86 protein-coding genes, 1 tRNA gene and 3 pseudogenes (2 of these 90 cut by a window edge) are annotated in these 115343 nt (G+C 42.6%); 37 read left to right on the forward strand and 53 right to left on the reverse strand.

Annotation, left to right across the window (positions count from 1 at the left end):
- Positions 1-605, reverse strand: the 5' end (the start) of a protein-coding gene (gene cca, locus MSHOH_RS05190; protein WP_048137912.1) for a CCA tRNA nucleotidyltransferase. Its footprint begins 760 nt before the window's first position; only the first 605 of its 1365 coding nucleotides appear in the window; its start codon is at positions 603-605; its stop codon lies beyond the left edge, outside the window.
- A gap of 491 nt (positions 606-1096) precedes the next feature.
- Here cca and MSHOH_RS05195 point away from each other — a divergent pair, with 491 nt between their 5' ends.
- Positions 1097-1816, forward strand: a complete 720-nt coding sequence (locus tag MSHOH_RS05195) for a queuosine precursor transporter (protein WP_048137913.1) — start codon at positions 1097-1099, stop codon at positions 1814-1816.
- A gap of 376 nt (positions 1817-2192) precedes the next feature.
- Positions 2193-4799 carry an S-layer protein domain-containing protein gene (locus MSHOH_RS05200; protein ID WP_048137915.1) on the forward strand — a complete coding sequence of 869 codons (2607 nt, stop codon included), beginning with the start codon at positions 2193-2195 and terminating at the stop codon, positions 4797-4799.
- 260 nt (positions 4800-5059) lie between these two features.
- Here the strand turns inward: MSHOH_RS05200 and MSHOH_RS05205 are convergent, their stop codons facing one another.
- Entirely contained in the window at positions 5060-6526 is a 1467-nt protein-coding gene (locus MSHOH_RS05205; RefSeq protein ID WP_048137917.1) for a PGF-pre-PGF domain-containing protein, read from the reverse strand.
- A 236-nt stretch (positions 6527-6762) separates the two neighbouring features.
- Here MSHOH_RS05205 and MSHOH_RS05210 point away from each other — a divergent pair, with 236 nt between their 5' ends.
- Positions 6763-8283, forward strand: coding sequence for a DUF4139 domain-containing protein (locus tag MSHOH_RS05210; RefSeq protein WP_048137918.1), 1521 nt, complete (start codon positions 6763-6765; stop codon positions 8281-8283).
- A 281-nt stretch (positions 8284-8564) separates the two neighbouring features.
- Here the strand turns inward: MSHOH_RS05210 and MSHOH_RS05215 are convergent, their stop codons facing one another.
- The 6 genes from MSHOH_RS05215 to MSHOH_RS05240 all read right to left on the reverse strand — a co-directional run bounded on the left by MSHOH_RS05215 (position 8565) and on the right by MSHOH_RS05240 (position 14606).
- Positions 8565-9482 (reverse strand): ABC transporter ATP-binding protein, encoded by a 918-nt coding sequence (locus MSHOH_RS05215; protein ID WP_048137920.1) that lies wholly within the window; start codon positions 9480-9482, stop codon positions 8565-8567.
- The gene (locus tag MSHOH_RS05220; RefSeq protein WP_048137921.1) at positions 9475-10413 is read right to left on the reverse strand and encodes an ABC transporter ATP-binding protein; all 939 of its coding nucleotides are present in this window, start codon (positions 10411-10413) and stop codon (positions 9475-9477) included. The genes MSHOH_RS05215 and MSHOH_RS05220 overlap by 8 nt, the downstream gene beginning before the upstream one ends.
- 1 nt (position 10414) lies before the next feature.
- On the reverse strand, positions 10415-11254 hold the full coding sequence (gene nikC, locus MSHOH_RS05225) for a nickel transporter permease (RefSeq protein ID WP_048137923.1): 840 nt from the start codon (positions 11252-11254) through the stop codon (positions 10415-10417).
- On the reverse strand, positions 11238-12227 hold the full coding sequence (nikB, locus tag MSHOH_RS05230; RefSeq protein WP_338037917.1) for a nickel ABC transporter permease: 990 nt from the start codon (positions 12225-12227) through the stop codon (positions 11238-11240). The genes nikC and nikB overlap by 17 nt, the downstream gene beginning before the upstream one ends.
- A 3-nt stretch (positions 12228-12230) precedes the next feature.
- Complete coding sequence (locus MSHOH_RS05235) at positions 12231-12923, reverse strand: class I SAM-dependent methyltransferase (RefSeq protein ID WP_048137927.1); 693 nt, start codon at positions 12921-12923, stop codon at positions 12231-12233.
- Between the two features lie 111 nt (positions 12924-13034).
- Positions 13035-14606, reverse strand: a complete 1572-nt coding sequence (locus tag MSHOH_RS05240) for an ABC transporter substrate-binding protein (RefSeq protein ID WP_048137929.1) — start codon at positions 14604-14606, stop codon at positions 13035-13037.
- Positions 14607-15077: 471 nt separating this feature from the next.
- Between MSHOH_RS05240 and MSHOH_RS05245 the strand changes: the two genes are divergently transcribed.
- The 3 genes from MSHOH_RS05245 (at position 15078) to MSHOH_RS05250 (ending at position 17466) form a co-directional block, all read left to right on the forward strand.
- On the forward strand, positions 15078-15794 hold the full coding sequence (locus MSHOH_RS05245) for a class I SAM-dependent methyltransferase (protein WP_239451233.1): 717 nt from the start codon (positions 15078-15080) through the stop codon (positions 15792-15794).
- A gap of 72 nt (positions 15795-15866) precedes the next feature.
- Entirely contained in the window at positions 15867-16076 is a 210-nt protein-coding gene (locus MSHOH_RS23480; RefSeq protein ID WP_158024058.1) for a hypothetical protein, read from the forward strand.
- A gap of 157 nt (positions 16077-16233) precedes the next feature.
- The gene (locus MSHOH_RS05250; RefSeq protein WP_082089244.1) at positions 16234-17466 is read left to right on the forward strand and encodes an MFS transporter; all 1233 of its coding nucleotides are present in this window, start codon (positions 16234-16236) and stop codon (positions 17464-17466) included.
- A gap of 342 nt (positions 17467-17808) precedes the next feature.
- Here the strand turns inward: MSHOH_RS05250 and MSHOH_RS05255 are convergent, their stop codons facing one another.
- The 5 genes from MSHOH_RS05255 to modA all read right to left on the reverse strand — a co-directional run bounded on the left by MSHOH_RS05255 (position 17809) and on the right by modA (position 23971).
- Positions 17809-20364, reverse strand: coding sequence for a PAS domain S-box protein (locus MSHOH_RS05255; RefSeq protein ID WP_048137932.1), 2556 nt, complete (start codon positions 20362-20364; stop codon positions 17809-17811).
- 393 nt (positions 20365-20757) lie between these two features.
- Positions 20758-21222: a TroA family protein gene (locus MSHOH_RS05260; protein WP_052730726.1), complete on the reverse strand. Its 465-nt coding sequence runs from the start codon at positions 21220-21222 to the stop codon at positions 20758-20760.
- A 92-nt stretch (positions 21223-21314) separates the two neighbouring features.
- Positions 21315-22451: an ABC transporter ATP-binding protein gene (locus tag MSHOH_RS05265; protein ID WP_052730727.1), complete on the reverse strand. Its 1137-nt coding sequence runs from the start codon at positions 22449-22451 to the stop codon at positions 21315-21317.
- Entirely contained in the window at positions 22448-23125 is a 678-nt protein-coding gene (modB, locus tag MSHOH_RS05270) for a molybdate ABC transporter permease subunit (RefSeq protein ID WP_048137936.1), read from the reverse strand. Before modB ends, MSHOH_RS05265 begins: the two co-directional genes overlap by 4 nt.
- An 18-nt stretch (positions 23126-23143) precedes the next feature.
- Positions 23144-23971 (reverse strand): molybdate ABC transporter substrate-binding protein, encoded by an 828-nt coding sequence (gene modA / locus MSHOH_RS05275; protein ID WP_048137938.1) that lies wholly within the window; start codon positions 23969-23971, stop codon positions 23144-23146.
- Positions 23972-24315: 344 nt separating this feature from the next.
- Here modA and MSHOH_RS05280 point away from each other — a divergent pair, with 344 nt between their 5' ends.
- Positions 24316-24579, forward strand: coding sequence for a hypothetical protein (locus MSHOH_RS05280; RefSeq protein WP_048137939.1), 264 nt, complete (start codon positions 24316-24318; stop codon positions 24577-24579).
- A 368-nt stretch (positions 24580-24947) separates the two neighbouring features.
- Positions 24948-26537 carry an MAST domain-containing protein gene (locus tag MSHOH_RS05285; protein ID WP_239451234.1) on the forward strand — a complete coding sequence of 530 codons (1590 nt, stop codon included), beginning with the start codon at positions 24948-24950 and terminating at the stop codon, positions 26535-26537.
- A 378-nt stretch (positions 26538-26915) separates the two neighbouring features.
- Here MSHOH_RS05285 and MSHOH_RS05290 read toward each other — a convergent pair.
- Positions 26916-28096, reverse strand: a pseudogene (locus MSHOH_RS05290) (IS256 family transposase).
- A 758-nt stretch (positions 28097-28854) separates the two neighbouring features.
- On the opposite strand from MSHOH_RS05290, the gene MSHOH_RS05295 reads away from it, so the two are divergent.
- The 9 genes from MSHOH_RS05295 (at position 28855) to MSHOH_RS05330 (ending at position 36895) form a co-directional block, all read left to right on the forward strand.
- Positions 28855-30351: a DUF4139 domain-containing protein gene (locus tag MSHOH_RS05295; protein WP_048137941.1), complete on the forward strand. Its 1497-nt coding sequence runs from the start codon at positions 28855-28857 to the stop codon at positions 30349-30351.
- A gap of 461 nt (positions 30352-30812) precedes the next feature.
- Positions 30813-30962, forward strand: coding sequence for a hypothetical protein (locus tag MSHOH_RS23485; RefSeq protein ID WP_158024059.1), 150 nt, complete (start codon positions 30813-30815; stop codon positions 30960-30962).
- A gap of 193 nt (positions 30963-31155) precedes the next feature.
- Positions 31156-31503: a carboxymuconolactone decarboxylase family protein gene (locus tag MSHOH_RS05300; RefSeq protein WP_048137942.1), complete on the forward strand. Its 348-nt coding sequence runs from the start codon at positions 31156-31158 to the stop codon at positions 31501-31503.
- Between the two features lie 153 nt (positions 31504-31656).
- Positions 31657-32211, forward strand: a complete 555-nt coding sequence (locus MSHOH_RS05305) for a thioredoxin family protein (protein ID WP_048137943.1) — start codon at positions 31657-31659, stop codon at positions 32209-32211.
- 315 nt (positions 32212-32526) lie between these two features.
- Positions 32527-32829, forward strand: coding sequence for an ArsR/SmtB family transcription factor (locus MSHOH_RS05310; RefSeq protein ID WP_239451235.1), 303 nt, complete (start codon positions 32527-32529; stop codon positions 32827-32829).
- A gap of 362 nt (positions 32830-33191) precedes the next feature.
- Positions 33192-34163 carry a permease gene (locus MSHOH_RS05315; protein WP_048137945.1) on the forward strand — a complete coding sequence of 324 codons (972 nt, stop codon included), beginning with the start codon at positions 33192-33194 and terminating at the stop codon, positions 34161-34163.
- A 190-nt stretch (positions 34164-34353) separates the two neighbouring features.
- Positions 34354-34935, forward strand: coding sequence for a TIGR00288 family NYN domain-containing protein (locus MSHOH_RS05320; RefSeq protein ID WP_048137946.1), 582 nt, complete (start codon positions 34354-34356; stop codon positions 34933-34935).
- Between the two features lie 401 nt (positions 34936-35336).
- Entirely contained in the window at positions 35337-36386 is a 1050-nt protein-coding gene (arsB, locus tag MSHOH_RS05325; protein ID WP_048137948.1) for an ACR3 family arsenite efflux transporter, read from the forward strand.
- A gap of 188 nt (positions 36387-36574) precedes the next feature.
- Positions 36575-36895, forward strand: a complete 321-nt coding sequence (locus tag MSHOH_RS05330) for a DUF6951 family protein (RefSeq protein ID WP_048137949.1) — start codon at positions 36575-36577, stop codon at positions 36893-36895.
- Here the strand turns inward: MSHOH_RS05330 and MSHOH_RS05335 are convergent.
- From MSHOH_RS05335 to MSHOH_RS05440, 21 genes are all read right to left on the reverse strand, one after another.
- Complete coding sequence (locus tag MSHOH_RS05335; protein ID WP_275425576.1) at positions 36892-37479, reverse strand: tetrahydromethanopterin S-methyltransferase subunit A; 588 nt, start codon at positions 37477-37479, stop codon at positions 36892-36894. The two genes, MSHOH_RS05330 and MSHOH_RS05335, sit on opposite strands and share 4 nt — an antisense overlap.
- 249 nt (positions 37480-37728) lie before the next feature.
- Positions 37729-38025: a sulfurtransferase complex subunit TusB gene (tusB, locus tag MSHOH_RS05340; RefSeq protein WP_048137953.1), complete on the reverse strand. Its 297-nt coding sequence runs from the start codon at positions 38023-38025 to the stop codon at positions 37729-37731.
- Positions 38026-38039: 14 nt separating this feature from the next.
- Positions 38040-38384 carry a DsrE family protein gene (locus MSHOH_RS05345; RefSeq protein ID WP_048137954.1) on the reverse strand — a complete coding sequence of 115 codons (345 nt, stop codon included), beginning with the start codon at positions 38382-38384 and terminating at the stop codon, positions 38040-38042.
- Positions 38385-38423: 39 nt separating this feature from the next.
- Positions 38424-38804, reverse strand: coding sequence for a DsrE/DsrF/TusD sulfur relay family protein (locus MSHOH_RS05350; RefSeq protein WP_048137956.1), 381 nt, complete (start codon positions 38802-38804; stop codon positions 38424-38426).
- Between the two features lie 37 nt (positions 38805-38841).
- Positions 38842-39639 carry a (Fe-S)-binding protein gene (locus MSHOH_RS05355; protein ID WP_048137959.1) on the reverse strand — a complete coding sequence of 266 codons (798 nt, stop codon included), beginning with the start codon at positions 39637-39639 and terminating at the stop codon, positions 38842-38844.
- Positions 39640-39782: 143 nt separating this feature from the next.
- Positions 39783-40580 carry a (Fe-S)-binding protein gene (locus MSHOH_RS05360; protein ID WP_048137961.1) on the reverse strand — a complete coding sequence of 266 codons (798 nt, stop codon included), beginning with the start codon at positions 40578-40580 and terminating at the stop codon, positions 39783-39785.
- A 508-nt stretch (positions 40581-41088) separates the two neighbouring features.
- The gene (locus tag MSHOH_RS05365; RefSeq protein ID WP_239451237.1) at positions 41089-42228 is read right to left on the reverse strand and encodes an aspartate aminotransferase family protein; all 1140 of its coding nucleotides are present in this window, start codon (positions 42226-42228) and stop codon (positions 41089-41091) included.
- 557 nt (positions 42229-42785) lie between these two features.
- The gene (gene rpsJ, locus MSHOH_RS05375; protein ID WP_011021276.1) at positions 42786-43094 is read right to left on the reverse strand and encodes a 30S ribosomal protein S10; all 309 of its coding nucleotides are present in this window, start codon (positions 43092-43094) and stop codon (positions 42786-42788) included.
- Between the two features lie 38 nt (positions 43095-43132).
- The gene (tuf, locus tag MSHOH_RS05380) at positions 43133-44401 is read right to left on the reverse strand and encodes a translation elongation factor EF-1 subunit alpha (RefSeq protein ID WP_048137972.1); all 1269 of its coding nucleotides are present in this window, start codon (positions 44399-44401) and stop codon (positions 43133-43135) included.
- Between the two features lie 354 nt (positions 44402-44755).
- Positions 44756-46948 (reverse strand): elongation factor EF-2, encoded by a 2193-nt coding sequence (locus tag MSHOH_RS05385; protein WP_048137973.1) that lies wholly within the window; start codon positions 46946-46948, stop codon positions 44756-44758.
- A gap of 77 nt (positions 46949-47025) precedes the next feature.
- On the reverse strand, positions 47026-47595 hold the full coding sequence (locus tag MSHOH_RS05390; protein ID WP_048137974.1) for a 30S ribosomal protein S7: 570 nt from the start codon (positions 47593-47595) through the stop codon (positions 47026-47028).
- Entirely contained in the window at positions 47592-48020 is a 429-nt protein-coding gene (locus tag MSHOH_RS05395) for a 30S ribosomal protein S12 (protein WP_011034194.1), read from the reverse strand. The genes MSHOH_RS05390 and MSHOH_RS05395 overlap by 4 nt, the downstream gene beginning before the upstream one ends.
- Before the next feature lie 110 nt (positions 48021-48130).
- Positions 48131-48556 (reverse strand): NusA-like transcription termination signal-binding factor, encoded by a 426-nt coding sequence (locus tag MSHOH_RS05400; protein ID WP_048137975.1) that lies wholly within the window; start codon positions 48554-48556, stop codon positions 48131-48133.
- Between the two features lie 20 nt (positions 48557-48576).
- On the reverse strand, positions 48577-48873 hold the full coding sequence (locus MSHOH_RS05405; protein ID WP_082089245.1) for a 50S ribosomal protein L30e: 297 nt from the start codon (positions 48871-48873) through the stop codon (positions 48577-48579).
- A 255-nt stretch (positions 48874-49128) separates the two neighbouring features.
- Positions 49129-50352, reverse strand: coding sequence for a DNA-directed RNA polymerase subunit A'' (gene rpoA2 / locus MSHOH_RS05410; protein ID WP_048137977.1), 1224 nt, complete (start codon positions 50350-50352; stop codon positions 49129-49131).
- On the reverse strand, positions 50352-52994 hold the full coding sequence (locus MSHOH_RS05415; protein ID WP_048137979.1) for a DNA-directed RNA polymerase subunit A': 2643 nt from the start codon (positions 52992-52994) through the stop codon (positions 50352-50354). The genes rpoA2 and MSHOH_RS05415 overlap by 1 nt, the downstream gene beginning before the upstream one ends.
- 14 nt (positions 52995-53008) lie before the next feature.
- Positions 53009-54823 carry a DNA-directed RNA polymerase subunit B gene (gene rpoB, locus MSHOH_RS05420; RefSeq protein ID WP_048137980.1) on the reverse strand — a complete coding sequence of 605 codons (1815 nt, stop codon included), beginning with the start codon at positions 54821-54823 and terminating at the stop codon, positions 53009-53011.
- Positions 54824-54837: 14 nt separating this feature from the next.
- Complete coding sequence (locus tag MSHOH_RS05425) at positions 54838-56433, reverse strand: DNA-directed RNA polymerase subunit B'' (RefSeq protein ID WP_048137982.1); 1596 nt, start codon at positions 56431-56433, stop codon at positions 54838-54840.
- Between the two features lie 210 nt (positions 56434-56643).
- Positions 56644-56880, reverse strand: a complete 237-nt coding sequence (locus MSHOH_RS05430; RefSeq protein WP_048137984.1) for a DNA-directed RNA polymerase subunit H — start codon at positions 56878-56880, stop codon at positions 56644-56646.
- An 85-nt stretch (positions 56881-56965) separates the two neighbouring features.
- Positions 56966-57042 (reverse strand) — tRNA-Lys (locus MSHOH_RS05435).
- Positions 57043-58012: 970 nt separating this feature from the next.
- Positions 58013-58240, reverse strand: coding sequence for a DUF5320 domain-containing protein (locus tag MSHOH_RS05440; RefSeq protein ID WP_048137986.1), 228 nt, complete (start codon positions 58238-58240; stop codon positions 58013-58015).
- A 391-nt stretch (positions 58241-58631) separates the two neighbouring features.
- On the opposite strand from MSHOH_RS05440, the gene MSHOH_RS05445 reads away from it, so the two are divergent.
- Positions 58632-59360: an alpha/beta hydrolase gene (locus tag MSHOH_RS05445; protein ID WP_158024060.1), complete on the forward strand. Its 729-nt coding sequence runs from the start codon at positions 58632-58634 to the stop codon at positions 59358-59360.
- Positions 59361-59546: 186 nt separating this feature from the next.
- On the opposite strand, the gene MSHOH_RS05450 is transcribed toward MSHOH_RS05445, so the two are convergent.
- Positions 59547-62696, reverse strand: a complete 3150-nt coding sequence (locus MSHOH_RS05450) for a chemotaxis protein CheB (protein WP_239451238.1) — start codon at positions 62694-62696, stop codon at positions 59547-59549.
- Positions 62697-63295: 599 nt separating this feature from the next.
- On the opposite strand from MSHOH_RS05450, the gene MSHOH_RS05455 reads away from it, so the two are divergent.
- Complete coding sequence (locus tag MSHOH_RS05455) at positions 63296-65224, forward strand: PAS domain S-box protein (protein WP_052730729.1); 1929 nt, start codon at positions 63296-63298, stop codon at positions 65222-65224.
- A gap of 116 nt (positions 65225-65340) precedes the next feature.
- Here MSHOH_RS05455 and MSHOH_RS05460 read toward each other — a convergent pair whose 3' ends face one another.
- Positions 65341-68562, reverse strand: coding sequence for a PAS domain S-box protein (locus tag MSHOH_RS05460; RefSeq protein WP_052730730.1), 3222 nt, complete (start codon positions 68560-68562; stop codon positions 65341-65343).
- 523 nt (positions 68563-69085) lie between these two features.
- Here MSHOH_RS05460 and MSHOH_RS24240 point away from each other — a divergent pair.
- Together MSHOH_RS24240 and MSHOH_RS05465 are read left to right on the forward strand one after the other, a co-directional pair.
- The gene (locus MSHOH_RS24240) at positions 69086-69286 is read left to right on the forward strand and encodes a hypothetical protein (protein WP_162197607.1); all 201 of its coding nucleotides are present in this window, start codon (positions 69086-69088) and stop codon (positions 69284-69286) included.
- Positions 69287-69516: 230 nt separating this feature from the next.
- Positions 69517-69774 (forward strand): hypothetical protein, encoded by a 258-nt coding sequence (locus MSHOH_RS05465; RefSeq protein ID WP_048137989.1) that lies wholly within the window; start codon positions 69517-69519, stop codon positions 69772-69774.
- A 172-nt stretch (positions 69775-69946) separates the two neighbouring features.
- Here MSHOH_RS05465 and MSHOH_RS05470 read toward each other — a convergent pair whose 3' ends face one another.
- The 4 genes from MSHOH_RS05470 to MSHOH_RS21980 form a co-directional block, all read right to left on the reverse strand.
- Positions 69947-71422, reverse strand: coding sequence for a sensor histidine kinase (locus tag MSHOH_RS05470; protein WP_052730731.1), 1476 nt, complete (start codon positions 71420-71422; stop codon positions 69947-69949).
- Positions 71423-71453: 31 nt separating this feature from the next.
- Entirely contained in the window at positions 71454-71897 is a 444-nt protein-coding gene (locus MSHOH_RS05475; RefSeq protein WP_048137991.1) for a response regulator, read from the reverse strand.
- A 204-nt stretch (positions 71898-72101) separates the two neighbouring features.
- Positions 72102-77927, reverse strand: a complete 5826-nt coding sequence (locus tag MSHOH_RS25030; protein WP_338037936.1) for a PAS domain S-box protein — start codon at positions 77925-77927, stop codon at positions 72102-72104.
- A 792-nt stretch (positions 77928-78719) separates the two neighbouring features.
- A complete protein-coding gene (locus tag MSHOH_RS21980; RefSeq protein WP_052730733.1) occupies positions 78720-82022 on the reverse strand; it encodes a PAS domain S-box protein in 3303 nt (1100 codons plus the stop codon).
- 908 nt (positions 82023-82930) lie between these two features.
- On the opposite strand from MSHOH_RS21980, the gene MSHOH_RS05495 reads away from it, so the two are divergent.
- The 3 genes from MSHOH_RS05495 to MSHOH_RS05505 are packed head-to-tail and all read left to right on the forward strand — an operon-like array spanning position 82931 to position 85909.
- Positions 82931-84166 (forward strand): ABC transporter substrate-binding protein, encoded by a 1236-nt coding sequence (locus tag MSHOH_RS05495; protein WP_052730734.1) that lies wholly within the window; start codon positions 82931-82933, stop codon positions 84164-84166.
- Positions 84163-84894 carry a GTP-binding protein gene (locus MSHOH_RS05500; protein ID WP_048137993.1) on the forward strand — a complete coding sequence of 244 codons (732 nt, stop codon included), beginning with the start codon at positions 84163-84165 and terminating at the stop codon, positions 84892-84894. Before MSHOH_RS05495 ends, MSHOH_RS05500 begins: the two co-directional genes overlap by 4 nt.
- A gap of 1 nt (position 84895) precedes the next feature.
- Positions 84896-85909: an ABC transporter ATP-binding protein gene (locus MSHOH_RS05505; protein ID WP_082089247.1), complete on the forward strand. Its 1014-nt coding sequence runs from the start codon at positions 84896-84898 to the stop codon at positions 85907-85909.
- A gap of 177 nt (positions 85910-86086) precedes the next feature.
- On the opposite strand, the gene MSHOH_RS05510 is transcribed toward MSHOH_RS05505, so the two are convergent.
- From MSHOH_RS05510 to coaBC, 6 genes are all read right to left on the reverse strand, one after another.
- The gene (locus tag MSHOH_RS05510) at positions 86087-87322 is read right to left on the reverse strand and encodes an adenosylhomocysteinase (protein ID WP_048137997.1); all 1236 of its coding nucleotides are present in this window, start codon (positions 87320-87322) and stop codon (positions 86087-86089) included.
- Positions 87323-87539: 217 nt separating this feature from the next.
- Positions 87540-88838: an amidohydrolase family protein gene (locus MSHOH_RS05515; RefSeq protein WP_048137999.1), complete on the reverse strand. Its 1299-nt coding sequence runs from the start codon at positions 88836-88838 to the stop codon at positions 87540-87542.
- A gap of 394 nt (positions 88839-89232) precedes the next feature.
- The gene (locus MSHOH_RS05520) at positions 89233-89886 is read right to left on the reverse strand and encodes an HD domain-containing protein (RefSeq protein ID WP_048138000.1); all 654 of its coding nucleotides are present in this window, start codon (positions 89884-89886) and stop codon (positions 89233-89235) included.
- A gap of 51 nt (positions 89887-89937) precedes the next feature.
- The gene (locus MSHOH_RS05525) at positions 89938-90699 is read right to left on the reverse strand and encodes a 4-phosphopantoate--beta-alanine ligase (protein WP_048138001.1); all 762 of its coding nucleotides are present in this window, start codon (positions 90697-90699) and stop codon (positions 89938-89940) included.
- Positions 90700-91064: 365 nt separating this feature from the next.
- Positions 91065-91967, reverse strand: coding sequence for a pantoate kinase (locus MSHOH_RS05530; protein WP_048138002.1), 903 nt, complete (start codon positions 91965-91967; stop codon positions 91065-91067).
- A 185-nt stretch (positions 91968-92152) separates the two neighbouring features.
- Positions 92153-93466: a bifunctional phosphopantothenoylcysteine decarboxylase/phosphopantothenate--cysteine ligase CoaBC gene (gene coaBC / locus MSHOH_RS05535; protein ID WP_048138003.1), complete on the reverse strand. Its 1314-nt coding sequence runs from the start codon at positions 93464-93466 to the stop codon at positions 92153-92155.
- Positions 93467-93914: 448 nt separating this feature from the next.
- Here coaBC and MSHOH_RS05540 point away from each other — a divergent pair, with 448 nt between their 5' ends.
- The 13 genes and pseudogenes from MSHOH_RS05540 to MSHOH_RS21985 all read left to right on the forward strand — a co-directional run bounded on the left by MSHOH_RS05540 (position 93915) and on the right by MSHOH_RS21985 (position 109554).
- Positions 93915-94958 (forward strand): Vms1/Ankzf1 family peptidyl-tRNA hydrolase, encoded by a 1044-nt coding sequence (locus MSHOH_RS05540; RefSeq protein WP_048138005.1) that lies wholly within the window; start codon positions 93915-93917, stop codon positions 94956-94958.
- Positions 94959-95615: 657 nt separating this feature from the next.
- Positions 95616-96860: a C39 family peptidase gene (locus tag MSHOH_RS05545; RefSeq protein WP_048138006.1), complete on the forward strand. Its 1245-nt coding sequence runs from the start codon at positions 95616-95618 to the stop codon at positions 96858-96860.
- A gap of 191 nt (positions 96861-97051) precedes the next feature.
- Positions 97052-97699, forward strand: coding sequence for a hypothetical protein (locus MSHOH_RS05550; protein ID WP_048138008.1), 648 nt, complete (start codon positions 97052-97054; stop codon positions 97697-97699).
- Between the two features lie 200 nt (positions 97700-97899).
- Positions 97900-98616 (forward strand): annotated as a pseudogene (gene istA / locus MSHOH_RS05560) (IS21 family transposase); the annotation flags it as partial.
- Positions 98603-99241 (forward strand): annotated as a pseudogene (istB, locus tag MSHOH_RS05565) (IS21-like element helper ATPase IstB); the annotation flags it as partial. The pseudogenes istA and istB, both read left to right, overlap by 14 nt.
- Before the next feature lie 141 nt (positions 99242-99382).
- Positions 99383-99985 (forward strand): UPF0228 family protein, encoded by a 603-nt coding sequence (locus MSHOH_RS05570; RefSeq protein ID WP_048138013.1) that lies wholly within the window; start codon positions 99383-99385, stop codon positions 99983-99985.
- Between the two features lie 927 nt (positions 99986-100912).
- Entirely contained in the window at positions 100913-101530 is a 618-nt protein-coding gene (locus MSHOH_RS05575) for a hypothetical protein (protein WP_239451239.1), read from the forward strand.
- Between the two features lie 384 nt (positions 101531-101914).
- A complete protein-coding gene (locus MSHOH_RS05580; RefSeq protein WP_275425549.1) occupies positions 101915-102454 on the forward strand; it encodes a YoaK family protein in 540 nt (179 codons plus the stop codon).
- Complete coding sequence (locus tag MSHOH_RS25520) at positions 102387-102644, forward strand: DUF1275 family protein (protein WP_269848998.1); 258 nt, start codon at positions 102387-102389, stop codon at positions 102642-102644. The genes MSHOH_RS05580 and MSHOH_RS25520 overlap by 68 nt, the downstream gene beginning before the upstream one ends.
- 136 nt (positions 102645-102780) lie before the next feature.
- Positions 102781-103608, forward strand: a complete 828-nt coding sequence (locus tag MSHOH_RS05585) for a 23S rRNA (uridine(2552)-2'-O)-methyltransferase (protein WP_048138015.1) — start codon at positions 102781-102783, stop codon at positions 103606-103608.
- Positions 103609-103771: 163 nt separating this feature from the next.
- Positions 103772-104419: a histidinol phosphate phosphatase domain-containing protein gene (locus MSHOH_RS05590; protein ID WP_048138016.1), complete on the forward strand. Its 648-nt coding sequence runs from the start codon at positions 103772-103774 to the stop codon at positions 104417-104419.
- Between the two features lie 899 nt (positions 104420-105318).
- Positions 105319-105783 (forward strand): PAS domain-containing protein, encoded by a 465-nt coding sequence (locus MSHOH_RS05595; RefSeq protein WP_048138017.1) that lies wholly within the window; start codon positions 105319-105321, stop codon positions 105781-105783.
- Between the two features lie 531 nt (positions 105784-106314).
- Positions 106315-109554: an MEDS domain-containing protein gene (locus MSHOH_RS21985; protein ID WP_052730735.1), complete on the forward strand. Its 3240-nt coding sequence runs from the start codon at positions 106315-106317 to the stop codon at positions 109552-109554.
- Positions 109555-109630: 76 nt separating this feature from the next.
- On the opposite strand, the gene MSHOH_RS05605 is transcribed toward MSHOH_RS21985, so the two are convergent.
- The 6 genes from MSHOH_RS05605 to MSHOH_RS05625 all read right to left on the reverse strand — a co-directional run.
- Positions 109631-110347: a M48 family metallopeptidase gene (locus tag MSHOH_RS05605; RefSeq protein WP_048138019.1), complete on the reverse strand. Its 717-nt coding sequence runs from the start codon at positions 110345-110347 to the stop codon at positions 109631-109633.
- Positions 110347-110994 (reverse strand): hypothetical protein, encoded by a 648-nt coding sequence (locus MSHOH_RS25035; protein WP_239451240.1) that lies wholly within the window; start codon positions 110992-110994, stop codon positions 110347-110349. The genes MSHOH_RS05605 and MSHOH_RS25035 overlap by 1 nt, the downstream gene beginning before the upstream one ends.
- Before the next feature lie 65 nt (positions 110995-111059).
- Entirely contained in the window at positions 111060-113474 is a 2415-nt protein-coding gene (locus MSHOH_RS05610) for a type I restriction endonuclease subunit R (RefSeq protein WP_239451241.1), read from the reverse strand.
- Complete coding sequence (locus tag MSHOH_RS05615; protein WP_048138020.1) at positions 113471-114148, reverse strand: restriction endonuclease subunit S; 678 nt, start codon at positions 114146-114148, stop codon at positions 113471-113473. The genes MSHOH_RS05610 and MSHOH_RS05615 overlap by 4 nt, the downstream gene beginning before the upstream one ends.
- A complete protein-coding gene (locus tag MSHOH_RS05620; RefSeq protein ID WP_048138022.1) occupies positions 114145-114996 on the reverse strand; it encodes a KilA-N domain-containing protein in 852 nt (283 codons plus the stop codon). The genes MSHOH_RS05615 and MSHOH_RS05620 overlap by 4 nt, the downstream gene beginning before the upstream one ends.
- 117 nt (positions 114997-115113) lie before the next feature.
- A protein-coding gene (locus tag MSHOH_RS05625; protein ID WP_394297761.1) for a type I restriction-modification system subunit M crosses the window boundary here: on the reverse strand, positions 115114-115343 show its 3' portion. It continues 1978 nt past the right edge of the window; 230 of the gene's 2208 nt are visible here — the last part of the coding sequence; its start codon lies off the right edge, out of view; the stop codon is at positions 115114-115116.

Raw genomic sequence — 115343 nt, forward strand, 5'->3', positions numbered from 1 at the left:
TTTTCGAAAGAGCCGTGGTAAATAATAAGGAGCTCTGTCAGGTAGCCTGAAAAGCCCTGTGTTTTTAATTCCGAGCCGTAGACCTCGCCTCCGCGCATGAACTGCTTCATAAGCAGAACCTCTTCTTCCCGCCCTTTTATGTGGGTTTTTACGAATTCGTTATGGAAAGGTGTCCTGTCCACTGCGGACTTGAGCTGGCATGCCGAAGCGACCCTGAAGCAGGGGACAAGGTCAACATCAAAACCTCTGTAGATAATATTCAGGTAAGGATGTTCAGCATGGCGATCTTCGGCATATTCCGCTTGTTTTGCAACTTCTCTGGCAATCTCCATACCCCTGGTTTCCAGTTCCTTTCTGGATGTTTCCTCTGGAAAGCTGATAAAAACATCAATGTCATGGGTGCCTGAGAGCCAGGTGCCTCTTGCAGCAGAACCTACCATTTTTACAAATATATCTGGTACACAAAGTTTCTCTGCTGCCGCTTTTACCTCTGCGGCAAGCTCTTCCTGAACAGCCATTAGTTTTTTCCTTTCGGCTTCCGTGGGTTTAATCTTTTTAAGCACGGCAAGCTTCAGGTCTTCTGGAATACTGGTATATGTTTCCATGCCCTGGACGGCTCCACATGTTCTTTTTTGGTTCTGAAGGTCAATTTTTATCCTGAAGATTGACTCTTCATCCTTGGATTAGTAATAGTTCTGAGTTAGTAATGATTCTAAGGCTAACTGTTGATACAGTTAGTTTGCGATTGGATAATTTGTAATTTTACAGGTCAGAAACCTCTCTTTTAACTTATAATTTGTGGATCTTCAGGTAGAATTTCAAAATAAATCTATTTTCCCGATCAGGAACTGAGGATTCTCTTGTGAAGGGATGATCCCTGGATTCCATAAGTATTCTCCAGAGACTCCGGAGTTAAGAAAATATGAACACTTTAAATAAAATGAACAGCATTTCTATTTCCCGAATCTGGCAGTTTTACTGATTTACTTTCTATTTAATTTACAACTTACTTCAAATCGGCTTGTTTCAGGTCTTATCGATCTGCTTCAAGCCTCATCGGTCCATCCAAACCCTATAATAACCCGGTTGTGAAAAAATGCTTGTCTGGATTTATTGGATTGTCACTCTAACAATCGCTACCTATGCATCCGTATACGTTATTAAAAAAATGCCGGAAAACGGTTTTACAGTGCTCACTGCTTTTTATGTCGTTTACCTTGTAGCTTCACAGGTTCTTGCCACACGCATTATTGTGTTTGACCTTGGCTTTTACTCCTTTTTTGCTCCGGCGGCAGTTTTCATCTACCCTTTTATTGCTCAGGTGGTGGATATGATCAACGAAGTCTATGGGGAGAAAAGGACGCATATCTCCATCCTCATCGCTTTTGCGACCCAGGTATTGTTCGTGCTCTTCATAGGTATGGTCGCGGGTCTCACTCCTGCCCCTTTCTTTGAACTGGAAGATGCCTGGAAGAGCCTTTTTGGGCTGAGCATCAGAATCACTATCGCAAGCTGGGTCTCTTTTCTGATCTGCTCGAACCTTGATGCCTGGATCTTTGCATCCCTTAAAAAACATTTTTCACAAAGGGAGGAGAACTTCAAGCACGATACCCTGATAAACCCTTACATCTGGCTGCGCTCAGGAGCAAGCGACATTGTTAACCTTACTCTGGACTCTCTGATCTTTGTCTTCATTGCCTTTTACGGAGTTATGCCTGTCCTCCCTCTGGTTATAGGGCAGCTTATCAGTAAGAATATCATCGGTTTTCTGGATAATCCCTGGTTTGTGTTCTACAAAAAACTGCTTACAAAATAAGGGACAACACTTATATTACACACTTGATATGCATGCTCAACAGATGATGTAGTTACTTAACAGATAATAAATGCAACTTTTTATACCTCTCTTTCTGGCCATTTTAATACTTTTTTTGTTTTCAGCCGTTTTCCTGCCTGTTGTACTTTATCACTTTTTACGCTTTACACAGTCAAAACTGCCCAAAAACTTTTATCTGATCCCTGCAATATCTAGAAATGCATATAGTTGGATATTATAATATATTCAAAGTAAATGGGGGTATCCGGACACAGGGAAAAGTCCAGGAAGTGTTCAGGAACTTTTTTTGTTTCTATTTTTCTTCCGGACTTCCGGACGGCTGCACCCACTCCAGTAAATCGAAAGGAGGCCTAATTTGGGGACTAAAAAATATCTAAAAATGCTATGTCTGTTTTTATTGCTCGGATTGCTGTGCGAAACCGCAGTTGCTCAGGTTTCAGGTTCCGCAGGCAACCGCATCTGGGACGCAAACTTAAGCCAGAACTTTACCTATACCTGGACGCCCCAGACATACTCGGGCTTTTACTATGACCTGGATACCGGGGAAGGTTCGGAGAATATGACGATCCAGCTCACTGAGGGCAGCCGTAGTGTCCAGAGAAACGGACTGCAGTATGAAACAAGGCCCATAGAAACGGAATTCGAATATGGGAACTGGGGTTCGTATCAGGTTATAGGGTTTATGGCAGAGCGGTATTTTGCGGGATACACGGAAAACTCCAGCTTTATAAATGACGATATCAGCGTAATTTCGGATGGACAGCTTTCGAAAATACTTATTGATAGCGACGACCGGAGATCCATGTACACGGGCTCTTCCCTTATACTTGAAGAAGGTTATTCTCTCAACATTGTAGAAGTCGATGTTAATGGTAACACGGTATGGGTACAGCTCGAAAAGGACGGAGATGTGATAGACAACGGTTTCCTTTCTTCCAACAGCGACTATGTTTATGAGGCCGACCTTGGAGACGCTGATGACGTACCTCTGATCGCTGTCCATTTAGCTCAGATCTTCAGGGGCACAGAAACAAATGCAGTTTTTGTAGAGGGAATATTCCAGATCTCGGACGAGTACGTCCAGATTGAAAATGGAGATAGATTCGGGAAAATGGAGATAAGTTCTACTTCAAGTTCCGGAATTACAATGAGAAACCGTGATTCTTTTACCCTTGGCAGGGGAGACACGGTCAACATAATGGGAAAACTCAGCTTTGTTGTGGCCGATGCCAGCGAACTCCGCTTTGCTCCCATTGTTGAGACTACCGAGCCCGGAACCTATGAACTGAGGGGAACGGTCCATGACGAAACGTTTAATACTACTGTCTGGACGCCTTACAACTTTGAAGGGTTCTATTACAATATCGATGAAAACGTCTCCACTGAGAGCCTGACCATTACAGAAGGAATCAGCGGAAGGACGATTGGTGACGAAAAGCTTGTTTATTCCACCAGCCCCGCACTTGTGAGTTTCGAGCGGGAAAGCTGGGGAAGCTATGAAGTAATAGGGTTCATGGCAGAGAAGTATTTTGCAGGCTATCCCGCGAACACTTTTGGTAATTCCAGAAGCGTGAGTATACTTTCAGATGACATCCTATCAAAAGTCCTGATTGATGACGATAACAGAAGGTCTATATTCACGGGTTCTTCCATAGCTCTTGAAAACGGTTACTCTCTCAAAGCCGCAGAGGTTGATGTTAACGGTAACAGTGTACTCCTCGAGCTTTACAAGGATGGAAGACTTGTGGATTCCGGAATAGTTTCCAGCAACAGGGACTATGTCTACGAAGCAGATATCGGTGGGGCTGAAGATATTCCCATGATCGCAGTCCACATAAGCACAGTCTTCCGCTCACGTGAAACGGATGCTGTATTTATAGAAGGAATCTTCCAGATCTCAGATGAATATCTTGAGCTTTCCCAGGGTGACTCTTTCGGCAAGATGGAAATTAGCTCTATTTCCGACTCCGGAATCATAATGAGAAATGAGGACTCTATTTCCCTTTCAAGGGGCAATACCGTCAACCTGATGGGCAATGTTAAGTTCAAAGTGGCTGATTCGTCTGTCCTGCGCTTTTATCCCTTTGTTGAAGTTGAAAGTGCTGCACAGGATCAGCTGGAATTTGAAACTCCAAATGTCTTCGTGGTCGGACAGGCAGCAGAAATCCTGGTTACGGCAAGAGATGCTGCAGTCAGTGACGTCCAAATCATGCTTGGAAACAGAAGTATCGGAACCACAGGCAATGATGGGATTCTCACATACACTCCAGGTCAGGAAGGCAGATTTACCCTTTCTGCGAACAAGACGGGTTACAACTCCGGAAGTAAGACAGTGGATGTCCTCGCAGCAGGTGTTCTCAAGCTGCTGGTCTCAGTTTCTCCTGAAGACATCAGAGAAGGCGACCAGATCACTATAAGGGTCGCTGATTCTGCACAGAACCAGCCTGTCTCCGGAGCAGATGTCTTCTTTGGCGGACAGAAAGTTGAAGGACAGACCGGTACAAACGGCACTGTATCTTACTGGGTAACTGCTCCAGGCACATTTACTGTAAACGCTACAAAAGCAGGTTATGAGGAAGGAGAAACCATTGTTGAGGTTTCCGAAGATAGAGCCAGCTTTGAGTTCTCGGACCTTTTGATTGAGCCTGCTTCTGTTAGAAGTGGAAATGCAGTTACAATTGAGGTGAATGTGACAAACACCGGCAACATTGCAGGAGAAACCGAAGTTGAACTGCTTATCAACGGTGAACCCGTAGATAACGAAACTGTGAGCTTGGGCGTTGGTGAGAGTAGGGTAGTGGAATTCTCCCATACCGAGGAAGAAGCAGGGACATACACGGTTGAGATCGAAGATCTTAGCGGAAGTTACGAAGTAACGAAATCCACTCCTTTCCTCAGCAGCACTGTAACCATCGGAATACTTGCTACAGCGTTTATACTGCTCAGGAGAAGAAAGAACTAAATCAGGTTCTATTTTTTAGTAGCAGGGACCGGAAATTAATTTTTGATTCCGGTCTTTTTTTCTTTCTCCTATTTTTTGCGTACTCTCTGCCTGAACAACTTTCCTGACCTTCTGTTTGATAATTCTTGAGAATCTCAATTCCTGTCGCTTAATATTTTACTGGAAAAAACACATAGCTAAAATTTAATAACGTAGCATAAATATAGAAAAGGAAGGTTCCAGTGAACCTTCTGTCAAATAGTAGTAATCAAAAAGCTTTTTTATCTTCTTTTTTTCAGTACTGAATATGATGTCAGAACTCCGGTTGCCGCAAATAAAATTCCAATCCCAGAAACATATTCTTTTTCTTCCTCAGAAGCTGGAGTTCCTTCTCTTTTTTTTCCGGAAGCCTCTTCTGCGCCCACGAGATTATTTCCTCCGTCTCTGGCAGGAGTAATTTCTAGTAACTGGGTGTTTTCCGGATCTGCAATCGCAAAAGGCGAAAAACCAGGAGTTTCTGCTGTGAAGTAGAAGTAATTTTCATCTTCTCCTTTCAGGCTTGTAGGCAGTGCATTCCATGTGTTATCACTGTACCTGTAAAGGATTATTGCGCTTTCACCTATGCCGTTTTCGGAGAGCCATGTCCGGTTTACTCTGAAACTTATCCGTGCATTTTCAAGGTTTTCTGAGCTTGAAAAGCCACTGTTTCCTACCCAGATATTCAGGTTTTTGTAGACGGTCCCGGGAGCAGGCTCTTTCACTATTGTGGATGTGTTCTTCAGCATTTCCACAATTGCGGTTGTTTTCCCGAAGTTCTTTTTCGGGTCAAACTCAATAGTAATGATCTCGTTTGTATCTCCTTTGAATGTATAGCAGGCGTGAGTTCCTTTGAATATTTGCTCATTTGAAATCTCCTTGAGCTCTACGTTTCTGCTTGATTCCGGAGAGCCTCCACCGCCCCCTCCTCCGCTGCCCCCACTGCTTCCTCCAGATGATGCGGTTTTCTCCGTAACTGTAATATAACCTGTTTTTGTTTTGGAATCGTTTCCATAGGTAGTGTTAATTGCCCTGAGGGTTACTGTATAGGTTCCCGTGGTTTCATAGGTCCATACCGGATTTTTATCTAAAGAGTCGATGCTTCCGTTTCCATCAAAGTCCCATTTCCAGGAATCTGGATTACCTGTAGATAGATCCCTGAACTGAACTTTGAGAGGCACGGTTCCGGAGACTGGACTTGCGGAAAAGTCAGCTTTTGGAGGCGAGTATGTGGCTATTATTTCCGAAGCTCCTGCGATAGGAATAGCTGAAACGGAATATGCGGAAACATTTCCTGAGATCGTGAAGTTTCCAGGTTCAATAACTGAGGGCACTGTAACTCTGTACACAACAGTTTTCTCTCCTCCTGCCTGAAGGCTTTCGACCCAGATCCATTCCAGGGTAGATTCTTTGAAAGTTTCGGTACTCTGGAAGGTAGCTCCGTCATTTTCAGTTCTGCTTACAGTCCATTCCTCAGGAAGGTTTTCATCAAGGGTTAGGGCTTCAATATACTGGTCTGTCAGTATGTGCACGGTTACTGTAAAATTTCCGCCTGCGTAAACTTTCTCTGCAGAAATCTCCCTGCTAGCCTCGATTCCAGAGGCTGATGCCGGGATTATGGTTCCGGCAAGAAAAAGAACAAACATGAAACTGACAATTAAATATGAAAATTTAATCCGTTTTTTTACTTTAAGGATTTCAGTTGTTTTCATGAAAGTGAGTCCTTTGATTTTTTTTTTCAGGCTTTTCTGGCATCTCTAGCAAATTTTATATTCTGTATTGGTCTATATTATTATAACTGTATCCATTCAGATCTTTACTTAATTTTAAAGATTTTTCTGTTTTTCAGCATCAAAAGGCTTTAAAATTTCACAGGAGATGAGAGATAACTTCAAGCTCGTCCGCAGTCAAAGTCATATATAAATAAAAAAGTGCTCTATTCTCTGTCATGATATCAAGAAAAAGTTACGTATGGCTTTCTCTGGTTTTTATCGGAATTGCAGCCATTACTGCAGTGTTTGCTTACCCTGGCTCTACTGGAAAAACGGTTCAGGCAGATGAGGCTGAAATCACTGTGAATGGAAGTGAAATAATCACTAACGGGATTATATCTTCTTCCAGTATAGTAACAAAGGTACAACCTTCAAATCCGCTGAAGTTTCTTACTGCAGGAGCCGCCGAGATTGATTCAGCTACCGAGGTTACGGTTTATAACCATAACCTTGCCCTCGTGAAGGAACGTCGGAAACTCGATCTGAATACCGGAGTCAACACCGTCGAGTATACGGATGTTGCTGCACGTATCGACCCGACCTCAGTCATGTTTGAGGACACAAAAAACAAAAATACTGCCGTGCTTGAACAGAACTATGAGTACGACCTGGTAAGCAGTGACAAACTTCTGGATAAATTCCTGGATAAGGAAATTACTGTAACTGAAAAGGAAGGAGATACGTATACGGGGACTCTTCTCAGCCACGATGGCGGGGTTGTGCTCAGACTGAGTGACGGAAAGGTTGTGAGTATCACAGAGGTTTCTAAATTCGAATTTCCGGATTCTGCAGGTCTTCTCACAAGACCCACCCTGGTCTGGCAGGTCTATTCTCCTGTGGCAGGCAGCCGGGATGTGCTGACTTCCTACCTGACAGAAGGTATGACCTGGAATGCGGACTACATCATAAAGACAAATGCGGATGATACAAAGGCTGACATCCGGGGCTGGGTCAGTATCGACAACTGGGCAGGAACTACCTATGAAGAGGCCAAATTGAAGCTTGTTGCAGGGGAAGTCCACCGTGTAGCTGTACCACAGTCTAGCTATTATGGTAATGAGGTTGCAGAAGAGGAAGTAGGGTACGATGGAGCAAAGGGAGGCTTTGTTGAGGAGTCCTTCTTTGAGTACCACTTATATACACTTGAAAGGCCGGCTACCCTGAAGAACAACCAGGTAAAGCAGCTCTCCCTGCTCTCTGCGGATTCCGTACCCGTGAAAAAGGAGTTAATCTTTGATGCCTCAAAAAGCGAGAATGTGCAGGTAGTCCTGAATCTTACTAACTCAAAAGAAAAAGGTCTTGGAATGCCCCTCCCTGCCGGGGTTGTGAGGGTATATAAAGCTGATTCCGAAGGACAGCTCCAGTTCCTTGGGGAAGACAGTATAGACCATACTCCGAAAGATGAGGAAATAGAGGTTGCTGTAGGAAGTGCTTTTGATATTACCGGCGCCAGGACCCAGACCGACTACAATAGGGTTAGTGATGATGTCTGGCGGGAAAGCTACGAGATCGAACTGAAGAACCACAAATCCCAGGCTCAGAAAGTAAGGATCGTGGAACACTTCTATGGGGACTGGGAGATCACCACAAGTTCCGATACTTACGAAAAGAAGGATGCTTACACTGCCGAGTGGGAAGTAACCGTGCCTGCAGACGGTTCGAAAAAGGTCACTTTCACAGTGGAACGCAGTTACTAAATTTTTGCCAGCTATTAATTTCCCGATAACTGTTAAGTTTCCGAGCTGAAATGCCTGAAAATCTTCCTGACCCGGACTTAAACGGAAAAAACTGAAAAATTATCCTGTAAGAGGGTTTTTGCCCTCTTATTTTTCAAACTGCTCTTTTATCTTTTTTCTAAAAATCAGTGGTCTCTAATTGATTGGTTGATCATTTTGGGATCTAAAGATAACCTTTATTTTTTCTCTTTCGGTCCCCTCACACGTAAATCCTATGGGATAAAACAGTTTTTAGATTGCAGTCATTTTGGTTTCCAGCACCTCACCAACTTCCCCGAGACATCCCGTAGTTTCTGCGGCTCTTTACACGTATCCGTTCTCTCCCGGCACAACCTGTAGTAGGAACAGCCCGAAAAACCATCCGGCAGCGCTCCGGTCTCCTCCGGCAGCACAACTTCGAGCGATGCATACCGTACTGCATCCAGAAGAGCGCGCGTATACGGGTGCAGAGGCCGGTCAAATACATCCTTTCCCTCCTCAACAATCTCACCAGCATACATCACCAGCACCCGGTCCGAAACAGCCTTCGCTGCCTCCAGATCGTGCGTAATGAACACCAGTCCGAGACCGCGTTTTTTCTGAATCTCTTTGAGCATCGTCACAATAAAGGCCTGCACTGATACATCAAGCATCGAGGTCGCCTCGTCACAGACCAGCAACTCAGGCTTCAAAGCGAGAGCCCTGGCAATTACCATCCTCTGCAGTTCTCCTCCTGACAATTCATGCGGATACCGGGTCTTGTGCTCCGCAGAAAGGCCCACCTCTGAAAACAGGGAATCTACATTTGCCGAAATCTCCTCTTTGGAAAAGCCTCCGCAAATCACAAACGGCTCGGAAACCGACCTTTCAACCGTCCATTTAGGATCAACCACATTATCAGGATTCTGGGGGATCAGCTGGATTTTTCCCATAAACTTCCGGAGATTCTTCCAGCTCATCCCGGTCAGTTTCATCCCGTCGAAAAACACATCTCCGGAAGCCGGCGCAAGTTGCTGGACAAGCATCTTTGCAAGCGTTGACTTCCCGCACCCCGACTCCCCGACAATAGCCACCGTCTCGCCCGGACAAATCTCAAGATCAACGCCGCAAACAGCTGTCTTTTTGACGGTTTTAATCAATCCTGAGGTGTAAACACAGCGCAGGTTCTCTGCCTTAAGCATACATCCAGCACCTCACACACCTTCCATCTATCTCCGCAACCGGCGGATTTGTCAGACACCTGTCCGTTTTGTACGGGCATCGCGGATGAAACCTGCAGCCTTCAGGCACCTCAATCATCGATGGTGACGGGCCTGGAATCGGATTCATGCCGCGCTCCGGCACCGCATCTAAAAGCGCCTGTGAATACGGATGCAAAGGCTCTTTGAAAAAAGCATCCTTTCCTGCAATCTCTATAATCTGCCCGCAGTAATTTACCGCGATTCTGTCCGCCATCACCCGGGCAAAACCGACATCATGCGTAATTAAAAGAAACGCACAGCCGTCCGAGGCAACCTTCCGAAAAATTGCTGCAATATTGCGTCTCTTCAACACATCAATGCCTTTTGTCGGTTCATCAGCGATAATCAGTTCAGGATTTGCAGCCGTTCCCATTGCGACCATTGCCCGTTGCAGCATTCCGCCGCTGTACTGGAACGGGTATTCCCTTTCTCGCACTTCAGCAGGGATAATATCAAAATACTTAAGAGCCCGGCATGTCCTGGCCCTTGCGTCTTCTTTGTTCATTCCAAGATGCGCTTGCATCGGCTCTGCAACCTGAGTGCCAACTCTGATTCCCGGATTCATTGCAAGATACGGGTTCTGGGCAATTGACGCAACTGTTTTGCCGCGGACTTTCTGCATCTCCTTTTCGGAAAGAGCCGATATTTCCTTACCGCCGAGTTCTACTTTCCCGGAAAACACCGCATTCGGGGGAAGCAGCCTCATTATTGCCTGGCCAAGAATTGACTTGCCGCTCCCGGACTCCCCAATCAGTGAAAACACCTCATGTTTGTTAATCGAAAACGCCGCATCATCAACCGCATGAACTGCTCCCTGTCCGGTTGGGATTGATACGGAAACACCGGATACTTTCAGTAATACATCAGGCATATCAGAACCTCCCTTCAAGTTCGGTATTTTTCATCTTCTGGTCAAGTGCATCCCGCAACCCGTCGCCAAAATAGTTGAATGCAAGAACGGCTATCATGATAAAAAGGCCCGGGAAAAGCATCAGCCAGGGAGCGGTTGTGACATACATCCGGCCTGCATTCAGCATCGCACCCCACTCCGGTGTTGCCGGCTGCACCCCAAGCCCAAGGAAACTTAAACCGGCCGCTGCCAAAATCACGTTCCCGATCCCAAGCGATGCCATAATCAAAACCGGAGAGATAATGTTTGGAAGAACATGCTTTACCATCACATACCCATTTGAAGCACCAACCCACCGGGGTGCCCGGACATAGCCTTTTGTCTTGACGTCAAGTGTTGAACCGCGTGCAACTCTCGCAAACGCCGTCCATTCTACAATAATTAAAGCAATCATCATGTTTTCCAGCCCCTGTCCCAGAAACGCGGTAATTGCAAGTGCCAGAAACATCGACGGAAACGCAAGGAAGCTATCCGTCAGCCGCATGATAATCTCATCCAGCCACCCGCCGTAATACCCTGCCAGAACGCCAAGTGTCACCCCGATTGCAAGCGAAACGCCGACAACCGCAAACCCGACGAAAATGGATGCCTGTGCACCGTACATCACCATTGTCAGGATATCACGGCCAAGGTGATCGGTTCCGAACAGGTGGTCAGAAGACGGAGCCTGCAGACGGTTCTGCACGTTCTTTTCCGTGTAGTCATACGGGGCTAAAACACCGGCAAACACGGCCATGAAGATAAGCCCTCCAAGAATTATCAGGGAGAGAATAATCTGCCGGTTTTTAAGAATTTCTATCATAGCGTATCTCCGGGTTTGCCCAAACGTAGACTAAGTCTACAAAAAAGTTGATCAGAAGGAAAATAATGGCAACAAAGAGCACCGAGCCCTGTACCATCATATAATCTTGGGAAAGAATTGAGTTCACCACAAGATTTCCAACACCCGGCCACCCGAAAATTGTCTCGACAACAACCGAGCCGTTTAAGAGAAAACCGGTCGACAGACCAACCACCGTGACAACCGGAACAAGAGCGTTTTTCAATGCGTGTCTGATGATGACAATTTTTTCAGAAAGCCCTTTTCCGCGTGCGGTCTGGATATACTCCTTTCCCATGACATCCAGCATGCTTGAACGGACCATTCGCATCATTACAGCCGCTGACCCTGTTCCAAGAACAATCGCCGGCATAATCATGTAGCTGACGTCTGTCCCGTGTCCGAATCCGGATGCAGGGAGCCAGTGAAGGATTACCGAGAAGAGAATTATCATCAGATAAGCCTGCCAGAAGTTCGGCATGGACACCCCGATAAGAGCCCCCAGGCGGCAGGCGGCATCAACAACAGTGTTATGTTTCAGAGCTGAGACTATGCCAAGCGGGATGGCGATAACAAGAGCAATTGCAAGGGCGAGAATGGAAAGTGTCAGCGTATTTCTGAATGCATTCAGAACGGTTTCAAACACTGGCTGTCCGCTCATGTACGAGTAGCCAAAGTCTCCGACAGCCGCGTCTTTGAGCCAGTTCAGATACTGGATGTAAAACGACTGGTTAAGACCGTGGGCTATGCGGAACGCTTCAACAGCTGCCTCATCATATCCACCTGAGGGACTCGTCATCATAATCTCTGCCGGGTCGCCCGGAGCGATGTAGATGAGTGAGAAACTCATGACTGAGATAAATATGAGAACCGGGATGAGATACAGAGCCCGGCGGATGAAATAATCCTTTAGCATTGCAGTACCTCTGGACAATCTCAGCGCTTTATTTTTCATTCCTCAACATTTTGTTCCGATGGCGAGATATGGGACGGATAAATAGTCATAACCCTCCGGATCGCATCTTTTCATATACTCGGCATACTCGGGAAGAGATTTCCAGGAGACCTCAGAAAACCCGTTATTTTCCATGATGGCTGTAATCATTTCAGGTGAGTTGCTGTCATAAAGCGGAAGATATTCTATTAATTCATCGTGATTTCTTTCTTCCTGGTTGTAATTCCTATTTGGAACGTATCCTGGCTGGAACCATTGGCCGTCGATTGCAAGAATCCTGCCCCCTGGTACCAGAACTCTTCGGCATTCACTGAAGAATTTGTCATGGTCTGTGAGCGTCCAGAGCAGATGCATGTTTACGATAATATCGAATATACAGTCTTCAAAAGGCAGTTTTTCTCCGTCACCTTCAACGAACTTAATTGACAAATTACGGTTATTTGCTTCTTCTTTTGCACATGCAAGCATCTCCTCCGAGATGTCAAGAGCAGTGACGTTATGTCCCATCTCGGCAAAAACAAATGCCTGGATGCCAGGCCCTGTTCCGATATCAAGGACATTGAGTTTTTTACCCGCTGGAAGCTTCTCTGAAAAGAGGTTTTTCATAAGGAGAATCTCTTCATCAAGGTGGTCACGATACATCTTCCGGTAATTTGGACTAACCTTATTCCAGTGTGCTGTAATTTTGTCTTTCATTTTTTAGTCCTCTTCAGGCAGGTTCCATTTCGTTTGTAATGAACGTGTATTCGTTTGGATAAATTTCAAAACGTAAAGTTCTGCACGTTTTTCTTCGCCTTCTCGACAAATTCATGCAAATCCGATATCCTTAGTGATGATTGTGTACTCATTTGGATACATCACAAAGCCTTCAACATTTGATGACAGAGCATAGATTTCGTTGGCATAGAAGACAGGGATTATTGCTGCATCTTCCTGAATCTGTATCTGGATTTTGTCGTACAACTCAGCACGTTTTTCTTCGTCCGTCTCCCTCCTTGCTTCAAGAATCAATTCATCTACCTGAGGATTGGAATAGCGGAGCCAGTTGGATGCATAGTTCCCGGTTGAGAGGTAATGAAGCGAGAGGAAGTAATCAGGATCGCCGGTCGGTGCCGTACTCCACGCGGCAAGTGAAAAGTCATATGTTCCTGAAACAGCGTTTGCTGTAAGGGCAGCGCTATCCAGAATTGTCACAGTTGAGGTAATGCCAATGTCTTCCAACTGTGAGGCAAGGATTTCTGCACTCGGCTGAAGAGCTGCACGTTTTGTGTATGTCTGGATTTCAATGGTGAACGGTTCGCCGTTGTAGTACAGCTTACCATCTGTGCCTTTAGTGATTCCTGCTTCTTCGAAAAGTTCCAGAGCTTTTTCAGGGTTATATTCGTAGGATTCGACCTGATCGTTTGCGTTCCATGGCATGGTATTTGTAAATATTCCCGTTGCAGGAAGGCCGGAAACCCCTTCGAGTGCTGTGTTCACGATTTCCTGGCGGTTGATCGCATAAGAGAGAGCCTGGCGGACTCTGACATCATCAAAGGGTGCTTTGCCTCCATTTATATACAGGAAGTATGTCCGCAGCGTTTCTTTGGAAATGACGTTTATATCAGGATTTGCCTGAAGTGCTGAATACTCGCTCTGGAGAGGATCTCTGGAAATGTCGACATCTCCTGATTTTATCAACATGGTTCTTGCCGTGCTGTCTTTATTGTACTGTATGAGTATACGGTCAACTTTTACCTCACCGTCCCAGTAATCAGGGTTCTTTTCGATTTCAAGGCTTGTACCTGGTTCGACGGAAATAAATTTGAAGGGACCCGTTCCAACCGGCTGTTTGTCTGCATCAACAATGTTGGGACTGATGATTGACATTATCGGATCTACAAGGGCTGCAATTAATGGAGCATAGACATCATTAGTTTCGATGACAATGGTGTACTCACCAGTTTTTCGTACCTCTTTAATGAAGGAGTACTCTGATGATCTGCTGTTTGACGGGTCAAGTACTCTGTTCAGCGAAAAGAGAACCGCATCAGCATTCATTTTTGTTCCGTCGTGGAAAGTTACATCCTTACGAAGCTGGATTTCCCATTCGGTACCGTTTAACTGTTTGTATCCGGATGCGAGTTTTGGCATGAGATTCATGTCTGCATCATAGTAAAACAGTGTTTCATAGATGCCTGCCTGATGGACATACCACCCTGTCCAGCCGTTGGCAGGATCAAGACTGCCGCCGGTATCGGGACCTTCATTAAAAACTACTCGGAGAACTTTTTCTTCAGTCCCCTTAGTCTCAACACACCCTGCACAGAGCAGAGCTACAACCAGAATTACGGTAACTGCAGAGATGGAGAGTTTTGTTTTTTGTACGTTGAATTTCATCATTAACACCAATGTGCATAAATATTTAGTATATTATTAATACTATTTTTAATTAAGTTATGTAGAATGTATATTTAAAACGTGTGATTTTATTCTATATTTGCATGGTTGGTATGATGAAATGTCTATTTTCATAACGCGGAATCCTCTATCTAAATCGTCTTTATTTTTACTATTTTTAATATTATACAGGATATATGTATAAATTAACTGCTACTTATTCAATTCTAATTATGAAGTAAAATGCATAAATATTAATATATTGTTAATTATGGTGATATATGTGCAATATCATTATAAATAGTAATACTATATGATGTTGTATTCTTACTATATGGAAGCTTACATCAAAAATCGATCTTGAATGATTGAAATGGACAAAACAAAGTGTATGGACAATTTATCAGACTGTTCCGGATAGGGTAGTCTGATTAGGGTAGTCTGATGCCAATTTTGCTTGAGGAACAGAAAATGAAAGATAAAATATTAGAATACTGGGACTTCAGAAGTTCTGAATATCATACAGAATATGCTAAATGTATGGATGAGGAAATGAACATTTGGAAATCCATTTTTTCTGAGATTTTGCTAGCGGATAAAAAAATCCGTGCAGTAGAAGTTGGAACAGGTCCCGGGATTCTTGCGATCTCTCTTGCTGCCATGGGACATGATGTAACCGGTGTTGATTTGTCTGAAAATATGCTTGAAAGAGCAGCTGCGAATGCTAAAGAAAAGGGAGTAAATGTTTTGTTAGTGCAGGGAGATGCAGAAGAAGTACCTTTAAAAGACGGAGAATATGATTTTATTTTTAGCAAGTATCTTCTCTGGACTCTACCTCAACCGGATAAGTTTCTGGGTGAGTGCTACCGGCTTTTAAAAGACGGCGGCCTTATGATGATAATTGATGGTTTATGGTTCCAGAACCCAGATGGGACAGAGAAGAAAAACAGTCGTCACAATCTTTTTGATGAGTTATATGCTGACGTTAAGCCGAATCTTCCTCTTGCGAAAGACAATACCCCAGAGAGGATAGCCTCCCTCGCACAATACCATGGATTTGAAGACTTCACATGGAGATTTTTGGACGATTATGATACTTTTTTGGAACGAAATGATCCTTCTGGTCATGCAGCAGGGTATATCCAGCCTCCGCATATGATTCTTGCAAAGAAAAGAAGTCAGACCTGATAACTCTTTTAATGGAACGGTCGATTCCAGTATCTCCTATCCGAATGTAGTGCAGGAAATTACGGTCTCTCTTTGACAGATTGGATTACAGAACCAAGGGGAGATCTTAACTACTTCCTTTCGCTTCACTATCTTTCAACAGGTTCTTATGCTGCGTGGACTGGTTACTCCAATCCTGAAGTTGGCGAGTTGATTCTCAAGGTACGGACAACGTTTGATGTGGGTGAAAGGTATGATCTCTATGACCAGATTCAGGTATTGACTCAAATAATATGCTGTTAATTCCGGTTTTCCACGATAATGACGTTTTGCTCTTAGTTCCAATGTAATCGGGTTTGTGATGTCCAAATGAGTTGACGGTTCTGACCTCAAAGATTGACCTGAATCGAATGTGTTCAATAGAGATAATTGACTTGGTTTATGAAATAAATCCAGTTAATTGTCTGCTGAATATAATGTATCAAAAGAACTACAATGTGCCCAAGAAGGAATTATTATTACTGCAACTGTTAGCAAAAAACTTACCGGGGCAATTACCGGCCACTTCCTTATAGACCTCTATACTCCGATACTTCCGATCATCCTCCCGCTCCTGATTGACACAATGGGCTTGTCCTATTTCCTTGCCGGCCTTATTGTTACGGCATTTAATGTAGTATCCTCAATAACCCAGCCATTTGTCGGTCTTTACAGCGATAAAACCGGCTGGCGTGCAAGTGTTCCGCTGTGCGTTTCAATTGGGAGTCTCGGTATCTGTCTTACCGTTTTCACGAACAATTATTTACTCCTTCTCGTGCTGGTAATGGGAGCTGCAATCGGTCATGCATTGTTCCATCCGTCAGCAATGGATCTGGTTTACCGATTAAGCCCCCCGACAAAACGGGGAATGTACAATTCAATATTCACAACAAGCGGCAGCATCAGCTACTCTATTGGGCCGTTTATAGCAGGAGTTTTGATTGAATTTGCTGGTCTTCCATCAGTTGTATGGATGGTGATTCCAGGTATTATAGGGGCAGCATGGATTTACCGAAATGATCTCCGATATCTGGATGAAAAATTTTTTGAAAAGCCAGCTAAGAAAGTTAGAAGTCAGTCTGTGGAGAGGAAAAAATTCTGGTGGGTTCCTGCAGGACTTGTTGTGACAATCTGTTCTCTTCGCGCCTGGGCATACGTGGGATTGATTACTTATCTGCCAGCGCTTCTAACTATCGAGTATCAGGGTTTTGATACTGTAACAACATCTCTGATTGTAACTGTTATGCTGTTTTTTGGAGTCGGGGGCCAGATTGCAGGCGGGTATTTTTCAGATCTTTTCGGGCGTAAATTAATGCTGGTTCTTGGCCTTTTGTGTGCAGTGCCATTGTTTGCCCTGATTTTTCTTGCTGACGGCTGGCTGATGTACTTTGGGATTATGATGTACTCGTTTTTTGCCTGTTTCTGCTATGTGACATCAGTTACAATGACGCAGGAACTTCTCCCCGGAAACGTCGCTTTTGCGTCAGGACTCATTCTCGGGCTTTGTATGGGCGTTGGAGGGGTAGGAGCTGCGGTTATCGGCTGGGCTGCCGATGTGATGGGGTCGCTTTCTGATGCAATGTTTCTGTTGATTATTCCTACGATATTGTGCCCGATTCTTGCATTGTTTGTTCGGTATCCGCCCGGAAAATAAATTCTTCTGTAGATATCCGAATTTCTATACTTGTATAGGTCCGAATCCATAACACTCCTGTAGATCGATATGGTGTCGGGAAGTAACCGTGCCTGCAGACGGTTCGAAAAAGGTCACTTTCACAGTTGAACGCAGATATTGAGTTCCAGGCAGATACCAGGTTCACGGGCTGAAGTTTGATATCTTCCGGACTCCGGATTGGCGAGAGAAAGTGAAAGAAATATGAAAAATGTAATGTAGGGGGCTTTTTTGCCCTTTTATTTTTTAAACGGGCTCTTTTTACACCTTAAAGCAAGGAATTACTGGACGACCTTGCATGTCTGAAAGCCTGATTATTTTTCTCTATACTGCGAACCTTATAGTGAATTTAGTCCCATTTTTCCTGTTCAGTTCAAGTTCCCCGTCTAACTGTTCTACGAGGGTGGTTATAAGCTGCATGCCAAGGGTGTCGGGATTTTCCAGGTCAAAGCTTTCAGGTATGCCGATCCCGTCATCTGAAACTTTTAGAATGAAACCGGTTTTCTTCAGGCCTTGATTTTTATTTCCTGTTCCACTCCCTTTAGATTTTCTGATTTTTTCTTTATAGAGTTGGATCCGAATTTCTCCTCCGTTTCTCCCGTGAAATGCGTATTTGAGGGAATTGGAAACAAGTTCATTGACAACTATTCCTAACGGGATTGCTACGTCCATATTGAAGAACGCATTTTCTTCCAGATCCATACACAGGCGGATACTTTTGCTGCTAAGGCTGTAAGTCTGGAAAAGGCTTTTAGCCAATTTTTGGAGGTACGCTGAAAAATCAAGTTTATCGGTTCCTTCTCCTTTATAGAGTTCTTCATGGATAAGGGACATTGAGAATACACGGTTTTTACTTTCTTTGAAAGCTTCCAGTACCTCTTTATCCCGGAACTTTTCAGCCTGAAGGTCCAGCAGAGAGGAGATTACCTGCAAATTATTCTTGATTCTATGATGGATTTCTTTTTTTCTGGCTTCTTCGCTTCTTGCCAGGGCTTCTTCTGCCTTTTTTTTCTCGGTGATATCGAGAACAAAGGCTATGCCTTCATTGCGTGCCTGATCGAAGGTAGCTACTCCAAGGATGATGGGTACGCGCGAGCCGTCTTTGCGGATGTACTCCTTCTCAAAGGGCGTGGCCACGCCTGTGGCTCTTAGTTCCGCGATAGCGTGCTCGTCCAGGAGACGATATTCCGGCGGGGTCATCTTATCCCAGTTAATCCGCCCTGCCTGTAAGTCCTCACGTGTGTAACCTATTATCTCCAGAAACTTGTCGTTGGCGCCGGTAATTGAACCGTTCAGCTTATAGTAATGCATGCCGAACAGACCTGATTCGTAAAACCTGCGCAGACGCGCCTCACTTTCCCGTAGCGTCTCTTCCGCCCGCTCTTGCTCAGTAATATCTCTGGCAATGGCTGAGATAGCCATAAGCTCTCCGGATGCATCAAAAATCGGAGAAAGAGTTACTGAAACATTTATTATCGTACCGTCCTTTTTTAACCGCAAAGTTTCATAGCTCTGGATTTTTTTGCCCTGTTTAATCTTTTCAGAAAACCGTTTTATTTCCCCTTTGAGATTATCCGGTTCGACTATTGATATGTTTTTTCCCAGAATTTCTTCGGCCGAATAACCGTAAACCTGTTCTGCCCCTTTATTCCAGCTGGTGACAATACCTTCAAGAGATTCGGTAAGAATAGCATCATTTGATGATTCTACAGCATTTACCAGGATCTGAATTTTCTCTTCTGCTTTTTTGCGTTCGGTGATATCCTGAACTATTCCCCTCATTCTAACAGGAACATTTTCCTCATCAAAAATAATTCTGGATTGCATATGGATTGTGTGTATTTCTCCATTAGCCAGGACAATCCTGTAATCAATATTGCAAGGTTTTCCTCTACTTAATGACTCTTTAAGGGCATTATCAACATAGTCCCGATCATCGGGATGCGTGTAATTTAAATATTCATTGTAAGCTGGTGCTGACTCTTCAGGATTACGTCCAAAAATACGATACATTTCCTCAGACCAGTAAGCTTTATCATTTGCAACGTCCCAATCCCAATTTCCGACGTGGGCCATTTTTTGAGCTTCAGCAAAACTTTGCTCACTTTCTTTCAACGACTCATAAGCCTTCTCAAGCTGAATTGTTCGTTCTTTAATTTTTTCTTCCAGACTGTCCCGTGCTTTTTTTAAAGCTTCTTCTGCTTCTTTTCGCTCGGTGATATCGGTGAGTACGCTCAGTGAGCCTGCAAACTTGCCATCTTTATTAAAAATGGCTTTAGTACTTATAAGCGCCCATAAGAGTGAGCTGTCCTTACATGTTAATTTCAGTTCATAGACCTGATTGATACCTTGCTTCCTTTTTTCCAGATTAAGTTTGAGGATAAACTCAAATTCCTCGTCGACAAAGTTACATGGAGATCTGCCGACCATTTCATCCTGACTGTATCCCAACATCTCCGCCATTTTTTCATTGACGTAGGTAGTCCTGGCTTTAGTGTCAAGTATCCAGATACCTTCGTTTGCTATCTCTACAATATTGCGGTACTTTTCCTCACTCTCCCGAAGTTTTTCTTCAAGCTCTTTCCGGTCACTTATATCGAATCCGTAAATATTTACGGATTCATCTTCGGGTAAGGGATGAAATGAGACCAGGTATACTCTCGTTCCTGCTTTAACTTCCATTTTTTCCGGGCTGTTCCGGCAAATTACCCTTTTCACAAGATCTCCGATACAGGAAGGCAGTTTTTTTCCAACTCTTGCGCCCCACTCATGCAATAAGGGCTCACCTGCCTCATTTGAGTAAAGAAGCGTCCCATCCTTTTCCACGCGGAGCACAGGATTCGGGTTCGCTGCCGGAAATTGCTCCATTTTCGCCTTCATTTTTCCCCTTCAGGCCCTTCTCTTTGAAGGCAATGGCTTACCTTCATTGAACAGTTTGACGGGAGTAAAACTTACGCAGTTAGATTGAAAAAACAACAGCATCAAACCTTTAGTTGTCTAAAAAAATCAATTTGATCCCAGCGTACAGCGAGCTTGATTTTGTGTTTAGAGTGTATAAGTCTTGTGGATTAATTTTTAATAACTATGCTATTTAGTATTTCTGTTCTAATATATAGACTATACATATTTGAGGTACAAAATTAGTATCCATTTCTTCCGAAAACTGAAATGCTCTTCATTGGTCATCGGTTAAGGAATTTTCTTGCCTGAAGGCTATCGATTTTGCACCAAAAAGCTGCCTTAAATTTTGGCCTTATTACATGAAATCGATACTCAGTTCCAGTCCATAACCTGCTCTACTGAGACCTGAGTCATGCCGGTTCCGGGTGTAAGGGGGCAGTCGGCAACGTTTATACCTCCGCAGATCTCAATTACCTGGGAGTGTTGTGAGCCTGAAGGGTCGGTCATCAGACCTTTAGGACCTTCGGCACAGTAAACCCGTACTTTTTCATCTTCGGGAATGTCTTTTGCATTGCTGTTGATTTCATTGAGGATTGAACTGCGGAACTTGATCAGCTTTTCTGCCTGTGTTCCACAGTTAAGCAACTTGCCCACATATTCGATAGTAGGATCGGATTGTGTTACAAAGAGAATAGAATCATTAATAGCCACCACAGGAATGCTGCCGAGACTTTCCTGCCTGCGTTCTATAGCTTCATTAATTTTTCCATCCGTGCATAGAAATACCTGACACACTTTTGATTGTTTAGTTGTTATGTTAGGAAGAATATCATGCATATCGGTGTTTTATCCTGCAAAAATATGTGTGATGTATGTGTGATGTTGCAAGATACGTTTTTTAACAATTGCTGAGTTTTTATGATCTTTCATTAAAAATTCTTAAATGCCACTACTTTACTCGTCTCAAGTCTAACCAGACATAAACCACCTTCATGCAGCTCCAGGGAATCAACAAACTGCGCAGGCACTTCTGCAGTCCGGCTTTTGTTGCGTTTGACAAGTTTAAGGGTAATTCTTTTTTTAGGTCCTTTATTTATAATGCTGTTCACATGTGCAGAATAAATGTTTTCTTCCTGATCTTCAGAACCGGAGTCAGCTCGAAGAAGAGTTATGTTCTCAGGGTGGATTCCCCAGGAAACTTTATCTCCTGCTTTGAAATTCGGGGATTTTATTTTTATTTTCATGTCTCCGCTTTTTAGCACTGTTCTTTTTGACTCTTCACCATGTTCTTCCACATAAGCATCGTCAAAAATGTTTGATATGCCAATGAGTTCTGCCACATGCAGGTTTTCAGGATGATAGAAGATTTCCTCCGGGGTTCCGAACTGCTGAACTTTCCCCTCATATAAGATAAGAATTCTGTCGGCCAGCAGGAAAGCTTCTTCAAGGTTGTGGGTTATGAACAACAACGGTATTCCAATCTTGTTTTGCAAGTTTTTTATTTTATCGGCAAGTTCTGTTCTTATTTCCATATCAAGTGCGGAAAAGGGTTCATCAAGAAGAAGAATTCCCGGTTTGGGAGCCAAGGCTCTTGCCAGAGCTACCCTCTGCTTCTGCCCACCTGAAAGTTGAGAAGGATAACGTTTTTCCAGTTCCTCAATATGGAGAAGGTTCAGCTTTTCCATAACCCTTACTCCCCTTTCCTCTTTTTCCCAACCTTTGAGACCGCATTCTATGTTTTTTCTAACGTTCATATGAGGAAAGAGTGTATAATTCTGAAACACATATCCAAGGTTGCGTTTCTGGATGGGCAGATCAATTTTCTGGTCTTTGTAGAAATAAACTTTATTTCCGACAGTTATTTTTCCACTATCAGGTTCCGTGATTCCTGAAATGCACTTAAACAATGTGGTTTTTCCTGATCCCGAAGGCCCAAAAAGTACAACAAGTTCGTTTTCCATTTCAAAGCTGACATCCAGCGTAAAAGCTTTCTTAATACTTTTTTTCCTCTTGACTTCAGCTTCACTATACCGTTTTTTAAGGTCAACTTTAACGCCCAATCTCATACCTCTAATTTTCCTGCGAATCTGCCAGTCAGTGCGATGGTCAGCAGAGACATAAATACCAGGATTAAAACCAGTACCTGGGCAAGTTCGTTATTTCCTGCCTGAAATGCGCTGTATATTGAAACAGACATAGTGTTCGTTTTTCCCGGAATATTTCCTGCCAGCATGAGGGTTGCTCCGAATTCTCCAATGGCCCTGGCAAAACTGAGTATCAGCCCTGCAAGTACTCCTTTTTTTGCAAGAGGGAGTGTTATTTGCAGAGCAGTCTCAAGTTCACTTTTTCCAAGGATATAGGCAGCATACTCAATTTCCCTGTCCACTGCTTCAATGGCTGCTTTTGCTGTATATACCATCAGGGGAAGAGAAACCGTATAAGCTGCAATAACTGCTGCCTGCCAGGTAAACATTATCCCTCTCCCCATAACATCAAAAATCAATTGGCCTAAAAACCCGTTTCTTCCCACCAGAATCACAAGAATGTAACCGATTACTGTAGGGGGAAGGACAAGGGGGAGAGTTATGAGCAACTCCAAAAGTCCTTTTCCCCGGAATTCACGCCTTGCAAACACATAGGCTATGGTTACACCGCTGCATAGTACGAAAATGGACGATATGGTTACTATCCAGAGCGTGAGGGATAAAGGAAACCATATCTTGTCAAGCATGGAGATCATATCTTTTAGTTAATGATTTTATTTGGATCCGGAAGTAAATCCGTATTCTTCCAGTATTTCCTGTCCTTCTTCTCCTGTTACGTAATCCAGGAATGCCTGTGCCTCTTCTTTGTTTTCAGAAGCAGAAACCACAGCTATCGGATAGCTAATAGGGATACTTACAGGCACAATGGCGACGATTTTTATCGTTCCTGTGTCTGCAGTCTTTGCGTCAGTCATGTACACAAAACCTGCGTCTACTTCTCCTCTTTCAACGTATGTAAGAACCTGTTTGACGTCTTCTCCAAGTACAAACTTGTTTTCCGTCTGATTCCATAAATCTGCTTCAGTCAATACAGTGCGTGTATAGTTTCCTACAGGAACAGTGTCAGGATTTCCAATTGTGATTCTCTCAACTTCGGGGGAGGTCAGGTCTTCTATTCCGGTTATGTTGAGGGTACTGCTTGCAGGGACTATGAGCACAAGGGAGTTCCGGGCAAAGTCTTTCCTTGTACTATTATCTATCAGTTCCTTTCCGGCAAGTGTGTCCATGTTTTTCTGGTCAGCCGAAGCAAAAACATCAACCGGAGCTCCTCCTTCTATTTGCGTACGCAGATTCCCTGAACTTCCAAAGTTGAAATTCACGTCTATGTTAGGGTTTTCAGTCTCAAACTGTGATTCCATATCCGTAAAAGCTTCGGTAAGGCTGGCAGCTGCAGAAACCATAATCTCAGACTCCTGCTCAGAAACCTGAGTTTCTGCTGTGGGAGTACCAGTTTCGTTTGTAGCTTCGCTTCCATTATCAGTACATCCTATTGTAAGGAATACACCTAATAATACTAACAGAACTACCAGTTCTTTTTTCATAGTTTCACCTGCGCAAAATACAAATCACTATTTTGTTTTTCTCCACAATTTTTTTCTCTTAATTACTTAATATGATTTCATGATAAGCCGTTATGTTTATTAAAACACAACGATCCTTTTGTATTTTTATAGTATAAGAAGATTCCCGAATTTGCTATTATTCGGAGCTAAATTTTTAGAGAGTAGAGTCCAAATAATTGTGAAATAAGTGAAGTCACTTCTCAAGACTATTGAGATAAGATAAATCCACACTCTGCAGATCTACACCGCTATACATTATCTGACTTTTCTGGAAAAGAATGTCGAAAATATAGTTTTGAAAGTTAATACTGAGAGCTGTGATTATGTTCTCCAAAAACATAATCTGTTCTGCCTGTGGGGCTGCTTGCGACGATATTCAGGTTGAATTCAGGAACGGAACAATCGAAGCTAAAAATGTATGTAAGATAGGAAATGTCAGATTTAAGGTGATTAAAAGTTCACAGAGGTTCAGGCAGCCTCTTATAAGGCTTGAAGGAAAATTAACACCTATTTCCTGGGACGAAACCCTTGAGAAAGCTGCTGATATCCTTGTCTCAGCGAAACGCCCTCTGCTTTTCAAAAAGTAATGAAGATACTTTAAAACAGCTTTTTAAGAAAATCAAAGAAAAAAATCTAAAGTAAAAGTGAAGAAAGACAGAATATGTTTGCATAAGTTTTTGGCTGCTGATAATACTCTAGGCAGCCGGTAAACTTCGGGAACAAAACTCATCTTTAAACCCCATTGTTTTCTTTCCGAGCTCTGAAGAATCTGGACTTTGTTACCAGAGTCTCCGTTACAAGAACCTTCACTATGATAGGTCTTCAGTATAAGGCATTTTATAAGATTAACTCATATAATCAACTGTTTTGGTTCTTTATTTTTTGATTATTTTCAGCTTTTTATTTTTTAAGCTGGACAGGTCATTGACAATTTATTTGTCTGTGGGTGGTGAAGATGAAAGTAAAGTTGAAAATGAAACGTTTAGATCTATCTGTATTTTGTGCACTTTTGATTGTGGCCCTGGGAGTATCTCCTGCTCTTGCCCAGATGGGGCAGGGTGGAAACATTGATGGTATGGGCCGGGGGATGGGCCAGGGAATGAGTCCGGGAATGGGTCCGGGAATGGGCCAGGGTATGATGAATGGTTACGGGTTTGACCGGTACGACAGCAGATTTGCAGGCTTCGGATCAATAACTTTCGAAGAAGTCTGCAATAATTTCGGAGTTCCGGTTGAAACTGCTCTCTCTGACCTCAATCTTCCGGAAGACATGGACACGAACCTTACAGTTCTGGAAGTCGAAGAGCAGTACGGAGTCTCAGGGCAGGAAATTGCGAGCTACATGGTCACGAACATGCAGCAGACGCCAACTTCTCTCAACGCCAGGCAGAGACTTCTTATGCGCCAGCAGGCCATACAGAACATGCGAGGCATGGGACAGGGAATGTATTTCATGCATCATGGACGCTTTGCATACGGAAACTATACGACCTTCAGTTTTGATGCCGATATAGGCGAAGTCAGCAACTTTGCAGTCAATGGGGACCAGATTTTCGATTCGGTAACGATCTCCGATTTTGTCTTTAAGGAAGAACAGGTTGCAGGGGCAACAGCTATTTATTATGGGGAAAACAGCCGGATTTTACTTCATGACAACCCTATGGGGGTCATGCAGATCATGGCTTTTGCCAACAAAACCGTTGATTTTAATCTCTCAGAAGGGACAGAAGCAAACGTGGATGCCGAACTTTCTCATGAGCTGGGTAATGCAATTATTGTAAATATAACCAAAAATAACTTTGAAGGGTCCCTTATTGTCTTCAAGAATTATCTTGCTACGGTTACTGATGACGAGCCACTGGAAGGGCTTGATGTTGAGGTTTCGGGTGACCAGGTAACGGTTACTCTTGTAAACAATAGCGTTGTCATGTTCCGAGCAACTCCAATGAACCCCTCTCTCATGCAGACCGGGTACAGTTACGGTTCTCATGCTGCATACATGCACCAGGTACTTAACCGGGAAATTGCCCGCGGTAGAGTAGGAGCTGAAATCGCTCTCCGTGCAGGCGGAAATAATTCCTCCGTTGTGAACTACACTTCCATTGGTGTACATATCAGGGACAGGGATAGAGACCGTATAGTGCTAGGGGTGGATTCGAACCTTTCTGAGGGCAGGGTCATTACCGTAAACGTGGACAACGAAACCATCAACCTTTCTAACCCCGACCGTATCAGGCTTCGCATTGATGGGCAGGTAATTGAAAGAGCAGAAAACATAGATGAACTCTTTGCTGGCGGAACCCGTCCGCTCTGTTATTTAGTGCAGGAAAACGAAACCGCCACCATGGCCGTATATATTCCTGAATTTTCGGAGCGCGAAATTATAATTGACCTGGAGCCCGAAGCAGGGGAAGAAAGTGGAGAAGAAACAGGGGAAGAGGGAGCTACTGAGGAGGAAGGTGAGGCTAAACCTACGCCAGCTTTTGAGTTCGGATTTGGAGTTGCGTTGCTGGCTTCCTCGTACAGGCTGAAACGCAGGAAATAAGTAGTCTTTCCCAGTCTTTAAGTTTAGTATCACTGGAAAAATTGGATGCAGAGTTAATTGGATTCAAAACTTTGCATCATCTCTTTTATTTTTCAGTTTTTCTATTTTTTTAATCTTTGGTCTCTAATCAACTTTTTTATCATTCCGGAATCCGGGACGGAAGTTTTTCGGTTTTTCTCATTGCTCAGCACTGGATTGATCAGGGAAGCCTGTCAGTCAAATTAATACTTCCTTTCACCTGAAGCCCGTTTTTATCCAGGTAAATACATAACGTATCTGCAGCTTGGCTGGTGACCGGGTAAAAAGAAAGAGAAGAAAGAAGGCAGTGTGCCTGAATTTCTGTAAAATTCTCTATACCTTTTTCCTCTTCTTTTTTGATTACTGTTCCATTATTAAATACTTATTTCCTGTAATCCACTCTTCATTAATATCAATCAGTATTGAGACTCGGAGTCTCAATACTGATTCCTGACTCGGGAATGCCCCTACTACCTTAGTTCTTCTTTTTATCTCCTTGTTAGTTCTCTCCATGATATTTGTTGTCCTTATTCTTCTCCAATGACTCTGTGGAAACTGCATATAATTCATTACATCATACTGGAAACTTTCAAGTGTATCAGCTGCGCTTTTATATCCCATTTTATCCAGTTCTCTAATCAATTCCTGTAACTTCTGACGGTCTACCAATGCTTCTTTTATTTTATCTGCTACTTCTTTTTGCTTCTTTTTTGGAACCTTTTTTAGGGCTTGTCTTATCAGATGGACATGACACATTTGCCAGCTTGATCCAACAAAGGACTCTCTAACTGCTTTTTGTATTCCTTTATGACCATCAGAAACAATTAACTTGACACCTCTTAACCCTCTTACTTTAAGGTCTTCGAATAGATCTTGCCAGAATAGAGAGTCTTCACTGTCTGCTAATCTTGCTCCAAGAATCTCACGATAACCGTCGTCCCTGACTCCGGGCAACTATGAAAAGAGCTTTATTTTCATAGTGAAGTCCATCTCTCACTTTGAGATAAGTCGCATCGATAAACAGATAAGGAATTTCGTGTTCTATTGGCTTTGATAAGAACTCTTCAACCTTTTGATCAAGTTCTTTAGTAATCCTGGAAACAGAAGAGGCTGAGATTCCCTCTACTCCTAAAGCAGTCATGATCTTATCCACCCTTCGGGTGGAAACACCTTGGAGATAAGATTCACTCACGGCAGCTAAAATGGCCTTTTCAACTCTTGAATACTTCTCAAAAACCTCTGTTTCAAAGGGAAACTCACGGAACTGAGGTTTTAATAATTCAAGTTCTCCATACTTGGTCAGGAGAGTACGGGGTTTGTAACCGTTTCTACTGGCTTTGCGAGAATCAGTCCTCTCATAACGTTTTGCACCAGATTGGAGGAGGGCTTCCTCCTCCATTACAAGGTTTAAAAACCAGGTAATTAACTGGCGAATTCCATCTTCCTGATCGAAAAGATAATCTTTTATAAATGAGACGACATTAACCATTGACTCTGCATCCTGTTTTTTTTGTGGTGAAAGGAAAAGGATATAGAGTCAATCATATTTTACAGAACTTTCGGTACACTGCCAGAAAGAAATTGAGAGAAATAAAATAGAAGAAAAAAAGCAGGAAAAGAAAGTTTGAAAATACAACAAAAAAATGGTAAACGTAGAAAAGGGTTGTTATTTGTCAATTTTCTTCTTTTTTCTCTTTCTTGCGGGAAAGGCCGCTCTCCTTCGTCAAGCGTGACAAGAATCGTTTAGTATAGTGAATAATGTTGTATGGGTCAGAAAAATATCCTCTTATCACCGAAGGGGTTTTTTAAATCACTTGGTATCACAAACCTCCGCCAGCTTGTCTGGCGGCCCTACCCAAAAAGCAGAAGAAATTTGAAAAATTAGCAAAATAATAAAAATAGATTGTAGAGAAAAGTATCTTTCAAGTATAGTTCAGTCCTATCTCTTTTAAGTCTTCTCAGATTTTTTGCTGTTTTTAATATTGTTTTCTAGCAATATTACTGGTTTGTTATTGTTCCCTCCGATTTCTATTTATTCTCTAACTTTTATTTTTAACTTTTTCATTCTTCTTTCTTCTCTTCCTTTATGGACTGGCCGCTCTCCTTCGTCGAGCGTGACAAGAATGGTTTGGTGTAGCAAATAACCTTGCATGGGTCGAAGTATTCGAATTTACTTCTTTCAGTTTTCTGCAACTCAGCTAACTCTATAACCTCTAAATGACGTAATTCGGGAGAAGCATCTTCTCAAACTTTTCTATAAAATCATGTATATATAAATCTGAACTCCAATAATTATACTATGGGAGTGAAGAAACACTTTTTATGGTTAATTATAGGGCTTACAGGGTTTATATTACTTTTTTCAGCTTATATGCCTCTACACCCTGAAGGAATTGCTCAGGCAAACGCATCCGGCAGTGAAGGAAATCATACCGGATCGGACTCGGGAATTTCTGTTGAAACCTCGACTGTAAACCCTCTCGGAATTATGGCTTCAGGAACCGTTGAAACCAATAGGGATCTTGAGCTTACCATCTATGAACAGGAACTTGCTCTTGTAAAAGAAAGGAGGGAAATTGAACTTGAAAGTGGGGAGAACCGTGTGGAATATACTGACATTGCTTCCGGAATTATCCCTGCATCGGTTATGGTAGAAGACCCTGAAAATGACGAAGTTACTATCCTTGAACAGAATTATGAGTATGACCTCCTGAGCAGCTCCAGTTTGCTTGAAAAATATCTCGGCAGAGAGATTACAGTAGCAGGCGTAAACGGTGAGACTTATACTGGGAGGCTGCTGAGCCATGAAGGAGAAGGATTAGTCCTTGAGACCGAGACAGGTGAAGCTGTAGTTATCAGGGAGATGGCAAAGATAGAGCTGCAGAACGCCTCCGAGCTTTCAACAAAGCCGACTATTGTCTGGCAGATCTACTCTCCTGTTTCCGGGACTCGTGAACTTCTCACTTCCTACCTGACAGAAGGGATAGGCTGGAAAGCAAATTACATCCTGAAAAGCAATGAGGATGACACGCAGGCTGATATAAGGGGCTGGGTAAACATTGACAACAGTGCAGGCATTACTTATGAGAATGCAACTTTGAAACTTGTCTCAGGGGAAATAAATCGCGTATCTCCGCCGGTGCAACCTCTGGCCGAACGTGCGGAAGAAGCAGCAGTAGCTGAAGATCAGGCTGCACCTTCCTTTACCCGAGAAACCCTTTCCGAGTATCATCTCTATACCCTTGACAGGCCGGCAACTCTTAATAACAACCAGGAAAAACAGATCTCACTTTTCTCTGCGGACTCCGTGCCCGTAGATAAGGAGCTTATCTATGACAGTGCTCTGGGGGAGAGAGTCAGGGTTTTCCTTACTCTTGAAAACTCAAATGAAACCGGGCTTGGAATGTCTCTTCCGGCAGGTTTGGCAAGGGTTTATAAAGCCGACTCTGCAGGAGAACTGCAGTTTCTGGGTGAAGACAGTATAGAACATACTCCTGAAGGTGAGGAGCTGAAAGTGGCTGTGGGTTCAGCCTTTGACCTTACGGTCACACGAAACCAGACAGAGTACCAGCATATCAGCGATAACGTAGAAAGGGTCAGTTATGAAATCGAAATTAACAACAGCAGATCTGAACCTCAGCCTGTTACTGTGGTGGAACATCTTTATGGAGACTGGGAGATTCTGGAAAGTTCGGACGAGTATGAAAAAACCGATGCTTTTACCATTGAATTCAGAGTAACGGTTCCTGCAAATGGGACGAAAACAATTACCTATACCGTGGAGAATCGATTTTAAGAACAATGCCTTTAATCGGGGTTCTGCAGAGGAAAAGTTGAAGGTTGAATATGAAGTAAAAATCTTAGAACTTACGTAGTTGCCTGTTTTGCAGGCAACTTTTGTATTTCTGTGATTTTCATGCTAAAGCATTTTTTGCTTTTCTATAATTGATTAACAGCATTTCTTGCAATGCTTCACTTTGTTTCGAACCGCGTAACATTTTATTCTCTGCATTTCAAATCTCAGAAATTCTCTTATTGTCACCATATGTGCTCTTCACACATTATTTCTCCTTGCCTGACAGCGTTCTACTTCAAAGACTATTTTATCCTCCATGATATTCTTCAATCTTTCAGGTTTCCTTTGCTAACTCTTTCTTTTGTATCAATTATTCTTGATACCCGCCATCCGGATTTTTAAAATTTGAATCCATATTTTAATCATGCTTCTAAATATTCAATAGAACAAGGAGATTGAATATGAATAAAGAGACTGACGCAGTACCGGCAGAAGAGAATCCTGAAAATAATCCTGATGATGAAGAAGATTTACTGTATACGCACAAGCCTGAAAATCGGGGAAGTAGTATGCAATGGAACTTTGCTTTCTGCAGAAGACCGGGTCATTAAAAAAAATCATAAGATACCTAAAAATCTCGTAACTTCTAACCAACCGTTTGATAAATAATTCTGGCTCTCTTTTATTAGTCTATAAATCTTTTATTAGCCTATAAACACAGAATTTCCTCTTTATTTGAACTCATTTCAATAATTATTCACGACTAACCAGTCATAATATTTCTTTTAAACAGGAGGTATTAATATATCATTTTTAAATGAAATGCTACCTGAAACCGCTGAAGCTTTCGGAAAGATGAGAAATTCCATTTTTAAAGACGCTTTTCTGGATCTCAAAACAAAAGAATTAATCGCTGTTGCTTCCTCAGTCCTTATGCGCTGTCAGTTTTGCGTTGATACGCATTCTCAAAGAGCCGTTGTTGCAGGAGCGACAAAGGAAGAGCTCGCAGAAGCGATTTCAGTTGCAATGTTTGTTGCTGCGGGTTCACAGATAGGATGGACAAACGTATATGAGGAAAATGTATACAACAAAATTTTTGAGAAGGATAAGGACGAGAAAGAAGAAGATTGCTGCTGTTGCTGTGAGGATTAATATTTGCATGTTATTTTCAAATTTTTCTGCATCTGTGTGATCTGGACAAGATATTTATCTTGTTTATCATGTTTGAATATATCAACATATCTTGATCCCTACAATCATTTTTTGATATCATATAAAACAAAACCGATGATCAGGAGAATTATTGTGAAACGATTGCATAGAATACAAGGTAAAAACCAAATTTCTTTTTCCATTTCAGCTATTTTTTTCTTAATTTTCTTCAGCTCAGGTTGCACGGATATTAATGGTTCCGGTGATGAGACAGACCCTGTTGAAACTACAGCGAACGTTAATAATTCCGCTAGTGAGGCAGAATTGGTCGAGGTCACGAATCTGAGTCAAATTGACCAAGCTCTTAATAAAGGGCCTGTTGTGCTGAAGCTTGGGTCTAAGGGCTGCATTCCCTGTCAAGAGCAGGAAGAAGTGCTTTCAGAGCTTCTTCCGATGTATCAGAATTCTGCTTCAATCATGCTTATTGATATCAAGGAACACCCCGAATTTGCAGCAACGTTCGGAGTAAGGGTCATTCCCGATACCTGTATTATTGCAGGCATCGAGGACGGCAAATATATGTACATGCGGCCGGACGGAAGCAAAAGTTCGGAAAGGGCAAGTGCAAGGTTCCTGGGTGCTGCCGATAAAGAAACCCTTTCACAAACTCTTGAGAAAGCTATCGAATTCAGAAGTATAGAGGAGTAAACTTATGTTTTCCGATTTTCTTCCATTAAAGCATTAAAATAGCTCTTGAAGGCTGCCCGAAAAAATACGTAACCAAAACCACGTACCTTGCAGGTTTCAAGGTTAATCATCAGATTATACTTTCCCAATTATAGACTAAGAAGATAAAAGATAGAAACCTTAGAATAACGAAATAACCCAAATTATTTAAAAATAATGAGAATTATTCAATCCAGGGTCTCCTCTTTAATTATTAACAGCAAGTTCAACTTTTGGCTTTAGAAAATTATGGCTTTAGAAAAGTATATATATTTTTTAAATTCAATGGTTGTTGATATGATTGATGAAGAAAATATGCAGCTTTTCAAGGCCCTAAGCGAAGATACAAGATACAGAATTATCAAGGCTCTCCTCGAAGCTGAAAGCAAATGCAAGGAAGAAAGATGTGGTAGCCATAAGGGCGAACTTTGCGCCTGTGAGATTCCGGAACTTATTGGTAAGACCCAGTCCAATACTTCAATGCACCTTGCAAAGTTGCAGGATTGGGGCATCATTAAAGTAAGGAAAGAAGGAAAGATGAGGCTATATTCCATAAACAATAACAAAGTTAGAAAGGTTTTGGAAATCCTTGAAGAATGATTTTTGTGCCGCTATCCAGTTGGAATTTATAGCTTTCTGACCTGAAAAGTAGATGTAAAAGGTAAAAAAGTACTATAAGCTACTAACTTAGTAACCGCATCCTTTCAAAGGCTGGCAGGTTTTTTTACTCTATTCTTTTTCCCAGCAATCAATGCAAAATTAATGATTTCAGGAAATTTATCTGAATGACTTTTTTGATATCCCACATACAAACACTCCTATATTAAACAGGGAACAATTTTCAACCTTTTACCGATAACATTATATCTTATAATTATCATATCAATATATATTGATATAATTAAGAACTGAAAGGTATACTAAAAAAGAAAATAAAAAAGGTATCAAAGAAGGATTCCAAAATGGTTGACATATTCTATCTCCTTCAATGGATTGCTGACAAACTGACCTATGGAGTTTTTGGGATTGCACCTGAAACTCATCTTGCAGCCAGTGTCAACTTTATCATTTACGATGTAATGAAAATTTTCGTCCTGCTGAGTATGATGATTTTTGTGATCTCATACATCAGGACCTACATAACCCCTGAAAAAACCAGAAGGGCTCTGGGAGGTAAGAAAGGGCTTCGATATCATTTTCTAGCCTCTCTTATTGGGACAGTCTCGCCGTTTTGTTCATGCTCTTCAGTACTCCTTTTTATCGGGTTTGTGGAAGCCGGAGTGCCACTTGGGGTTACTTTTTCTTTTCTGATCACCTCTCCTCTGGTAAATGAAGCGGCAGTCGCCGTGCTCTGGGCAACTCTCGGCTTTAAGGCAACAATTATCTATGTTGTGTCAGGAATTGTGCTGGGCGTTCTGGGAGGCTATCTGATTGGGTTTTTGAAGCTGGAAAGGTATGTAGAAGATTTTGTCTATAAAATAAAAGTGGGACAGCAGAACACCGAACCTGAAAAAATAAGAATAAAGGAAAGGGCAGGCAATGCCTTTGAAGGCGTAAAGGATATTGTGGGAAAGGTATGGATCTACGTAATAATAGGAGTGAGCATAGGAGGTGTTTTCCATGGATATGCCCCTGAAGGCATTCTCGAAAAATACGCAGGTGAAGACAACCTGCTTGCAGTGCCGATTGCCGTCCTCATTGGCGTGCCTCTTTACTCAAATGTTATGGGCATGATCCCTATAGTCGAAAGCCTGATCGGAAAAGGACTCCCGATAGGAACCTCTCTAGCATTTCTTATGTCGGTTACTGCCGTCTCCCTGCCTGAGATGATTATCCTCAAAAAGGTGCTGAAAAAAGAACTGATCGCGATTTTTGTCTCAATCGTTGCTGTATCGATTATCTTTACAGGGTATCTATTCAATTTGCTGCTATAATTCGTATGCAAAGGAAGCAATATAAAGTTAATATAAAAGAACAGAGGAGATAAAATGAAAAAGAAATCAGGAAATGGATTACTTAATAAAAGAACAGGGACAATTAATTATTATTAAAAATTCAAAATCTTCTAATATGTATTGAGATGCAGATTGAGTAAAACTGTAAGGATCATAGAGGACATTGATAATGAAACCTGTAAAAAGCGGACTTGATTCCATTTCCAGATACCTCCGTACTAATAAAGAAGTCGGCAGGAGGAAAATAGGACTTCTGGTAGATGGACCGAACATCCTCAGAAAAGAGTTTGATGTAAATCTTGAGGAAATAAGGGACGTTCTGAAGAGCTACGGAAATATCAAGATCGGGCGCGTTTTTCTGAACCAGTACGCATCTGAAAAGCTTGTCGAGGCTATTGAAAACCATGGACTTGAGCCCATCATCTGTTCCAGTGATGTGGATGTGCGCCTTGCAGTAGAGGGCATGGAACTGGTCTACAACCCCAATATAGATACCCTTGCAATCGTAACCCGAGATGCTGATTTCAAACCACTCCTGAACAAAGCAAATGAACACGGGAAAGAGACCATTGTCTTTGGGGTTGAGCCCGGATTTTCCACAGCGCTCAAAAACTCTGCGGATTATGTCATTCTCATGGACAAAAAACGCATGAGTGGTTATGATGATGAAATTGAAGAGAATAAACATAATGCTTCGGAGTTCGAAGACTATCAGAAAGACGAGTATGAAGAATCTGTGAAAAAGACCTGATTTCTCTTTTTAAGCATAGTTTTTCTCTATTTTTATAAAGAGAAGTTCCATTTAGAGTCGAGTATCTTAAAAGTGTACAAAACGACTCAGTTCCAAAATCTAGTGATTTTTGATTTTTATGTTTATCACTAGATTTTGACATTGTGTCGTATAAAACTACTGATTTATTTTAATTTTTTCTTACTTGGACTTTAAATTACTCATTAAAATTATTAATTTCTACGATTCTCATCAGATTTTCGAAATCTTTATATCATCATATCCATATATATCAATTTAATGATATTATAATAATTCAGGTCTTTAAAACAAAAGACGGTTAGAAAACGAAGAAAGAAGTCTACCCTGATTTATTTTTTAGGTAGAGAACTTCATAAAACTTAAAAAAGGGAGTGGTTTTAATGACCGAAGAAAAAAGAGATCTCGATTTTTTCAGTAAATACCTTTCAATCTGGGTTGCAGTCTGTATAAGTCTGGGGACAGCAGTAGGCTACATCTTTCCAGCTTTTGCAGACTCCCTAAGCAGGCTCGAAATAGCAAATGTTTCGATTCCTGTTGCAATCGTCCTTCTGATAATGATGTATCCCATCATGCTTAAAGTTAACTTTGAAGAAATTCTGAGGTTAAAAAGCAATTCAAAGCCTCTCACACTAACACTCATCATAAACTGGGCGATCAAGCCTTTCACAATGGCGATTATTGCCTGGTTCTTTATGCGCGTTGTTTTCTCGTCCCTTATACCGGTGGATCTGCAGACAGAATATATAGCAGGAATGATCCTGCTGGGTCTTGCTCCATGTACTGCAATGGTACTTGTCTGGACTTATCTTGCCAGAGGAAACATCAACTATGCACTCATCCAGGTTTCAGTAAACGACCTTATCATCCTCGTTCTCTTTGCCCCGCTTGGAAAGTTCCTTCTTGGAGTTACCACTGATTTCCCGGTACCCTTAATGACAATCTTTGTCTCTGTGCTTTTCTATGTAGCAATACCTCTTGGCCTTGCAATGCTGACAAGATACCTTATTATAAGGAATAATGGCATCACCTGGTTCGAAAACACGATGATAAAAAAGATCGAATGGATAACGCCAGCTGGGTTATTAGTTACTCTGGTTCTTCTTTTCGTATTTCAGGGAGACAAAATTATCAATTATCCCCTACACATCCTCTTGATAGCTATCCCCCTTATAATCCAGACCTACCTGATCTTTGCTGTCGGTTATGTGGGAGCCAGAAAATTAAAAATTCCCTATCAGGAAGCAGCACCTTCGACTTTTATAGGAGCAAGCAATTTCTTTGAACTATCTGTGGCCGTAGCCCTTATCCTTTTCGGGATGGATTCTGGAGCAGCGCTTGCTACTGTTGTGGGGGTGCTAGTAGAAGTACCGGTGATGCTGTCGTTAGTTAAGATCATGCAGAAAAATAATACGAAATTTGTATGGACTTAAAACACACAGCCTGACATTGAAGATCAAAAAGATGAAAAATAATATTGAGTTAATTGAGATGATTGAGTTCAGAAAAATGCAAAATTAAGAAATGGAAATTGTAAGTGAATTTACGAATGGTTAGAGAAAGAATAAAGCCTTTAAATCTTATATAAATAGAATAACTCAATGAGCCAGGAGATAACTAAATGTCTGAATTTACTGTAAATTCTACTATCTGTGGTTTCGTTCACAAGATACACGGAAGCAAAAAAGGAAATAAAATAATTGTTGACATAGAAACCCCATGTGAAAAGATAAAGAAATTCTCTCACATGGAAGTTCCCATGATGGAAATTCTGGATATCAAAAACAATTACGTTATCGATAGAGCACAGGAAGCGCAGTGCTCCTCAAATTGCCTTGTTCCCTGCGCAGTACTCAATCTCTGCAGAATGGAGAGTGGCTTCCTTGCAAAATCTCTAGTAAAAAAAGCAGGTAGCATCAGTATAGAGTTTGATGAAGTTTAAAAAAGGAAGAATTTGCCTCCTTTTTTAATTTTGGACATTATATTCTGCTTTACAGATTCATATTTCTTCCAGCTATGTTCATGAATTTCGGGCATGGAAAGTTCCGGGGCTTCGTTTCTTTCTTTTCCGCTGCAGGAATCGATTGCCTGCTGAATGACTGGGGGGTCGTTTGTCCCTACAAGGTCGATAACTTCAATTTCCCGGAGGAAGCGGGAGATTGCGGTCGCCGGAATTTCGTCAAGATAAGGAATCACTCCTTCGGATCCGATAATCTTTTTTGACCCTCCTAAAATCGAAATCCCGTTTTCGGCAAGTGCCAGCAGGGACTGCCCGGCGAAATGGTCACTTTCCTTCCCGCAAACAATAAGGCAGCTGATGTGAGGGTTCGAAAGCACATTAACTATTACCTTCTCAATCCCGAAATTTTCCGTAAAACAGGTTCCGCAGATGGCGTAGTTTTTCAGGTCCAAGCTTCGATAGTCGGAAGCAAGGGTTACTACTGCCACGGGAGATTTTGGGTCTCCTACTACGTAATCGCCGGAAGTTACAGGCCATCCCATGTGAAAGCTCCTTTTCTGAGTAATTCTTCATGTTAAAAGGTTGTTTAGTTCACTTTCTGATAATTTATAATTTTCATTTAATGAGTTGTTAACTGAGATATTAATTTCTGTTTGACTTATAAAGTTGAGTTCCTGATGTTGAATGATTAGTGTGAAAACCGTCAGGCTCATTAAGCCGGCGCGCGCATTCTAATTCTTTAGCAACTTCAGGTGAGAGCTTTTCGACCATACAAGACTGTCAGATGATCCTTAATTTATTGTCTGCTACTTCATTTAAAATGTGTATGCATGTTTACAGTTCTCCATCATATCCTCTATAAAAACAGCATAAAAGTTGTCTGGAATTATAACCTTTTCTCGGCCGCTTATAGCTCTAGCCTCAAGATCTTCCTGACAGGCATAAACTGTGCATCCCGGCAGTTTCTGTATACCGGAAAGAAGGTTATAGACTCCATCTCCTGCAAGGTAAAGCCTGGCATTCTTGGAACGAACCGCCAGTTTAAGACACAATTCCGACCGCGGGCTGAATGGAGGTTTTGTCAACAGGAATATATCATATTCTTCTTGCATACTATTACCTCTTTTTAAAATAAGATGACGGAGTCTGAGTTTTCCATTGCTTCCAGAAAATCCTCTTCATCGACAAGTTCTATGGTCTCTATCAGGGTTTCCCCAAAAAGCCCTCTCTCTATTAGTGAGGGTTCATGCACAAGTACTCTTAACTCTCCATATGAGTAGAGGATATCTGAAAGGTTTGGCATTCCAAGATTTGTGCTGTCCTGGTCAGCAGCTACAAGATAAACCCCAGCTCCATAAAGGCCGAGAGTTACGTTCATTTCCGTAAGACTTACTGCAGCCGCATTTAGTGCTCCAAAGGCTTTTTCACTGCCATATGGAGCTGTATCCAGTAGATAGAGTATCGATTTCATAGGAATCTGGATCTCACAAAAATCCTTGTTATTTCAACCTTATCTTGACAGTGAGATTACTTTGTCACTCTTATGCAACATTTCTGAAAGTTCATAAAGGCTGGAAATTTTTATTCCGGGAATGTAGTCTTCGCAGTTATTTCCATTAGCATTCTCTTCTTCTACAATGTAACCTCTTGCAGCAGCACACCGTGCACAGGCTCTGATTACAGCTCCTTTTTCTGCAAGCCCGGTGAAAAGTTCACCTGTATTGATAAAAAATGATGGACTCTGGCCTTTTTTGGGGATATGCACTGCATCCAGGTACAGGAATATATTCACCTGATATTGTTTAAGTGCGCCTTCGGCAAGTTTGCAGGCAATTTCAGCATATTCGGAAATATAAGGGCCGTCGGTAAGTACAATAGTAAGCGTCTTCAAAATTTCCTCCGAGTAAGTTGATTTTTGTTAACTGGGTTTAAATATAATTGACCAAAACATGTAGACGCTCCTGATTACTTTTGTACTCCGGTTCTTTAAGAAGCGTACACTTTTCCAGAGAAGCCTGTCTGGCCATAAGCTTGATGGCAAAACTGTAACATCCTTGTTCGCCGCATTTGCCACAGTTGGTTTGGGGCAGGTGTTTGTAGATCTCCATCAGGTCAACCTTTACCTTTTCTCTGGGAGCTGGAGCTTCACCTTTTGCAATACCCTCATTGATAATACTCTTCAGTCTTTCAAGTTCTTCTTTAGCTTCATCCTCATTTTTGATCATCCTTATGATGACTTTCCCACTACCGTAAATAGTTGTGATGATTTCTCCTTTTTTAATTATCAAGCTATCTTTTCTATCTGAGTAATTACTTCTTGGAAAGAGGGGCTCCAGGAGTTTCAGGATTCCACCCAGAGATGGAGTCATATTTGCACTCACCCTGAGTCTTGAGGAATCAGCTATGCAGGGCAAAACCTGTCTGATCCTTGCAATCTCTATTGGTTTTGCTTGAGAAAAGTCTACAGTTTTTTCCTCACTCTTTTCGGTTTTATTCTTAAGGAAATTCTTGCCATATTCGCTTAACTTTACGATTCCTTCTTCTAATTTAATCAGACCTGCCTGCTGCAATATTCTGAGATGAAAGTCAAGCGTTGCTTTCCCAACTATCTCTCCTATTTCCCCGGTACTTTTAGATCCGTTCGCCAGGAAGTTAATAATTTTCCGTCGGGTGCCATTGGCTATAGCAAAGCTTACGAGTTTTGTTTCATTCTGGTCTCCCGGCATCTTAACACCTGTCGAAGCTATTCCTGCAAGGTAATCTCTTACAGTAACATTAATATATTCGGAGATATGGCATGGAGCTGCCAGTTAACACTAAAGTTAGCGTCTTAAAAATCTCGGTTTAATGAATTTTTCATAAAACCGGTTCAGATGTACGCACACAGGACCTGCAGTTGCTCGAAATTGGTTGCATATTCCGGTTCTTTGAGAGGTGTGCATTTGTCCAGGGTGACCTCCCCTCCCATGAGTTTTATAGCAAAGGTATAGCAGCTCTGCTCACCGCACTTGCCACAGTTGGTCTGAGGCAGGTATTTGTAAATTTCCATAGGTTCTACCCTGACTTTTTCCCGCGGGGCTGGGACAACTCCTTTTACTGTGGCTTCATTGATAGTATTCTTCAAGTTCTGGAGAGAGTCTCTGGCTTCACCTTCACTTCTTATCATTGTCATGGTTACCTTTCCGCTACCATAAATGGTTGTAATAACCTCTCCTTTTTGAATTATCAGGGCGCCTATTTTGTCCGAATATTTGCCTCTGGGAAAAAGTGGCTCAAGAACCTTGAGGGTTCCACCCAGGGGAGGAGCTATATTTGCAATTACCCTGAATTTTGAGGAATCAGCTATACAGGGTAATAGCTGTCTTACTTCAGTAATTTCTATTGGTTTTGCCTGAGAGAGATCTGCAGTTTTATCCGCACCTTTCTCTTCTTTCTCTTTAAGGAAATTCTTACCATATTCGCTTAGTTTCACAGTCCCTTCTTCGATCTCAATCAGACTTGCCTGTTGAAGAAGCTTGAGATGGAAATCAAGCATGGTCTTCCCTACTTCTCCTCCAATTTCTTCGGTACTTTTGTCTCCTGTCGATAAAAAGTTCATTATCTTTCTTCGAGTAGTGTTGGACATAGCGTTGTTTACAAGCTTTATCTCATTAGGATTTCCAGGCATCTCTAAAACCTACAAGAGTTATGAAAGTTTAACTCATTTTCTGACATAACAGTATCGGGTATTCTTCTTTCAAAAATGAATTTCAATTCTTTTAATCGATATGGGTTTAGTTCATAAAAACCCGCAGGACAGGTATCAAAAAAGATTGATATGAAACGTAGAGTTCAGACTTTATTAAGGTATTCATAAATCCCTGTATTACATTTCTGAGCGGATTTTTTATACCACTTTTTGGATTTAGGTGTAGGTTTTACAATAAAGTCATAGTAAGTAATAGGAAAATTTAATCAAGTCGTTTTAATATTTTGGAGCACTTTAATCTCATCAGTATAAAATGAGCGAATGATTTAAGCAGAAACGAAAAATGCATATTAAGCTGCCTAAGTCGGCTACAAAGCTTTGGTACTTATAAATTTTAATACTTTTCTATCAATCCAATAATGTACTTTTTTTGATCTACTTTCATAAGAGACGAGTTTAGACAGCTACAATAAAGTTTTAGAGAGTTTTAAATGTTTTTCATTGCTTTCTCGATAATTAGAAGTCCTTTCTCTAATTCATCCTTCTTAATATTTAGCGCGGGAAATATCCTGATCCCATTACCCTGTGTCTGAGTGACAAATAAACCTCTTATCAAGCACTCGTTTTTGACATTTGTGGCAACATCTTCACTCTGGAACTCGATCATGATAAGAAGCCCTTTTCCCCTTATGTCAGCAATTAAATTTCCATAGATATTCTTCCATAGGCTCATCCGATCCAGGGCAAGACCGCCCATTTCTTCTACATTTCTAGAAATATTGTTATCCATCAGGTGTTTTATCACTGCGTAGGAGACAGCACAACCGAGAGGGTTGCCACAGTATGTACCTCCATGATCGCCTATTTCAAGCTTCTTTGCGACTGCCTCAGATAAAGCAAAAGCACCGAATGGGAAACCACCTGCAATTCCCTTCGCCATTGTAAGAAAATCTGTTTTCACTCCACAGGAGCCTGTAACAAAAGCTGGTCCTGTTCTAAAAAAGCCTGTTTGGATCTCATCCATGATCAGCAGGCTCCCATTCTTCTTACACAGGGCATCTACCTCTTTCAGATATTCTTTGGATGGTACACGAACTCCACCTTCCCCTTGAATAGGTTCAATGATTACTGCTGCAACATTCTCGTCCAGAGAACGCTTCAGAGCTTCCAAGTTATCATATGGAACGAACCGATAATTGGGCATCAGAGGACTATACCTATCCCTATGCTTGGCCTGACCTGTTGCCGATGTTGTACTGATAGTACGTCCATGAAAGCTTTGATATGTAGAAATGATATCAGGTCGGCCTGTTACCTTCCGAGCTAATTTGATGGCAGCATCGTTTGCTTCAGCTCCACTGTTTGTGAAGAATACTCTCGTAAGATTTGGAGGCAAAATTCCTTCCAGTAAGGATAGTAGACGAGCACGTGCAGGAGAATACGTAAGTCCTGAATTGGGATTTTGGATTATTTTTCTTCCTTGATCAAGCAGGGCATCGGTAATGACAGGGTTTGCATGACCAATACATGTTACACCCCAACCTGATGTGAAATCAATATATATTTTCCCTTCTTCATCCCATACATAAATTCCTTCTCCTTTTTCAATGGAGATTTTCTGCTTCACGAAGAAAGGCGGAAGACACTTGTCTTCTATTTCGAATGTTGTCTTGCTTGACGTTATTAATCACTTCCTCTATCGCTACCGAAAGAAATTTGAGGATAGTGCCTAAGCGTTGCTATCTCAACTCATCGTTCGGTATCGATGCATTCAATTGAAACTATTCTACTTTATCAATCTGTTGATACAGGAAAATAGTATCTTACCAGACTTATAGAAGAGTTTCAATCTCATTTTCGTGGATATTGTTCTCTAATATAACTAAGGAGATACAAAAAGTATGGAATATTGCTTGGGCAAATGGTTATAGAGATTTTCTCAGTATCGAAGTTTTGGATAATCATCGAACTTGTAAGTATCGGTACTACAGAAAGAAGATCAAGAAGAACATCACAGAAAGAGATTTGCAGAATATCCCGGCGGGCTGAAAATCCCTTCAGCGGGTATCCGCCGGTAATTCCTCAAAAAGTGAACAAAGTAAATATTCAGGAATAACAAAGTGAAAGGAAAATTTGCAAGACCGGGTACAGAGAGGTGTTCTGTAACCTGGCGTTTTTTTGCATTTATCCTTCGAGTACAATCTCGATGTTTATGTCTTTGGGGACCTGGATTCTCATGAGCTGGCGGAGTGCTCTTTCATCGGCTGCTATGTCGATGAGCCTCTTGTGTACGCGCATTTCCCAGTGGTCCCAGGTTGCAGTCCCATCACCGCTTGGACTCTTCCTTGTAGGGACGACAAGCTTCTTTGTGGGCAGCGGAACAGGCCCTGAAATGTTAACTCCTGTCCTTTCCGCAATTGACTTTACCTGGTTGCAGACTCCGTCCAGATCCTTGGGACTGATGCCTGACAATCTTATTCTAGCTTTTTGCATAACCTTTTTTCTCCTTAAAAAATGAAAAAAGGAGAGTGTTATTTCTGCTTAACACTCATGCACATGCCTGCGGCAATTGTCATACCCATGTCACGGATAGCAAATCTGCCGAGCTGTGGAATTTCTTTTACGGGCTCGATGACCATCGGCTTTGTCGGTTTGATGGTAACGATTGCTGCGTCTCCGGCCTTAAGGAAAGTCGGGTTTTCTTCCTTAACCTGCCCGGTCTTCGGGTCCAGCTTCCTGTTAAGAGCGATCAGCTGGCATGCGATCTGGGAGGTGTGAGCGTGGAAAACAGGTGTGTATCCTGCAGTGATTGCGGAGGGGTGCTGAAGGACAACGATCTGTCCTACGAATTCGTCAGCAACCTTTGGCGGGTTGTCAACATGACCACAAACGTCTCCTCTGCGGACATCGTTCTTGCCGATACCACGAACGTTCCAGCCGATGTTGTCTCCAGGGGCTGCCTGTGGAATTTCTTCATGGTGCATTTCAATGGACTTAACTTCACCGCCGGCTCCGCCTGGCATGAAGACTACCTTGTCACCCTTCTTCATTACACCGGTTTCGACTCTGCCTACAGGGACAGTACCGATACCGGAGATGGTGTATGCATCTTCGACAGGGATCCTGAGTGGGAGAGTGGATGGTTTTTCAGGCTCTTTGAGGTTGTTGAGAGTGTCCATCATGGTGGGACCCTTGTACCAGGGAGTTTTATCGCTGTGTTTTACGATGTTGTCACCGTAGAATGCAGAGGTCGGAACGAAGGGAATTTCACTTGGCTTGAACCCGATCATTTTAAGGATGCCGGATACCTGCTCAACGACTTCCTTGTACCTGGCTTCGCTGTAGTCTACTGCGTCCATCTTGTTAACTGCAACAATAAGCTGGTTGATGCCGAGGGTCCTGGAAAGGAAGATGTGTTCCTTAGTCTGGGCCATGACACCATCAGGAGCTGCAACGACGAGAACTGCAGCGTCAGCCTGGGAAGCACCTGTGATCATGTTCTTAACGAAGTCACGGTGGCCAGGGCAGTCTACGACTGTAAAGTAGAACTTGTCTGTGTCGAATCTCTTGTGAGCGATGTCAATTGTGATACCTCTTTCACGCTCTTCCTTAAGAGAGTCCATAACCCAGGCGAAGGCGAAGGATTCCTTACCCTTCTGCTTTGCTTCTTCTCTAAACTTATCGATGATGTGTGGAGGTACAGCTCCTGCATCGTACATTAAGCGTCCTACGAAGGTTGACTTTCCGTGGTCAATGTGACCAATTACTGCTAAATTCATGTGCGGTTTGTCTGCTGCCATTTATAAATCTCCTTTATAAGTTCTGCATGAGTTTCAATGCTATATCAAATTATAGTATATTAATATTAGGGCAGATCTCGTAATGATTAGACCTTCTCCGGTCTTCTTTCAACCATTACTTATAACTTCCCGTTTTGGACATTTATCGGGTCAGTGTAATTTGAATTTCCAGCGGCCTGGACTGTTTTCCCCATTATAGGCATACCTTGTTTTAAACCTTTCCCATTGAATTTACTCTATGAAAATTTTAGAACTCTTCTCTTTGAAGACTCCCAGATTTTCCTCTTCTGAGTGAGCAGGGAATTTTGACTTAATAATTTATGCCTTAAATAGGAAAAGCGGAATTTTTTCCGCTTACATCGAAAGGAAGTCGGAAGCTCTGGGCAACTCTTTCTTCAGGCCCTTCCTTTCCCTTATCTGGCCAACGATTTCGTTCAGGATGCTTGACGGCACAACATCAAAGCCTCCGAACTCCGTGCTCCACATGGCACGCCCTTCGGTTGCTGACCTGATCTCTCCGGCAAACCCGAACATTTCAGCCACAGGTACCCTGGACTCGATAATTGCCAGGTCTCCCTCAGTGGTCATGTTAAGGATGATACCGCGGCGGCCCTGAAGTTCCTTCGTCGCACCACCCATTGTAAGCTGGGGTACCTGGACAAAGACCTTCTGGTAAGGCTCAAGCAGACTGTCTTCTGCCATAAGCATACCTGCCTGGATTGCCTGCCTTGCTGCAGGGATAATCTGAGCCGGACCTCTGTGGATTGCGTCTTCGTGAAGCTTTGCATCTACGAGCACGCACTTTACATTTGCTACAGGTTCTCTGGTAAGCGGACCTGCCCGCATAACTTCTTCGAACCCGTCGAGCACAAGTTCCATTGTCTCATTAAGGTACTGGATACCTTTGGTCATATCGATGAAGATATTGGAGTTGAAAATGCCGACAATGCCTTTTGCCTGTTCTTTATCCATGCCAAGGTCAATGAGTTTCTGCCTTCTTTCAAGTTCAGGCATGTTCATGCTGACTTCCCCTTCCTTGATTGCGCTGACAATCTCAGTGTCAAGGGGTTCAACATAGATGTAGAATCTGTTATGCCTGTTCGGAGACTTTCCTTCAACAGCCTCGATCTTCTTCTTAATTGTTTCCCTGTAAACGACAATAGGCTTGCTCGTGGTGATTTCCACGTTCTTGTCCCTTTCGATCCTGTGGGCGATAACTTCCAGGTGAAGTTCTCCCATACCTGCCATCAGGTGTTCCCCGGTTTCCTCATCCAGAGTAATCTGGAGGGTCGGGTCTTCCTTTGCGACCTGCCTGAGAACCTCAATGAGTTTGGGGAGGTCTTTGGTGTGTTTGGCTTCGACAGCCACGGTCACCACAGGTTCGCTTACGTGTCTGATGCTTTCGAAAGGAGCCATACCGTCAAGGGTGGTTACGGTGGACCCGACGATCGCGTCTTTTAAACCGGTAACTGCGGCAATGTTTCCTGCAGGAATCTTGTCCACTTCAAGCCTTTCGGGACCCATGAAGATACCAACCTGCTGGACTCTGCTCTTCTTTGCAGTTCCTGAGGTAAAGACTTCCATACCACGGGTAAGAGAACCGCTGAACAGCCTTCCTGTTGCCACTTCTCCTGCGTGGGGGTCAATTGAAATGTCAGTTACCATGAATGCAAGATCTCCGTCTGCATCTGCACTGGACATGGACTTTCCGATTGCGGTATTCTCATCGCCGTGCCAGATGACCTTTACCCTGCCCTTCTGTGCTTCAAGAGGATTTGGCAGGAAGTGAATAACCATATCAAGAACAGCTTCATGAAGCGGGCACTTTTCTGCCAGGGTCTTCATATCTCCGGCTTTACAATAGTCATATACATCGCTGAAGGAAACCCCGGTCTTCTTCATCATAGGCACACTGATTGCCCAGTTGTAAAGGGCTGACCCGAAAGCTACGGTTCCGGCTGCAGCATCGACTTTCCAGCCGGCCTTGAACTTTTCGGGGTTCATGTTCTTGATGAGCTTGTTCACGTGGTCAATAACCTTTCCGAGGCGAACCTGCATTTCCTGAGAATCAACCTGCAGCTCATTGATAAGCCTGTCTACCTTGTTAACGAAAAGCACGGGTCTTACATGTTCCCTGAGAGCCTGCCTCAGCACAGTCTCGGTCTGGGGCATAGTGCCTTCTACTGCGTCAACTACCACTACCGCACCGTCTACTGCTCTCATGGCGCGGGTAACGTCCCCACCGAAGTCAACGTGACCCGGGGTGTCGATAAGGTTGATCAGGTAGTCTTCATTATCAAATGTGTGAACCATGGAAACGTTGGAGGCATCGATTGTAATACCTCTTGCCTGTTCCTCTTCATCGGAGTCCATGAACAGCTGTCTTCCGGCAAGTTCCTTGGAAATCATGCCTGCGCCTGCTAACAGGTTGTCCGATAATGTGGTTTTACCGTGGTCAATGTGTGCAACGATTCCGATATTTCTGATCCTCTGCGGATCATTCATGAGCGTTGTCACACGCTCGACCATTTTCTTTCTTCGTCCCATGCTAATAACCTTTTAAGTGAAAGTGAATGATTATATGTTTATTTTGTGAAAACCCGGGCTTTTCCGGGTGTAAATGATTAACGGGCTGCCTTCGCAACTCTTTCCTTTGCATCCTTTCTGTTGATGGAGAAGGATTTTGTATCGCGGTTTGCGGCACCTATAAGTTCGGTTGCCAGACATTCTGCAATAGAGCGCTTGGATTTGAAGGCTGCGGCATTTGTTCCCATGCTGATGTAGCGCAGAGCAGTGTCAACGCGCCTCTGGGGTGCAGTGTCGACTGCTTTTGGAACAGATATTCCGCCGTATTTCAGCCTGACAACTTCTTCCCTGGGGCCTGCATTTGCAATGGCGTCAACGAGAATCTGGATAGGGTTCTGCTGAGTCTTCCTGTTAACGATGTCAAAAGCTTCTTCAACTGCGCGGAGGGTCACCTGCTTCTTTCCACTGTTGATCTCTGTCCTCATGAGGTTGTTTGCAAGGCGCTCAACAATTGAAATTTCAGACTTGTTAAATTGCTGCCTGGCATGTTTACCGCTGCTGTGAGGGACAATGACAGGGGTAAGGCTGACATAGCGCTTAATTCCGAGATCCCTGACTTCAACTTCCGTAGGGTCCCATTTCCCAAAAATCTTATACAAAATAATCATCTCCTGGGCTTTTCCAATCTGCCGATAACCAGCTGGTTCAGGGACACATTATTTACGGCAATTACCTTGAAACGTACGCCTGGAATGTCACCCATAGCACCGCCCATGCGGCCTCCGATCCTTTCCACGGTAACTTCATCGTGCTCGTCAATGAAGTTTACTGCACCGTCTCCGGGACAGAAAGCGGTTACCTGACGCCCGTTTTTAATGAGCTGGATTCTTACGCACTTTCTGATTGCGGAGTTCGGCTGCTTGGCTTCAACTCCCACTTTCTCTAATACAATACCCCGACCCTGCGGTGCACCACCAAGTGGGTCGGCTTTCACGTTCAGACCAAGAACACGCCTGCCGTAGTATGTATCTTTCCAGCGGGCATCTTTCCTGGTTTGTTTAAGAATATTAGCTGCATATTTTCCTTTAGCCATAATAAATTTCTCCAGTTAATAATTGATCACAGTTTCCTGATTTGGCATTAAATGCCAGAATTTATCCTTTCAACGCCGGATTAATGGATCAACGTAAATTAAGGGGAATATCACTGCAGGATCACGTCTTCTATAGTGTGGTGACGACGGGCAAGCATCTTTACCTTCTCTATATTCTTGCCGTTGCGACCGATGGCAAGCCCCTTTTCTTTATTGGGTACCTCTACATAAGCTAATCGCTTGCCATTTTTATTTGTAAGGTTCACTGAACTTACGGATACCGGTCCGAAAGCGTTCTTGATAAAGGTTACAGGATCCTCTGAATACTCCACAAGCTCAATGGGTTTGTCCAGGGCTTTTTTAACACGGTTTATATTTTCTCCGTTTTTGCCTATTGCAAGCCCCATATCGCCCTGCTTTACAACATATACGAGCCTTTCCTCTTCCGGAATACAATCAAGTATTTTGGCCCGTGTCATGTTTTCAAACAATGCAATGTACTGGATGCTTTCTGCAGTAAGTCTTATTTCACCCAAGACGTTGCAACTCCTTTTTATCAAGCTGTAGCTGCCAGAATGTCCGATTCGCCCGCATCAAGGATTGCCATGGCTGCAATCGTGAAAGGCTTTCCGCATACGGGCCCGAGTTCTACACTTGTGCCTTCGTATTCAAGAACCGGTACATTTGTTTCCTGAACTTTCGTTTTAATTTCTTCCGGGCAGTTTGATGCCAGGACCACCATTTTTGCTGAGCCATTTGCTGCTGCATCAACGGTCCTGTTGGCTCCAATTATTACTTTTCCTGTTTTCACAGCCTTGATAAGAGATTTATCAACATTGATCTTCATTTTCATCAACTCTCGTCTCAAATTAGCTCGTCTACTCTATCTCTTTCTAAATAAAGATTCCAAGCTCGGTGAGTATATGGTACTCTAAATACCTGATGCCTTATATCAATTTTCTGGTTATGAGCCTCGCGGACTCAAGTTTCTGCAAGCAGGATTTGATAAAGTATATTAAGGTAATATGTACCTGATCTGGACTCGTCCTGTATCAGATTATACATTTAAATAATTATAGGTCATGCCGGAGATTTTATCTCCGGGATTTTACTCTTCTTCGGCTTCCACTTCTTCCGCTGCTTCGATTTCCGGTGTTATTTCCACTGCTCTCTCTGCTTTTCTGCTTATGAGGTGTACATCACCCGTACCCATACGAATTGGCTGACCAACAATGATGTTTTCAGTAACACCCTGCAGTTCGTCCACGTATCCGCGCATACCTGCATCAAGCAGATGGTTAACAGTAACTTCGAAAGCTGCACGGGCAAATACACTTGCCTTTTCACCTGAAATTCCGTGCCTACCGATCTGTTTTACTTCTCCGTCCGATGTCATCAGGTCTGCCACAAGCATGATATGTCTGATATCCACGGTAAGACCCTGTTCACGCAGGGTATCCGTGGCTTCCTTGATTATCGCATTTCTTGCAGCTTCAATGCCCAACACTTCGTAAATTTCATTAATGTTGTTTGTACTGGTTCTGGTCTTGTCCACACCCTCGAACTGGAGGACTTCACGGAGAGCTGACCCTTCCGTATAGAGAGTATACTCTTCGCCCTCTTTTCGGACCACGACTCTTTTGATCCCTTCTATACCTTTGAGAGTAACATTGTGGATGCTTTTTGCGAGCTGGAGCAGTTCCCTGTAGGAAGGCTCTCCCGGAGTGATGACAATCTGGTTGTCTATATCAGGAGAGATGCTGACCAGCACATTCAGCTCCTCATTGAATTTCTCTTTTACCTGATCTATTTTAATATTCCTGCCTTCCATTGCCTTTTCGTGCAGGTCTATTATAAGCTTCATCTGGGAAAGGTCAGTTGTTACATCTGCAATATGGTCGATCTTGGTTGCTTCGATCTCCCATGCAAGGGCTCTTGTCTTTTCCCTGTCGTAAGCATAGTCCTCCGGATTATTTTTTAAAAGGGCAATCGTCATCATAGGGGTGCTCGGAATTTTCCTTGCATCTACGATTTCGATAAGGCGGGGAAGACCGAGAGTAACGTTAATCTCGGCCACACCGGCGTAGTGGAAGGTACGCATCGTCATCTGAGTGCCCGGTTCCCCTATTGACTGGGCTGCAACAACACCCGCAGCATCACAGGGCTCAATGCATGACTCGCCGTATTCTTCCATGACCTTTTCTATTATCTCTTCCATTTCCTTCTTGCTTACTCCGGCTTTGAGGACATCTTCCCTAAGAGTTTTTAAAATGTTAGAAGGAAGCGGGAGGTCCTTTATCATACTGTCTACAGTAGCTTCACTAATGCTCATCATGCCACCTCCCTGTTTACCACGGAACGGACAATTCTGTGGATTGTATCGGGCTTGCTGAAGTCGCTCTTTGTCGGGTTGATTCCGTCTTCTCCATATTTGAACTGAACAAGCACACCTCTGGTGTCTCTTACTGTGAGGTCATACTGGACTTCAAGGTCCTGAAGGGCGTTGACAAGTCTCCTCTGCAGGTAACCTGACTGCGAAGTTCTGACCGCAGTATCCACAAGACCTTCTCTACCACCGATTGCGTGGAAGAAATACTCGGTCGGGTTAAGCCCGCTCTTGTAACTTGCCTTGACGAAACCGTGAGCGTCCGATCCAAGGTCTCCTTCCTGGAAGTGCGGGAGGGTTCTGCCTGAGTATCCTCTGCGAATGCGCTCTCCACGCACTGCCTGCTGGCCGACACAGGCTGCCATCTGGGTAAGGTTAAGGATAGAACCTCTGGCTCCTGAGCGGGCCATGATAACTGCAGGGTTCTCAAGACCCATGTGGCTGTCTGCAATTCCACCGGTCTCGTCTCTGGCTTTTCCGAGCTTCTGCATAATGCTCATCTCGATTGTTTCATCGAGGGTTCTGCCCGGGAGAGGTTCGAGTTCTTTATTCTGGTATGACTTGATAAGGTTCTGAACGGCATCTTCTGCTTTACCGAGGACCTCATTGATCTGAATCCTGGCTTCTTTTGGAATATCTTCATCAGCTATTCCGAAACTCAGGCCCGTGCGCATAATTGCCCTTATTGCAAGTTTTGTCATGTCGTCAACAAAGCGGGCCCCGGCTTCGGGGCTGACGTCCTTGATGATGCGGTCCTGGATTTTTCCTTTGAAGGCTCCTATTGCCGCTTCGTCTATTGTACCCGTAATCAGTTCTCCTTTCCGGATCACAACATAAGCATCGTTGGGACACCCTTCTTTCTTACAGGTATCACAGTGTGAGCAGACCTGGGCTGAGAACTCTATATTGAGGTCTTCAGGCAGGATCTGGCTGAAAATCTGCTTTCCTGTCCAGTAGGGTTTTCCATACTCGTCATGTCCTGCAGGTTCTGGCAGTTTGCGTGCACTGCTCTTTCTCAGAAGGTCGTAAGCATCGAAACTGGAAATCCTGTTTTCAAAACGGGTCAGCAGGAAAAGCCCGGAAATGTGGTCGTGAATCCCGCCGATAATGGGACCTCCGAAACGCGGGGAGAGAATGTTCTCCTGAACCTGCATGAGGATCTTTGCCTCAGCCCTTGACTCTTCAGTCTGTAGGGCGTGCATATTCATTTCGTCCCCGTCAAAGTCAGCGTTATACGGAGGACAGACTGCAGGGTTTAGCCTGAAGGTTTTGTTTGGCAGCACCTTTACAGAGTGTGCCATGATACTCATTTTGTGCAGAGACGGCTGCCTGTTGAAAAGTACGGTATCACCGTCTTTTAACTGGCGTTCAACAGTCCAGCCGAACTCCAGCTTCTCTGCAAGGTCGTCCTTGTTCATGTTGGTTACTTTTATGCGCCTGCCGTCAGACCTGAACACATAGTTCGCTCCCGGATGAACGTCTTCACCGTTCCTTACATAGACTTTGAGCTGTTCGATATTCCTGGGGGTTACCACTGCAGGAATAGTAAGGGTCCTTGCAATGGGCATAGGGACACCGACTTCGTTTATGCTGAGGTTCGGGTCAGGAGAGATTACTGTACGGGCAGAGAAGTTAACACGTTTACCTGACAGGCTTCCTCTGAATCTTCCTTCTTTACCTTTCAAACGCTGGGAAAGGGTCTTGAGAGGTCTGCCTGATCTGTGCCTTGCAGGCGGGATCCCTGAAACCGAGTTGTCAAAGAATGTGGTAACGTGATACTGAAGCAGCTCCCAGAGGTCCTCTATGATAAGCTGCGGAGCTCCTGCTTCCCTGTTTTCCTGGAATCTCTGGTTGATCCTGATAATGTCTACCAGCTTGTGGGTCAGGTCGTCTTCACTGCGCTGCCCGGACTCCAGAGTAATCGAAGGACGCACTGTAACCGGAGGTACGGGCAGGACGGTAAGGATCATCCATTCGGGCCTTGCATTCTTCGGGTCCATCCCTACAACCCTGATATCTTCATCCGGGATGTTTTCGAAGCGGTCCCTTATTTCAGTAGGGGTCAGCTTCTCTCCGTTTTCCAGGTATTCACTGGGCTTTTCGAACTTTATTTCGAGCTGCTCTTCATTACAGTAAGGGCAGTTCTTTACCTTGCTTGCTTCTTTATATACTTCATTAATCAGGTCATCAGGCATGTGCCCGATTTCTTCGATTGCAGTAAGTTGATCCAGAAACTGCTGTTTCTGGGCGGGTTCCAGCAGAAGCCTGCTGCATTTCCTGCAGGTTGCCCTGAGGAGTTTTCTGATTACCTTGTTAAAACCTACGTGGACAACAGGGGCAACAAGTTCTATGTGCCCGAAGTGTCCCGGACACTCTCCTGCCCTGCCTGAACAGGTCTTGCAGCGAAGCCCTGGGTCAATAACCCCGAGTTTTGTGTCCATAAGCCCCATGTCAATCGGAAATCCGTCGTCATCGTAAGTGTCAGCCGTGATGATAGGGGTTGCACTCATCTTACGGATTTCTTTTGGGGACATTAAACCGAATTTGATAGAAGAAATTCTTTTAGGAATTGGAGGTACGTTTGCCATATATCCACCTCACTTTATACAGCATCTTCAAGGTTAAGCCTGGGAGCAACTCCAAGGGACTTAATCTCGTCCAGTAACAGCTTGAACGCATAGCTCATCTCTACCGGATATATGTCAGTGTCAGCACCGCAGGCTGAACAGAAAGCTACGTTCCGCTGCTTGTCGTATGTTGCAATCATTCCACAGTGCGAGCAGACAAGTTCCACCACTTTGTCAGACTCGTCCAGCAATCTTTCTTTTAAAGACATGGCAGCTCCGTGCCCTACCAGCACGTCACGCTCCATTTCTCCGAACCTGAGACCTCCTTCCCTTGCTCTACCTTCAGTAGGCTGGCGGGTAAGAACCTGTACAGGTCCGCGGGACCTTGCGTGCATCTTGGAAGTAACCATGTGGTGCAATTTCTGGTAAAGGATTACGCCAACGAAGACATCTGCAGGGATCATCCTGCCTGTTGCTCCATCATAGAAAATCTCTTTTCCTGTGTGGGCAAAGCCGTGTTTTTTCAGGGCTTCTCTGAGGTCGTCTTCGTTTTCTCCTGAGAAGGCGGTTGCATTAACTCTTCTACCTTCCATGGAGCCAACTTTTCCGCCAATCATTTCCAGGACGTGGCCCACAGTCATACGTGAAGGAATTGCGTGCGGGTTAATCATCAGGTCCGGAGTCAGGCCTGATTCTGTAAACGGCATGTCAGCAATAGGGACTTTTAAGCCGATAACTCCTTTTTGCCCGTGCCTGGAAGCGAACTTGTCTCCTATGTCCGGGATCCTTTCGTCCCTTACCTTTACCTTTGCAAGGCGGGTTCCGTTAATGGATTCCGTAAGGATGACGGTGTCCACAATTCCTGTTTCGTTGGAACGCATGGTAACAGAGCTTTCTCTCCTCTGTTCAACTGCAATTCCGAAGTCTGAAGGCTCTTCAAGGAATCTCGGAGGACTTGTCTTTCCTATAAGCACATCGTTGGGGCCTACAGGGGTCTCAGGGTTTACAAGTCCGTCTATGTCAAGGTTTGCATACGCGTCAGCGCTGCGGGCTCCACGGTATTCGGAGTCAGGGATCTCGAACTTGTCTTCCTGCCCACCAGGATACCTTCTTTCTTCACCTTCAAAAGTCCTGAGGAAGTGGCTTCTCCCGAGCCCTCTTTCGATTGAACCCTTATTGAAAATCAGAGCGTCTTCAATATTATATCCTTCATATGACAGGATTGCAACCACGAAGTTCTGGCCTGCAGGCCTGTCATCGAAACCTATTGCTTCGGAAGTCCTTGTTCTCGTAAGTGCCCTCTGAGGGTAGTGAAGGACATGAGCACGGGTATCGGGTCTTAACTTCTGGTTTGCTGTAGAAACCCCGATACACTGCTTAATCATGGCTGCACCCATGGTGTTACGCGGAGATGCATTATGTTCCGGGTAAGGGACCATTCCGGTACAGATCCCGAGCATAAGCTCAGGGTCGAGTTCCATATGGGTATGGCTGTCAGTAATATCAGACTCATAGAGAGCAATGAATGCATTTTCTTCTTCTTCAGCATCCAGATACTCTACACAGCCTTCTTTTACCAGGTCTTCAAAACTGATTTCTTTATTCTTCAGTTTCTGTACCTGCTCTTGAGTTACTCTGGGAGCACCATTTTCCACAACTAAAAGAGGCCTTCTTGCCCTGCCCATATCAGAGTTTATGATTACTTCCCTGGTGCTGTCATTAAGAGCAATGTTCACCTGCTTGGAGATGAATCCCTGTCGCCTCATTTTTCTGAGCTCTTCTACGAGTTCCGCAGGGTTGTCATGAGTCCCGACGAGCTCTCCGTTTATGAATACTTTTGCTTTAGTCATATAACATCAACCCCTCAGTCACCGTACATTGATCCAGAGTCGTCCATATCCGAATAATCGTAGAAATCATCATCTTTGAATTTGGTTTCGGGCTCCGGAGTTTCTTCGAACTCTTCAACAATTTCTTCCCCGAATTCATCGAGTAATATTTCTTTTATTCTTGCCGGGATTTCCGGCACTTTCACAACTACTTTTTCGACGTTAAGGTCGTAGAGTATTTTCTTCATGCTTTCTGTTTCTTCTATTCCCGTGGAGAGTTCGACCATTTCGGCAAAGTTTTTCACGAGACCACAATTCGGACCTTCAGGAGTTTCTGAAGGACAGAGCCGTCCCCACTGGGTTGCATGCAGGTCACGAGCCTCGAAGTGAGGCTGGGCACGGGAAAGCGGCGAAATTACACGGCGCAGGTGGGAAAGGGTAGAAATGTAGTCATTTCTGTCAAGAAGCTGGGAAACACCAGTCCTTCCTCCTACCCAGTTTCCTGTTGCCAGGGGATGCTGCAGCCGGTCGGTCAGGACATCTGCCCTTACAATTGTGGCAACGTTAAGTTCCCTGTTCCTCATGTTTGCACGTTCGAGCTGGTACTTTATGTCCCTTGCCAGCCTGTTGAAGGATACCCTGAAGAGGTCTTCCATCAGGTCGCCTGCGAGTTTAAGCCTCTTGTTTGCGTAGTGGTCTTTGTCATCTTCGGTACGCTTTTTAAGAGCCAGTTCGAAGCAGGACTCAGCCATCCTTGCCAGGAAATGAGCTTTTGAGATCCTGTCTCTCATGTCGTTCCCAAGATGAGGGAAGAGATACCTGTCAATTACGTAGTTTGCCCTTTTTATCTGGTATTCCTTGGCCTGCCCTGCAGCAACCCTAGCCCCGATCTTCTCAATGGCTTCCTCCTGGGTTTCGACTTCGGCTTCTTCAAGGTTTTCCAGCATGAACTTGATTATTTCGGGATCGCTTGAAACTGCATTTACGATATCTTCGTCAGTCACTATCCCGAGAGCCCTCATGAGTGTAATAAAGTACACTCTACCGGATATCGAAGGGAAAGAAACCTCAAGCAGGGACTTTCTGCCTCTTTCCACAATTACGAGTGCCCTGTATCCTCTCTTCTGCGAAAATACCTTTGCAACCTCAATCTCATCGCCGTAACGTTCTCCGTACTCGACAAGGATTTTGTTGGGGGCAAGATCCTCAAGAGTCATAACTACCCTTTCAGTGCCGCCGATAATGAAGTATCCCCCGGGGTCCAGAGGGTCTTCTCCATAGCGAACTTTCTCCAGCTCGCTGAGCCCGAGAAGGTTGCAGATCTTGGATTTGACCATGACAGGAAGCTGCCCGATCTTTGCTTCCATTGCCTCGGACTCGATTCCATCTTTTACAACACTCATTTCCAGGTAGAGAGGGCCTGAGTACGAAAGGTTTCTGAGCCTAGCCTCGTTGGGGTAAAGTTTTTCGATTGCTCCGTCTGCCTCCTTTACCACCGGATGTTCTACCCGGATCTTGCCGAGCTTGAGATAAGTGTCCTCGATGTCGGTTTCTATTATTCTCTGTTCATCTATGATCTTTTGCAGCCCGTAGTCTATAAACTTGTTAAACGAGTCTATATGATGCTGCACTATCTTGTCCCGTGTAAAATAAGCCTGCGACAGTATACTGCTTTCTAACGCGATGATAGCACCCTCTTTGCTTTGGTAAAACGAAAATCAATAAACGATGATCCTCAGATCTTTTAGTGGTTGAATCTTTCAGTACGATGGTGCATGGGATTCAAAAAGATATTCAGTGAAAAAAATGTGATCATGCAAGCGGTTTTAACTCCCCTCCGCTTACTCGATCACAAGTCTGTAATAATCTGCCTCCCCTGCAGTTTGACTTTTTCTTGTGATCTTCACGACGTCTCCGACGGCAGCCCCTATTTCCTTACAAACAGGATCCTGCACCTTGATCTTCGGAAGTTGTTCCTTTTCAATGGAATACTTGCTTAAAACAGACTTTAACTCGCCCTCAGACATTATTTCATGCTTAGGGACCGCCTCATGGTCGAGCAGGCTGAACTTTGTCAAATCCTTTCCTCCAAAAATAAAGCATCTCAAAAAACTTGATCAATTCTACAGCGGATGGCCTTTCCGCCGGTTGTAATAAAGAACATGGCGGGCCCGTAGGGATTTGAACCCTAGGCCGACTGGTTAAAAGCCAGTCGCTCTGCCTGACTGAGCTACGGGCCCAGATTATTTATTTCTCCACCTCTGTATTTTGCACCACTGAAGGCAAATTTGCCGGTATGCAACCCTGCTGCCCCGCTGCATCAGGGAGCACCTCTTTCACCGGTGCAACCCTCTAATTATAGCTATACTATTTATAACTTATGGTGAGTTTACTTTTTCTCCTGATCTCCCTAAAGTTTGTGACAAAATTTCTTTAGTATGTGTTGAATTTATACAAATATTTTTCTGATTTTGCCAGAAAGATATATGTACGAGAATTTTCACTTTTTTAAAAGTAAGGCCAAAAACTGAATAGTTCCTCCATGAATTATTCCTCCATATACTCGAGTAAACGAAAACTTTTGCCCCGATTTTAAATAATGTCCCGATTTCCCGACAGTCATATCTCCAAAAATAACGCAATATTCAACCTCTAAGCAGGAGTCCCCTTCTTCGACAGGTCGGAGAGGAATGCGTAATCTGTACCAACTTTCCTCTACTGCTAATATATATCAACATTCACCGCTAATTTATTTTTAACCAAACGCCTCGGAGCTTCCAAAGTGGAGCAGGGCACTGCATAAGCAGATAACAGCTTAATCTGAGTCTACAAATGTTGGTTAAGTTTAGTGTGGCATGGGTAATGGTAACATTCCTCCTGAAATAACCTTTGAAGGATCTGCACTAAACCGGGTAGCCATCACAGCAATGTGATTAAGGAGTGGTTCTCCCGATGTTGACCTGCCTTACGCATCAGATGATCTGCATTAGCGGTGAGATGCAAGCTACTTCCTCAAAACCGAGCCGTTAGGCGAAGGTTTTAGGCGGGAGCAGTTGACTCGCTAATTATAACTTCGAATGTAAGCATTAGCGTTCTGGTGCAAAAAATCTGAGCATGTAGCCTAAGGAACCATATTTTACAGAACTTTTTTTACATTTATTAAATAAAATTAATCTGGTACTTTTGATTTTTATCCTTGCAGTTTAACATTTATTCTTTTAAGCGGTTAAGAAGTTCCAATTGCGAATCTATTAGTTCCAACTGTTTTTCCAATCTATCACATATATTTTCTTGCTCCTTTAACAGTTTAATTTGCTCTCTTAGTTGATCAATCAGTATATCTTTATTTTTCAATTGAGCATCAAGTCTTTGAACTAAACTAATAACCGCTTCCGATCCGGCATTATAAATTTTAAGAATTTCTTCTCTTGAATGCATCATTTACCCCCAACTGTTTTAGAGATTATCTAAAAATGCTTTTGCTCATTTACTTTAAGATTTGAGACGATTCAGTCGTCTAACCACAATGTATATTATCGCAGCTTATATGAATGCTTGACTTGATTCTGTCAATACCTTAATGGCCATCATCAGCCCATATAAGCTTCAATCGGAGAAATAAATCCTTAACTGGTTCCAAAACAAGATCACAAAACCTATGCGCCTGTAAATAGCAAATCTGTATTATGGCGAAGAAAAGAACACCTGGAAATTCAGAATCCACAGAACTTTCGGTACACTGCCAGTGATTTTTGCATATTCCTTCAACTATCTTAAAAAATTAGTGTTTTCCATAAACGACTAATAAGTAGAAGTTAATTAATAATTCATGCAGGGTGAGAAATTAAGGGGCACAAAGCTGAGGAGCTCACGGATATTTTCTATCATAAAACAAGATTTTGAAACTTATATTGCTGAAGTAAAAACGAAACTAGAGGACTCATTCGAACTCGTTTGTATAGAGACTAGCCGTGGAACAGTAGAAAGCAAATACTATAAGGCTGAAAAAGCGGATAAAGGTATAATTGTTATTGGAGGAATAGGTGAGGGCTTTCAAACTCCAGCTGATAGCCTATACCCTCGTTTGAGTGAATATTTTAAAGAGACAGGTGTAAGTTCACTAAATGTAAAGTTCAGGGAAGCAGGAAATCTTGCAGAATCCGTTATAGATGTTCTAGTAGGGATTGAGTTTTTAAAATCGGAAAATATCAAGACACTTGGCTTGATTGGGTATTCTTTTGGAGGTGCAGTTGTAGTTCAAGCAGCGTTCAATGAAACTGACGTAAAAACAATAGTTTTGATCTCAACTCAGAGTTACGGACTTAGCCCGATTTCCTTCCTTCCGAAAGAAACATCAGTGTTCATAATTCACGGTGAGGAAGATGAAGTAATACCGCCGGAAATTGCGGTACAGGTATATGAACAAGCACATGAACCTAAAAGAATTGAAATTTTCGATACAAAAGCTTCACATGACTTAAGTGAGATAGCTGACGAAATTTACGTTGAAGTAAAAGACTGGATTACAAAGTATTTGATAGATAAGTCGGAAAAATAAGAGGAGTAATAAGATCATAGAAAAATTTATTATATATCTTAAGACAACGTAAAATGCCTTCGTGTGGAAAGATTGCATCCGTACATTTTTCCGTATTTTCAATCCCGAATTTTGCTTCGGGAGCGAAAGTCAGCTACTATCTGGATAAGTCATTTTTTTGTCGCTGCCTTTCTGCTCTTATTTCTTTTACTTCCCTCTCTCTGTGGTCGAAATAGCATATACATTGTTATTTTTGTCTATCAATGAACTGGCGGTCAGCCACACATCCACTATCCGGCCGTCCTTGGTGAGCCGCTGAGTGCGATAAGGTTCAATGACTTCAGCCCGACTAAGCCTCTTCACTGTATCCAACTCACCTGCTTTTCGGTCCTCTGGAACCAGGCTGCTAATATTCATTTTTAGTGCCTCGGCTTCGCTCCAGCCGTACATTCTCTCAGCGCTTGGATTCCAGGCAAGGATTCGGCCCTCCAGATCCTGAAGAGTTACAGCATCGTTAGAATCGCGCACAACCACAGCCAGGCGGTTAACCTTGATATCGGATTCCTTCAACAATTCCCTTGACCGTCTCAACTCGGTAGTATCTATAAAGGTAATCACTGCTCCTTTGATAACGTTATCAAGAGTGCGGTAAGGTTTAATGCGCATCAGGAACCACATGCCATCCTTGGTCTGGATTTCAAGTTCTTTGGTCGTCAGTTTGTCCAGTACCTCTCTTATGTCTTCTATCAGGCGGTCATATCCTATGATATTCGGAACAATGTCCCTGATAGGCCTTCCCACATCGGTCGGGATCAAATTGACCAGGTTTGTGACTGCAGGAGTGAAACGCATAACGCGCATTCCATAATCCACGAAGATAGTGCCTATATCCGTGCCGGCGAGCAGGTTGTTCATATCGTTATTGGCTTGAGACAAATCAGTAACCTTATTTTGCAGTTCAGTATTGACCGTAGCCAGTTCCTCGTTAACTGACTGCAGTTCCTCTTTTGAACTCTCCAGCTCCTCGTTTGAAGACTGCAATTCTTCATTTATCGACTGCATTTCTTCGTTGGAGGATTTGAGTTCTTCAGTGGAAGTTTCCAGTTCCTCATTGGTGGCTTTGAGTTCTTCTTCCTTGATACGCAGCTGCTCCATCAACTCCAAAATGCGCTGGTCTACTTCCTTTCCGCTCTCTGTAGTCCCACCCTTTACATCCCTGGTAGCTGCCCCCTCAATATTTTCCTGTATCCATTTCGGAGGTTCCTCAAAAATGACAAGGTACAGATCTGATCCCTCGACTGCGTAAGGAGTTGTAGCCAGAGGTATTACCATCAGATTAATACTGGTGAAGTCACCATTGGTTTTGACCTGAACTCCAGAGTAGAATGATATCTTCTTATCGATAGCTGCTCTGTGCAGGGCAATAGGCAGTCTATGGTGCAGTCCCTCGCGAGCCATTTTCAGAATATTCAATCCAGCCTCACCCGTAGCCAGTTCCAGGTACATGCCGGTACGCCCATGTGTATAAAAGATGTCACCGTTTTCGTTTACGAGCACGCCGACAGGAGCATAATTTTGAAGCAAAATCTGTTCTGTCATCTCGCGATATTTAGGTTTGGCCTGGAAAGGAATTTCTTCGGGTTTACCATGAATCTCTCTGGATTCCAGTCTTGACGGGATAAATGTCGCTATGGAACGGAGTTTCTCAGCTCCAACATTTGGCCTGCTTTTATACAATTTTGCACTGCGGTCAAGCGTATCAAAAAGATCGGTGAATCCGTTAATCGTCTCGGAGGAACCAAGAAAGAGATATTTTCCAGGGTTCAATGAGTAATAGAAGAGAGGAATTAGTCTCTTCTGCAGTTCTCCATCCATATAAATCAGTAAATTGCGGCAACTCAAGAGGTCGATTTTAGAAAATGGAGGGTCTTTGATAAGGTCATGCTCAGAAAAGATTACCATCTCACGGATATTTTTATTAATGCGGTAATTACCATCCGGGCTCACGGTAAAGAAGCGTTCCAGCCGTTCCGGCGAGACATCGGCAGCGATGCTTGCAGGATATATGCCGGCACGGGCACGTTCGATAGCTCGACTATCAATATCCGTTGCAAAAATTAGTATCTTGAAATTTCGTCTTACAGTCTCCATATACTCCTGGAACAGAATACCGATTGAATAAGCCTCCTCGCCTGTGGAACATCCGGGCACCCAGATTCGTATCGTATCGTTTGGACGCTTTCCGACGAAGAAATTCGGGATGACTTCTTCCTGAAGCGCATCGAACGCCTTGGAATTACGAAAGAAACTGGTGACGCTGATTAAGAAGTCGCGATAGAGCGCTTCTACTTCGGCAGGTTTTTTCTCTAAGTAGTGCACATACTCATCTATACGCCTCATAGAGTGAACGGCCATACGCCGCTCAATGCGTCGATTGATAGTGCCCTTCTTGTAATGTGAAAAGTCGTGACCTGTTTGGGTAAATATTAAATTGAATATCCTATTCATCAAATCTTCTGCCCTAACAGTCGGATGTACTGATCTCCCAAAAGCTTGAGTTACATAGGCAATAAGCTGGTCAGGCATTTCTTTCGGAGGCAGGATATAATCTGCCAGACCTGTGTCAATTACACTGCGCGGCATGCTGTCGTACTCGCTGGTTTCGGGGCTTTGCGCCATCACCATACCGCCTTCAGCCTTGATTGCCCGTATTCCCAATGTTCCGTCACTGCCTGTACCTGTAAGCACAATCCCTATGGCTCTCTCTTTCTTTTCCTCAGCCAGTGAGCGGAAGAAAAAATCGATAGGCGTACGATGACCGTGTCTCACGGTTGGTTCCAGTGTGTGGAGTGTACCATCACGATAAATAAGGTCACTGTTAGGCGGGATGACATAGACGCAGTTAGGCTGGACAGCCATCCCATCAATGATCTCGTAAACCGGCATATTCGTGTAGCGTCCTATAAGAGTATTTAGAATACTTTTGTGTTTAGGATCCAGATGCTGTATTATTACAAAGGCTACTCCAGGACTGACGTCTGCAGGAATTCCTGAAAAAAAGGCTTCGAACGCGCCCAACCCACCAGCCGATGCGCCGATGCCCACGATGGGAAAGTTCTGTTCCGGTTTCTGTTCCTTTTCTAGTTTCAGTTCTTCTTCTTGTTCTTCTTCCTCTTCTGGTTGTTGTTCCTCTCCCTGTTCTTTTTCTTCCTCTGGTTCTTCTTCCTTTTCTGGTTTTTCTTCTAGTTTCTCCGCCGGTTCTTGTTCTTCGAAAATTATCCTATCTTTGATTAATTTTTGAGAAGCCTCTGGAGCCTGTTCCTCATCTGGCTTCTGTTCTTGTGGTTTCGGTTTCATTTTTGGTATCTGTTTCCCTTTTGACATTTGTGCTTTCTTTTTGTTAGTGGCTTTATTTGTGAACATATTGTTACATCCTTTTATCATAGAATCAAAATAGTTGTAATTTATTTATAGACATGTACTAAATAATGATGGAGATCATTCCTGGTGTTACGTGAATAATACTGCGAATAGGATTGAACTCATAGGTATTAGACAGGTACCAGCTTATTTTTATATCTTTATTTATTTTTTTACAAATATATAATTTAATAAACATATCGAATCTTTTATAATAGTCAAATGTTAAAACAAAAGATTGAACCTTACTATTATAGTGATAATCTATTTAATTAGTAAGTTAATAATAATTTACATATTACCGTGCATATGCTCTTTAAACCTAGCTATCAGATTATAACTTTGCTGCCATTTCTATAAGCAGCTGCATTAACATGAGAGAAATGGTCTAAATCCATAATAAGAATCTACAAGAGTACCCACTTTAATATAACAGACCATTTAAATAATATAAACAGGAATATTTATATTATTTTTTATACAAAAATTTTAATGTTGTCTGAACCATTAATTTCTATATTCAAAGGGAAAAGGAAATGAGAAACAAAGAAGATCCTAACCGTAAAAATATAGAAAATCAGATAAAGATACTGTCGGAGAGTGTGGAATTATCAAATGATGCCATTGTAACCACATCGCTTGATGGCATTATTACCAGCTGGAATAAAGGTGCAGAGTTAATTTATGGATATCCGGCTAAAGAAGTTCTTGGAATGCCTATGGCCATCCTAGATCCACCCATTTTAGTCGGAGAAACAAAAGAACTGAATGAACTTATTGAATTTGAAGAACAAATAAACAATTATGAGACTTTACGCTTAAGAAAGGACGGTAAGTTGATAAATGTCTCATTAACTCTTTCTCCAATTCTCGATGATTCTGAAAAATTGATCGCAGTCTTGATTATCGCCAGGGATATAACCAAAAGTAAAATGGCAGAAGAAAAACTGATGAAAAGCGAGGAACTATACAGGATTGTCACTGAGCAGACGGGGCAGATAATATACAACTATAATTTAATTGCAGATAAGTGCAGTTGGGCAGGTGCCATAGAAGAAGTTACAGGATATAGTTTTGAAGAATTTCGGATACTTGGCAAGTACATTTGGATTACAAAAATCTTTCCCTTAGAAGAGCCTGGTATTATTATTAAGCCCTTTACGAAGAGAATTAGCGGAGACAGATTTAGTGAAGAATTAAAGTTTAAAAGAAAAGACGGGACTTTCATTTACATTGAAAATAGAGGTGTTTTACTTAAGGATGATTATGGTCACCCTTACAAGGCTGTCGGAGTAATTAAGAATATTACTGATTTAAAAAATGCATTGGATAAGATTGAAGAAAGTGAGACGAAATACCGATCTTTCGTGCAAAATTTCCACGGCATTGTTTTCCAGTTTGACGAAAACTTTGCCCCTGTATTTCTGGATGGTGCTGTTGAAGGGATAACCGGGTATAGAGAAAAGGATCTCACGTCTCGGGATGGGTGGAGAGAAATAATTTATCCTGCTGATCTGACCCTCGTTCTCAAAGAAGAAGAAAAGGTTCAAAATTTTTCATCTTCCGGTTATGTAAATATTGAGTATCGTATCAAACATTTAGACGGAAGTATCAGATGGATTAATGAAATTTTACAAAAAATTTATCGAGTAAACGGAAAGCATGTACTCTATCAGAGTACGCTTTACGATATAACCGAGAGAAAAGAGACAGAAAAGTTTCTTGTAAACATTGAAACTGCCCGCAAAAAGGAAATACACCACAGGATTAAGAATAATCTACAAATAATCTCATCTCTTCTTGACCTCCAGGCTGAGAAATTCGATAACAGAAAATTTATTGAGGATTCAGAAGTCAAGGAAGCCTTCAGAGAAAGTCAGGATAGAGTTATATCGATGGCTCTGATCCACGAGGAGCTCCATAAAGGCGGCAAAATTGATACACTTAACTTTTCGCAGTATATTGAAGAACTCGCAAATAATCTCTTTTTCACCTACAGGCCTGGAAATGCCTGCATAACATTTGATAAGGATATAGAAAAAGACATTTTCTTTGACATGGATACTGCAATTCCTTTAGGAATAATTGTTAATGAACTTTTCTCAAATTCTCTCAAATATGCATTTAAGGGAAGAAACAAAGGCGAAATTATAATTAGGTTGTCTGGGGGGGGGAAGACAGGAGGAAATATAGACAGCATAGAGGGAAGAAAAAACGAAGACTGTAACGGCTCAATTTTCATTCTGTCTGTCTCAGATAATGGAGTTGGTATTCCAGAAGATATTGATATTGAGAATCCTAATAGTCTCGGACTTCAACTGGTGGTTTCCCTTGTAGACCAGTTAGATGGAGAACTTGAACTTAAAAGGAATAAGGGAACAGAGTTCACTGTAAGGTTCGCTGTACCGGAAAGCAATAATACGGAATCGGCGGAATCCTTACTGCAACTAGCCGATAATGATTAATTAATTGGTTCTGTTGCAGAAATATCCGTTTTATAGATCTATGATCCTGTTCAACTATATTGTTCAAATACTTAATTTGCCGAAGGCTTATTTCCGATTTTCATATTCTTCCTGGCTTACCGCTTTTCTGCCACTGTGAACCTTATTACGAATGCGGTTCCAGCATCCCTTTTTAATTCAAGTTCGCCCTCTAGCTGGTCCACCAGGATTGACACCAGATGCATGCCAAGAGTCTCAGAATATTCCAGATCAAAGCTCTCAGGCATACCCACTCCGTTATCCGACACAGTTAGTGTAAAATTGGCTTTTTTAAAGCCTTTGTTTTCGTTTTTGTTTTCGTCTTTTAGTTGTTTGTCCATGCATTCTTTATTTTCTTCTCTGCGAAGTTTTATTTTAACTGTCCCCTTATCCCTGCCTGGAAATGCATGTTTGAGAGAATTGGAAACAAGTTCGTTAACAATTATTCCCAGCGGGACTGCGATATCCATATTAAATAACGAGTTTTCTTCCAGATCCATATTTAAGCTGATATCGGTGTTTCCAAGCTTATATGTCAGGAAAAGATTTTCGGCGAGTTCTTCAATGTACGGTGAAAAGTTAAGCGTGTCGAGTCCTTCACCTTTGTGCAATTCCTCATGGATAAGAGCCATAGATATTACTCTGTCCTGGCTTACCCTGAAAGCTTCAAGGACTTCAGAATCGTGAATATATTGTTTGTTCTTGAACTTCTCAGCCTGAAGATCCAGCAGGGAAGAGATTACCTGCAGGTTATTCTTTATCCGGTGGTGAATTTCCTTTTTACGTGCAATCTCGATATTTGCGAGGGCTTCTTCTGCTTTAATGCGCTCAGTAATGTTTCTGACAACAGCTGAGACGGCTACAAGCTCTCCGGATGAATCAAAAACCGGAGAAAGAGTTATCGAAATATTTATTATGGTACCGTCTTTTTTTAACCGTAAAGTTCTGTAACGCTGGATCTTTTCTCTTTGTTTAATCTTTTCGATTAATTGTTTTACTTCCCCTTTAAGATTATCCGGTTCGAGTATTGACACGTTTTTTCCCAGAATCTCTTCAGCTGAGTAACCATAAATCTCCTCTGCCCCTTTATTCCAGCTGGTAATAGTACCATCAAGAGACTCGGTTATAATAGCATCGTCTGAAGATTCCACAGCATCCGCCAGTTTCTTAAGTTTCTCTTCTGCTTTCTTGCTTTCTGTAATATCCTGAACTGTTCCCCTCATTCTAACAGGAGCATTTTTTTCCTCAAAAATAACTTCTCCCTGTACATGGACTACACGCTCTTCTCCATCAGCCAGGATGATTCTATGATTAATGTCAAAGGGCTTTCCTTTTAAAGCTCTTTTAATGGCGTTGTCCACATATTCCCGATCGTCGGGGTGTGTGTGACTTAAAATCTCATTGTAGGATGAGCAAGATTCTTGAGTAGTAAGTCCGAAAATACGATATATTTCATCAGACCAGTACATTTCATCCGTTACAAGATCCCAGTCCCAACTTCCAATATGAGCCATTTTTTGAGCTTCAGAGAATCTTCTCTCATTTTCCACTAATGCATTATAAGTTTCTTCAAGTTCAGCTGTACGTTCTTTAACTTTTTCTTCTAAACTGTCACATGCTTTTTTAAGGGCTTCTTCTGCTTTTTTGCGCTCGGTGATATCTTGCGTTATGCCAAAACCGCTAGTCAGTGCTCCGCCTTTGTCAAATTCAAGATATGCCTTTTCACGCACCCACCTGATCTTACCGTCCGCGATGATGCGATGCTCGATTTCTTTTGGTTCGCTCACCAACCCCGCTTTCCATTCCTTCTCAACATACTCTCTATCATCCGGGTGGACCGCCGTAAGAAAGGTCTCATAGGTCAAGGGAGTGCCTTCTGGGATGCCAAAGATACGGTAATTTTCATCGGAACAAGTCAATTCGTTTTTACGCACATCCAGACGCCAGCTGCCGATATTTCCCACAGCCTGGGCGTGATTGAGATCTTCCCGATTCTCCAGAAGCGCATTCACAAGGGTGTCGCGTTCCTCCAGCGACTTGGCCAGCTTGATATTGCTGTAGCTTAACTGCGAGATCATATTGGCAAACGTCATGAAGAAGGCCATGCCTGTATCCACAGCCTCCCTGCTTAACCGTGGAACTTTCTCAAGCGCCGCTATGTACTCCTCTTCGTTGAAACCATACTGTCTGGCCCGGGATCGGAAAAGCTCATAGTCCAGAGACTCGTCATCAAAAAAGAACTGTCCAGAGAAGACATAGCCTATATGCTGGCTTTCCACTATGATGGGAGTTGCTATGTCCCACATATTGTTCTTGCACCTGTACAGCTTAAACTCTCCGGGGGAAACGTCAGTGGACAGCTCTGTGTCGCTTTCTATGCAGTGCTTGCAGGTTTCGGGATGAACTCTGTGGAATCTGGTGCAGATATCCTGCCAGCCGACACCTATCAGAACATTTCCTTTGAGATCATTCAGGCCTATGGGAATATGAGCAAGCTTATAGAAATCTTCCATAAGGGGTTGGGTAGCCTCGACATCAATGATCTTGGCAAGCTCAAGGTTCGCCGTCTTCCGAGCAGGTGAGAGAATATTTTCCAGCTTCAGCCTGATATGTTGCTCTCTTTGGCGCAGCGCCTCTTCTGCTTGCTTGCGCTCAGTGATGTCGGTGAGCATACCCAGCGAGCCTGTAAACTTGCTATCCTCATTAAAAGAGGGTCTGGCACTTATAAGCACCCATAAGGCTAAGCCATCTTTACGTCTTAGTCTCAATTCATAGATCTCATCGATACCCTGTCTCCTCTTTTCCAGATTTAGTTTAAGGATAGCCTTACTTTCTTCATCGGCAAAGTCCCACACAAATCTACCAATCATTTCTTCCTGACTGTATCCTAACATCTCCGCCATTCTCTCATTGACGTAAGTAGTCCTGGCTTTAGTGTCAAGTATCCATATGCCCTCGTTGGCTACTTCAATGATGTTGCGGTACCTCTTCTCGCTCTCCTTAAGTTTTTCTTCAAATTTTTTCTGATCACTTATATCGAATATGTAAATGTTTACGCATTCTTTTTCGGGGAAAGGGTGAAACGCGATGAGGTATACTTTTTTTCCCACTTTAACTTCCGTTTTTTCCTGGTTATTTTGGGAAATTACCCTTTGCACAAAATCTCCGATACAGGAAGGTAGTCTTTCTCCGATTCTCATATCCCACTCGTGCAATAAGGGCTTGCCAGCCTCGTTTGAATAAAGAACAGTCCCATCTTTTTTCACAGTGAGCACGGGATTCGGGTTCTCCTCTGAAAATTGCTCCATGTTTGCTTTCATTTATTCTCTTCAGATCCCTCTTCTTGACGGTAGTACGCTTGCTTCAATGAACGTGTTCACAAATTAACACATTAATTGTTACGCTTATTTCTTGTCCTGATATATACGTTATATACATTTGAAGTAAAATTAATCGTTGTTAAATTGGTTAAACTTGCATATTATTGTTAAAAGCTCAGTACTATTGATTTCTCAGTTCAACTGCGTAAATCCTAAAGTGATAAAACAATCCGGAACATAGAGGATGAGCTTGTGGACTTGCGAACAGTAGTTCGAGGGATGAAGCAAGAAGCCACTTCCTCGCTTTCATCAGAAAGCAGGGAGGGGTAGTTCACCCTTCTTCTTTCCCCTTAATGTAAAGTCGGCCTCTATATACAATCAAAATTACGGGCTCGGACGCTGTCCAGTAGGGTTCGAACTTAATTAGGAGCAAGTAATAGCTAATCCTGTTATCTTAGTGGCGAGATACAACCCGTCAATTTTTCTCGGACACGCCTATTCAAGTAAATATACAATATATAATATGCCCAAAATATTTCGTTATAAGATATACGTGACAGCTCCCACGAATAAGTTCGCAGGCATCTATGGTATTTCAACCAATGCAATGCTATACTGCCCTGGAGCAACTATTTATTCGTGTCTCGCTTCCATCGTTTCAAGTTTTACCTTTGAGACTTCTTCAAAGAACCTCATACTTGAGTTTCAGAGCAAAGTCAAGTGACCTTTGTAGCATTTGCAGCTTCCAAAGCAGAGCTCGACAACAGAGTATAATTGGAAAGTACAAAAATGTAATTAGTAGCATATTATGGGAGAGTTGACGGATTCATCCCATCAATAAATTGACGGGGATTCTCTTTCGCTCTCCTAAAAAAAATCACAGATTAAAAAGTTAAATGAAACTCTAGAACTGTGAGATGGGTTTATAATAAGACACTGCATTGAGAAAAACGCATGGAATCCGAAAAAAGAATAAGCTCTTGTGATTCTAAGAAAATGATTTCTGTTTGGAAAAAAGAAAAGCCTGAACTCAAAAATACTCATTCTCATGTATTGCAAAATGTAACTATATGTGTTTATCTTGCTTTTCAGACCTTTCTCAGAAGAGTAAAAGCAGGAGAAAACCCAGGACATTCGAGATTTGAAGGTAAAAACCGGTATGAAGGTAAAAACCGGTATTATAGTGTTACTTATATTCAGTCTGGATTCTGACTAAAAGCATCAAAAATTAGGAATTGCTGACAATAATCTTTTTCTTTTCCATATAATAATTTATGCTCACACCTGCAATTCCTTTTTCTTCGGGAATAGATATGTAAAAAATAGATATGTAAAATAAAGATTGAACCAGCATGAAAGACCTCTTACCAGCATGAAAGGCCTCTTATTTCTCTTCTGGCATTGCGAACTTTATAATAAACTCAGTTCCCGAATTTTTTTTCAATTCAAGTTCGCCGTCCAGCTGATCTACAAGGGTAGTCACCAGTTGCATGCCAAGAGTATCAGGATTTTCTAAATCAAGGCTTTCAGGAATACCTACTCCGTTATCTGAAACGATCAGAATAAAACTGGTGTCTTTTTTGCCTTCGTTTTCGCTTCTTATTTCGATATCGCATTCTCCGTTTTCTTCCCTGAAAAGTTTAATTTGGATTTTCCCTTTATCTCTACCTGGAAATGCGTGCTTTAGGGAGTTTGAAACAAGTTCATTAACAATTATCCCTAACGGAACTACAGTATCCATTTCAAGGAAGATTTTTTTCTCTATTTCCAGAACCAGATGGGCTCCTGAGGTTTCGACATTGTAGCACCTGAAAAGCTCCTTTGTAAGTTTCTTCAGGTACGCCGCAAAATTAAGGGTATTGATGTCTCTTGATTCGTATAGTTCCTCATGGATTAAAGCCATTGAAATAACCCGATTCTGGCTGTCCCTGAAAGCTTTGAGAACTTTAGAAGTATTGCAAATTTTATTCTCTGTGAATTTTTCAGCCTGAAGGTCGAGGAGGGACGAAACTACCTGCAGGTTGTTCTTAATCCTGTGGTGAATCTCTTTTTTGCGTACTTCCTCAATTTTCGCCAGAGCCTCTTCTGCCTCTTTTTTTTCAGTGATATCATTCATTATCCCAAGTACTCTGTGAGAGTTTCCGTTTTCATCCGGAAAGTGAATCCCGTTTTCTTCGACATAGATATAACTCCCATCTTTTTTCTGGAACCTGAACTCGTGATTAAGCTTTCCTCTTTTTCTTCGAAAAGCATTGATCCTTTCAAGTGCGGGTTTGAGGTCTTCGGGATGAATTTTTTCAATCCAGGAACTGAGTTCCATACTATCGAACTCTTCAGCTGTGTACCCTGTTATTTCTTCGATAGCGCCTGCCCATCTGACTCTGTTCTCTTTGATATTGAAATCATATATTAGCTGACCTGTCTGCTCCGTGATAATCCTATACCTTTCCTCACTTTCCTGAAGCTCTTCTTCTGCTCTTTTACGTTCAATGGAATAGCGGATAGAACGGTTTAATAGTCTGCCATCAACCTGTCCCTTGACCAGATAATCCTGAGCGCCTTTCTTTACGGCATCAATCCCTGTATTTTCGTCACTAATGCCGGTCAGGATTATTATGGGAACTCTTGAATTTGTTGCATGAATATCAAGAAAGGTTTCAGTACCATCGCTATCTGGCAATCTCAGATCTGACAATATCACATCAAACTGGTGTTCTTTAAGAAATTCCAGGCCCTCTTTAAGGGTCTCTACATTTTTGAGTTCATATGGGAAGTCGGCAAACTCTTCGAGCATCTCCTCGATTAGATTCGCATCCCCTGGATTATCCTCAAAAAGCAATATCTTTACCTTTTTTTCCATACCATGCCGTCCTATCCGGGTTACATTGGTCTTATTTCGATGGTAGTTTCACGACCTCAAGCCAGAAGTCCTCTATGGATCTAACTACTCTTATGAACTGATCAAAGTCGACAGGCTTGGTGACGTATGCATTGGCGTGGAGATTATAGGATTTAAGTATATCTTCTTCAGCTTTGGAAGTCGTTAAAACCACTACAGGTATATTTTTTAAGTCATCGTCTCTTTTTATCTCTTCAAGAACCTCACGTCCGTCTTTCTTCGGTAAATTCAAGTCCAGAAGAATTATATCAGGGCGTGGAACACCTGAAAATTGTCCTTCACCCCGTAAAAAGAGTATTGCTTCTTCTCCGTCTTCCACAACATTCAAGTTATTTCGAATCTTTGCGTCTTCGAAGACTTCTTCGATTAATCCAACGTCTCCTTTACTGTCTTCGACTAACAGAATCTCTATGGATTTCGCCACCTGTGTTCTCATTTATATAACCTTCTCGATGATAATACAAAAAAAACTTTTAGTTATTTTTTTACTTATTATAGAATCTGGTTAAGGTTTAAACCGGTTCTCAGAGTCAGATTTTCTCCACGATACTGTTTTTTTGACATTACGACACTGTTTTTTCTGATATTATTATTACTGTTTTTTTCTAAACATTATTGTTCACAAGGCTAAAACTACTCTTCATAAGGCTTTTCTAGGGTTAACTGGTAGAGTGAAATAAAAGGTTGAACCCTTGCCAGGCTCGGATTCTACCCATATTTGCCCTTCATGCCTTTCTATAATCTTTTTACAAATCGAAAGTCCAATTCCTGTTCCCTGGTATTCTTCCCTTTTATGCAGCCTTTTAAAAACTTCAAAAATCCTTTCGGAATATTTAGGGTCGATTCCTATTCCATTATCCTGCACTGAGAACAGCCATTGATCAGCTTTTATCTCTGCGGAAATCTTAATTTCTGGGGCTTTTTCACTGCGGAACTTTATCGCGTTGCTGATAAGATTCTGGAATACCTGAGCAAACTGGATGGAATCCGCCATTACTACAGGTAAATAACCATAAGATATGCTGGCTTTATTTTCTGTCATGGACACCTCCAGATCAGATAACACCTGCTCCAGAATAAATTTGCAATCCGTAGGCTCGAATTCTCTGGCTTTCGTAGTCACTCGAGAAAATTCAAGAAGATCATTTATCAGGACTTGCATACGAGAGGCTCCATCTACAGCAAAGTGTATGTATTTATCAGCCTTGCTATCAAGTTCACCCTGATACTTCCTCTGTAATAGCTGCAGGTAACTCACTATCATTCTTAAGGGCTCCTGCAGGTCGTGAGATGCTACATAAGCAAACTGTTCCAGTTCTCCATTTGAGCGGGCAAGTTCCTCTAATTTTTGTTGTAACATTTTTTCTGCTTTTCTACGTTCTGTAATGTCTCTTGCTGCGGCAAAGATCCCTATCACCTTGCCCGCTTCATCTTTATAAATCGAAGCATTATACAGAACAGGAGTTATATGCCCGTTCCTGTGCTGAATTTCAAGAGGATAATCCCGCACCAGCCCTTCCTGAAATACATGCTTATACCCTTCTCTGGCTTTCTCAGGCTCTGTGAAATAATCCGAGAAGTCGGTCCCGATCAACTCCTTACGAGAGTAGCCGGTAACCGATTCAGTAGAATTATTTACATCAGTGATTTTGCCGTCCGGACCGATAGTTACAAGGGGGTCCACGCTTGCCTCTATGAGACTGCGGTTATATGCATTAGCTAGTTTAATTGCTTTTTCAGCCCTCTTATGCTCGGTGATATCAAACAGAGCACCTATCAATCCGTCTATCTGATCTTTTATATTGAAAAAAGGAACTTTTGTTACGACAAACTCTTTCCCAAGGCTTTTTGTGAGATACCTATTTTTCAATTCTGCACGATATTTTTTTCCTTCCTTATAAATCTGAAGATCAATATTGTCATATTTTTTAATCAAATCTTCAGGAGCATTATCCGTAAGTTCCCAGTAGCTTTTACCAATTATCCGTTCTTTAGGAAGTCCCACAACTTCATTTGCAAAGAGTGAATTGCAGCCTATATACTTGCCTTCCGTATTTTTATAAAATATTGGAACCGGAACAGCATCAAGTAATGTTTCCTGGAAATTCAGGCTCTCTTTCAGGGCTCTTTCTGTCTTCCTGAGTTCGGTAACATCACGCGCAGCTGCAAAAATTCCGATAACTTCGTCATCTTCATCCCGATAAACGGATGCATTGTACAAAACAGATGTAACATACCCGTCCCTGTGCTGGATCTCCAGAGCATAATCTCGCACCAGTCCTTCCCTGAATACCTGCTTATATCCTTCTTTAGCTTTTTCAGGTTCGGTAAAATAGTTCGAAAAGTCGGTGCCAATAAGTTCTTTCCGAGAATATCCGGTGACAGACTCCGTAGCTTCATTTACATCCGTAATTCTACCATCAGGACCAATAGTAACCAGGGGATCCAAACTGGCTTCAATAAGACTACGGTTATACTTGCTGGCCAGTTCGAGTTCTTTTTGAGCCTTTTTAAGTTCGGTGATATCACGTGCTGCAGCAAAAACCCCGATAACTCCTCCATATTCATCCCGATAAACAGAGGCATTGTACAGAACAGGGGTCGTTTTCCTACTCCTGTGCTGGATTTCCAGAGCATAATCAAGCACTGATCCTTCCTGGAATACATGTTTGTATCCTTCTCTGGCTTTTTCAGGCTCCGTAAAATAATCAGAGAAATCAGTTCCTATCAATTCGCTTCTGTTATAACCTGTGACCAGTTCGGTAGCCTCATTTACATCGGTTATCTTTCCGTCAGGACCTATAGTAACCAGTGGGTCCAGACTGGCTTCAATCAGGCTACGGTTATATGCGTTAGCGAACTCCAGCGCTTTTTCAGCTTTTTTCCTCTCGGTAATATCCTGAACTATCCCCATCATTCGGAAGGGAACATTTTCCTTATCGAAAATAACTTCACCCTGTTCATGGACTATGCGTTCTTCTCCATTGGCTAAGATAATCCGATGATCAATGCTGTAAGGTTTTCCGTCTAAAGCTTCTATGACAGCATTATTCACATATTCCCGGTCATCTGGATGTATATAACTTAAAAATGCATCGTAAGTCGCGCCGAATTCTTGAGGATTGCATCCAAAAATCCGATAAATTTCATCAGACCAGTATAACCCGTTAGTTACAATATTCCAATCCCAATTCCCAAGGTGTGCCATTTTTTGGGCTTCAGCAAGACCTTTTTCGCTCTCCTTCAGCGAACTGTAGGCCTCTTCAAGCTCCGATGTACGTTCTTCGACCAGCTCTTCTAAATTATCGAGTGTCTCTTTCAGTCTAGCTTCTGCTATTTTTATATCCGTAATATCACGGGAGATAGCAAGAACAGAGGTCACTTCACCATCAACAAACTCCGGTACTACTCGAGTATTAAAATGATATTCCTGCCCTTGAGGCGATGTATACCGAAATTCCATCGTTTTGGGTTTGCCTGTGGTAAAAACCTCTTCATGATTTCCTTCCCAGAATTCTACTTTTTCTTGACTCATTTCCAGTTCAGTGTGAGTTTTACCAATGATTTCTTCTTGAGAACGACCATAAGGTATCTCAGCGGCAGGATTAACATACATATGGTGATTTTGTCTATCAAAACGGGCAATCACGTCAGGAGAATTTTCAGCCAATGTACGGAAACGCTTTTCACTTTCGGCAAGCTCTGCAGTCTGCTCTCTGACCAGCTCCTCCAGATGCTCCCTATGCTTCTTCAGCTCCGCCTCGGTGCGTTTTCGTTCAGTAATGTCAATCTTCATCTCGAGGATCATGGGTGAACCGTCAACATCGGTGAACGGGAAATCATAGGTATCAATCACGCTTCCGTCCGGGCCGGTGACTTCCCAATGGTGAGGCTGACCGGTTTCAAGCACTTTGTACGTTTCGCAAAATTCACAGGGCTCACTGCGCCCATAACAATATTCATAACAGTGCCGGTCTTCCGACTCACCGAACTTTTCGCAGAAGCTGCGGTTGGCAAAGGCAACATGGTAGTCAGGCGTCAACAGGCATATCATTGCCGGCAATGTCTCAAGCACGTCAAAGAGCCGCTGCCGCTCTTCCCGAACCGCAGCCTGCGCCTGTTTGATCTCGGTGATGTCTATGCCTACCTCCATGATGAGTGTAGAACCATCCGAATCCTTGAACGGGTAGTCATAGACGTCGTAGTTACGGCCGTCCGGACCGGTCCACTCCCAATGATGAGGCGCGCTCGTTTTGAGCACCTTGTAGGTTTCACAGTTCTCGCAGGGTTCAGTGCGCTGGAAGAGATATTCATAGCAACGACGGCCCTCAGACTTGCCAAAGCGCTCCTCGAAGAAACGGTTCGCAAACGGCACATGGTAATCCGGTGAGAGCAGTACCACGTAAGCCGGTAGCATGTCCAGCACGCTGTTCAATCTCTCCCGTTCGGCTTGCACAGCCTCGGCAACCTTACGACGTGCTTCGCTCTCGCGTAATGTTTCTTCAATTTTCTTTTGTTCAGTAATATCAGTTCCCAGAACAGTAATTCCTTCTGTCGAAGGGAAAACAGCCATCCTATAATATGCGTTAGTGTGTTTGCCGCCTATTTCAAACCGTCGTATCTCTCTTTTGTTCATTACTGCGCGAAGATTCTCCTCATAATCTGTGTCGGTATGTTCTGGAAACATTTGCCAGATGTTATTCCCAACAAAATCTCCGGGTTCCTTACCTATTTTCAAGGTAAATTGCTTGCTAGCATAAACAAAATTCCAGTCACGATCAAGAACATAAAAATCATCCTGGATACTGTTTAATATCTCACTTATCCTCCGGTTACTGCGCTCAATCATTTCTTCAGCTCTTTTGCGCTCGATGGCCACAGATACCTGGTCGGCTACGATGCTCATAAGGGCAAGCTCATCCCCCGTAAACTCCTTCCTGCTTTTCGTGCCAAAAGAAAGTGTGCCTATTGTTGTCTCTCCAATATGGAGTGGCTGACAGGAGTAGGCCTGAATCCCCATAGACCGCACGAGATCTGCACGCCTGTCCTCGTTATGTTGCACGTCCTCAGAAACTATACGGCAGCCATCCCTTGCTACGCAGCCGCATATGGCTACTCCTTTATCCAGCCATTCTATCTCTTTAGCTACGTCAGCGCTTACACCGCCACAGGCATTGAGATGGAGCCTGCCCTGTACCTCGTCAAGAACATAGTTAAAAAACACATCACAATTCAGGTGGCGCATTACCTTTTCAGCGATAGTCTGGATTATGGCCTCGGGTTCTTTGCTCGAAAGGAGGAGAGTGTTTGCATTACTCAGGAGTTCGAAGCGCTTTTTACTTTCGTTCAATATCCCATAAGCTTCTTCGAGTTCTTCAGCCTGAGCCTGCAATTCCTCGTTTTGCATCTGGAGTTCTTCGGACTGAACCTGTAACTCTTCCGATTGGACTTGAAGATTCTCGTAAGCTTCACGCAAAGATTCTTCAGCTTGTTTGCGTTCATTTATGTCACGGGCGACATGAACGCTTCCAATAAGTTTTCCTTTCGAATCATGAAGGGGTGAGACGCTCACCAGGAAATAACCACCCAGGCATTCCTCGCAAACCTCTGTGGTATGTTCAAGCCCATCTGAAAGCAACTGCCTGTGCGGGCAAAAAGAGGGGGGCTCGTCAGTCCTATGGACGGCACTAAAGCAAGTCAACCCTATGCACTCTTCCGGCGTCACCCCTAATTTTGCCGCCATTGCTCTGTTCGCACGGACAACTCTATATTCAGTGTCAAGCAGGACTATTAAGTCTGGTACAGCATCAAAAGTATATCCCCAATCTTTTGTAGCCTGAACAACTGCTTCTTCTGCCTTTTTGCGTCTGGAGCTTTCTATCTGCTCCCATTTTCCTTCCCTTTTAATCAAAGCGAATTGGTGATTATTAACCACATCAATTATCTCGGTTGAGTTGCACCTGTCAAGACTATAGGTGCAGAGAGCTATCATCTGGTAGTTGCCAAGGACACTGTCCACTTCTTCTTCATAATCAACAAAATCATTCCAATCCTTTTTTTCCAGCCAGAAAGTATTCCCTGTCAATCTCAAACCATCATAGCCATTTGCTAGAGCCTCATTGAGTTTTTCGACCCATCCGTTCAGCACTCTTTCGGAATCGAAAACACCCTCCTTTACATACCAGTGAGTGTAAGGAATAATTTCAATTTGTCCTTTCTCCAGGTAAACATCAAGGTCAGGAACAGCCCTTCTGAGGGCTTCTTTTGCCATTCCTACATCAAGAGGTTCTGATGTGACCCACATGCAAAATTCGTTATTTTCCAGCCCTGTTTTGAAGTAAGGGACCAGTACATCCATTAAATCTTCTTTTGTCTGGTAAAACTGGCAGAAGTGTGTTCCCCATGGTATATCACCAATAATGCCAATTCCAGACTTCCTTATTTTTTCTTCCCCATTTTTCTTCATTTTTTCCATTCCACAATTCTCTATAGATCAAGAATAGTTCAAAAATAATGTTTAGTAGGCTGAAGCTGATTTATTCTCTAAATTAGGGAGATTTTTATCTCCCTACACTATTATGCAGGACTTTTACGCTTGTTTTGCAGGAAATCTGTAATCTGACTGGTAAAAGTTCGTAAGATTAGCATATGTCCTTATCCTGTGAATATAAATAAAGGCATAAGTCCTGGAACTCACGGAAAACACGGACGGTGTGGAAAACTGCAGTTCTAAGTATCAGCACTCTTGAGTTTGGCGGAGATCAGGCTTTTTTCTATAGTTATTCCTCTAGTTCTTGTTCTGCGTAAGTTCACTTTCAATAAATTGAGTTTTAATATTTCTAAAAAATAAGAGGTCTATTCTTTATTTAAGCATTTGTAAAAATTAATTCTATTTCAGCTACCCTCTTTAGCGTGAACAGCTAAGGTGTAAATTACTTATAATAATAATTGCATGTGCCTAATTTTCACCCAAAATCATTAAAAATGAGATGCAGTAATTATCCTTATTTGCCTAAAAACCGGGAGCAAGTCCATGTTTACGGCATTAAAATAGGGTCGCGATTCTTAGCTGATTAAAAATTGTCTTTTTTGCTTCTTCTCTAACTTACTTTCCGTACTCACATCCTCTCGTGCAGTATTCCGGTTCAGGTGTGAGTTCTAAAGGTGTAAGTTCCGAAGTTCTTTTTTCTTCCTGGTTCCGAGCAAAGACGTAAAGAAAAGTAAACTCTCTGGAAAATCTCTTACCTGAGAAGATTTCTTATTTTTTCTCTAATATTGTGAACTTTATAACGAATTCAGTTCCAGAACCCTTTTTCAATTCAAGTTCTCCATCCAGCTGGTCTACAAGAGTAGTTACCAGTTGTAAGCCAAGAGTACCAGAGTTTTCCATACTAAAGCCTTCAGGCACACCTATTCCATTGTCCGAAACAGTTAAGATAAAACTCTTATCCTCATATCCCTTTACTTTGCTTCTGTGGCTGTCGCTTGTAGGTTCTCTGCTTTTTTCCCTGCTCAACCTTATCTGGATAATTCCTTTATCTTTGTCTCGAAACGCGTACTTAAGGGAGTTGGAAACAAGTTCGTTCACAATCAGTCCCAGCGGAACGGCAGTATCCATATCAAAGAAAACATTCTCTTCCAGATCCATATTTAAACTGATATATGTATTCCCAAGAGTGTAGGTCTGGAAAAGGTTTTTGACAAGTCTATGAAGGTATGGTGAAAAACTCAGTTTGTCATTCCCCCTACCTTCGTGAAGCTCTTCATGAATCAGGGCAATGGATATTACTCTGTCCTGGCTTTCCCGAAAAGCTTTCAGGACTTCCGAATCCTCAATATGTTCCCTGAATTTGAAATTTTCAGCCTGGAGGTCCAGGAGAGAAGAGATAACCTGAAGATTATTCTTAATCCTGTGGTGTATTTCCTTTTTGCGGGCAGTTTCGATGTTCGCAAGAGTTATTTCTGCGTGTTTCCTTTCCGTAATATCTTTAATTACCCCAAGAATTCTGCTTATAGTGGTTTTTTCATTTCTGAGGAAGGTCCAGTTATCTTCAAGATAAACATATTCTCCGTTCTTTTTTCTAAAACGGTACTCTGTTCTGTAAGAACTTCTATTTGATCCGAATTGTCTTTTATGGTTTTCCAGGAACTTATTCAGATCTCCCGGATGAATACGGGAAATCCAGAAATCCAGGTTAATAATTCCAAGTTCATCAGGAGTAAACCCTGTAACTTCTTCAATATTGCCTGCCAGATCAACAACATCTTTCTCCACATTATAATCGTATACTAACTGTCCTGTCTGCTCTGTTATTATACGGTGTCTCTCTTCGCTTAATTCAAGCGCTTGCTCAGCTTTCTTACGCTCGGTAATGTCCTGGATTATTCCCTTTATTCGGACAGGATTATTTTCTTCATCAAAAACAGCTTTGGATCGTTTATGGACAGTGCGTTCTTCCCTGTTAGCTAAGATAATCCTGTGTTCAATATTGCAAGGTTCTCCGTTCATAGCTCTCTTACAGGCATCAACTACACAGTCTCGATCGTCAGGGTGCACATAACTCAAATATTCATCATAAAGTGGTGCTAATTCTTGAAGACTACGTTCAAAAATACGATATAATTCATCGGACCAGAATGCTTCACCAGTTACAACATTCCATTCCCAATTCCCGATATGAGCCATTTTTTGAGCTTCAGCAAGGCCTTTTTCGCTTTCTTTCAAAGACTTATAAGCCTTTTCAAGCTCTATTGTACGTTCTTTAACCAGTTTTTCCAGATTGTCAAGTGTTTCTTTAAGTTTGGTTTCTGCTTCTTTCCGCCCGGTAATGTCGGTGAGCATGCTCATAGAACCTATAAGCTTGCCATACTTATCAAAAAGGGATTTAGAATTTACAAGAACCCATAACGGCAAGCCATCTTTACGTAATAGTTTGAATTCATAGCTCTCATTGATGCCCTGCCGCCTCCTTTTCATATTCATCTCGAAAACAGCTTTATCCTTTTCATCGGTGAAGTCTCGTACAGATTTGCCAATTATTTCCTCCCGACTGTATCCTAACATCTCTGCCATTTTCTTATTAACATAAGTAGTCCTGGCTTCAGCGTCAAGTATCCATTCAAGTACCCATATGCCCTCATTTGCTGTCTCAATGAGATTGCGGTATTTTTCCTCACTCTCGCGCAGCGCCTCTTCTACTTTCTTTCGCTCAGTTATGTCTATAAACGCGCCGACGCTACCGCGCACACACCCGTCTGCATCGTGCAGTGGGCTGGCTGATCCCAGAAGTACCCGCCGTTCCCCGCTAGGCAGCAGCACATCAAATTCCACATCGTGCACATCTATATCTTTCAAGGCGGCTTCTTGCATGGGCAATTCGTTTGCTGTCAACTCACGGCCTTTCCGGAAAAAGCGCCGTACGGATGTGATGTTCGCCGAGACATTTTCCCCGACTTCAGCCTCGTAGAGTTCATTTGCCATCCGATTGCCAGTAATATTGTGACTTTGCGGGTCGTGTCCGATACAGATGGCAACAGGTACCACTTCCATTATCGTTTCGACTTCTTCGGCTCGCCAGCGAGTTTGCTTTTCCAGCTGTTTGCGCTCGGTAATATCACGGGCAACATGAATACATCCGGTGAGCTTTCCTTCCGAATTATGTAATGGCGAGACGCTTACTATAAAATCGCCATCCAGGGAATCTTCGCGAACTTCTTCGGTGTGTTCAAGCTCGTCCATAAGCATCTGCCTGTATGGACAAAAAGCGGGTGGTTCGTCCGTCCCATGAATAGTACTATAACAGGTTAAACCCACACACTCTTTAGGTGTTATGCCCAGTTTTGCCGCCATTGCCCTGTTCGCACGGACAATCCGATATTTGTTATCTAGTATGGCTATCAGGTCCGGGACAGCATCAAAAGTATATTCCCAGTTTTTTGTGGCCTGAACAGCTGCTTCTTCTGCTTTCTTGCTTTTAGGACTTTCTATCTGCTCCCATTTTCCTTCTCTTCTAATTAAAGTGAATTGATGGTTGGTAACAACATCGATTATTTCGGTTGTATTGCATCTATCGAGAGAATAAGTACACAGAGCTATTATCTTAAAGCTACTGATAATTCCGTCCACTTCTTCTTCATAATCAACGAAATTATTCCAATCCTTTTTTTCCAGCCAAAAAGTATTCCCTGTCAATCTCAAACCGTCATAACCATTGGCCAGCGCCAAATTAATTTTTTCAATCCAGCAGTTTAAGATTCTCTCCGGGTTGAAGACACCTTCTTTTACATAAAAACAAGTTTCTGGAATAATCTCAATCTGCCCTCTATCCAGATAAATATCAAGGTCAGGGACAGCTCTTTTCAGGACTTCTTTAGCCTCCTCTGTTTCCAGAGGTTCTGAAGTGACCCACATGCAAAATTCGTTATTTTCCAGCCCTGCTTTAAAATAAGGGACAAGTATCTCTATCAAATCTTCTTTTGTCTGGTAAAACTGGCAGAAATGAGTCCCCCACGGCACATCCCCAATAATGTCAATTCCAGATTTCCTCAGTTGTCCTTTCATCCCATGCCCTTCTTCGGCTCATTCCAGCACTATCACTATTCACGAAAACGTATCTTACAAGATTTGGCCCGGTTTTAAGTTTGGACCCTATTCTCTTTTTATGATTTTATATAATCCCTTTTCTATAAAAGAAGTTTTAATTATCTTCAAAAAATAAGGTAAATTTATCTATGGTTTGGAATTTGTAAAAGAAAACAGAATTGAAACATCCTCTCAGTATTAATTCCCTGTTTAAGTGTTCTCTTAATCACAAGTGCTAGTTTGTAAAAAGTGCTATTAGATGTATTAGTAACTAGTTATTTTTTTATCTTATTTTGTAACTTAAGTGGGTAAATGTTTTTACTTTTCCATAAATGGAAATAAAGTCATATTTACCTCATTAATAAATATCCAGGAATTTAAAAACTTCTTAAAGCAGTCTTTTTTGCTTCTTTTTTAATTACTTTCCGCACTCTCAGCCGTTCATGTAGCATTCCTGTTTGGAAGTAAGTTCTACAGTTATTTTTTCCTTCCTGGATTCCCAATCTGAAACTATTTGAATGTCAATCCTACAATATCTTTTCCTTGTGATGCTGCTATCAGTGAAGAAGGACAAATTGAGCGAATCGATCTTTGGACGAACAAAATGTGGAAAAGTGGGGGAAGTCTCCATTTTCCAATTTACAGATTTGATGATTTAATAGGAATAACATTTCCTAGGTGAAAATATTTATATGTTTGCATCTCTATTGGAATAACTTACATTCCACAAAACAGAACAAAAAATAAGGGCTGCTGTAAATGTGGAATTGATAAGTTTTGATAACGTAAGTTTTTTCCTCTATGGAAAATCTCGCCATTAAAAATTTTAACCTGAATATCATGCAGGGAGATAAAATACTGCTCAAAGACATGTCAGGCGGAATGATATGAAAGCAATTGACGAAACAATGAGTATATACCAGATCTTAAGCGAATATCCTTTTTTACTAAAAATATTCAAACAGCATGGAATGGAGAAATTTGAAAACAGGGAAGTTCTTGAAAGTCTTGGTCCCTTACTAAAATTGAAAACAGCCCTGTCAATGGTATCGGTAAATAAGGACTCTTTTATTGAGCTTCTGAATAAGGCTGTTCTGGACAGTGAAGCAAAAGGAGATTTTACCCTTGAAGATTCCCCCGAACGACAAAAAGAGCTGACCCTTCTTGCCCTTTTGCCCTGCGGCATGAAGATGCCCTTTAACCGTGCATTTGACGACTTTTCAGCTGAATACGGCAGACAAATGAATAATGTTCTCCATTCTCTTGTAGAAGGTAATGTCAATCACGAGCTCTCCTATTATGCCTATATCGATTCGGTTACATCGATTGACGAACTGCCGGACATAATTATCAGTTCCGATATAAACAGCTTTTACCACAAACCCTTCAGGGAGAATTTCCTCAATAAGGAGTACTTTGTAAGTCTTAACCCATCCCCCATGAACACTGATCTGGAGTCCATCGGTTTTGCCGATCCCTGCGGCCAGTTTACCATGATCTCTGCAAACCTTCTTGTTCTGGTTACAATAGATGAGCTCATGAAGGACAATACCAGACCGGAATCCTGGGAAGATCTCTTAAAAGACGAATTCCGGAACAGGGTTATTATGCGGGGACAGGACGGTTTTTTCTGCAATGGAGTACTGCTCCCTTTTTACCGGATGTACGGTATGGAGGGAATTGAAAAGCTTGCTTCTTCAGTATATACGGGACTCCATCCATCCGAGATGGTTAAAATGATAGACAGTAAAAAAGATAATGTACCGCCCATGTATATCATGCCTTACTTCTTTGCTAAGAAAATTCAGGACAAATCCCGGATTACAATCAATATCCCTTCGGAAGGAGCTATTGTAAGCCCTGTACAGATGCTGGTTAAAAAAAGTGCTGTAGAACGTGTTAAGGAGATTACGGATTTCTTCTGTGGAAAAGAGTTTGCGGAAATCTCTGCCAGAGCCTTTTTCCCGACAACAAACCCTGAAGTTGATAACAATCTTGAAGGAATCAACTCACTCTATTGGCTGGGCTGGGACTTCCTGATGAATACAGATATAGGAACCCTTAAAAAAGAGGTTGAAAAGGTTTTCAATAAACAGTTCAGGGAGACCGGAGGTGTTGTGTGAAGCTTGTTACGGTAGCAGGTCCTCCGTCATCAGGAAAAACCAGTATCATTATCAAGACCATCGGAGAGCTCAGGCACAAAGGCTTCACAATCGGTGTGGTCAAATTTGATTGTCTCTCGGCTCAGGATGAGGAGATATATTCTGCTCACAATATTTCGGTCAGGACCGGTCTCTCAAGAGGGCTCTGTCCCGATCACTTTTTTGTAAGCAATATTGAAGAAGCCCTCAGGTGGGCAAAAGAGAAGAAGTTTGATTTCCTGATTACCGAGAGTGCCGGTCTCTGCAACCGTTGTTCTCCCCATATTAAGGATGTTCTGGCAATCTGTGTTATTGATAACCTGAGTGGGGTCAACACACCCAAAAAAATCGGCCCAATGTTAAAACTTGCAGACATTGTTGTTATTACTAAAGGGGACATTGTCTCCCAGGCAGAGCGTGAGGTCTTTGCATACAGGGTCAGGCAGGTTAACCCCAGGGGAATGATAGTTCAGATTAATGGTGTTACAGGACAGGGCAGTTTCTATCTTGCAAAACTCGTAGAAAAAACTTCTACAATTGAAACCCTTCAGGGAGCCACACTTCGATTTACCATGCCCGGAGCTCTATGTTCATACTGTCTTGGAGAGAGAAAAATCGGGGATGACAGGCAGATTGGTGTTTCAAAGCTGGTAAATTTCAGAGGAGAAGTAGATTGCGAGGAGAAGAATAGATTGCGAGGAGAAGAGTAGATTGAAGACAGATTTGCTTCACATGACGATAAGTGAACTCAGGAAGATGATGCCCTGGATAGAGGATTACTTCTCTTCATTTGCAATTGATCCTGTGCAGTTCGGGAACAGAAAACTGGAAGAGCTGGGTTCGATCCCTGGTGAAGATTATTTTATAGAGAAGGGAAGCAGCTATCTCACCTTTATTGATGGTTTCTTTCTATTTATTGAGCAGGCAAGAGCTCTTCAACAGGGAAGCGGGTCCACAGTTGAATCCCTGACCGTGCTCCCAGGACGTAATAAGAACGGTGAAAAAGAGGCCCTTTCGGTAGAACTAAAAAGGGGTGAGGTGACAGCAATTGTCGGTCCGACAGGCTCAGGCAAGTCACGTCTTCTGGCTGATATTGAATCTCTGGCTCAGGAGGATACTCCTACCGGACGCAAAATATTGGTTAACGGCCGAGCTCCGGGTGATGAGGAGCGTTTCTCAACTGAGGGACGTTTTATCGCACAGCTTTCACAGAACATGAACTTTGTCATGGATCTCAGTGTCGAGGAGTTTCTGACCCTGCATGCCGAGAGCCGTATGGTTGATGAGGTATCCCGTATTGTTCAGAAAATATATGACACTGCAAACATCCTGGCAGGAGAACCTTTCAGCAGGGAAACTCCTGTTACTGAGCTTTCAGGAGGACAATCACGTGCTCTGATGATTGCAGATACCGCACTTCTCAGTCCGGCATCCGTCGTCCTGATCGATGAGATTGAGAATGCCGGAGTCGACAAGGTGAGGTCTCTGGAGCTTCTGGTAAGTAACAACAAGATCATTTTAATCAGTACTCATGACCCTCTTCTGGCTCTATCGGCAGATCAGCGGCTGGTCATTCAAAATGGCGGGATTTCAAAACTTTTGAAAACCACACCGGATGAGAAGAGGTACCTGAAGAGCCTCGAAAAAATAGATAGCAAACTTACTCTTCTCCGAAATCAGTTGAGAAGGGGTGAAGAAATTGATTTCAGTGATCTTCTGGCGTAGATTGATTTCATGAGGATAAAGAATAGCACAAAATTTCCATAATTTTTTATCTTACTTTATAATCCAAGTGCAGTAAATATCTTCCATTCCAATACATGGAAATGGCGTAATATTCACTGCATTCTAAGACTCTAAAAATTTAAAAACTGCTGAAATTATTCTCTACTTCTTTTCCTATTACGTCCCGCACTCCCAGCCGCTCATGTAGCATTCCTGCTTGGATGTGAGTTCGTCCGTGCCAATTCCCATAGATTCAAGCTTCAGTTTTGCCACATAGGTATCAAGTTCTCTCGGGACTCCGTGGACTCCGTTCAAAAGCCTGTTTTCTGCAATGTAACGTACACAGAGTGCCTGGTTTGCAAAACTCATGTCCATGACTTCGGCAGGATGCCCGTCACCAGCAGCCAGGTTTACGAGTCTGCCTTCTGCTATTACGTTAATGCGCCGGTTGCCGATGTCGTATTCTTTTATGTTGTGCCTTACAGTCCTGGTGGATTTTGCAAGGGATGCAAGGGCTTCCATGTCGATTTCAACATTGAAGTGACCTGAGTTTGCAAGAATTGCCCCGTCCTTCATTACCTTGAAGTGGTCGGCTGTAAGAATATCGCGGTTTCCGGTTGCAGTTACAAAGAGGTCTCCGATTTTTGCAGCCTCTGCCATTTTCATAACCCTGTGCCCGTCCATCCTGGCTTCAAGTGCTCGTATTGGGTCTACTTCGGTAACGATTACACTTGCTCCGAGGCCTGCAGCCCGCATTGCAACTCCGCGTCCGCACCAGCCGTAGCCTGCAACAACAACATCTTTACCTGCCACAAGGAGGTTTGTGGTCCGGTTGATCCCGTCCCAGGCTGACTGTCCTGTCCCGTAGCGGTTGTCAAAAAGGTACTTGGTCATTGCATCGTTTACTGCTATTACAGGCATCTTCAGTGCACCGTCTTTTTCCATGGCATGAAGCCTGTGCACCCCAGTGGTTGTTTCTTCGCAACCTCCGAGGATCTTCGGGAGCATCTGCGGTCTTTCTTTGTGGAGCTTGAATATGAGGTCTGCCCCATCATCGATTGTGATGTCAGGCTCAATGTCAAGGACTTTGTCGATTGCTTCGTAATATTCGCTCGTGCAGCACCCGTATCTCGCAAAACAGCTTATGTTTTTCCGGGTGTCGAGAGCAGCTGCCACATCATCCTGTGTGCTCAGGGGATTGCAACCTGAAATTGCAACCTGTGCACCGCCTGCAGCCAGGGTCTCGACAAGGACTGCGGTTTTTGCTTCTACGTGCAGTGCCATCCCTACCTTAAGCCCTTTGAGAGGTTTTTCTTCCTCAAATTTTTCTCTGATGATGGCAAGCACCGGCATATGGTTTCTTGCCCATTCCATTTTCATGTTTCCGGATTCTATGAGTTCTTTTTCTGTCATGGTGATCCCGTCATATCGAATTAATGATTAGATAAAACGCTGAATGAAACGATCGAATATGGCTCTACTTTGATTACTCAAAATATCTCTACGAATGCACTTAATCCTTCAATTACTCCTGTAACTCTGGCTGCTGATATCTTTAAGTTGACAGATTATTAAGTTAGGTTCTCAATACTTATTTTTTCTGTATATTTATATGCCGTGACCTGGCTTCTCAGGCATTTACCCTTGCTACAAGCTCTTCTGCGGCTTTTTGAGCTTCTTCAATAACTTTCTGCTCATCCAGCACCAGAACTTTGTAGTCGTCCATAAGGATTTTTCCATCCACTATTGTTGTCCTAACATCGCTTCCTTTTGCGGAATACACCAGGTGGGAAGTAACATCAAAGCAGGGAGTAAGGTGCGGTTTTTTCATGTCAACTATGACTATATCTGCCTTCATTCCCGCCTTTAACATGCCGGTTTCCGTTCCAAGAGCCTTTGCCCCATTAACGGTTGCCATCTTCAGTACCTGGTGAGCTGGAAGGGCAGTAGGGCTGCATGTGCTAACTTTATGCAGAAGGGCAGCAGTTTTCATTTCTTCAAACAGGTCAAGGTTATTGTTTGAGGCACAGCCATCAGTCCCGAGGCTGACATTCACTCCTCTTTCAAGCATCTTATGGACGGGTGCAATTCCGGATGCGAGTTTCATGTTGCTTACAGGGTTGTGAGATACGTTTACTCCTCTTTTCCTTAAAATTTCTATATCTCCGTCAGAAAGCCATACGCAGTGGGCGGCAAGTACGTCAGGTCCGAAAAACCCTATATCGTCGAGCATATGCACCGAACACTTCCCGTACTTTTCTTTCATTGCCAGCAGTTCGGCTTCGGTTTCAAGGACATGGATATGGAGACCTGCTCCGTCTTTTCTGGCCTCTTCTTTTACCTTTGCAAGAAATTCCTCAGAACATGTATTCGGGGCATGGGGTCCGTACATTGTCTTTATCCTGCCGCCTGCAGCTCCCTGCCAGGCTCTAACAAAGCGTTTTCCTTCTTTAAGGTCGGTTTCCCCTTTTTCTTTGTTCCATAGCTCGATCAGGCCGTGGGAAAGTGAGGCCCGAAGCCCGGATAGCTCAACGGCTTTTGCAGTCTCGTCCATAAAGAAATACATATCTGCAAAAGAAGTAGTTCCGGATCTGATCATCTCGAGACAGGCAAGCAGGCTTCCTTTATACACATCTTCTGCTGTAAGCTGAGCTTCGGCAGGCCAGACGTGATTCTCAAGCCAATCCGCAAGCTGCAGGTCATCTGCATAACCCCGGAATAGGGTCATTGCTGCATGGGTATGCGTGTTTACAAGCCCTGGCATTACAACCGAACCTTTTGCATCAATCACGGTTTCAGCACTTTCTTTTGTTTTCTCCCCAATTTCCGTGATTTTTCCGTCTTCAATTACAATGGTTCCGTTTTTCAGGTCTCCCGCATCAGGGTTCATTGTTAAAACATAAGCATTTTTTATTATTACATCAGCCATATGATCATATCCTTAGGTTTGAATGCAGTAAGATAGTAACGCAGCTTTATGGAACTTTAATTTTATTGAGCTGTAATATTATTGAACTGTAATTCTGTTGAACTGTACCCTTATTGAATTGCACCTTATTGGACTGCAATTTGTTAAATAAACTCTAATTTAAGAGGTTCTCGTAAAAAAAGTTGTCCTGAGAATCCCTGTTATTTAAAGTCTGGAATCTTTATTATAAAGCACAGAATCTTTATAAAACATTTTTCCCTGACAAGTAATCTGATAAAACGTAAAGCCCCAATAATTTCTGGAAAAAAAGCCTGTATTTCAAGTTTGAGGATTTTACCCCAACCTTCTTTATTTCAAACCCCTGACCCCGGATCCTTAAAAATTAATTCTATTTTCAGGGTTTCTGCTTGTCAGTCTCGGTTTCAAGGTTCAGAGCCTCAAGGTAGAGGCGCATTATCTTAAGCCTTTCTTCTGCAATCCTTTTCGCAGTATCAGTGTTTAACTTCTCAGGAATAGTAAAAGGCTTATAATGCATGTACTCGTTAAAACCTTCAACAGGGTTCTCTCTATAAACAGTCTTTTTTGAGCTTCCCTTATCCAGTCCTGTCATGTGCTTCAGCATCCTGAGAGCACCCATTGAAAGGACAGCCCTGAAGATTCCTATTGCTCCCAGGGCATCAAGCCTGTCTGCATCCTGAAGGATTCTTGCTTCTATTGTTTCCGGAATTTTTCCTCCGCTGAATCTGTGATTCTGGATGCAGTATGTCACAGCTTCAATAGTCTTTTCCTCAACGCCTGCTCTGCCCAGGAATTCGGAGGCTATCTCTGCACTGTAGAGTGCATGGTCTCCTCCTTCCTCATGTTCTTTGATAACCCCTACATCATGCAAAAGAGCTGCGAGCTGGAGTGTGAGAATGTCTCCTCCTTCTTCTTTCTGGATTCCACTGCAGAGGGCTTCCACGCGGTTTATGTGGGACATATCGTGGGAACTTGGCTCTCCTTCATGAAAAGTAGCTGCAAATTCCCTCGTTTTTTCTATAAGATTCATAAATATCCTGTTTTCAGGCAATTATCCAGCTTTCAGGTAATTATCCAGCTTTCAATATTCTACTTCTGCAATCATTGTTTTGAGATGTTCCTGAATTTCAGAAATCGCACCTGCGATGGCTTTTTTGTTATCGTAACTGGTTATCAGTTTCACAAGCTCTTCTTTTTTCTCCTTTTTCATCTCCTGCGCGAGTTTTGCCATGTTTCCGAGAGCCCTTGTAACGTTGTCTACAATTGATATTGTAGCTGTTCTGGAGGTCCGTGAAAGAGGGTTCAGGTCTATTGTTATGACAGTTTTTCCCATTTTAACAAGTTTCTCGCAGCGGTCCCCATCCTCAAGGGGAACAAGTACAACATCTGCTGTATAGATCCCTTTGCTGCTCACAAGCCTTCTGTCATGAGATAGGTCAAGGCTTGCGTCAGGATTCTTTCCAAGCACTTCGGAAGCCCCACTCGCCTTCAGATGTTCTATTATTAGGTGTACCCGGGTGTCGGTTCTGTGGAAAAGATTTACTTCAATCTTGGCACCGGTAATGTCTGCCAGGGCAACGACTTTTTCCGGAGCCAGGGCTGCGACGTTACCATTTACTGAAATAACCGGATTTTCTGCCAGAAGAAGTGCAGCAACTGCAGCCCTCTCTGCATACAGGGCAGATTCGGTGCTTCTTTCCCCTATAAGGTAATCAAAGCTCTCGCCTCTCCCCTGGGCAATAAGCCCCTGGATACTTGTGATTCCCATTTTTACCCCGGCTGCAACCTTTTCACGGGCGAGCAAGGATTCGTATCTAGGGTGGTCTTGAGGTATATCTGTCATATAGGTCGCTTACCTTTATGCTTGTTAATTTACTTATTCTACTTTTTTTTGCCTTTTATTTGAAGTTTTAAAAATTCCAGAATTTTAAGGACTCTGCCTCGCTCTGAGGGCAGTTTTTGCGGTTCAGTACTTTTTATTCCGATAGTATTTAAGTTATAGGTGCTTTTTCCTGCACAGAGCTCTCTTTAGCTGCTTTTAATTAAATAATGGTTTCCCAATGCTTTTTTGTTTGATTCCGTTCCTCAAGTACGTTATTTACTAAAAAGGCTTTATCTTATTTTTCCGGAACTTTTTATCCGTTTCATATTTTTTGAAAGGTTCTGCCAGGTACAAAATATTCAGAAATAATAAACTTCACCTGAAGCTCAGTCATAAAGTAGTCTTGGCACGCAGGTGCTGATCCCGTATTCAAGTACCTGCCCGAATTCCTGAAGGGCTTCGTAGAGTGGGAACTCCTGACTGTAGGGGGCGATTGCAAAAACCGTATCTCCGAGCATTGCCTGAGAAGCCAGCCCCCCGCTTGCATGTGCAGCCTCAATTACGTCCTGCGCCATATTGCTCATAAGGCCTGTCCTGCTGGCAAAGTCTTTTGCCTGATGCATAAAGGTTTCGAGAGTGGGTTTTTTAAGCAGCTCGGACATTGCAGTTTTTCCTGCGGCATTAATCCTTCCTGCTGTAGCCTCATCTGCAAGGATAGAATCCGTAGAAATCTCCCCGAGTACGATGCAGAAAACCCTTGCTTCTGGAGCAGGAATTCTGTCTATGTTTCCGAATTCGGGCCCTCCGGGCTGCAGTCTTATTACCACTCCGCCATTGGACTGGGCAGCAATGTCTCCAAGCCCGCTGCGGTTAATGACTTCAGCTACATGAGCGTATTCGGTCAGGTCCTTTACTGTCTTGTTTAAGGAAAGTGCCCTGTTCAGAGCGTAAGCTGTCCCGAGAGCTCCTGCACCGGAGGCTCCGAACCCGCATCCAACTGGGATTTCCGCCCAGCTCTTCACCCTTACAGGCACATCGGCCATCATCTCTACCACGGTGCGGGTAGTTTTGCCTTCAACCTTTTTTCCATTGAGGAAGATCTCGGTCCTTTCTACGGATTTCCCGACCTTCACTTCGGTCGTAACTCCTCCGTTAAGAACAATCCCGCAGCCGGTAGATCCTTTACGGCGGGGGTCATTATGCTCATGGATCTGAAAAAAACCTGTAATATGCCCTGGAGCATATGCTTTTGCTAAAAAGTCTGCCCCTTCACTCTCGTATGTATACATAGAAAACGCCTTTTTTTATTGTTTAAGTTATATTTCAAAGTTCACTTCTATTTTGTAGAATTTTCTGTTTTGCAGAATATTGTGCAGGTCTATTTGCAGAATCAGCCGATACAGCTGATCGCATACTCTACCGACTCCGATTATCTTGTTTTCGTTCTGGAAGCGATCAGGTTCTCAGAAAACCATCAGAGAATCCGCCGTGAATTCAAAAGTTTGGGAACCTCCTCAAGGATACTGGCTGCAAGTTTGCGTTTGTTTCCACTTACATGCCTGGGTTCGGATTTTCCCCGCCCTAGCAAGTAAAGCTCGTTTTCTTCAGTACCCATTCCGCCTTTTCCTACATCGTTTGCTGCAATCATATCGAGCTTTGTTCCTTCAAGGGTTGTAGCTGCCCTTTCAAGGAGTTCTTCTCTGCCGATGCCTGTTTCGGCTTTAAAACCTATTATCACGAGTTCAGGGTACCTTTCCCTGCATTCCTTTATTAATTTCCGGGTAGGTTTCAGTTTTAGCACAAGCTCTCCTCCGGATTTGATTTTCTCAGGAGAAGGTTCGGCTGTATAGTCTGCAATTGCTGCAGAACTTATCAAAACTTCATATCCGTTTTCCAGTTCCGAAAGCACAGCGTCTGTCATTTCGGCAGCACTTTCGGCAAAGACCTCTCTGATCCCTGCAAACCCGAGCCTGTCCCTGTGCACAAGGGTTACATCAGCGCCTCTGCGGTAGGCTTCAAGGGCAAGTTCCCTTCCAGTCTTTCCGGAAGCCCGGTTCGTGAGGATCCGTATAGGGTCAATGCTTTCGGCAGTTGAACCGCCTGTAATGATTACCTTCCGGTTTTCCAGGCTCCGGTTTCCAAGAGCCCTTTCTACCTCGAGCACTATTTCTTCATTTGAGGCAATTTTTGCAACGCCCTCTTCGAACCTGGGACCCACAATTGAGATCCCCCAGCTTTTCAGTTTCGCTATATTTTCAGTTACAGCCGGGTGTCTGTACATGGACTCATGCATTGCAGGGACAATCATTACAGGAACGTCTGAGCCGAGAGCCGTTGTTGCAAAAGATGTTACCGTGGTGTCATCTATTCCGCATGCGATTTTTCCTATGGTGTTCGCTGTTGCCGGCGCTATTAGAAGAAGGTCTGCCCTGCCTCTGAACCCGCAGAACTCTACATGTTCTACCCTGCCTCCGAGTTCTGTAATTACAGGGTTTCCGGTGGCGTAGTGCAGGGCGTCAGGGTGAAGGATATGCTTCGCAGCTTCGGTCATGACAGCATGGACTTCTGCCCCGTTCCGGATCAGTTCCCTTGCAAGTTCAACTACCCTGACCGCCCCTATACTCCCGGTAACGCCAAGGACTACAGTTTTTCCGGCAAGAGATAAACTTCTGTGCCCCTGAATCCAGAGGGTGGGATGAGTTTTTTCAGCCTTATTCCGTGTGGGGTTTTGCTGGTCAGGATTCGTTTGATCCTTCTTGTTTTGTGACTCTTTCAATGGTTTTTTCATTCAGGCACCGAAATAATCAATAAGAATTTATTATGGAAATGAGCTCGCTTTATTGAAAAAAATCCTGAAATCACAGTGACATTAAATATGATATTCTTAAAACTTTCGAAATATAAGGAGCGATTAAACCTAATAGATACTGCATTTTATTTGAATGTTTTACATGGACTGCACTTTCTATTATCAGGCATGGCTGACAGTTTAATAATTATCCTGAATCTTTAATACTGCAACAACTATTTTATATTCGCAATATTGTTCTCATTAATCATAATTGACTTACGCTTATCTTACATTTATCTTACATTTATCTTTCACTTATCTGTAACTGGCTTATATCTCCGGCTGTGTTCGTACAGTTAATAAAGTATTGTTTATATTATACATTCAGTCGCTTTTGGGAATTTATTGAATTGTTTGAGGTTTATGAGAAAGGGTAGGAAGGCAAATGACCGATAAAAAAGTTACACAAAGAGAAGCTGCTACAGATGGGAAAAAAGGCATCGGCAATATAATAGGAAAAATCTCCAGAAAAGGCCGGCTGGAACTTGAAGTTGATAACCTTAATTCCAGGATAACCGAACTTGAACTTGCCCTCAAGGGTGCAAAAAATCAGCTTGAAAAGAAAGAAGCCCTTGCAAGACAGGCAGTTGCGGACAGGCAGGAAGCCGAGGTTCGATTAAATCAGGAACTTGTAAGGACTCAGACTCTGTCGCATGAGCTTGAAGCAATCCGGGCTCAATCCCAGGGTAAGCTTGAGTTTCGCGGGATCGAAAACCTGAGTCCTGCTGCTGTCCAATCTTACCTTTCCAAACTCAAGTCCTTCCATTCTCCTGCCGGAGACCTTTTGACTATTTATCTGCCCTCCGGAACTCGCCTTTCATCCTTTCTTCCCGAAAAGACCCTCGACCTGATTGAAGAGGAGACCCGCTCCCTGCTTGACAGGCTTGACCCTGAGACAGGCATGGTCTTTTTCTACGACCTGCACCGCATGATTTCCGAAACCATAATTCCTCCTTTCCCTCTAGCCTCTTCTTCCTGGCATCTCCGGGATAGTTTTGAAACCGTCCTCCTTGAGGAGAGCCTGAACGCCGGCTGTCGCATGCTCGTCCTTGTCCTTCATGCAGGGGAGTCCTTTATTGGCTTTGCTCCTGATGCCCGCGTCTTTGACACGGAGGAATTCATCAAAAGCAGTGTCAAAGAAAAACACAGCAAGGGAGGCTTCTCACAGCGCCGTTTCGAACGCCTGAGGGAAGAAGACATTGCCCACCACATGGACAAGGTTTTTGAGGTTCTGGATAAAATGATCGAAGAAAATTCTCCTATCGACTACGTTATTCTGAACGGAGATACCCCACTTATAAGGGGAGCTGAAAAGCGCCTTCCTCTGAATATTGAGGTTATTGAGAAACCGGCTGATATTAAGGTTGAGAAAACGGGCGGAGAGGAAATTCTCAGAACGGTTTTAAGTTCCAGAAGATATTTACTCTGAAGCATCAGAAATTTCAAGAGTAATCATTAAATATCTTAAGAAATTCCTTTATCATACAAGAAGAGTTCTATTTAATATGTGAAGACTTCTATATAATAAGGAGGCAGGCGCTCAAAAGGATATGTTTGCAAATTTATAGCTAAAAAGGTGTATATATCAGTTATTTAGGCTAGAAAGATGCAGTGTATATATAAAAAACGCAAAGAAGTAATATTATTTTAATTTCTTTTTTGAGTTTATTATCGGACATTCAATTTGAGAATATATTAGTCTAAATTTAGTATTAATTATTGACTTATCAGCTCATATGACTTTAGAATTGTATACTTTCTTTTTTATATCTTTCTTTGAATCTGAGTTGGGACATGTACTCATATAAAATACTTCTGACCAAATCATAAAACAATCAAAAATCATTAAACAATCAAAGACCTGGAAGTGATGTATGGGCTCAAAATTAGTTTGAAAATCGAATTGTTAGAGACTTTGGCCGGAAAACTTATAAGAAGTTAAGTAAAAGGAATTTATTGGAGTTCGGAAGTAGTTCCCAAGATCCCGAACTCCATAAAGTATGCCCTAAGAGGCAGTAATTATGTTAGCTTTGCTTTTATTTAAGCTTGCCTGATTCTGCCTCCTGGGAAATGAACAGGAGTGATTATGACAATGAAGAAGAAATTTGTATTAAGTGTATTGCTTGCCACAATGCTTCTGATGAACATAGCATTTGTGCCGGTAAGCGCACAAACAGAAACATCGTCAGTGAGCTCAGATGTCAAACAGGTTACTTTAACACTTGATCAGCAACCTGGAGATCTATACATTCCTACAGAATGTAAAACAATCATCGACTTAAGCAAAACAAAGGTTGATAAAAAATCAGCGACAGCTCGATTATCAGGTACTATTGATAAGAACAACTTAGTTACTCTTGAAGGTGTAATCACACTTGATGGGGAAAACGAGAAAGTTAACTTATCTGGTAAAGCATACCAAGTGTTTATTGGATGGGATGTGCCAAAAGGAGCAAAACCTATCATTACCAAACTGAGCAGTGGACCAATATCCCACATCGAAGGCATAACAGAGACATATGCAACTTATGGCAATCTGCAAAATAATATCTCCAAAATAGACAATGTGACAATTACCCGTTATGAAGGCGCAACAAAGATGTATGCAACATATGTCGATCTGCAAGATAAAGAGGGGAAATACAAACTACATGGTGAATTCTATAAAGACGGAACAGGAGGTATTGTTGGGAAAGTTATGAAGAACGGAGTTGAATGTGATCTAGGTCTTTTGGGACTATCTAAGAGCCTATATGAAAATGTTAATCCAACTGTTTCACCCGCCAGTAGTTCTAATTTCTTGGATGTACCTCAAAGAAGTCAATGGGAAATATATTGGTACTCCCCATATAATTACACTGCTGCAAGCCAAGCCTGTGGAGAAGCGTCTGCTGCAATGCTTCAAGAATATTATACAGGCCAACGTCCAGAAATATGGAATATCTGGGTTGCTTGTGGTTCTCACGCGGTGACTGGTAATGATTTAATGAGTTATTTTAATTCCATAGGAATGGGTTATATAGGACTTGCAAAAGCTTGGGGTACTACTCCGGATTATGTAAATACTTGTATCGGGTATGTAGAGGCTGTTGTCGATATGCAACATCCAATGATTTTGCAAGAAAACAGCCGATGGGGGACCCCTCATTCGGTAATTCTTAGAGGATACACAAGCCAATACTTTATATTAAATGACCCAAATACCCTCACCGGTTCAAATACAATGTATTGGTATCATAAAGATCTCTCTACATTTAACTTTGAAGACAATGTCGTGAAGTGGGTAGGGGGAGACGACAACCATAATACTGGACTTGCCGCTCTATGGTGAAATTCATGTGAACTACTGTTCACTTATTTTTTCTCAGTATTTCAATAATTTAATTGTGGATCAATGTTTGCTGATTTGAATTTTTATAAGGCTAAGACTGTTATTAATACTTTGGGGCTATATTAATAAATCAAATATCAATACGTCAAACAAAAGTATCGTTATTCCTAATATCACTCACTTTTTTAGCTATGCCGATCGAGTTCGTTCTTTGTACGTTTGAGCAACTTGCGAAATTGCCTTCTCTGAATCTTTTTAATCTCTTGATGCTATACCTCTTTTCACTGTTTCTCCCCGCAGTTGGACTTATAGTCTTTATGAAAAATACAAGAAAAACCTCATCTAGATGGTATTGGGGAATTTTACTTCTTCTGGGACTTATTCTAAATACGTTTCTCAGGGATGCTATGTTTATGGTTCCGTATAACATAAATGCTGTTAACCTCGTTTATGGTCAGCCATTCATTGCCACTTTTCCCATTCTTTATAAATGGCACATTCTAGAGCGTATATCTCCTATGAACATCAATCTCATGTTTTTCATTTCTATCTTCTTTTCTGTTGCTGCTGCACTATTCTGTCTTTCAGTCCCGGAAGAAAAAAGAAAAAAATTTATGTTACCTTTTGTATTCTCTCTCATCGCAGTACTTTCAAAATTGATCCAATTTATAGTACAACGACGTCCAGATAATCCTTCGCTTGAAATATTTCCAAATGAAACTATGTCCTATTACACTTTTGTCATATTTTCATTGGCTATTTTCTTCCTTGGTTTATCCTTCATAGAAATAGCTGTTAACTATGAACATGTAATGCCTGACGCTGTTAAATATAAGTAGTTACAAGCATCTCGTCGAGCCTATCCCAAAACATTACCTAATGCATTCATTATTGTCACCAATGTTACAACTCCTATTTTGGCATTATATGATTTTTGGATAGGTGTCAAGGCCGGTGAATAATTCCTCATTTTAGCCGGATTAAAATTCCCCAATTTCCAATCCTTGAGAAAAGCTCGAGGATCGTAAATCATGCTGAAAACGGAGGAAAACCCATTGTCAAGGACTTCGTACAAAAAATCCGACCTGAGCAGGGAGTCCCTGCTGTACTCCGCTGCGAAACAAAACCAGGCGTACAGGCTCAGGTTGACTGGGCAGAGATAGGAACAGTTGAGGTTGATGGAAAGATAAAGAAACTCTTTTGCTTCAACATGATTCTTGGATATTCCAGAATGAGATATGTTGAATTTACACTGAGCATAGACACCCCCACTCTTATTCAGCGTCATCTGAACGCTTTTGAGTACTTTGGAGGATTTACACCGGAGATTCTCTACGATAACATGAAACAGGTTGTTATCAAAAGAGCCTTAAAATCATCCGATTCTGAATGGAACTCACAGTTTGAAGATTTCTTCAAATGCGTTGGTTTTATTCCACGGTTATGCAGGCCTTACAGGCCTCAGACAAAAGGTAAAATTGAAATACAGTTGGTTTTGTCAAGAGGGATTTCTTCCTTGGAAGACGATTTACCTTTCTCGAAGACCTGAACGGCCAAGTTCACAGGTGGTTGGAAAGGGTAAATTCAACTGTCCACGGAACAACCTATCAAATCCCCTCTTGAACATTTTAAGGAGGAGAACCTGAGCCCTCTGGATCAGGTTCCTCCTTACAAAGTTGTCCATAAGGAAACCAGAAAGGTCTCCAGAGACTGTTATATTTCTTTCCTTAGAAATAAGTATTCTGTTCCTTACAGAAAAGAAACACAGGGAATCTGCTGCAATTGAGAGAATGATGAAAAGTGCAGTTTTTCCCGTTAGAAAGACTCTTGAGGAATTCGATTTTGAATTTCAGAAATCCATTGATAAAAAAGTAATCGAAGACCTTGCAACCTTGAGATTTGTCCATAATTCAGAGAATGTCGTTTTCCTTGGTCCTCCTGGAGTTGGCAAGTCTCATCTTGCAATAGCTCTTGGGATTGAAGTAGCAAAAGCAGGGATTTCGGTTCATTTTACCAATACAGGAAACCTTATCGAGAAGTTGAAAATAGCGAATCGAGAAGGAATGCTTGAAAAGAAACTAAGGGACTCGATGAAATATAAAGTGCTGATAATTGACGAAATAGGGCATCTCCCATTTGACGAAGAAGGAGCTCACTGCCTATTTCAGTTGATCTCAAGACGTTATGAAAAGAGCTCAACGATCTTGACATCAAATAAGTCGTATGGAGAATGGGGAGAGATATTCAAAGACCATGTAATAGCGGCTGCTGTACTTGATAGGATTCTCCACCACTCAACTACGATTAACATCAAAGGGGAAAGTTACAGGTTGAAAGAAAGGAAAAAACAGGGAATAAAAACAGGAAATATTTACCAGTAATTTCTAACGAGTTTATAAAAAATTGAGTAAACTTTATATTAAAAGATGAGGAAAAGTAATCCGGCTAAAATGGGGAAAAGTAAACCGGCATTGACACACATATTATGAGGGACTGAAAATCTCCACTTTTCAGGTGTTGGTATGAGCAAAATCAATAAGGAAATCATTTTTTTTATTATTTTTTTTATTCTCGTAATGATTGCTGGACAATTTATAAAAACTCCGGTTAATTCACAAACTCCGTATCCCGATTCCCAAGTAGGTGGTCTGTTTATTCAATTTAAAGATGAAGTTTCTGAGTCAGAAGTAAAAGCCATTCTTCAAAACTATAACATGACTCGGAACTATAGAATGGAATATGATACTAATACTATGGGTGAAGGATATTACATAATGGTGGACAAAGATAATTGGAGTGACATAAGAAGCGAACTTGTAACAGAGATGAAAGAAAATAATAAAAAAGGCTGGACTATATCTACTCCTGCTGACGTTATCAGAAAAGAAGATTATTACGTTCTTCCGGTTTCTGAACAAGCGACCCAGGATGAAAAGTTTCTTGCAATACTTGACAAATATGATATTGGGGTGAAAAAATTTATCTGGTGTGATATTCGTTTTCTCTATAGTGATGGACCCCTGACGTACTGGATTCCGGAAGAAGATGCAATAAGAATAAAAAATGAACTTGAGCAGAATGAAAATATCTTTGCTGTACAGCTAAGTTACATTTATAGTAACTAAAATCTAAATACTTTACAATCTTTGAGATCTTCAGTTGATTTTCGGCTTGAATGAATTACCTTCCTTCTTTCATCTATCCGGCAATTTAGCCATGATTTTTTAATCAGCCAATTTTTAGGAGTTTACATGAACGCAAAACTAGCTGATATGCTATCATGAATATCCGCACTGATAGCTCTTTTTATAGCATTATATAACACATATCTTGGATAGTTAGATAAATCAAAAACATACAGTTTGCAGTATGATACAAATAGCATTACGGAAAAACGGAGATATGTATAAAAAAGGTGAAAATAGCAAACAGACACCTGAGAGAAAACTTAGCCCTATAGTTGTTACAAGTGGTCTTTGAAAATGTTAACGACTAAGAGCTAAAAACCAGAGGATGTGAACCCGATACAATAGAGACAATGCATCAGGTTCATGAGCACATTACATCTGGAAGGAAAAAACGAACTGTAATACTTCCGGCCAAATTCTCTAACTGTCAATGATCAAGTAATAAGCTCATATCAAGTAATAAGCTTATATCAAAATTAGTTCGAAAATCGAATTGTTTGAGAGATTACACAGAAAACTTTTAGAGGATTAGGAAAGAGGAATTTATAGAGTTCGGAAGTAGTTCCCAATTCACCCCGAACTCCATAAGTACGCCCTAAGAGGCATAATTGTCTTAGCTTTGCCCGTATTTATGCTTGCCTGATTCTGCCTCCTGGGGATAAAAGGAGGATAACATGAAATATAGTAAATAAAGGCAGGTGCAACTGCATGAAATAATGCGGATGCCGCATTCACCTTCAAATTTCTTCCGATTCTGAAAAAACAATGTACTATCAAGCGGGAACAAATGAAATAAAGAAAAGAACTCTTTATCCAGATGATATTGCAGGTATCAAAGCTATTTATCCTTAATAGGTGATCGTCATGAAAAATAACACAAAATACGTGATTGCCTTGGTTGGAGTACTTTCGTTGATAATTTTAGGTAGTTTAGCATTATCCGATTCTTCGCAAGATAATACCAAACTTGTAAATAATGAAATGCCCCTATATAGTAAATCCAGTGCAACAATCCCAGCACTCAACCACACAGAATTAAATAATTGCTCCGATACGATTGTAATAGGCACGGTTCAGGAGATACTTCCATCAAAATGGAATACTGCTGATGGGAAAAGACCTAGTAATACGGATGATGCGTTTAGTCCATTCTGCCTTATCTATACAGATGTAGTCATAAGTGTAGACAAATATCTCAAAAACCCATTATCATCCAAAGAGGTTACTGTGAGAGTGGAAGGCGGAACAGCTGGACATGATACTTTGATAGCTGATTATGAACCGACATTCCAACCTGGCGAAAAGATTTTGCTTTATCTGATCAAAGACTTTGGCCCAGGCACTAAGAATATCGACCCTGAACACTTCCGAGTTACAGGATACAAACAGGGCAAGTTTACTTTAACTAACGATGGGAAAGCTATAGGATTTGATCGTGAAAGTATCAGTCAAGAGGAGTTATTAAGCACAATTAAAGAATAAAGTAAACGCGTATAACTGCTTTTTTCTACAAAACAACGTAGGAAGAGAGGGTAATTCTGTAACTTATGGCATTATCCTCTCTCACACCTTCCGGCAATTCATTCGTGATCTGATTTCCTTCTTTTTCTTTTTATATACATGCATTTAATAGATGTGTCACACCCGCATGAATATAATAGTGCGTGTATAGAGGGTACGAGCTACACCTAGAACTATGGGTCATTACGAAGTGGGAAGAACGATTGATGTAAAGGAACTTGCTAGCAAAGTTTTAAAATTAATCTTTAAGAGAACTTAAGAGATTCTCTTATATAATATAAAAAAGATTAAATATAATTACGAAACAGGTTTGTTACAATTAAATATGATTTCTTGAATTTTTGAATGATAAAAACGCAAATGATGAAAAATGAAAATAAAATATGTTTTAAAAAATTAACTTCAGAATCTGTAGAGCTTGGCATACTCCTCGCAATTGTAGGAGGATTTCTGGATGCTTATACATTCGTAGGACGAGGTGGTGTTTTCGCCAATGCGCAGACTGGAAATGTCGTGCTCATGGGTATAGAAGCTGCAACAGGAGAATGGGGAAAGGCAGTACTTCACACGGTACCTGTTCTGGCATTTGTTGTCGGAGTAATAGTTGCCGAGATAATAAAAAAACCTTCAATGCACCTGTTCATTTCGGATGCTGAAAGGGCAGTTTTAATTCTTGAAATTGCAGTCCTTTTTATTGTAGGTTTTATACCCTATACTAGCCCGAATATCATTGTAACTGTTGCAATATCATTTGTCTCCGCAATCCAAGTCTCCTCATTTCGCAAACTTGTCGGGTCCCCATATAACAAACACAACCATGATCACTGGAAATTTACGGTCAGCTATACACGAAGTTTACAATGCTATCACAAAAAAAGATGGTGAATCGGCTTTGCAAGCCGTCCGATTCTCTACGATCAATCTTTCGTTTTTAGCAGGAGCTATTCTGGGAGGGTTGCTTACTTCATTTATTGGAGTTAAAGCAGTATGGATTACTGTAGTTGTGCTAATCTGCCCTGTGATTTTGTTCAGTATAGATGAAAGTAAGAACAAGAATGTTCACATTGAGGCATAAAGACTCAGGAGTTTATCAACAAATGATTATGGGATTGATTGACAAAAGATTCATGGATTGATGACAGAAATTAAGATTAGCGACGAGACGATTTTTGCGCAAGCTATATGAGCTTTCAGCGCAGGGAAGGTAAGTAATGGCAAGAGATAGAAGAGATTATTATTATCATCAGGCAAAAGAGGAAGGGTACCGGTCCAGGGCTTCCTTCAAGCTCAAACAGATCAATGAGAAACATAATGTTATCAAGCGGGGAGACTCGGTTGTAGATTTAGGTGCGGCTCCGGGCGGATGGCTTCAGGTTGCAAAACAGCTTTCCGGAGGGAAGGTCCTTGGCGTGGATTTGCAGAGAATAGCCCCTATTGAAGGAGTCGAGACCATTCAGGGTGACATAAACGCAGAATCCACAATAAAGAAAATCATCAAGATAGTCGGGGAAAAAGGGGCAGATGTGGTGCTCTGTGATGCAGCCCCTAACCTGTCAGGAAACTGGTCTTATGACCATGCGCGGTCAATTGAGCTTTCGACATCAGCTCTTGAATGCGCAAAGAAGATTCTCAAGCCAAAAGGAAACTTCGTGGTTAAGGTTTTCCAGGGGGACATGTTCAATGATTACCTGGATAAAGTGAGGGATAATTTTGTCCACGTCAAGGCTTATTCTCCGCAAGCTTCAAGGTCGCAGAGTGCGGAAATATACATCATCGGAAAGAAATTTCTTACGGCTCCTCTCAGAAAAGGAGACAAATTCGTTGTGGATATCGAAAAGCTCGGTTCAAGCGGAGATGGAGCTGTTCTCATTGAAGGGTTTGTGGTATTTGTAAAGGATGTTGAAGTTGGAGAAAAGGTCCGCATAAAAATAGCGGATGTAAAACCGAACTTCGCCTTTGCCGATGTTGAAGAAAGACTTGAAAAGTCAGAAAATCCTGAAAACCTTGAAAACTCCGGAAGTCGTGAGAAATCTGAATAAATCCTTAGAATGATGAGGATATCGAAGTACTGAATGTACTTATAAAAGTCTTTACTAAGTGTCTAAGTCCCGGAAATATATCTCACGAGAAAAGTATATATCTGTAAGGGAAAATCTATATAATAGTGGAAAAAGTCCAATTTTTTAAACACGGTGATCGCAGTTGATTGATCTTCACACTCATACTATTTTCAGTGACGGGGAACTGCTCCCCAGTGAACTTGTCCGACGGGCTGTTATTCACGGCTACGAGGCTATAGCAATTACCGACCATGCAGATTATACAAACCTTGAACAGCTTCTTGATGCCACAAAGAAAGCAAAGTACCTGGAAAAAGAATGGGATATCCGCGTGCTCCCCGGAGTTGAGCTGACGCATGTCCCTCCAAGAAAGATTGCTCCCCTGGCAAAGAAAGCAAAAGAGCTGGGTGCCGAAATCGTGGTTGTCCACGGAGAAACCATTTCAGAGCCTGTCGCCCCCGGCACAAATGCAGCATCTGTTGCCTGTGAGTATGTAGATATCCTTGCCCACCCGGGCCTGATATCCGAAGAAGATGTCCGGACTGCGGCAGAGAATAATGTGTTTCTTGAAATCACAGCAAGGAACGGACACAACAGGACAAACGGGCATGTTGCAAGACTCGCCCTCGAATTCGGAGCAACTCTTGTTGTAAATACTGATACGCATGCCCCCGAGAACCTTATCACTGATGAGACAGCTTTGAAAATCGCAATGGGAGCCGGTCTTGCTGAATCAAGGGCAAAGGAAGCGTTTGAAGCTTCGAAAAAGAAGGTAGCAGAGATAGTTTGAGCTGCACTTCGTGTGCTCTCTTCTCTGTTCGTCTTATGTTTTCTTGATTTTTTTCTGTTCTCGATTTCTTCCTCTTTTTCGGTTCTTCTTCTGTTTTTCACTTGAAGCAGGCTCGAATTGAAGTTTTTTATAGTTTCCTGCAGGCTGCAGGCAGTTTCCTGAAGTTTTAACATTATATTCAGAACAGAAACCCCAGTTCCCAGTTAACATCATAATTTATCTTTTACTGTATTAAAAAGTTTTCTAGTAAAAACGCAAATATTCTTTTTTATAGAAAGAAAGTCTAAATATTGAGAAGAGACCCTTTTGTTCTGTCATCAAGTTAATTTTGAAACCAGTTTTATTTCCACATCCGTAAGGATTCAGAACTATTTTTCGTGATTAGAAATGGGTTGATTATTCAGAATAAGATTCAGAGAAGCAACTTTTACTTTTGGAATGAGCTGCTTTAAAAAACAGGTGTAAAAAGAGTATAGCATGTCTTACAGTTTTAGCAAACTATGTCTTAAGATATGCAAACTGGGTTTTTTGCTTGTTTATTCATATATTATAAAATAGGAGGATTGAATATTTTTATAAAAAACTTATTAATAACCATACTTTTGCTTATTTGATTATATGTTCTATTATTATATGCTATTTTTTCTATTTTAAAACTTAATATATATTAAAAAAATATAATATGTCTATTGAATTTCAAACCTAACTATAATTTTATAAACAAAGAGTAACTATATTAAAGTTAGAATTGTGTGCTTTAAAAATTAATTTAACTGAACACAATTAAGTTTTCTATTATATGAAAACACATGAAATTATATAATAATAAAAATATTAATCATTTCGTGCGATCGCTGAAGGCAGGCACGTGCTGCCAAAGAAAAGGAGTCTGAAAAGAAATGACAACGAAAGCGTATGACAGCTTAGAGGAGAAAGTTAAATCACATCCAACTGAACTTGAAGAAGTTTATAAGGCATTAATGGAAAATAAGAAAGAGCTCTCTGAAGCTCAAAAAATGGCTCATATTGGAATTTGGGATTGGGACCTTATAACTAATGAAAAATACTGGTCTGAAGAGATGTATCGTATTTACGGATGCAATCCTCAGGAATTAGCACCACCCTACAATGAATTTTTAAATTATGTACATCCCGCTGACAGGGACTTTGTGGATAATGTCACTAAGGAAGCCTTAAAAGGAAAACCCTATGCGATTGATTTCCGGATTGTTTTAGCTAATGGAGAAGAACGCATAGTTCACTCGCTGGGAAAAGCCATTTTTGATGAGAAAAATACTCCTGTTAGAATCGGAGGGGCAATTCAAGATATTACTGAACATAAGAAAGCAAAGGAGAAAACTTAAAGTCTGAAGAGTATTGCGAAATCATCAAACTTCGATTTATATTCCTAGTTCTTGATAATATTAATTAGCGGCTGGAATTTTTGTTGGATTAGGGCGTGGAAATAAAGAGTTATAAGTCATAATACTCAAAAATGAGTTCCTTTTTTATAATAATATTTGTCGTTAATCTGAATTTTTATAATAAGTTTGAATGGGAAAAGATAGGATAAAATTGAGTTTATTTTTATTTCACGGTCTATATTAAATTAAAAACATATTATTCGTTAAATAAAATTATTAGCTGTAATTCTTATGAACAAAGAATATTATAATATGAAATTTCGTTGTGTATTATATTTAATAAGTAATATAATAATTTAATATTTTAAGCAGTTTTTGAAAATTATTAGAATGGTTATTATTTTAATAATAAACCGAGTTCTCGAAGGCGGTAAGGAATTTCTGCCAGGGCAATGAGTCAAAAGCCTGGAGAAAAGTCTGCAGACGATAAATTCTTTGTTTCCATACCTTTAAAGGTCGGAGAGATGTGGAATGATAGAAAGTCGACGAAGTTCTGGTATTGATATTATTGGGGACGTGACCTGGGGAACGCATTTCTGTCAATTTTATGATGCAAAAGAAGATTTGATAGAGATACTTGTCCCTTATTTTAAAGCAGGGCTGGAAAATAACGAATTTTGCATTTGGGTCACTTCAGAACCTCTCGGTGCTGAAGAAGCAAAAGGAGTCCTGAGAACGGCTGTTCCTGATCTTGACGCTTATCTGAAAAAAGGACAAATCGAAATTACCCCTTACAATGATTGGTATGTGAAAGAGGGCGGTTTTAGTTCTCAGAGAATTTCAAATAGCTGGATTGAAAAGCTCAATCATGCCCTGGAAAGTGGTTTTGGAGGGCTGAGGTTAAGCGAAAACTTTTCCTGGCTGGAAAAAAAGGATTGGAATGATTTCATTGATTATATGAGAAAAATGGATGATACTATAGGTAACTACCGGATGGTAGCTCTGGGTTCATACTCTGTCGACAAATACAACGCAGCCAGGATTATTGAAGTAACTTCCGGCCACCAATTTTCTTTGATCAAAAGGGAAGGCAAATGGGAGAGAATAGATAATTTCGGGCGGAAAAAAGCTGAAGAAACGGCTGCTATTCATGTCGCCCGTGATATCAACGAACGCAAACAAGAAGAACACAGGATACGCAGATGTAACAGTATTCTGGACGGAATCAACAGGATATTCGGCAGTGTGGTGAAGGCTAAAACAGAAGAACTGGGAAATGAATGTCTATCTGTAGTCATGGAATTGACTGACAGCCAGCTTGGTTTCGTTGGCGAAATGGGAGCCGACGGGTTGTTACACGATATTGCAATCAGAGAGATGAAACGGGACCAGTGTCTCATGAGCGACGAAACCGGATACCTCCGCCCTCCGGGAAATTTTGTCCTGCATGGCCTGTATGGCCATGTCGTTAACAGTGGGAAAGGCTTTTTTACTAATGATCCGCAGTCGCATCCCTGCAGCATTGGCTTACCACCCGGTCATCCCTCACTCATTTCATTTCTTGGCGTGCCCCTTATCCAGGACGGGAAAACAATTGGTGTGCTTGCGGTCGCAAACCGTGAAGACGGCTATAGCTGCGAGCAACAGGAGGACCTCGAAGCTATCGCACCGGCAGTAATACAGGTTCTGCAGAGGAAAAAGGCGGAAACGGAACAGGCGAGGGCAGAGGAGGCGCTCAGGGAAAAAGAGAGCCGGAAGGATTTTCTCCTCGAGCTTGGCGGCCGCATCCGCGAACTCGCCGACGCAGAGCGGATTACGGCAATTGCTTCTGAGCTATTAGGCCGATACATGAACGCCAGCGGAGTCGTTTATTGTGAGATTGACCCGACCGGTAAGTATAGTAATGTCTGGGCCGACTGGACCGATGGCACGGTACCGAGCACTGTCGGTCGGTATTCGATGGATGACTTCGGTATCGGCGATCTCTACCGCCAGGGACATATTCGGCGGACGGACGACGTCAAAGCCAACTTCAAAGACAGCGAAGTCGCAGAGCATTGTGCCCTCAAGATCCGTGCCTCAATCGGAGTCCCGAGATTAAAGGGCGGACGGCTCACGTCCGTACTGGCCGTACATAGCTCGAAACCTCACCACTGGACAGATGCGGAGATCGAGCTTGTCCGGGAAGTAGGCGACCGTATTTTTACGGAGATCGAACGCGCCCGTGCCGAAAAGGCTTTGCGGGAGAGTGAGAGACGCTACCGAGCAGTCATTGAAAACAGTAAAGACGCGATTATCGTGACAGACCCGGAAGGTGAAAGAAATATACTCTCGGTAAACCCGGCAGCTGCCGAAATGTTCGGGTGGGCAGAGCAGGAAATGATAGGGCTTACCCAAAAGCATATACTTGATATGGATGATCCGCATCCAGAAGCTGCCGTATATGAAATTTTGTCTCCGGATCTGACTCGCTCTACCTATAAGCGAAGAGACGGAACTGTGTTTATCGGTGAACTGGCATCCGGATATTTCACTCAAGCGAACGGCAAGAGGTATGCGGTTTCGATAATACGCGATATCACCAAACGCGAGCAGGCTGAAGAGGTCCTCAAAGAAGCATACGATATACTGGAAAAAAAAGTTAAAGAACGTACGGCTGAACTTGAAGAAGCTTACAAGGCGCTGCTGGAAAATGAGAGAAGGCTCTCTGAAGTTCAAAAAATGGCTCACATAGGAATTTGGGATTGGGATCTTGTAACTAATCAGAAATACTGGTCTGAAGAGATGTATCGTATTTACGGATGTAACCCCCAGGGATCATCACTACCTTATAATGAATTTTTAAATTGCATACACCCCCATGACAGGGACTTTGTGGATAATGCAACCAAGGAAGCCTTAAAAGGAAAACCCTATGCGATTGATTTCCGGATTGTTTTAGCTAATGGGGAAGAACGCATAATCCACTCCCGGGGAGAAGCTGTTTTTAATGAGAAAAACACTCCTGTTCGAATAAGAGGAGCAGTTCTGGACATTACCGAACGTAAAAGAGCAGAAAGAGCCCTTGCAAAAATTGAAATTGCTCGCAAAAAGGAAATCCACCACAGAATTAAGAATAACCTTCAGGTAATTTCCTCCCTGCTGGATCTACAGGCTGAAAAGTTCAATAACAAAGAGTATATTAAGGATTCGGAAGTTCTGGAAGCTTTCAGGGAAAGTCAGAACAGAGTAATGTCCATTGCACTGATCCATGAGGAACTGCATGAAGTAGGAGGAGAAGACGTATTGAATTTCTCACTATATCTTGGGAAACTCGTGGATAAACTTTTTCTGACATACAGACTTGGAGATATCGACATCAGCCTAAACGCAGATATGGAAGAGAACCTCTTCTTTGATATGGATACTGCAATTCCGCTGGGGATAATCATTAACGAACTTATTTCTAACTCCCTCAAACATGCGTTTATAGGCAGAGATAAAGGAGAAATCCGGATCACACTCCGTAGAGAAGAAACGGGAAAAATTGTAAGCCCCATGGAAGAAAGCAAAAGCGAAGGCTGTAAGAGTGCCAATTTTATTCTTGCCGTTTCAGACAATGGCGTAGGCATTCCCGAAAACCTTGATACTAAAGATCTTGATAGTCTCGGGTTTCAACTGGTGGTTTCCCTTGTAGATCAGTTGAATGGAAAGCTTACCCTGAAAAGGAACAATGGGACTGAATTCACTATAAGGTTCACTGCAACAGAAAAAATGAAAGCAGGTGTTTGAAAATTGTGGAAATTGAAGGACATCTGCGGCGGAAAGTGAAAAAATGATATTGAAAACGAAGTTTCAAGGAATTGTATCAATAAATCCAGTTCTCATGGCTGACCGGTAACTGATTCAGTTTATCCCTGAAGAATTGCCATTTCGGCATGAACTGATCCATTAGCTTGATAAAACGAGAATTGTGCGTCGGTTCCAGCAAATGTGCCATTTCATGTACGATGTTATATTCGAGACATTCTTTTGGTTTCTTGGCAAGTTCAGTATTAAGTCTAATGTTGCGTGCTTTGTGGTTACAGCTTCCCCATTTTGTTTTCATTCGCTGCACAAAGAATCGCTCTACCTTCACGCCCAGCAGTGGTTCCCACCTGGCAATTAACGGTGGCACAGCTTTCTTTAGCTGCTCACGATACCAAGCATCAACAATAGCCTGCTTCTTTTTATAATCTGTTCCTGGACGCACGCGCAGGATCATCTTACTATGTTTTAATTCGACCGAAGGTGCTTCATTGACTTCAACCACCTTGAGCAAATAGCGTTTTCCCCATACGTAATGGCTTTCAAGGTCAAGGTACTCACGCGGAGTTTCACGTTCCTGTTCCTTGAACTTTTTCTGTTGCTTTTTGATCCAGCCCAGCCTGGAGATTGCAAATATGCGGATCGTATCTATATCCATTCGCAAGGGAGCAGATATTTTGACTCTGCCATTGGGCGGATACACACTCAGGTGAATGTTTTTGATATCCTTGAGCACTACGTCTACTGTGATATCCCCGAGTTCGATCTGCGTTGTCATCAGTATTCCTTTTGTGCCTTAACGATAATGAAGATGCGGTTTACCTCTTCAACGTCATGTAAGATATCGTACATGGCTTGCTTGATCATACGTTCACGAGGTTCAACACCGCGCCAGTCATCGGACCTGACTCTTTTAACCGTTTCATCGAGCCTCAATGCCAGGTCAAGAGCCTGATCGTTAGGGACTATGTATTCTCCGTTTTCTTCTATCCGGTCCTCGAACCTTTTCCCGTGGTTTTGCAGGTTGTTGTAGAGGGCCCTTAATGCAGGGCTTTTCTTCAGTACTTCGCAAATATCGTCTTCGTGTCCGGCTTCTACCTGCTTTACCAGATCAGCAATCCTTTTTAAGTATTCTTCATATTCGATGGCTTTTGCCTTCCTGGCGGCTATAATTTCATCCAGCATAGCTGACATCTTCTCATAGTAGGCTGGATCGTTCAGGTGTTCTTTAATTATCTTGCTACGTACGTTGTTCTCGATAGTCTCTGCAACAGCGTTCTTGTTGCCTTTTAATCCGCTTAGCTGAGTTGCAATGGCTTTGTCAATCCCTGTTTTTACGATCAGGTCCAGAAGCGGCATATCTTCGAAAGATGAGACTTTTCTGGGTTCGGCTGCCTCGATATAAGTGTCTATGAGATGGCGCATATCTGCCTCGTAGGCTTTCAGGTCGAGGCTTTCCCCACTGGCTTTCCGGACGATCTCACGGATATTCAGGTAATGTTCCAGCAGTTGCTTGATTCGGGCAATATCCGAACCGCTGTATCCGGCGGATTCCAGTTCGTTGGCAATGTTGGCGTAGGCACGAACCAGTGAAGCAGTAGCTTTGTAAAGTGCAGCACGTTGAGTTTCGTGTTCCTGGAGGTCGGTTGGAATCTCCGTATTACCGCAGAAATAATGGATGTATTTAAGTTCGTCTTTCGGCGGCTCGACAGGCTCGCACAGCAGAGCCAGAGTTTCCAGAGCATTGTCAAGGCGTTCCCTGCCTTTTTTAAGCGGTCCTGCATCAAAACTTCCGGGTCGGCACCGCCAGAGCTGCGATCCAGTTCGGAAGAGTAGACCTGAAGTGCTCCTGTTCCTTTGTCGTTGACTAGGTTTTTGAACAAATCTTTGTAGTCTACAATATAACCGAAAACCTTGTCCTCACCGTCCAGCCTGTTAGTACGGCAGATAGCTTGGAATAGTCCGTGGTCCTGCATTGACTTGTCTATGTAGAGATAGGTACAGGGAGGAGCATCAAAACCGGTGAGGAGCTTGTCTACAACGATAAGCAGCTTCATGTTAGCCGGCTCTCTGGTGAAAAGGGACTTTGCTTTCTCTTCGTAGGTCTCGGTCTTTGTCATGCCCGGGTTTGTTTCTATGTCTTTGAGCAGTTCCGTGTAGGTGTTGTAGATGAACTCTTTTTCTGTCTCGGTATTTGCGCCCGTATCCTCTTTTGTTACATCCTGAGCCTGCGGGTTGTAAGAGGTTACCACGGCACATTTGCCTTTGAAAGGTGTCTTCTGGAAGAGTGTGAAGTACTTGCAGGCTTCATAAATGCTTGATGCTACAAGAATGGCATTCCCGCGTTCATCGGACAGGCGGGGCTTTACGCTGAAATCAAAGATGATGTCGCTTACTACCCTGTCCATGCGGGAGCGTGAACTGAGCAATTTCTGCATGGTGCCCCAGTGTTTCTTAAGCTCGTCTTTCTGCCAGTCATTGAGTCCTTTTGTTTTTGCTTCAAACCATGCATCGATTTTTTGTTTGGAGCCGAGACGCTGGTCGATGTCACGTGCTTCATAGACAAGGTCGAGGACCACTTTGTCCTCTACCGCCTCGCTGAATTTGTAGGTGTGGATATAGCCGCCGAAGACTTCAAGGCTTGTCTGTTTATCTTTTTTGAGAAGCGGCGTGCCGGTAAAACCTATAAAGACTGCATTCGGCATAATTGCCTTCATAGCCCTGTGCAATTTACCACTCTGGGTTCTGTGGCATTCGTCCACGAAGACAAAAACCTCGCCTACGGTTTTGCTGGGCCGGGATTCCAGATCCTTTATGAATGCATCGAAGTTGTCAACGCCCTTGCGTCCGAATTTATGGACAAGGGAGCAAAGGAGGCGCGGTTTAGCCTGTCCTAGATGGTTCATCAATTCGCGGCCGCTGGTGGTGCGTTTGATAGCCTCCCCTGCATCCGTGAATATGCCTTCTATCTGTTTGTCCAGCTCATCGCGGTCGGTGACGATAACCACACGAGCGTTGGGGTTGTTTTCCAGGATCCATTTGGCAAGGAGCACCATGACAATGCTTTTACCGCTGCCCTGTGTGTGCCAGATAATCCCTCCCCTGTGCTGCCGGACGTGTTTCTGTGCTGCTTTGATAGCGAAGTACTGGTGAAAGCGGGGGAGCTTTTTTATGCCGCCGTCAAAGAGAACGAAATCATGCATCAGCTCTATGAATCGGTTTTTGTTGCACATCCTGAGGAGGTATTTGTCAAGCTTGAAGCGGCTGTTATCTTCTTCGTCTTCCTTCCACGTGAGGAAATACTTCTCCTGCGTGCCGATAGTGCCGTACTTCAAGCCTTCGGAATCATTGCCTGCAAAGATGAACTGCACGGTGCTGAAGAACCGTTCGTTGAATTCAGGCTTCTGGTTGGACAGGCTCTGGCGGATTCCGTCTTCTATGGTTGCACGGCTATTCTTCAGTTCAAGCACGCCGACTGCGATGCCGTTTACATAGAGCACGACGTCGGGACGGCGCTCACGGTTGCCCCTGAGGGTTACTTCCTCGGCTATGGCAAAATCATTCTTCTCCGGTTCCTGCCAGTTTATGAGCTGGACGCTATCTGTAACCTTGCCAGCTTCGGTTTTTACAGGGACGCCGTAGCGCAGCAGGCTATAGACTACTTGATTGTTGTTGTAGAGGCTGCGGCTATGGTTGTTCGCTTCAATATCCAACTTGTAGAGAGCAACGCCGATCTGAGTGGGGGTGTAGCCGCTTTTTGTCAGGTAGGCTTCAAGCAGTCCTTTTTCTATGTTGCTGTTACCTTCACGGTCAATCCAGTTCCCGAGATAGTTGTAGCCAAGCTCGTCATGAAAAAGAGAGATTATTCGGTCCTGGGTGGCTCGTTCGGGTTTTCCAATGTTCATACCAATCTAATCCTCCCTGTAAGCAGTTCCTGCAACATACTCTGCTTGATCTGTCGAGCCTTGGCAAGCCTTTCTTCTAGTGCGGTTATTTCTGAATCCATGTCTGAGAGGGTGGTAGCAATGGAGATTTGTTCTTTGATTGTAGCTGGCGTTTTGTAGGTGAAGTTAACGAAATCCTTCTGATAGAGATGGTTAATTGTCGATCCCGCGCTGAGCTGAACTAGGAATTCCGTGAAGATATTCGAGCAGAGTAGATAATAGAAAAACTCGGGATGAAAAGCATTCTCAGTTGATCGAATCACGAAAATTCCGCTGTTCAGAGTCGCTGGTTTATGCAGATTATTAATCAGTGCTACTTTTCCAATGGTGCCATCTTTAGTCACAAGAATGTCATGTTCTTTTAACTGGATGTTCTTGTCCTGCTTATAACGTGATTCGGTAACGTAATGGCAATTGCTCCAGTCAATATAACCATCTTTGAACTCAGTTCCTGTGACAAGATAATAATCTCCAGATTCTAAATATTCATTGGTTGTCAAGCCCTGCCATCCTATTCGAGCTTTGAGAATTGCTGTGTTCCCAAGCAATTTCACTTCCCAATCCTTCGGTATTACCCCTACCTCAGTCTGTTTGTAACCGGAAGGGATATCACCGACTCTGCATTCTGCGCTCATTTCTCTTCCTCCTTGCCTGTGGGAAGGTTGGCGGCGTCCAGACGGGTGGTAAGAGTCTTCATCTGGCGGATAGCTATTTTGTTGAGGCGCTTGAGGCGTTCTCTCTGTTCCACTCCCATGTGGATGAACTCGGCATTCATACTCTCAATGTTGGCAAGCACCAGTAACTGCTCAACTGTAGCATGGTCGCGCATATTGCCTTCTAGTTCCGGGTTTGCATCACGCCACTGCTTCACTGTTTGACCGAAAAGAGCTACATTCAGCACATCAGCTTCATTAGCGTAAGTAATCCTTGACTGGGCAGGCGTAATTTCCGGAGGAATGAGATGTTCCTTGATGGCGTCTGTGTGAATATGGTAATTGAGTCTGGAAAGGGTGCGGTTGAGGTTCCACGCAAGTGATAGGCGGCGGTTTTCATCTTCTTTAAGGCGCTGGAACTCCTTGATGAGGTAGAGCTTGAACTCGACGGATATCCAGGAAGCGAACTCAAATGCTATGTCCTTATGGGCGTAAGTGCCGCCATAGCGTCCGGCTTTTGAAATGATGCCTATAGCTCCGGTTTTTTCTGCCCACTGTTTTGGTGTCAGGGTAAAGCTATTCAAACCTGCCTGCATTCTAATCCCGTCGAATTCGACGGGTTTAAAATTCGGATTATTGAGCTGTTCCCATATACCAAGGAATTCAACAGTGTTTCGGTTCCTGAGCCAGTTGCGGATGAGGTCATCGGTATTATCCGGGTTTTTGTACCTGGCAATATCTGTCAGGCAAATGTAGTCCGCATCTTCCTGGGAAACGATGGAGACAGCGGTTCCCCTGACGTCAATGCTGGTGTTTCTGGTCTTTTTCATTATTGACCACCTTCTTTCTGAAATCTTCCGCTCCTACTCATAAGTCGAATCCCACCCTACCAGATTTCTTTGCCCCAGATTCCGCAGACATTGTCTGCGAAATTTTATTCCCGGCGTTCATAATTTAAACCCCATCCTCTCCAGGTGACGGTTTACTTTTGCTTCCAGCTCAGCCACGCGGCCGGTCATCTGCGGCATCGGGGTCTCATAGCGTTCGGCAAGCTCCTTCACACGCTGGGTAAGGGACTGGCTGATCCGGTCCATCTCGCCGTGGATGGCTGTATCCAGTGAAGAGAGCCATTTGTCTTCCACAACCAGCGTTTTGACATCATCCTCAGTGAGCCTGG

Origin of the sequence: Methanosarcina horonobensis HB-1 = JCM 15518, assembly GCF_000970285.1 — an archaeon.
In the GTDB taxonomy this organism is placed as follows: domain Archaea; phylum Halobacteriota; class Methanosarcinia; order Methanosarcinales; family Methanosarcinaceae; genus Methanosarcina; species Methanosarcina horonobensis.

Bases quoted from the DNA above. Each gene is read 5' to 3' on its own strand.
- MSHOH_RS05455 (WP_052730729.1), top strand. From the start codon at position 63,296: ATGAGAAACAAAGAAGATCCTAACCGTAAAAATATAGAAAATCAGATA.
- modB (WP_048137936.1), bottom strand. From the start codon at position 23,125: ATGATCTCCATGCTTGACAAGATATGGTTTCCTTTATCCCTCACGCTC.
- MSHOH_RS05465 (WP_048137989.1), top strand. From the start codon at position 69,517: ATGGAATCCGAAAAAAGAATAAGCTCTTGTGATTCTAAGAAAATGATT.
- MSHOH_RS05240 (WP_048137929.1), bottom strand. From the start codon at position 14,606: ATGAAATTCAACGTACAAAAAACAAAACTCTCCATCTCTGCAGTTACC.
- MSHOH_RS05320 (WP_048137946.1), top strand. From the start codon at position 34,354: ATGAAACCTGTAAAAAGCGGACTTGATTCCATTTCCAGATACCTCCGT.
- MSHOH_RS05470 (WP_052730731.1), bottom strand. From the start codon at position 71,422: ATGGAAAAAAAGGTAAAGATATTGCTTTTTGAGGATAATCCAGGGGAT.
- MSHOH_RS05550 (WP_048138008.1), top strand. From the start codon at position 97,052: ATGCCGATCGAGTTCGTTCTTTGTACGTTTGAGCAACTTGCGAAATTG.
- arsB (WP_048137948.1), top strand. From the start codon at position 35,337: ATGACCGAAGAAAAAAGAGATCTCGATTTTTTCAGTAAATACCTTTCA.
- MSHOH_RS05205 (WP_048137917.1), bottom strand. From the start codon at position 6,526: ATGAAAACAACTGAAATCCTTAAAGTAAAAAAACGGATTAAATTTTCA.
- MSHOH_RS25035 (WP_239451240.1), bottom strand. From the start codon at position 110,994: ATGCGCCATCTCATAGACACTTATATCGAGGCAGCCGAACCCAGAAAA.
- MSHOH_RS05605 (WP_048138019.1), bottom strand. From the start codon at position 110,347: ATGACAACGCAGATCGAACTCGGGGATATCACAGTAGACGTAGTGCTC.
- rpoA2 (WP_048137977.1), bottom strand. From the start codon at position 50,352: ATGAGCATTAGTGAAGCTACTGTAGACAGTATGATAAAGGACCTCCCG.
- MSHOH_RS05510 (WP_048137997.1), bottom strand. From the start codon at position 87,322: ATGACAGAAAAAGAACTCATAGAATCCGGAAACATGAAAATGGAATGG.
- MSHOH_RS05345 (WP_048137954.1), bottom strand. From the start codon at position 38,384: ATGAAATCGATACTCTATCTACTGGATACAGCTCCATATGGCAGTGAA.
- MSHOH_RS05540 (WP_048138005.1), top strand. From the start codon at position 93,915: ATGACCGATAAAAAAGTTACACAAAGAGAAGCTGCTACAGATGGGAAA.
- coaBC (WP_048138003.1), bottom strand. From the start codon at position 93,466: ATGAAAAAACCATTGAAAGAGTCACAAAACAAGAAGGATCAAACGAAT.
- MSHOH_RS25520 (WP_269848998.1), top strand. From the start codon at position 102,387: ATGATCACTGGAAATTTACGGTCAGCTATACACGAAGTTTACAATGCT.
- MSHOH_RS05280 (WP_048137939.1), top strand. From the start codon at position 24,316: ATGTTCTCCAAAAACATAATCTGTTCTGCCTGTGGGGCTGCTTGCGAC.
- MSHOH_RS05195 (WP_048137913.1), top strand. From the start codon at position 1,097: ATGCTTGTCTGGATTTATTGGATTGTCACTCTAACAATCGCTACCTAT.
- MSHOH_RS05405 (WP_082089245.1), bottom strand. From the start codon at position 48,873: ATGAAAATGAAGATCAATGTTGATAAATCTCTTATCAAGGCTGTGAAA.
- MSHOH_RS05360 (WP_048137961.1), bottom strand. From the start codon at position 40,580: ATGCCTGGAAATCCTAATGAGATAAAGCTTGTAAACAACGCTATGTCC.
- MSHOH_RS05580 (WP_275425549.1), top strand. From the start codon at position 101,915: ATGATAAAAACGCAAATGATGAAAAATGAAAATAAAATATGTTTTAAA.
- tuf (WP_048137972.1), bottom strand. From the start codon at position 44,401: ATGGCAGCAGACAAACCGCACATGAATTTAGCAGTAATTGGTCACATT.
- MSHOH_RS24240 (WP_162197607.1), top strand. From the start codon at position 69,086: ATGCCCAAAATATTTCGTTATAAGATATACGTGACAGCTCCCACGAAT.
- MSHOH_RS05260 (WP_052730726.1), bottom strand. From the start codon at position 21,222: ATGCATGATATTCTTCCTAACATAACAACTAAACAATCAAAAGTGTGT.
- MSHOH_RS21985 (WP_052730735.1), top strand. From the start codon at position 106,315: ATGATAGAAAGTCGACGAAGTTCTGGTATTGATATTATTGGGGACGTG.
- MSHOH_RS23485 (WP_158024059.1), top strand. From the start codon at position 30,813: ATGAATAAAGAGACTGACGCAGTACCGGCAGAAGAGAATCCTGAAAAT.
- MSHOH_RS05585 (WP_048138015.1), top strand. From the start codon at position 102,781: ATGGCAAGAGATAGAAGAGATTATTATTATCATCAGGCAAAAGAGGAA.
- MSHOH_RS05235 (WP_048137927.1), bottom strand. From the start codon at position 12,923: ATGAAAGACAAAATTACAGCACACTGGAATAAGGTTAGTCCAAATTAC.
- MSHOH_RS05615 (WP_048138020.1), bottom strand. From the start codon at position 114,148: ATGAGCGCAGAATGCAGAGTCGGTGATATCCCTTCCGGTTACAAACAG.
- nikC (WP_048137923.1), bottom strand. From the start codon at position 11,254: ATGATAGAAATTCTTAAAAACCGGCAGATTATTCTCTCCCTGATAATT.
- MSHOH_RS05395 (WP_011034194.1), bottom strand. From the start codon at position 48,020: ATGGCTAAAGGAAAATATGCAGCTAATATTCTTAAACAAACCAGGAAA.
- MSHOH_RS05330 (WP_048137949.1), top strand. From the start codon at position 36,575: ATGTCTGAATTTACTGTAAATTCTACTATCTGTGGTTTCGTTCACAAG.
- MSHOH_RS05595 (WP_048138017.1), top strand. From the start codon at position 105,319: ATGACAACGAAAGCGTATGACAGCTTAGAGGAGAAAGTTAAATCACAT.
- MSHOH_RS05215 (WP_048137920.1), bottom strand. From the start codon at position 9,482: ATGCTTAAGGCAGAGAACCTGCGCTGTGTTTACACCTCAGGATTGATT.
- MSHOH_RS05515 (WP_048137999.1), bottom strand. From the start codon at position 88,838: ATGGCTGATGTAATAATAAAAAATGCTTATGTTTTAACAATGAACCCT.
- tusB (WP_048137953.1), bottom strand. From the start codon at position 38,025: ATGCAAGAAGAATATGATATATTCCTGTTGACAAAACCTCCATTCAGC.
- MSHOH_RS05390 (WP_048137974.1), bottom strand. From the start codon at position 47,595: ATGATTATTTTGTATAAGATTTTTGGGAAATGGGACCCTACGGAAGTT.
- MSHOH_RS05610 (WP_239451241.1), bottom strand. From the start codon at position 113,474: ATGAACATTGGAAAACCCGAACGAGCCACCCAGGACCGAATAATCTCT.
- MSHOH_RS05575 (WP_239451239.1), top strand. From the start codon at position 100,913: ATGAAAAATAACACAAAATACGTGATTGCCTTGGTTGGAGTACTTTCG.
- MSHOH_RS05295 (WP_048137941.1), top strand. From the start codon at position 28,855: ATGGGAGTGAAGAAACACTTTTTATGGTTAATTATAGGGCTTACAGGG.
- MSHOH_RS05530 (WP_048138002.1), bottom strand. From the start codon at position 91,967: ATGTATACATACGAGAGTGAAGGGGCAGACTTTTTAGCAAAAGCATAT.
- MSHOH_RS05525 (WP_048138001.1), bottom strand. From the start codon at position 90,699: ATGACAGATATACCTCAAGACCACCCTAGATACGAATCCTTGCTCGCC.
- MSHOH_RS21980 (WP_052730733.1), bottom strand. From the start codon at position 82,022: ATGAAAGGACAACTGAGGAAATCTGGAATTGACATTATTGGGGATGTG.
- rpoB (WP_048137980.1), bottom strand. From the start codon at position 54,823: ATGACTAAAGCAAAAGTATTCATAAACGGAGAGCTCGTCGGGACTCAT.
- MSHOH_RS25030 (WP_338037936.1), bottom strand. From the start codon at position 77,927: ATGAAGAAAAATGGGGAAGAAAAAATAAGGAAGTCTGGAATTGGCATT.
- MSHOH_RS05220 (WP_048137921.1), bottom strand. From the start codon at position 10,413: ATGCCTGATGTATTACTGAAAGTATCCGGTGTTTCCGTATCAATCCCA.
- MSHOH_RS05440 (WP_048137986.1), bottom strand. From the start codon at position 58,240: ATGCATTCAAGAGAAGAAATTCTTAAAATTTATAATGCCGGATCGGAA.
- MSHOH_RS05210 (WP_048137918.1), top strand. From the start codon at position 6,763: ATGATATCAAGAAAAAGTTACGTATGGCTTTCTCTGGTTTTTATCGGA.
- MSHOH_RS05245 (WP_239451233.1), top strand. From the start codon at position 15,078: ATGAAAGATAAAATATTAGAATACTGGGACTTCAGAAGTTCTGAATAT.
- MSHOH_RS05570 (WP_048138013.1), top strand. From the start codon at position 99,383: ATGAGCAAAATCAATAAGGAAATCATTTTTTTTATTATTTTTTTTATT.
- MSHOH_RS05475 (WP_048137991.1), bottom strand. From the start codon at position 71,897: ATGAGAACACAGGTGGCGAAATCCATAGAGATTCTGTTAGTCGAAGAC.
- MSHOH_RS05620 (WP_048138022.1), bottom strand. From the start codon at position 114,996: ATGAAAAAGACCAGAAACACCAGCATTGACGTCAGGGGAACCGCTGTC.
- MSHOH_RS05355 (WP_048137959.1), bottom strand. From the start codon at position 39,639: ATGCCGGGAGACCAGAATGAAACAAAACTCGTAAGCTTTGCTATAGCC.
- MSHOH_RS05520 (WP_048138000.1), bottom strand. From the start codon at position 89,886: ATGAATCTTATAGAAAAAACGAGGGAATTTGCAGCTACTTTTCATGAA.
- MSHOH_RS05545 (WP_048138006.1), top strand. From the start codon at position 95,616: ATGACAATGAAGAAGAAATTTGTATTAAGTGTATTGCTTGCCACAATG.
- MSHOH_RS05385 (WP_048137973.1), bottom strand. From the start codon at position 46,948: ATGGGACGAAGAAAGAAAATGGTCGAGCGTGTGACAACGCTCATGAAT.
- MSHOH_RS05415 (WP_048137979.1), bottom strand. From the start codon at position 52,994: ATGGCAAACGTACCTCCAATTCCTAAAAGAATTTCTTCTATCAAATTC.
- MSHOH_RS05495 (WP_052730734.1), top strand. From the start codon at position 82,931: ATGAAAGCAATTGACGAAACAATGAGTATATACCAGATCTTAAGCGAA.
- MSHOH_RS05285 (WP_239451234.1), top strand. From the start codon at position 24,948: ATGAAAGTAAAGTTGAAAATGAAACGTTTAGATCTATCTGTATTTTGT.
- nikB (WP_338037917.1), bottom strand. From the start codon at position 12,227: ATGAAAAATAAAGCGCTGAGATTGTCCAGAGGTACTGCAATGCTAAAG.
- MSHOH_RS05450 (WP_239451238.1), bottom strand. From the start codon at position 62,696: ATGAAACCGAAACCACAAGAACAGAAGCCAGATGAGGAACAGGCTCCA.
- MSHOH_RS05445 (WP_158024060.1), top strand. From the start codon at position 58,632: ATGCAGGGTGAGAAATTAAGGGGCACAAAGCTGAGGAGCTCACGGATA.
- MSHOH_RS05265 (WP_052730727.1), bottom strand. From the start codon at position 22,451: ATGAGATTGGGCGTTAAAGTTGACCTTAAAAAACGGTATAGTGAAGCT.
- MSHOH_RS05255 (WP_048137932.1), bottom strand. From the start codon at position 20,364: ATGAAGGCGAAAATGGAGCAATTTCCGGCAGCGAACCCGAATCCTGTG.
- modA (WP_048137938.1), bottom strand. From the start codon at position 23,971: ATGAAAAAAGAACTGGTAGTTCTGTTAGTATTATTAGGTGTATTCCTT.
- MSHOH_RS05310 (WP_239451235.1), top strand. From the start codon at position 32,527: ATGATTGATGAAGAAAATATGCAGCTTTTCAAGGCCCTAAGCGAAGAT.
- rpsJ (WP_011021276.1), bottom strand. From the start codon at position 43,094: ATGCAAAAAGCTAGAATAAGATTGTCAGGCATCAGTCCCAAGGATCTG.
- MSHOH_RS05315 (WP_048137945.1), top strand. From the start codon at position 33,192: ATGGTTGACATATTCTATCTCCTTCAATGGATTGCTGACAAACTGACC.
- MSHOH_RS05460 (WP_052730730.1), bottom strand. From the start codon at position 68,562: ATGAAAGCAAACATGGAGCAATTTTCAGAGGAGAACCCGAATCCCGTG.